Source organism: Vibrio clamense (assembly GCF_050337905.1).
Taxonomy (GTDB): Bacteria; Pseudomonadota; Gammaproteobacteria; order Enterobacterales; family Vibrionaceae; genus Vibrio; species Vibrio cortegadensis.
This window is the reverse complement of the sequence record NZ_JAKJTJ010000019.1, coordinates 288,357-403,699: the sequence shown is the minus strand read 5'-3', so window position 1 is coordinate 403,699 and position 115,343 is coordinate 288,357. Positions and strand designations below refer to the sequence as shown.

115 protein-coding genes, 1 tRNA gene and 1 riboswitch (2 of these 117 cut by a window edge) are annotated in these 115,343 nt (G+C 42.5%); of the genes, 77 read left to right on the top strand and 39 right to left on the bottom strand.

Translation table 11 applies throughout. From position 1 onward, the window contains the following. On the bottom strand, nt 1-478 hold the beginning of the coding sequence (locus tag L4C39_RS04765) for a DUF3360 family protein (RefSeq protein ID WP_113797521.1). It extends 1,061 nt beyond the left edge of the window; 478 of the gene's 1,539 nt are visible here — the first part of the coding sequence; its start codon is at nt 476-478; its stop codon lies beyond the left edge, outside the window. A gap of 454 nt (nt 479-932) precedes the next feature. Between L4C39_RS04765 and L4C39_RS04760 the strand changes: the two genes are divergently transcribed. The 5 genes from L4C39_RS04760 (at nt 933) to L4C39_RS04740 (ending at nt 5,910) form a co-directional block, all read left to right on the top strand. Next, nucleotides 933-2,414, top strand: a complete 1,482-nt coding sequence (locus L4C39_RS04760) for a flagellar sheath protein A (protein ID WP_429744764.1) — start codon at nt 933-935, stop codon at nt 2,412-2,414. A gap of 245 nt (nt 2,415-2,659) precedes the next feature. Further along, nucleotides 2,660-3,430: an ABC transporter ATP-binding protein gene (locus L4C39_RS04755; protein ID WP_113797517.1), complete on the top strand. Its 771-nt coding sequence runs from the start codon at nt 2,660-2,662 to the stop codon at nt 3,428-3,430. Nucleotides 3,431-3,532: 102 nt separating this feature from the next. Further along, the gene (locus L4C39_RS04750) at nt 3,533-4,309 is read left to right on the top strand and encodes an ABC transporter substrate-binding protein (protein ID WP_017051925.1); all 777 of its coding nucleotides are present in this window, start codon (nt 3,533-3,535) and stop codon (nt 4,307-4,309) included. 180 nt (nt 4,310-4,489) lie between these two features. Continuing rightward, nucleotides 4,490-5,230 (top strand): ABC transporter permease, encoded by a 741-nt coding sequence (locus L4C39_RS04745; protein WP_136993735.1) that lies wholly within the window; start codon nt 4,490-4,492, stop codon nt 5,228-5,230. A gap of 2 nt (nt 5,231-5,232) precedes the next feature. Next, nucleotides 5,233-5,910 carry an ABC transporter permease gene (locus L4C39_RS04740; RefSeq protein WP_113797514.1) on the top strand — a complete coding sequence of 226 codons (678 nt, stop codon included), beginning with the start codon at nt 5,233-5,235 and terminating at the stop codon, nt 5,908-5,910. A 103-nt stretch (nt 5,911-6,013) separates the two neighbouring features. On the opposite strand, the gene xthA is transcribed toward L4C39_RS04740, so the two are convergent. The 7 genes from xthA to L4C39_RS04705 all read right to left on the bottom strand — a co-directional run bounded on the left by xthA (nt 6,014) and on the right by L4C39_RS04705 (nt 12,865). Continuing rightward, on the bottom strand, nt 6,014-6,820 hold the full coding sequence (xthA, locus tag L4C39_RS04735) for an exodeoxyribonuclease III (RefSeq protein WP_429744760.1): 807 nt from the start codon (nt 6,818-6,820) through the stop codon (nt 6,014-6,016). A gap of 137 nt (nt 6,821-6,957) precedes the next feature. Continuing rightward, nucleotides 6,958-7,977 carry a phage integrase gene (locus tag L4C39_RS04730; RefSeq protein WP_429744758.1) on the bottom strand — a complete coding sequence of 340 codons (1,020 nt, stop codon included), beginning with the start codon at nt 7,975-7,977 and terminating at the stop codon, nt 6,958-6,960. Nucleotides 7,978-7,983: 6 nt separating this feature from the next. Beyond that, entirely contained in the window at nt 7,984-8,811 is an 828-nt protein-coding gene (locus L4C39_RS04725; protein ID WP_429744756.1) for a hypothetical protein, read from the bottom strand. Continuing rightward, the gene (locus L4C39_RS04720; protein ID WP_429744754.1) at nt 8,808-9,179 is read right to left on the bottom strand and encodes an STAS-like domain-containing protein; all 372 of its coding nucleotides are present in this window, start codon (nt 9,177-9,179) and stop codon (nt 8,808-8,810) included. Before L4C39_RS04720 ends, L4C39_RS04725 begins: the two co-directional genes overlap by 4 nt. A 19-nt stretch (nt 9,180-9,198) precedes the next feature. Further along, nucleotides 9,199-10,395 carry a hypothetical protein gene (locus L4C39_RS04715; protein WP_429744752.1) on the bottom strand — a complete coding sequence of 399 codons (1,197 nt, stop codon included), beginning with the start codon at nt 10,393-10,395 and terminating at the stop codon, nt 9,199-9,201. Nucleotides 10,396-10,459: 64 nt separating this feature from the next. Beyond that, nucleotides 10,460-12,166: an SNIPE associated domain-containing protein gene (locus L4C39_RS04710; protein ID WP_429744750.1), complete on the bottom strand. Its 1,707-nt coding sequence runs from the start codon at nt 12,164-12,166 to the stop codon at nt 10,460-10,462. 33 nt (nt 12,167-12,199) lie between these two features. After that, nucleotides 12,200-12,865, bottom strand: a complete 666-nt coding sequence (locus tag L4C39_RS04705) for a phage repressor protein CI (RefSeq protein WP_429744748.1) — start codon at nt 12,863-12,865, stop codon at nt 12,200-12,202. Nucleotides 12,866-12,964: 99 nt separating this feature from the next. Here L4C39_RS04705 and L4C39_RS04700 point away from each other — a divergent pair, with 99 nt between their 5' ends. The 11 genes from L4C39_RS04700 to L4C39_RS04650 all read left to right on the top strand — a co-directional run bounded on the left by L4C39_RS04700 (nt 12,965) and on the right by L4C39_RS04650 (nt 18,913). After that, nucleotides 12,965-13,240, top strand: a complete 276-nt coding sequence (locus L4C39_RS04700; protein ID WP_429744746.1) for a hypothetical protein — start codon at nt 12,965-12,967, stop codon at nt 13,238-13,240. Nucleotides 13,241-13,350: 110 nt separating this feature from the next. After that, nucleotides 13,351-13,890, top strand: a complete 540-nt coding sequence (locus tag L4C39_RS04695) for a phage regulatory CII family protein (protein WP_429744744.1) — start codon at nt 13,351-13,353, stop codon at nt 13,888-13,890. A gap of 11 nt (nt 13,891-13,901) precedes the next feature. Further along, nucleotides 13,902-14,183 (top strand): hypothetical protein, encoded by a 282-nt coding sequence (locus tag L4C39_RS04690; RefSeq protein ID WP_429744742.1) that lies wholly within the window; start codon nt 13,902-13,904, stop codon nt 14,181-14,183. A gap of 111 nt (nt 14,184-14,294) precedes the next feature. After that, complete coding sequence (locus tag L4C39_RS04685; RefSeq protein WP_429744740.1) at nt 14,295-14,699, top strand: hypothetical protein; 405 nt, start codon at nt 14,295-14,297, stop codon at nt 14,697-14,699. A 2-nt stretch (nt 14,700-14,701) separates the two neighbouring features. Further along, nucleotides 14,702-15,106: a hypothetical protein gene (locus tag L4C39_RS04680; RefSeq protein WP_429744738.1), complete on the top strand. Its 405-nt coding sequence runs from the start codon at nt 14,702-14,704 to the stop codon at nt 15,104-15,106. After that, nucleotides 15,106-15,336 (top strand): hypothetical protein, encoded by a 231-nt coding sequence (locus L4C39_RS04675; protein ID WP_429744736.1) that lies wholly within the window; start codon nt 15,106-15,108, stop codon nt 15,334-15,336. The genes L4C39_RS04680 and L4C39_RS04675 overlap by 1 nt, the downstream gene beginning before the upstream one ends. Further along, on the top strand, nt 15,333-15,518 hold the full coding sequence (locus tag L4C39_RS04670; protein ID WP_429744734.1) for a hypothetical protein: 186 nt from the start codon (nt 15,333-15,335) through the stop codon (nt 15,516-15,518). The genes L4C39_RS04675 and L4C39_RS04670 overlap by 4 nt, the downstream gene beginning before the upstream one ends. Then, a complete protein-coding gene (locus L4C39_RS04665) occupies nt 15,518-18,244 on the top strand; it encodes a replication endonuclease (protein ID WP_429744733.1) in 2,727 nt (908 codons plus the stop codon). The genes L4C39_RS04670 and L4C39_RS04665 overlap by 1 nt, the downstream gene beginning before the upstream one ends. A gap of 5 nt (nt 18,245-18,249) precedes the next feature. After that, the gene (locus L4C39_RS04660; RefSeq protein ID WP_429744731.1) at nt 18,250-18,480 is read left to right on the top strand and encodes a hypothetical protein; all 231 of its coding nucleotides are present in this window, start codon (nt 18,250-18,252) and stop codon (nt 18,478-18,480) included. Beyond that, nucleotides 18,473-18,601, top strand: coding sequence for a hypothetical protein (locus tag L4C39_RS04655; RefSeq protein ID WP_429744729.1), 129 nt, complete (start codon nt 18,473-18,475; stop codon nt 18,599-18,601). Before L4C39_RS04660 ends, L4C39_RS04655 begins: the two co-directional genes overlap by 8 nt. 93 nt (nt 18,602-18,694) lie before the next feature. Continuing rightward, the gene (locus L4C39_RS04650; protein ID WP_429744727.1) at nt 18,695-18,913 is read left to right on the top strand and encodes a hypothetical protein; all 219 of its coding nucleotides are present in this window, start codon (nt 18,695-18,697) and stop codon (nt 18,911-18,913) included. On the opposite strand, the gene L4C39_RS04645 is transcribed toward L4C39_RS04650, so the two are convergent. From L4C39_RS04645 to L4C39_RS04635, 3 genes are all read right to left on the bottom strand, one after another. Next, on the bottom strand, nt 18,908-19,159 hold the full coding sequence (locus tag L4C39_RS04645) for an Ogr/Delta-like zinc finger protein (RefSeq protein ID WP_429744726.1): 252 nt from the start codon (nt 19,157-19,159) through the stop codon (nt 18,908-18,910). The genes L4C39_RS04650 and L4C39_RS04645 overlap by 6 nt on opposite strands. A 536-nt stretch (nt 19,160-19,695) precedes the next feature. After that, the gene (locus tag L4C39_RS04640) at nt 19,696-20,730 is read right to left on the bottom strand and encodes a phage portal protein (RefSeq protein ID WP_429744724.1); all 1,035 of its coding nucleotides are present in this window, start codon (nt 20,728-20,730) and stop codon (nt 19,696-19,698) included. Beyond that, entirely contained in the window at nt 20,731-22,518 is a 1,788-nt protein-coding gene (locus L4C39_RS04635) for a terminase large subunit domain-containing protein (protein ID WP_429744722.1), read from the bottom strand. 175 nt (nt 22,519-22,693) lie between these two features. On the opposite strand from L4C39_RS04635, the gene L4C39_RS04630 reads away from it, so the two are divergent. The 23 genes from L4C39_RS04630 (at nt 22,694) to L4C39_RS04520 (ending at nt 39,513) form a co-directional block, all read left to right on the top strand. Continuing rightward, nucleotides 22,694-23,563, top strand: a complete 870-nt coding sequence (locus L4C39_RS04630; RefSeq protein ID WP_429744720.1) for a GPO family capsid scaffolding protein — start codon at nt 22,694-22,696, stop codon at nt 23,561-23,563. Next, a complete protein-coding gene (locus tag L4C39_RS04625) occupies nt 23,563-24,567 on the top strand; it encodes a phage major capsid protein, P2 family (protein ID WP_429744718.1) in 1,005 nt (334 codons plus the stop codon). The genes L4C39_RS04630 and L4C39_RS04625 overlap by 1 nt, the downstream gene beginning before the upstream one ends. A 9-nt stretch (nt 24,568-24,576) precedes the next feature. Next, nucleotides 24,577-25,305, top strand: coding sequence for a phage terminase small subunit (gene gpM, locus L4C39_RS04620; protein WP_429744716.1), 729 nt, complete (start codon nt 24,577-24,579; stop codon nt 25,303-25,305). Between the two features lie 130 nt (nt 25,306-25,435). Further along, entirely contained in the window at nt 25,436-25,855 is a 420-nt protein-coding gene (locus L4C39_RS04615; RefSeq protein ID WP_429744715.1) for a head completion/stabilization protein, read from the top strand. Next, entirely contained in the window at nt 25,852-26,346 is a 495-nt protein-coding gene (locus L4C39_RS04610) for a phage tail protein (protein ID WP_429744713.1), read from the top strand. Before L4C39_RS04615 ends, L4C39_RS04610 begins: the two co-directional genes overlap by 4 nt. Next, entirely contained in the window at nt 26,330-26,986 is a 657-nt protein-coding gene (locus L4C39_RS04605) for a phage virion morphogenesis protein (protein ID WP_429744711.1), read from the top strand. The genes L4C39_RS04610 and L4C39_RS04605 overlap by 17 nt, the downstream gene beginning before the upstream one ends. 15 nt (nt 26,987-27,001) lie before the next feature. Further along, nucleotides 27,002-28,123 carry a DUF2586 domain-containing protein gene (locus tag L4C39_RS04600; RefSeq protein ID WP_429744709.1) on the top strand — a complete coding sequence of 374 codons (1,122 nt, stop codon included), beginning with the start codon at nt 27,002-27,004 and terminating at the stop codon, nt 28,121-28,123. A 3-nt stretch (nt 28,124-28,126) separates the two neighbouring features. Continuing rightward, nucleotides 28,127-28,582: a phage protein gene (locus L4C39_RS04595; protein ID WP_429744707.1), complete on the top strand. Its 456-nt coding sequence runs from the start codon at nt 28,127-28,129 to the stop codon at nt 28,580-28,582. A gap of 28 nt (nt 28,583-28,610) precedes the next feature. Further along, nucleotides 28,611-28,829 (top strand): TraR/DksA C4-type zinc finger protein, encoded by a 219-nt coding sequence (locus L4C39_RS04590; protein ID WP_429744705.1) that lies wholly within the window; start codon nt 28,611-28,613, stop codon nt 28,827-28,829. Beyond that, on the top strand, nt 28,826-29,335 hold the full coding sequence (locus tag L4C39_RS04585; protein ID WP_429744704.1) for a hypothetical protein: 510 nt from the start codon (nt 28,826-28,828) through the stop codon (nt 29,333-29,335). Before L4C39_RS04590 ends, L4C39_RS04585 begins: the two co-directional genes overlap by 4 nt. Further along, complete coding sequence (locus L4C39_RS04580; protein WP_429744702.1) at nt 29,335-29,565, top strand: hypothetical protein; 231 nt, start codon at nt 29,335-29,337, stop codon at nt 29,563-29,565. Before L4C39_RS04585 ends, L4C39_RS04580 begins: the two co-directional genes overlap by 1 nt. Nucleotides 29,566-29,567: 2 nt before the next feature. Next, nucleotides 29,568-29,807: a hypothetical protein gene (locus L4C39_RS04575; RefSeq protein WP_429744700.1), complete on the top strand. Its 240-nt coding sequence runs from the start codon at nt 29,568-29,570 to the stop codon at nt 29,805-29,807. Further along, the gene (locus L4C39_RS04570) at nt 29,804-30,067 is read left to right on the top strand and encodes a putative phage tail assembly chaperone (protein ID WP_429744698.1); all 264 of its coding nucleotides are present in this window, start codon (nt 29,804-29,806) and stop codon (nt 30,065-30,067) included. The genes L4C39_RS04575 and L4C39_RS04570 overlap by 4 nt, the downstream gene beginning before the upstream one ends. 41 nt (nt 30,068-30,108) lie before the next feature. Next, nucleotides 30,109-30,252: a DUF6890 family protein gene (locus L4C39_RS04565; protein WP_429744696.1), complete on the top strand. Its 144-nt coding sequence runs from the start codon at nt 30,109-30,111 to the stop codon at nt 30,250-30,252. Nucleotides 30,253-30,277: 25 nt separating this feature from the next. Next, the gene (locus L4C39_RS04560; RefSeq protein ID WP_429744694.1) at nt 30,278-32,335 is read left to right on the top strand and encodes a phage tail tape measure protein; all 2,058 of its coding nucleotides are present in this window, start codon (nt 30,278-30,280) and stop codon (nt 32,333-32,335) included. Then, nucleotides 32,335-32,682 carry a DUF2590 family protein gene (locus tag L4C39_RS04555; RefSeq protein ID WP_429744692.1) on the top strand — a complete coding sequence of 116 codons (348 nt, stop codon included), beginning with the start codon at nt 32,335-32,337 and terminating at the stop codon, nt 32,680-32,682. The genes L4C39_RS04560 and L4C39_RS04555 overlap by 1 nt, the downstream gene beginning before the upstream one ends. Continuing rightward, complete coding sequence (locus L4C39_RS04550; protein ID WP_429744690.1) at nt 32,675-33,862, top strand: baseplate J/gp47 family protein; 1,188 nt, start codon at nt 32,675-32,677, stop codon at nt 33,860-33,862. The genes L4C39_RS04555 and L4C39_RS04550 overlap by 8 nt, the downstream gene beginning before the upstream one ends. Beyond that, entirely contained in the window at nt 33,849-34,451 is a 603-nt protein-coding gene (locus L4C39_RS04545; RefSeq protein ID WP_429744689.1) for a phage tail protein, read from the top strand. Before L4C39_RS04550 ends, L4C39_RS04545 begins: the two co-directional genes overlap by 14 nt. A 13-nt stretch (nt 34,452-34,464) precedes the next feature. Next, on the top strand, nt 34,465-37,362 hold the full coding sequence (locus tag L4C39_RS04540; RefSeq protein ID WP_429744687.1) for a phage tail-collar fiber domain-containing protein: 2,898 nt from the start codon (nt 34,465-34,467) through the stop codon (nt 37,360-37,362). A 9-nt stretch (nt 37,363-37,371) separates the two neighbouring features. Continuing rightward, complete coding sequence (locus L4C39_RS04535) at nt 37,372-37,902, top strand: baseplate complex protein (protein ID WP_429744685.1); 531 nt, start codon at nt 37,372-37,374, stop codon at nt 37,900-37,902. Between the two features lie 14 nt (nt 37,903-37,916). Further along, complete coding sequence (locus tag L4C39_RS04530; RefSeq protein ID WP_429744683.1) at nt 37,917-38,606, top strand: hypothetical protein; 690 nt, start codon at nt 37,917-37,919, stop codon at nt 38,604-38,606. Next, nucleotides 38,597-39,316: a hypothetical protein gene (locus tag L4C39_RS04525; RefSeq protein WP_429744681.1), complete on the top strand. Its 720-nt coding sequence runs from the start codon at nt 38,597-38,599 to the stop codon at nt 39,314-39,316. Before L4C39_RS04530 ends, L4C39_RS04525 begins: the two co-directional genes overlap by 10 nt. Continuing rightward, complete coding sequence (locus L4C39_RS04520) at nt 39,316-39,513, top strand: hypothetical protein (protein WP_429744679.1); 198 nt, start codon at nt 39,316-39,318, stop codon at nt 39,511-39,513. Before L4C39_RS04525 ends, L4C39_RS04520 begins: the two co-directional genes overlap by 1 nt. Before the next feature lie 47 nt (nt 39,514-39,560). Here the strand turns inward: L4C39_RS04520 and L4C39_RS04515 are convergent, their stop codons facing one another. Beyond that, nucleotides 39,561-40,724 (bottom strand): hypothetical protein, encoded by a 1,164-nt coding sequence (locus L4C39_RS04515; protein ID WP_429744677.1) that lies wholly within the window; start codon nt 40,722-40,724, stop codon nt 39,561-39,563. 483 nt (nt 40,725-41,207) lie between these two features. Here L4C39_RS04515 and L4C39_RS04510 point away from each other — a divergent pair, with 483 nt between their 5' ends. Beyond that, nucleotides 41,208-43,325 carry a methyl-accepting chemotaxis protein gene (locus tag L4C39_RS04510; RefSeq protein ID WP_429744675.1) on the top strand — a complete coding sequence of 706 codons (2,118 nt, stop codon included), beginning with the start codon at nt 41,208-41,210 and terminating at the stop codon, nt 43,323-43,325. 145 nt (nt 43,326-43,470) lie between these two features. On the opposite strand, the gene L4C39_RS04505 is transcribed toward L4C39_RS04510, so the two are convergent. From L4C39_RS04505 to dinG, 5 genes are all read right to left on the bottom strand, one after another. Continuing rightward, entirely contained in the window at nt 43,471-44,613 is a 1,143-nt protein-coding gene (locus L4C39_RS04505; protein WP_429744673.1) for a ribosomal protein uL16 3-hydroxylase, read from the bottom strand. A gap of 34 nt (nt 44,614-44,647) precedes the next feature. Continuing rightward, nucleotides 44,648-44,803: a pleiotropic regulatory protein RsmS gene (rsmS, locus tag L4C39_RS04500; protein ID WP_017051931.1), complete on the bottom strand. Its 156-nt coding sequence runs from the start codon at nt 44,801-44,803 to the stop codon at nt 44,648-44,650. Between the two features lie 2 nt (nt 44,804-44,805). Continuing rightward, on the bottom strand, nt 44,806-45,354 hold the full coding sequence (locus L4C39_RS04495; RefSeq protein ID WP_017051932.1) for a primosomal replication protein: 549 nt from the start codon (nt 45,352-45,354) through the stop codon (nt 44,806-44,808). After that, the gene (locus L4C39_RS04490) at nt 45,351-46,130 is read right to left on the bottom strand and encodes a sulfite exporter TauE/SafE family protein (protein ID WP_017051933.1); all 780 of its coding nucleotides are present in this window, start codon (nt 46,128-46,130) and stop codon (nt 45,351-45,353) included. The genes L4C39_RS04495 and L4C39_RS04490 overlap by 4 nt, the downstream gene beginning before the upstream one ends. 69 nt (nt 46,131-46,199) lie before the next feature. Beyond that, a complete protein-coding gene (dinG, locus tag L4C39_RS04485; protein ID WP_017051934.1) occupies nt 46,200-48,275 on the bottom strand; it encodes an ATP-dependent DNA helicase DinG in 2,076 nt (691 codons plus the stop codon). Between the two features lie 509 nt (nt 48,276-48,784). On the opposite strand from dinG, the gene L4C39_RS04480 reads away from it, so the two are divergent. Next, nucleotides 48,785-49,735 carry a porin gene (locus L4C39_RS04480; protein ID WP_429744670.1) on the top strand — a complete coding sequence of 317 codons (951 nt, stop codon included), beginning with the start codon at nt 48,785-48,787 and terminating at the stop codon, nt 49,733-49,735. Between the two features lie 66 nt (nt 49,736-49,801). Beyond that, nucleotides 49,802-50,425 (top strand): YccT family protein, encoded by a 624-nt coding sequence (locus L4C39_RS04475; RefSeq protein WP_113797504.1) that lies wholly within the window; start codon nt 49,802-49,804, stop codon nt 50,423-50,425. Nucleotides 50,426-50,490: 65 nt separating this feature from the next. On the opposite strand, the gene L4C39_RS04470 is transcribed toward L4C39_RS04475, so the two are convergent. Further along, nucleotides 50,491-51,183 carry a pseudouridine synthase gene (locus tag L4C39_RS04470; protein ID WP_429744668.1) on the bottom strand — a complete coding sequence of 231 codons (693 nt, stop codon included), beginning with the start codon at nt 51,181-51,183 and terminating at the stop codon, nt 50,491-50,493. A gap of 368 nt (nt 51,184-51,551) precedes the next feature. Here L4C39_RS04470 and L4C39_RS04465 point away from each other — a divergent pair, with 368 nt between their 5' ends. Beyond that, a complete protein-coding gene (locus L4C39_RS04465; RefSeq protein ID WP_429744666.1) occupies nt 51,552-53,777 on the top strand; it encodes an NADP-dependent isocitrate dehydrogenase in 2,226 nt (741 codons plus the stop codon). A 184-nt stretch (nt 53,778-53,961) separates the two neighbouring features. Here L4C39_RS04465 and cspD read toward each other — a convergent pair whose 3' ends face one another. Next, nucleotides 53,962-54,177 carry a cold shock domain-containing protein CspD gene (gene cspD, locus L4C39_RS04460; RefSeq protein ID WP_017051938.1) on the bottom strand — a complete coding sequence of 72 codons (216 nt, stop codon included), beginning with the start codon at nt 54,175-54,177 and terminating at the stop codon, nt 53,962-53,964. A 447-nt stretch (nt 54,178-54,624) separates the two neighbouring features. Between cspD and clpS the strand changes: the two genes are divergently transcribed. Together clpS and clpA are read left to right on the top strand one after the other, a co-directional pair. Continuing rightward, nucleotides 54,625-54,945, top strand: a complete 321-nt coding sequence (clpS, locus tag L4C39_RS04455) for an ATP-dependent Clp protease adapter ClpS (protein WP_113797675.1) — start codon at nt 54,625-54,627, stop codon at nt 54,943-54,945. A gap of 44 nt (nt 54,946-54,989) precedes the next feature. After that, nucleotides 54,990-57,257, top strand: a complete 2,268-nt coding sequence (gene clpA / locus L4C39_RS04450) for an ATP-dependent Clp protease ATP-binding subunit ClpA (protein ID WP_429744663.1) — start codon at nt 54,990-54,992, stop codon at nt 57,255-57,257. Between the two features lie 160 nt (nt 57,258-57,417). Here clpA and infA read toward each other — a convergent pair whose 3' ends face one another. The 3 genes from infA to aat form a co-directional block, all read right to left on the bottom strand. Beyond that, entirely contained in the window at nt 57,418-57,636 is a 219-nt protein-coding gene (infA, locus tag L4C39_RS04445) for a translation initiation factor IF-1 (RefSeq protein WP_001040192.1), read from the bottom strand. Between the two features lie 81 nt (nt 57,637-57,717). Next, nucleotides 57,718-58,416, bottom strand: coding sequence for an arginyltransferase (locus L4C39_RS04440; RefSeq protein WP_017051941.1), 699 nt, complete (start codon nt 58,414-58,416; stop codon nt 57,718-57,720). Next, complete coding sequence (aat, locus tag L4C39_RS04435) at nt 58,416-59,138, bottom strand: leucyl/phenylalanyl-tRNA--protein transferase (RefSeq protein ID WP_429744660.1); 723 nt, start codon at nt 59,136-59,138, stop codon at nt 58,416-58,418. Before aat ends, L4C39_RS04440 begins: the two co-directional genes overlap by 1 nt. A 31-nt stretch (nt 59,139-59,169) precedes the next feature. On the opposite strand from aat, the gene L4C39_RS04430 reads away from it, so the two are divergent. Together L4C39_RS04430 and aroA are read left to right on the top strand one after the other, a co-directional pair. Beyond that, a complete protein-coding gene (locus L4C39_RS04430) occupies nt 59,170-59,625 on the top strand; it encodes an outer membrane lipoprotein (protein ID WP_429744658.1) in 456 nt (151 codons plus the stop codon). Nucleotides 59,626-59,776: 151 nt separating this feature from the next. Then, nucleotides 59,777-61,057, top strand: a complete 1,281-nt coding sequence (aroA, locus tag L4C39_RS04425) for a 3-phosphoshikimate 1-carboxyvinyltransferase (protein WP_429744827.1) — start codon at nt 59,777-59,779, stop codon at nt 61,055-61,057. A gap of 51 nt (nt 61,058-61,108) precedes the next feature. Here the strand turns inward: aroA and L4C39_RS04420 are convergent, their stop codons facing one another. After that, nucleotides 61,109-61,357 (bottom strand): YciN family protein, encoded by a 249-nt coding sequence (locus tag L4C39_RS04420; protein ID WP_017051945.1) that lies wholly within the window; start codon nt 61,355-61,357, stop codon nt 61,109-61,111. A gap of 515 nt (nt 61,358-61,872) precedes the next feature. On the opposite strand from L4C39_RS04420, the gene topA reads away from it, so the two are divergent. From topA to L4C39_RS04400, 4 genes are all read left to right on the top strand, one after another. Beyond that, nucleotides 61,873-64,509, top strand: a complete 2,637-nt coding sequence (gene topA, locus L4C39_RS04415; protein ID WP_429744656.1) for a type I DNA topoisomerase — start codon at nt 61,873-61,875, stop codon at nt 64,507-64,509. Between the two features lie 656 nt (nt 64,510-65,165). After that, on the top strand, nt 65,166-66,395 hold the full coding sequence (glgC, locus tag L4C39_RS04410; protein ID WP_136993746.1) for a glucose-1-phosphate adenylyltransferase: 1,230 nt from the start codon (nt 65,166-65,168) through the stop codon (nt 66,393-66,395). Then, a complete protein-coding gene (glgA, locus tag L4C39_RS04405) occupies nt 66,385-67,842 on the top strand; it encodes a glycogen synthase GlgA (protein ID WP_429744654.1) in 1,458 nt (485 codons plus the stop codon). Before glgC ends, glgA begins: the two co-directional genes overlap by 11 nt. Nucleotides 67,843-68,058: 216 nt before the next feature. Further along, complete coding sequence (locus L4C39_RS04400; protein WP_017051950.1) at nt 68,059-68,859, top strand: alpha/beta fold hydrolase; 801 nt, start codon at nt 68,059-68,061, stop codon at nt 68,857-68,859. A gap of 68 nt (nt 68,860-68,927) precedes the next feature. On the opposite strand, the gene L4C39_RS04395 is transcribed toward L4C39_RS04400, so the two are convergent. The 5 genes from L4C39_RS04395 to torD form a co-directional block, all read right to left on the bottom strand. Further along, nucleotides 68,928-69,245, bottom strand: a complete 318-nt coding sequence (locus tag L4C39_RS04395; RefSeq protein ID WP_429744652.1) for a DUF2007 domain-containing protein — start codon at nt 69,243-69,245, stop codon at nt 68,928-68,930. Then, a complete protein-coding gene (locus L4C39_RS04390; protein WP_017051952.1) occupies nt 69,242-69,931 on the bottom strand; it encodes a TVP38/TMEM64 family protein in 690 nt (229 codons plus the stop codon). Before L4C39_RS04390 ends, L4C39_RS04395 begins: the two co-directional genes overlap by 4 nt. A gap of 169 nt (nt 69,932-70,100) precedes the next feature. Continuing rightward, nucleotides 70,101-70,691, bottom strand: coding sequence for a TfoX/Sxy family DNA transformation protein (locus L4C39_RS04385; protein ID WP_113797484.1), 591 nt, complete (start codon nt 70,689-70,691; stop codon nt 70,101-70,103). A gap of 113 nt (nt 70,692-70,804) precedes the next feature. After that, nucleotides 70,805-70,886, bottom strand: a riboswitch (cyclic di-GMP riboswitch). Nucleotides 70,887-71,042: 156 nt separating this feature from the next. Further along, nucleotides 71,043-72,047 carry an HTH-type transcriptional repressor PurR gene (purR, locus tag L4C39_RS04380; protein WP_017051954.1) on the bottom strand — a complete coding sequence of 335 codons (1,005 nt, stop codon included), beginning with the start codon at nt 72,045-72,047 and terminating at the stop codon, nt 71,043-71,045. Between the two features lie 391 nt (nt 72,048-72,438). After that, on the bottom strand, nt 72,439-73,086 hold the full coding sequence (gene torD, locus L4C39_RS04375; RefSeq protein WP_429744649.1) for a molecular chaperone TorD: 648 nt from the start codon (nt 73,084-73,086) through the stop codon (nt 72,439-72,441). 236 nt (nt 73,087-73,322) lie between these two features. On the opposite strand from torD, the gene torR reads away from it, so the two are divergent. Beyond that, nucleotides 73,323-74,036 (top strand): two-component system response regulator TorR, encoded by a 714-nt coding sequence (gene torR, locus L4C39_RS04370; protein ID WP_017051956.1) that lies wholly within the window; start codon nt 73,323-73,325, stop codon nt 74,034-74,036. A gap of 126 nt (nt 74,037-74,162) precedes the next feature. On the opposite strand, the gene elyC is transcribed toward torR, so the two are convergent. After that, the gene (gene elyC, locus L4C39_RS04365; protein WP_261888346.1) at nt 74,163-75,011 is read right to left on the bottom strand and encodes an envelope biogenesis factor ElyC; all 849 of its coding nucleotides are present in this window, start codon (nt 75,009-75,011) and stop codon (nt 74,163-74,165) included. A 69-nt stretch (nt 75,012-75,080) separates the two neighbouring features. On the opposite strand from elyC, the gene cmoM reads away from it, so the two are divergent. The 4 genes from cmoM to mukB are packed head-to-tail and all read left to right on the top strand — an operon-like array spanning nt 75,081 to nt 82,411. Then, nucleotides 75,081-75,863, top strand: a complete 783-nt coding sequence (gene cmoM, locus L4C39_RS04360) for a tRNA uridine 5-oxyacetic acid(34) methyltransferase CmoM (protein WP_017051958.1) — start codon at nt 75,081-75,083, stop codon at nt 75,861-75,863. A 26-nt stretch (nt 75,864-75,889) separates the two neighbouring features. Then, entirely contained in the window at nt 75,890-77,227 is a 1,338-nt protein-coding gene (gene mukF / locus L4C39_RS04355) for a chromosome partition protein MukF (RefSeq protein WP_429744646.1), read from the top strand. After that, complete coding sequence (gene mukE / locus L4C39_RS04350; protein WP_017051960.1) at nt 77,208-77,939, top strand: chromosome partition protein MukE; 732 nt, start codon at nt 77,208-77,210, stop codon at nt 77,937-77,939. The genes mukF and mukE overlap by 20 nt, the downstream gene beginning before the upstream one ends. Next, nucleotides 77,936-82,411: a chromosome partition protein MukB gene (gene mukB, locus L4C39_RS04345; RefSeq protein WP_429744643.1), complete on the top strand. Its 4,476-nt coding sequence runs from the start codon at nt 77,936-77,938 to the stop codon at nt 82,409-82,411. The genes mukE and mukB overlap by 4 nt, the downstream gene beginning before the upstream one ends. 316 nt (nt 82,412-82,727) lie before the next feature. Here the strand turns inward: mukB and L4C39_RS04340 are convergent, their stop codons facing one another. The 6 genes from L4C39_RS04340 to L4C39_RS04315 all read right to left on the bottom strand — a co-directional run bounded on the left by L4C39_RS04340 (nt 82,728) and on the right by L4C39_RS04315 (nt 89,004). Further along, the gene (locus L4C39_RS04340; protein ID WP_017051962.1) at nt 82,728-83,690 is read right to left on the bottom strand and encodes an alpha-L-glutamate ligase-like protein; all 963 of its coding nucleotides are present in this window, start codon (nt 83,688-83,690) and stop codon (nt 82,728-82,730) included. Nucleotides 83,691-83,693: 3 nt separating this feature from the next. Further along, nucleotides 83,694-85,202, bottom strand: a complete 1,509-nt coding sequence (locus L4C39_RS04335; protein WP_171756569.1) for an inactive transglutaminase family protein — start codon at nt 85,200-85,202, stop codon at nt 83,694-83,696. 9 nt (nt 85,203-85,211) lie between these two features. Next, on the bottom strand, nt 85,212-85,979 hold the full coding sequence (locus L4C39_RS04330; protein ID WP_429744640.1) for a putative ATP-dependent zinc protease: 768 nt from the start codon (nt 85,977-85,979) through the stop codon (nt 85,212-85,214). A 175-nt stretch (nt 85,980-86,154) separates the two neighbouring features. After that, a complete protein-coding gene (gene cmoB / locus L4C39_RS04325; protein WP_429744638.1) occupies nt 86,155-87,126 on the bottom strand; it encodes a tRNA 5-methoxyuridine(34)/uridine 5-oxyacetic acid(34) synthase CmoB in 972 nt (323 codons plus the stop codon). A 91-nt stretch (nt 87,127-87,217) separates the two neighbouring features. After that, complete coding sequence (cmoA, locus tag L4C39_RS04320; RefSeq protein ID WP_017051966.1) at nt 87,218-87,946, bottom strand: carboxy-S-adenosyl-L-methionine synthase CmoA; 729 nt, start codon at nt 87,944-87,946, stop codon at nt 87,218-87,220. 173 nt (nt 87,947-88,119) lie between these two features. Continuing rightward, the gene (locus L4C39_RS04315) at nt 88,120-89,004 is read right to left on the bottom strand and encodes a DUF72 domain-containing protein (RefSeq protein WP_429744636.1); all 885 of its coding nucleotides are present in this window, start codon (nt 89,002-89,004) and stop codon (nt 88,120-88,122) included. A gap of 278 nt (nt 89,005-89,282) precedes the next feature. Here L4C39_RS04315 and aspS point away from each other — a divergent pair, with 278 nt between their 5' ends. The 17 genes from aspS (at nt 89,283) to L4C39_RS04230 (ending at nt 105,231) form a co-directional block, all read left to right on the top strand. Beyond that, nucleotides 89,283-91,064 carry an aspartate--tRNA ligase gene (gene aspS / locus L4C39_RS04310; protein ID WP_429744825.1) on the top strand — a complete coding sequence of 594 codons (1,782 nt, stop codon included), beginning with the start codon at nt 89,283-89,285 and terminating at the stop codon, nt 91,062-91,064. A gap of 134 nt (nt 91,065-91,198) precedes the next feature. Then, nucleotides 91,199-91,720, top strand: coding sequence for a crossover junction endodeoxyribonuclease RuvC (ruvC, locus tag L4C39_RS04305; RefSeq protein WP_017051969.1), 522 nt, complete (start codon nt 91,199-91,201; stop codon nt 91,718-91,720). Between the two features lie 149 nt (nt 91,721-91,869). After that, the gene (ruvA, locus tag L4C39_RS04300; protein WP_429744634.1) at nt 91,870-92,487 is read left to right on the top strand and encodes a Holliday junction branch migration protein RuvA; all 618 of its coding nucleotides are present in this window, start codon (nt 91,870-91,872) and stop codon (nt 92,485-92,487) included. Between the two features lie 63 nt (nt 92,488-92,550). Continuing rightward, entirely contained in the window at nt 92,551-93,555 is a 1,005-nt protein-coding gene (gene ruvB / locus L4C39_RS04295) for a Holliday junction branch migration DNA helicase RuvB (protein ID WP_429744632.1), read from the top strand. A gap of 577 nt (nt 93,556-94,132) precedes the next feature. Beyond that, on the top strand, nt 94,133-95,719 hold the full coding sequence (cydA, locus tag L4C39_RS04290; protein ID WP_017051972.1) for a cytochrome ubiquinol oxidase subunit I: 1,587 nt from the start codon (nt 94,133-94,135) through the stop codon (nt 95,717-95,719). Between the two features lie 16 nt (nt 95,720-95,735). Further along, on the top strand, nt 95,736-96,872 hold the full coding sequence (cydB, locus tag L4C39_RS04285) for a cytochrome d ubiquinol oxidase subunit II (RefSeq protein ID WP_429744630.1): 1,137 nt from the start codon (nt 95,736-95,738) through the stop codon (nt 96,870-96,872). Nucleotides 96,873-96,883: 11 nt separating this feature from the next. Next, the gene (cydX, locus tag L4C39_RS04280; protein ID WP_000270284.1) at nt 96,884-96,991 is read left to right on the top strand and encodes a cytochrome bd-I oxidase subunit CydX; all 108 of its coding nucleotides are present in this window, start codon (nt 96,884-96,886) and stop codon (nt 96,989-96,991) included. Continuing rightward, the gene (gene ybgE / locus L4C39_RS04275) at nt 96,984-97,289 is read left to right on the top strand and encodes a cyd operon protein YbgE (protein ID WP_136993758.1); all 306 of its coding nucleotides are present in this window, start codon (nt 96,984-96,986) and stop codon (nt 97,287-97,289) included. Before cydX ends, ybgE begins: the two co-directional genes overlap by 8 nt. A gap of 178 nt (nt 97,290-97,467) precedes the next feature. Then, nucleotides 97,468-97,878 carry a tol-pal system-associated acyl-CoA thioesterase gene (gene ybgC, locus L4C39_RS04270; protein ID WP_113797461.1) on the top strand — a complete coding sequence of 137 codons (411 nt, stop codon included), beginning with the start codon at nt 97,468-97,470 and terminating at the stop codon, nt 97,876-97,878. Then, nucleotides 97,868-98,551, top strand: coding sequence for a protein TolQ (tolQ, locus tag L4C39_RS04265; RefSeq protein WP_017051976.1), 684 nt, complete (start codon nt 97,868-97,870; stop codon nt 98,549-98,551). The genes ybgC and tolQ overlap by 11 nt, the downstream gene beginning before the upstream one ends. A 3-nt stretch (nt 98,552-98,554) precedes the next feature. Further along, complete coding sequence (locus tag L4C39_RS04260) at nt 98,555-98,998, top strand: ExbD/TolR family protein (RefSeq protein ID WP_429744617.1); 444 nt, start codon at nt 98,555-98,557, stop codon at nt 98,996-98,998. A gap of 14 nt (nt 98,999-99,012) precedes the next feature. Then, nucleotides 99,013-100,110: a cell envelope integrity protein TolA gene (gene tolA, locus L4C39_RS04255; RefSeq protein WP_429744615.1), complete on the top strand. Its 1,098-nt coding sequence runs from the start codon at nt 99,013-99,015 to the stop codon at nt 100,108-100,110. A 12-nt stretch (nt 100,111-100,122) separates the two neighbouring features. Further along, nucleotides 100,123-101,475, top strand: a complete 1,353-nt coding sequence (tolB, locus tag L4C39_RS04250) for a Tol-Pal system beta propeller repeat protein TolB (protein WP_429744613.1) — start codon at nt 100,123-100,125, stop codon at nt 101,473-101,475. A 32-nt stretch (nt 101,476-101,507) separates the two neighbouring features. Then, nucleotides 101,508-102,047, top strand: coding sequence for a peptidoglycan-associated lipoprotein Pal (gene pal / locus L4C39_RS04245; RefSeq protein WP_136993761.1), 540 nt, complete (start codon nt 101,508-101,510; stop codon nt 102,045-102,047). A 15-nt stretch (nt 102,048-102,062) separates the two neighbouring features. Further along, the gene (gene ybgF / locus L4C39_RS04240) at nt 102,063-102,851 is read left to right on the top strand and encodes a tol-pal system protein YbgF (protein WP_371730486.1); all 789 of its coding nucleotides are present in this window, start codon (nt 102,063-102,065) and stop codon (nt 102,849-102,851) included. A gap of 123 nt (nt 102,852-102,974) precedes the next feature. Continuing rightward, nucleotides 102,975-104,036 (top strand): quinolinate synthase NadA, encoded by a 1,062-nt coding sequence (gene nadA, locus L4C39_RS04235; RefSeq protein ID WP_017051982.1) that lies wholly within the window; start codon nt 102,975-102,977, stop codon nt 104,034-104,036. 160 nt (nt 104,037-104,196) lie between these two features. Further along, a complete protein-coding gene (locus tag L4C39_RS04230) occupies nt 104,197-105,231 on the top strand; it encodes a potassium channel family protein (protein WP_429744610.1) in 1,035 nt (344 codons plus the stop codon). Between the two features lie 109 nt (nt 105,232-105,340). Here L4C39_RS04230 and L4C39_RS04225 read toward each other — a convergent pair whose 3' ends face one another. After that, the gene (locus L4C39_RS04225; protein ID WP_017051984.1) at nt 105,341-105,910 is read right to left on the bottom strand and encodes a UPF0149 family protein; all 570 of its coding nucleotides are present in this window, start codon (nt 105,908-105,910) and stop codon (nt 105,341-105,343) included. A 136-nt stretch (nt 105,911-106,046) separates the two neighbouring features. Here L4C39_RS04225 and L4C39_RS04220 point away from each other — a divergent pair, with 136 nt between their 5' ends. From L4C39_RS04220 to L4C39_RS04205, 4 genes are all read left to right on the top strand, one after another. Beyond that, nucleotides 106,047-108,455 (top strand): hybrid sensor histidine kinase/response regulator, encoded by a 2,409-nt coding sequence (locus tag L4C39_RS04220; protein WP_489686397.1) that lies wholly within the window; start codon nt 106,047-106,049, stop codon nt 108,453-108,455. 245 nt (nt 108,456-108,700) lie between these two features. Continuing rightward, on the top strand, nt 108,701-109,150 hold the full coding sequence (locus L4C39_RS04215; RefSeq protein WP_171756559.1) for an L-alanine exporter AlaE: 450 nt from the start codon (nt 108,701-108,703) through the stop codon (nt 109,148-109,150). Nucleotides 109,151-109,297: 147 nt separating this feature from the next. Beyond that, a tRNA-Ser gene (locus tag L4C39_RS04210) sits at nt 109,298-109,385 on the top strand. A 280-nt stretch (nt 109,386-109,665) separates the two neighbouring features. Then, nucleotides 109,666-112,812: a DUF748 domain-containing protein gene (locus tag L4C39_RS04205; protein ID WP_429744608.1), complete on the top strand. Its 3,147-nt coding sequence runs from the start codon at nt 109,666-109,668 to the stop codon at nt 112,810-112,812. Between the two features lie 60 nt (nt 112,813-112,872). Here L4C39_RS04205 and L4C39_RS04200 read toward each other — a convergent pair whose 3' ends face one another. The 3 genes from L4C39_RS04200 to L4C39_RS04190 form a co-directional block, all read right to left on the bottom strand. After that, nucleotides 112,873-113,793 carry a pyridoxal-phosphate dependent enzyme gene (locus L4C39_RS04200; protein WP_429744606.1) on the bottom strand — a complete coding sequence of 307 codons (921 nt, stop codon included), beginning with the start codon at nt 113,791-113,793 and terminating at the stop codon, nt 112,873-112,875. Between the two features lie 122 nt (nt 113,794-113,915). Next, complete coding sequence (locus tag L4C39_RS04195; RefSeq protein ID WP_429744604.1) at nt 113,916-115,211, bottom strand: sensor histidine kinase; 1,296 nt, start codon at nt 115,209-115,211, stop codon at nt 113,916-113,918. After that, a protein-coding gene (locus L4C39_RS04190; protein WP_171756413.1) for a response regulator transcription factor crosses the window boundary here: on the bottom strand, nt 115,204-115,343 show its 3' portion. It continues 541 nt past the right edge of the window; 140 of the gene's 681 nt are visible here — the last part of the coding sequence; its start codon lies off the right edge, out of view; its stop codon occupies nt 115,204-115,206. The genes L4C39_RS04195 and L4C39_RS04190 overlap by 8 nt, the downstream gene beginning before the upstream one ends.

Genomic DNA, 115,343 nt, shown 5'->3' with positions numbered 1-115,343 from the left:
AGACACCCAGAAGGATTGCAAGAGCAAGAGGGTGAGCACCGGCAAGCGCGATTGTGCCGATTAATGGGATCATTGGACCGTGGTTACCCGCAAGGTTTGCTCGAGGGTTAATAAAGCCAGAAGCTAACACACAGAATAGAAGTGCAGGAATAAGCATTTCAACACGTGCCACTTCGATTGCAAACTCTTTACCAAGATTAACGTGGTCCCAAGCCGCAGTTAGGCCATCTGCCCAAGACATCATTACCGCAGAGTACATCGCGATGATACCGATAGTACCAGCAAGAGCAGGAACTAAATCTTCAAGTTCAAAGCGGAAGTCACGACCGGGTAAGTTTAAACCAAAACGACGCGGCTTCATGATTTGAAGTTCGTGGTCAAGATATTCAGAACGGCTTGCAAACTCAGACGCCGGACGGTGTAGCTCTTGATAGCTCTTCTCGTCCACTTCTGAGTGCTCTTTGTTTACGTCTGACATAGATTCCTCATATTTTTAAAAGTTAGTAATTCTATTTTGAATTCTATAAACCCGCGTCCTGCGGTAATTCCTTGTGCTAAGGCATATAATGTAACACGTCTATTATGTGCCTGTGCATAGCCAATGAAAATTTGTAAAGCCTTAAACCGCGCTTTATCTTTGTCGCGAGTCTACCAATCTTACCCTTTTGGGTGATTGATCTTGATCACTTTAAATTATGGATGTGAAAGAAAACAACAAAAAGTATCATCTATGCTTATTGCCGTGGATATTGCGTGTAATTTGATTACATAAAGTGAACAAAGCTAGATGTGCTGTTTGGTCTCACACTTGTGTGATGAACCGTTTACAAGCTCATGTTTTTACCATGCAAAATTGATTTCTGGCGCTAAACTTGCTTAAGATTCAGCAATGACTTTTAAATGGCGATCACTTGCCGCTTCAGGATAATAAAATGAAAAATAACAAAGTATTGCCGTTAGTGGCGTTAATATCTGGCTTATTAGTAGGTTGCGGCGGTGGAGGCGGCGGCGGCGGTGCTCCCGCAGCCCCAACATATACTTGGCAGTTTGTTCATTTATACAGCGATGTAAAATCTTCTATTGGTGCAGGCTGCAGTATTTATTCTGATGATCAAACAACTGCAGGTAACGTGATTGCAGCGAGAATAGCGGATGAAGGCTTTAATGTGTTGTACCACAATGCTGATGGATCTGTGATTACAGAAGAAACAATCACAGATATTCCTGCCACTGGGAAGGTTGTCATTGATAGTGGCCTCATACCGGATAATGGTTATGTTTCCCTTGAAGAAGTTGTAGGAGGGCTGGGCAATCGTAACGATGTGTATATGTTCACCGTCCAGAAAGATCTAATGACGAATTTAGTTCTTAATGTTAGGCAGCAAGCCAACCGCTCAAATAATTGTTATCAAGGTGAACAATTTAATTTAACACTGTCTGATAACGCTGCTGTTGCTGTGGCGCAAAGCAGTGTAGATACCAGCTACTACCAATCAAGCTATGTTAATTCTCTGGTAAGTGGCCGTGAGCTTTCAGCTAATATACCTGTTAAAGCACCTTTAGTTGGAACTAAGAGTGTGCTGGTTACTGCGTTTGACACATTGGCAAGTAACCCTCAAGAGTATGAAGAGTTAAAGCATTTTACTTTCGTTCCTTCTACATCTATTTATGATTCTACTAATCCACCGACAAATCTCCCGTCTGTCTCAATGCAAGATGTGGATGTTGATGGTCTGAATATTATCCCGAACGGTTTCTCAATTGATAACACTAGTAATGTAGAATTAGCATACGGAAATGATGTGTATCAATGGCAGCCTTTGTATAACAATGCCACAACGTTATCGTATTCAAGTAGCAACTTATCAGCGACTAGCTGGGGAGTGAAAGCAAATGGTATATCTACAAATGGATCGTGGAGCGTGAATACATTGAAACCATTCTCCGGGGTAGATTTGAATGTATCAATTCCGTCAGTAAGCGATTTTTCCTCAACTGCAGTAGATACCAGTTGTACAGCAGATTTCTGCGTCAGCTCTGCTGGTTTCACACCTAGTGATTTCGATTTACAAAGAACTCACGTAAGAGGTGTGACAAGTCTAAATTATGACTTTTATCAAACGATTTTTGCACCAGCAAACGCTAATCAAGCTTTGATGAAAAGCTCTGTTGTTACTTTTCAACAAGTTGCTTCTGATAGAATCGAGATTGGTGTAGCTAAGCTTGATTTAGAAAACGCAGACTCAGTTGCATGGTTCATGGAGAAGAGTATGAACTTACAAAGCATTGTTGATATTGACTTAGCTAACTATACGGATGTAAATGGCTCAGTTTCTTTACCTACGCCCGTAAAAAATCGGAATGTCTTAATGTTAAGCTTATCAGTTGTAGCGCTGGAAAATAGCGTCAATTAAATTGTAATGATGTAACATAATTGAAACTAATCAAAGCCCCTTGATAGGGGCTTTTTTACAGCTTCTATTCACCATAAAAAGATGAAAATGCCATTTTGTGCATATTAATTTGGATAAAATGACTAGTTATTTGTTGTTTTATAAGTTAATAATTTGTTGCATGTTTTTTCGTTGAGTGCTAATTTGTATTGCAATTAAAGGTCGGAGTACCTTAGCAGTAATAATAAATTAGGGAGCAACAGCGCATGAATGAAGTACCAGCGCTTGATATAAAAGAACTGCACAAGACATTTGGTCAAAACGAAGTCTTAAAAGGCATCTCATTATCTGCACACAAAGGAGATGTGGTGTCTATCATCGGCTCTTCCGGTTCAGGCAAGAGTACCTTTCTACGCTGCGTCAATTTACTCGAAACCCCAACCGCGGGTGAAATTTGGGTGAATGGTGAACTTATTCAAATGAAAAACAACCGCGCAGGAGAGGCTGTTCCTGCCAATGAGAAGCAGGTTCAACGTATCCGCTCTCGTTTGGCGATGGTATTTCAAGGTTTCAATTTATGGTCTCACATGACGGTATTGGAAAATATCATTGAAGCACCTGTTCATGTCCTCGGCGTTCCAAAAGCTCAAGCATTAGAAAATGCAGAACTTCTGCTGCAAAAAGTAGGGTTATACGAGCGAAAAGATTACTACCCTGGTCACTTATCTGGTGGGCAGCAACAACGAGCAGCAATAGCAAGAGCCTTAGCGGTTGATCCTGAAGTGATGCTATTTGACGAACCAACCTCAGCACTTGACCCTGAATTGGTTGGTGAAGTATTAGGCGTTATGCGTGATTTGGCAGAGGAAGGCCGAACTATGCTAGTGGTGACTCACGAAATGGCTTTTGCCCGCGATGTATCTAATCACGTGATGTTTCTACACCAAGGCTTAGTTGAAGAGCAAGGTAACCCTGCGCAACTCTTTACTAATCCAGAATCTGAACGCTTACAACAGTTTATTTCGTCAATTTACTAACCTTTATTAACGTTCAATAAAGGTTAATTCGTGGCGATGAAAAGTAAAACACAACACAACGAAAGCAACATAAAATAAGTAACAATCCACAGGAGTATGGAAATGAAAAAGTGGTTATTAGTGGCAGCGATTGCTGCAACAGCAGCAACTGGAATGGCACAGGCTAAGGAATGGAAAACAGTACGTTTTGGTATTGAAGGTGCTTATCCTCCATTTAGTTGGACAGAAGCGGACGGCTCGCTTAAAGGCTTTGATGTTGACATGGCAAATGCGCTTTGTACTGAGATGAAAGTGAAATGTAAGATCGTCCCTCAAGATTGGGATGGTATTATTCCGTCACTTCTTGCACGTAAGTACGATGCAATCATTGCGGCAATGTCGATTACTGAAGAGCGTAAGAAAAAAATTGATTTCACAGGCAAGTACGCACTAATCCCAAATAAATTCATCTCGAAAAAAGGTGCAAACTTAGACTTCTCTAAAGAAGGGCTAAAAGGTGTGAAAATTGGTGTTCAACGTGCAACAACTCATGATAAATACCTTACAGATAACTATGGCGATGCCGTTGAGATCGTTCGTTACGGTTCATTTGATGAAGCATATTTAGATCTCGCTAATGGTCGTATTGTGTCAGTACTTGGTGATGCATCAGCGCTAGAAGAAGGCGTATTGAACAAAGCTGGTGGTGAAGCTTATGAGTTTGTAGGTCCATCATTGACAGATCCAAAATGGTTCGGTGAAGGTTTTGGTATCGCTCTACGCAAACAAGATAAAGCACTAACTAAAAAGCTAGATGCGGCTATTTTATCTTTGCGCGACAAAGGTATCTACCAAGATATTGCAGCGAAATACTTCAACTACGACGTATACGGTCAATAATCTTCATGCGAGAGGCTGTTATCTAACATAACAGTCTCTTACCTACCGTTAGACACTTTCATTCCACAAGCGACTTACTCAATTATTACAGGTGAATACCTGTTGTGGTAACAACCATATTAACCTAGCCGTTTGTTGAATGATGGTATTCCTGACTAGCCGTTTTTGCTGGGAATTATTATGCTGGATTTACAAGGATACGAAGCCTCAATATTTAATGGGGCCATACTGACGATACAAGTGGCAATACTGTCACTGATTCTTGCCATGATACTAGGGATGTTAGGTGCACTTGCAAAACTGGCTCCTTATCGCTGGGCTAGAGCTATCGCGACTCTTTATACAACTGTTATTCGCGGGATCCCTGATTTAGTTTTAATGATGCTGATCTTCTTCGGTGGTCAGATCTTATTGAATAACAGTTTATATGCCATCAATGAGTGGCTGAATGAGTGGTTTACTTCAAGTGATCCAAGCCATGAGTGGGTAGATTATCTGCCAGATTATATCGATGTGAGTCCATTCATCGCGGGTGTTTTAACCATTGGCTTTATATTTGGCGCTTACATGGCAGAAACGTTCCGCGGAGCGATAATGGCAGTCGATCACGGCGAAATGGAAGCGGCAAAAGCGTATGGAATGAGCACCGCTTTGGCATTTAGACGTATCTTGCTTCCTCAAATGATCCGTCATGCGTTGCCTGGTTTTGGTAACAACTGGCTAGTTCTACTGAAAACAACGGCGCTGGTATCGATCATTGGCTTAGATGATATGGTTCGAGTTAGTTCATTGGCTGCCGGTTCAACCAAGATGCCATTTACCTTCTACATGTCTGTAGCATTGATCTTCTTATTCTTTACCAGCGTTTCGACAGGCTTGCTTAAAGTGGTCGAACGTAAATTTAGTATTCACGCGAGGTAATTATGGATTTTTCATTAGTGATTGAAAGCTTGCCCATATACCTTGATGGATTATGGACGACCGTTTGGATGGTGCTATGTGCCCTAATCATTGGATTGACGGTTGCGATTCCGCTGGCTGTTGCACGAAATAGTCATAATTATGCGTTCAGTGGACCCGCTTGGACATTTATTTATTTTTTCCGTGGTACGCCATTACTGGTTCAGTTGTATTTGATTTATTACGGAATGGATCAATTCTTTCCTGTAAAAGGGACACTTTGGGAGCATGCTTGGTTCTGTGCATTGATTGCATTTGTACTAAACACTTCCGCATATACAGCAGAAATCATCCGTGGTGCGATTAACGGCTTACCGAAAGGGGAAGTGGAAGCGGCAAAAGCTTATGGCATGAGCACGTGGAAAACTTACCGCAGAATCATATTGCCGAGTGCTCTAAGACGCGCATTGCCAGCATACAGTAATGAGGTGATCTTCATGCTTCATGGTTCAGCTGTAGCGGGTATTGTGACCATCATGGATCTCACTGGCGCAGCACGATTAGTCAACTCACGTTACTACGCACCATTTGAGTCATTTTTAACTGCTGGGCTATTTTATATGTGCTTAACGTTTATCATCATTGCTTGCTTTAAGTTTGCAGAGAAACGCTTCTTAGCTTATATGAGACCGTTAAGCTAGAGTTAAAAACTTGGTTATTCGAACAAACGAAAGAGGGAGGCCAAATTGCCTCCCTCTTTTTTATGGATCGTGTTTTTATTTGTATCGACTTGAGTGGTTTTGACTACTTAAAAGTAGACCAAATTGGTGCATGATCTGATGGCTTTTCAATGCCACGTAATTCATAGTCAATACCGGCATCGGTACATTGGCTTGCTAAACTTGGGGTTGCGAGAACCACATCAATACGTAGGCCACGGTTATCAACGAAACCTTTCGAACGATAGTCAAACCATGAGTACTGATCAGTGACTTCTGGGTGCAGTTTCCGGAACGTATCTTCAAAGCCCCAATCCATCAAGGTTTTCAGCCATTCACGTTCAATCGGCTGAAATGAGCATTTTCCTGTTTTTAGCCAGCGTTTTGCATTAGGAGCGCCAATCCCGATATCGGCATCAATTGGGCTGATGTTAATGTCACCCATAACGATGATTTGCTCATCATTACTGTGGTGATCATTTAAGTAAGACATCAAATCTTTGTAGAACTGTTCTTTATACGGGAACTTTGTCTCGTGGCTAACATTGTCGCCTTGAGGAAAATAACCATTAAGTACCGTTACTTTCTCTCCATTCTCATCTTTAAAAGTGCCGATAATCATTCGTTTTTGATGTTCATCGCTATCGGTTGGGAAACCTTTCTGGATAGACAGCGGCTCTTGCTTACATAGCATTGCGACGCCGTAATGGGCTTTTTGGCCATGAAAGTAAACTTTGTAGCCCATCGCTTCAACATCTTCGATCGGAAATGCTTCATCATGAACTTTAATTTCTTGGAGTCCGATAACATCAGGCTGATGCTTGTCAATGATAGCTTGAAGCTGATGTTGGCGAGCTCTTAGGCCATTGATATTAAAGCTGATWACTTTCATTTTATTTTGTGCTCCTTCGAAACCCTTGCTATTCCTTGTTGCAAAAGGGTTTGTTGATTTGTGTTTTGTCATGCTTAACCGTAGTTAAGCGTGCTTAATTAACTTTGTCGCCATTCTGTCGCCACTTGATCGCCATGTTATAGCTTGTATTGAGTGACCGGATTTAGTGTGATCGCATCACTCAAATGGTTAGGAGAAAAGTGCGAATACACCATAGTTTGCTCTATTTTCTGGTGACCTAAAATATGCTGTAGAACTAAAATATTGCCACCATTCATCATGAAATGCGAAGCAAAAGTATGACGCAAAACATGGGTAGCTTGCCCTTTGGGAAGATCCGGTAATGCAATAGTTAGCCACTTATGCGCGACACCGTAACCCACACTAAATAACCGACCGTTCGTTGGCTTAAACAACTCAGTGTATAACTCTTCAGAGATCGGAATCGTACGGTTCTTTTTCCCCTTAGTCTGCGTAAAAGTGATTTTATGTTTAAAGAGTTGGCTACCTTTTAACTCTATCACTTCATTGATACGCGCACCCGTTGCCAAGCAAGTTTTGAAAATAGTGAGGAGTTCATCTTTTACATGGCTTTTATCTAATGCCGTGAACAAATGCTTGATTTGAGCCTCACACAAAAAGGTCAATTCAGTCTCGGTAGTTTTGACCGACTCGATACCATCTAAAGGGTTGGGTAACTTCCACTCATTCAGTTTGATTAACTTGTTGAAAATGGCTTTGAGACAGGCTAAATCACCATTATTCGAGTTGATAGATAGGTTACCTTCACGGCCTCGACCTTTGTTGGTTCGATTAGAACGGTAGTGAGCAAAGTCACGAGAGGTGAGGTGGGAAGCAATAGGGTCACTTAACTCATTACAGATGTGAATCATTCGATTCTGAGTATGTTCACCAGACTTCAAATTTTGTCCGTGAAGCTTAAACCATAACTCGATGATATCTGAAAGACGGCGGTGATCGGTTTTTTCACCTAGCCACGGTTTATCATCCACTTCTTTCATTAAGTAGAATTCATAACTGTTCGCTTCGCCTTTGGTGGCGAAGCGTTTACGAACGCGCTTACCTCCACGGCCTTGCGGGTAACACTCGCAAAGCCATGGTTTTTTGCTGCCGTCTTTTAGGTTTCTAACTGTCATGTGAAGTTATGTATCAAGACCCGTTACTTCTACTCGTATCTGAGTACATAGTTTAATGATTCTATTACAGCGTTTTGTGTCTTCTAGGCGAGGGTAGGATTCGAAATCTCCTCCTGTAGCACAGTCGAATAAATTCTCTAGTAATGACTTTAAATTAGAGGAAAACTTTGCTTTAGATGGATTAAATCTGCCTAAAAAGAATTTTTTTTCTATTCTACCTTGGGCATCTCTTAATAAGCGGTGATCAGCTTTTATTCGCATCTCTTTGATTTGGAGATCTTGAGAATTGCTAGCGGAGTATGGCTGTATCCAATACTTTGTAGCTGATTCTTCAAACCTATCAAGAACAAATTCGAATTTGGTTATTTCTGTAGATAACCCTTTTTTTAAGGAGACTACCCACCAATAGAGAATGTTAAATGTAAATGCAGCCAAAACTGAAAACAATGCTCCAGCAAATGTCACTCCATAAGAGCCATCTGGAATGGATCCAAGAGTAGTGTTTACTTTTTCTAAAGTAGTGATTAATAACGTGTTATCTAGACTAAGAGTAGGAACGCTGTTTATTGCTACTTCACTGCTAATTGGTTGAGCAATATCAATTACAGGTAGCTTATTTACAGTGACGTCATTAGTTAAAGTTCCACATAAATCATGTATGCTACTTGGTGCATTTTTTAATGTTGCATTGATGCTCTCTAGAGAAGAGATAACATCACTTTGATCAACTTTAATAACAGGAACGCTGTTTATAGCAATGTCATCTGTTATTGGCATACATAAGAGTTGATTCTTTTCAATGCTTAACACTACCGATTGGCTCTGTGCACTCATCGCCTACGCTCAGTTGCGATATACGTTTGCGAGTTATATTCTGCTTCTTTTATGTACTTTCTTGCTCTTTTAGCATAGAACTCATAATCAGGATCTGAATACTCGAAATCAATTTTTTTGAGTAGTTCAGTTGAGGTAATGTATCCATACTTTACCATCCCAGCAAAACCTTCAGTTAAGAACGAAGAACCATACGTATCTACGTCATCATCTAGAATGAACGTAACTTTTTCGTTTGGTTTTAGTCTTTCAATTAGCCCTTTGAGGTGATCCTCTCGAAAAGCTTCGCCACTCCGTTTATTTGTATCAGAGTAGTATCGCCCAGATGGTTCATCTGAAAATTGCGTACCAATATTAAATATACTCATTTTTAACCCAAATTTAATCTTAAAGAGTAACGCGCCAAATTATTAGTGTACCTTGAACAGGGTATTTGGAGCGTGAAGTTGTAGTTTTTTGTTTGTCGTTATCGAGAGTGAAGCTGTATTGTCCTTTACCACTTAAAATCGATAACATTCCACTTTTTCGCTGTTGAATAAATACTAGTAGATCGCCTAAACCTTTACCTCTATCTGGTTCATTTGTTCTTGTTTTGCCATATTCAACAGCAGCTTCTAATAAATTTTCATCTTTTCTTCTATCAACAGCAGGTATCTTGGTGAGTAACCCGAATATGCCATCTTTCCATTTTGAATTATCTAGAGTTTTAGGAATGCTAACTCCTTGATCATAGAAAATGACTTTTAGTTCTCGTGTTGTTTCATTATATGAGCCAGTCATATACCAAGGTTTCTCTTTAGTTCTACGATCCCATCCTTCAGGGTAGGCATGATGTGTTACATTTGTTATTGCTTCATCAAGTCCACTTGCCAAAAAAGTCCATTTATCAATCTGTTTTTCACCAACTAAGTCATGTATTCCACGCTTTAGCTCTTTGATTTTGCCATCATCTCCGCACTTACCTTTGATATATCTTACTAACCGAGTGTCAGAGCAGTTATCTTTACACTTAGGCGGTTTAACAAATTTATTTTCGAATAAGTTAAAAAAACCAAGATCGTGAAGTTGACTATAGATTTCATCATTCCATTGTTTGATTTTTGGGTTCAATTTATTTCGAATTGTATCTTCCCAATTTGACAGTTCAGCAGTAAGTGCTAGAGCTGCTGGAGCTGAAAGCTTTCTTAAGTTGTCAAAGTTTACACTTACTAGGTTGTATGTTTTTTTTGGTAAAGGTTGACCATGATTTTTATGAATATAGCTTACTAAGACACTAATTGCGTTAAGATGCTGTAATGTCTCTTTCTTGTTTTCTTCAAAATCCATAACTTCAGGAAGGTGGATGACAATCCCTTTTTTTCTATTTTTCAATAATTGGTGACGAAGACCTCGTTTGACTTGATCTTGGATATAATCATTTAGAGGTGAGTAATCAATTTTCTTCCGCTTTGGTCTCTGTCTTGGTGCCTTACGTGTTGAATAATGCCTATTTTTTGCTTTAGATGCTGCAAGTCTTTGTTTATAAGTTTCTTTTCGTTGACGTTGAACGTCTCTAAGACGTTGCTTTGTTGTTATTAGTTTCATATTTAATACTTACTACAATTATTAGGTTTATTACACTAGTTCAATATTTCTAGCTTTTGATTCTTTAAGCCACTGCTTCAGCTTGTTGTTCTTTCTCGATAGCTAAACTCTCACGATACTCAGCAGCCTCAGCCTTAAGAGTCCAATGAACTTCATTTAAACCTTGTTGCTCTACTGCCTGTTTTACTTCTGCAACCGTAGTTCTGAAGAACTCTTTGCGTGAGTTGATCTTATTAACCGACTGTAGGTTGAATTTTCTATGCAGTTCTTTTTCTAGGGCTGGCGCGTCATCGCTGTAAATCATTGCGTGGACATCAAACGAGAAAGGAACCGATGCGTCACCAAGCTCTTTTACACGATCCATTGGTTCTAAACGACGAGTCATACCAATTTTAAATACTTCTTCACCAAAGCTACCTACGTTACTGATTACGTAGACGTGGCCACGACGCGTCTGTTGTGCCATTGATAGTGCGCGTTGACCTCTATCTTCAGCTTCTTGCAGTTTGCCTTCTAATTCTGCAAGTTGAGCCTCAAATTCAGCTTTCTGTTCTTCGCTTGCTTGGCCTAATTCTTGGCGAGCCTTTTCTAAAGCTTTTTGAAGTATACGTTCTTCTTTTTCTGCTTCTTTACGCGCTTTTTCCATTTCTCGGATAGCTCGTTCTTCTTCGCGAATTTGGGCTTTGATTTCGGCTTGTTCTTCACGCTCAATTTTCTTTAACTCGAATGCAGCAACAGCCCATTTGAGCTCAGTTAAACGAGCGTCGAGGAATTCTTGGTTGATACGAGCATTTCGAAAAGGAGCTCCGTTGTGGTTAACAAGGGCAAAAGAATCAATTATTTCTTGTTTGATTTTTCCGAAATTATCATGTTTTACTTTTGATAGTGCGCTGTCAACTTTTCCGTTAAAAGCATCAACTGCGAAGTGAATAGCGAATGTTTTTCGGTGAGGTTCTACGTAGTCACATGCGCCAGCGAACCCCTCTTTAACCATTTCTTTTACACGCTTACGTGCTGTTTTTAGCTCTTCACCTGCTTCTTTGTAACTGAATTCTTCTGCAAGGTCGTCGAGAACTGAATGGTTTGGAACAATATAATCGTCTTTATAGCCTTCGATGGTATTTTTCATGGCTTTAATGGCATGTTCGTAAGAGTCGGCTTTCGCTTTTGCCTCGTAAGCATCCCCTGCAATTTTTTTTGCTTGAGTTTCTGCAAAACTAATGACTTTACTTGCTTCTTCACGAGCCTCTGCTTTAATTTTTTCGGCTTTTTCTTTTGAACTTGATAATTTTATGCGAGCTTCTGCTGTAATGTTTTTTGATTCATTTTTTGCTTCTTCAAAAATTTTAGTCCTTTCGTTTTTTGCGTCATTAATGATTCTTTTTCTTTCGTTCTGTGTCATGTATCTATAACTATGTGCTTCAGATTCAATTTTTTTTGCATCTCGCTTTGTGGCTTCCATCTCAGCTTTTGCCTGCTCAAGTTCTTTTTCAACTTCAGTTTTAGATTTCTCAATAGATTCATTTGCAGATCTTAGAAGTTCTTTTGTATGGGCTTCCATGTCAATAATTGGTGAGTAAAGAGCTTTTAGGTCTTCATTCTCGAAACGTTGCCTTTTTGCATCAGCTTCAGCTTGCGCTAGAGCTTCTTCGGTTTGTTCTAGTTTAGAATTAAGTTCTTTTTGTGCTTTCTTGTTTTTACTGCGGAAAATAAAAAGCAGTAAAAGAGGAGCGAAAAATATAGCGAGAGCTATTACTGTGCCTATATCCATTTGTTATTTACCTAGCCAATTTAAGTTTAGTTATTAATCTTTCTTCAACGTTGCAGCAATGTAACCAATCACTTGGATATCTTCGTCGGATACCTCGATAGTGCTGTCATCAAATGCTATCGCCAGTTTTTTACCGGGCAAGCGTTGAATGCGATTGATAGACAAATGCCCATCAATATCTATTAAGTAGTTACCTCTTAATGCATCCATCATGCTTTTATCAAGAAGATAGATAGCGTCATTGGTTTCTACTTCAATTAAGTTTGCTTGCTGTAAGCCCAAGCTATTAATTCTTCTTACTGGATAAGGTATTTCGCCTGTATCTAATAGTTTTCCGCCGCTTAAGCAGAAACTTTTCAGTAGTGTAACGCCATGTTGTGGATTTTGTTCTCGAACGGCTCTCTCTTCCATTGCTACGTGAGAGTTTGCTACTTCAACTTTCCCGTTAGCAATTTTATTAAGCTCTTCGGTTGTTAAAGCTAATTCTTCAATTGGAATACCTTTGTTGAGATGTAGCCTAACCATTACCTCATGAGATGTTCGTTCGTGTTTGGCCCATGTGCTAAATGTCGACTTTGGGATTCCAAGTAAGTCTGCTAACTCTTGGTGTGTACGGCAGTTTAGCTTGTTTTTTAACGCATCGACGAAATCTGAACCTTTCAGGTAGTCGTATGGCTGTATGCTTTTTTTGTCGTCCATATGAGTTCTTTCATGTAAAAGATCGCAAAGAGTCAGTTTTGGTGTCATTAAGGCTTGACCTGTTCTCAAATGGGATCAATAATCCAATTGTTCTCAAACATGAACACGGCAACTAACCAAGCATGTTTGATTCTTAATAAAGTAACTTGTAAGGATATCACTATGTTGTCTTATGCTCTACAGATCCCTGCCCCATATATGCGTATTGAAGAGTATTCCCGCTTTTCTGGCGTTCCTTTATCGACTCTTCGTAAAGACATGGAAAACAACAAGCTAATCATTCGCCCTAAAGAAGCAAAGAATGAAATTCCAATGGTGAACGTGGTTGCTATGGCTGAAATGGCCACCCGTGAAGCATTAGAGTTGTTGAGATAGTCATGCGTATTTCTCCTGTTGTCCCGACTAAGAATTATTGCCCAAGCTGGCTTCATTTGTTCGCTTGGGTCGTCATTCTCGTTCCTCCCTTCCTATAAAGAGTGTCGTATATGAACGGAAAAGTTGCCATGTGCGAATTACGTGAGCCCAAACAGCGAGCTTTTGACGCCGTTTGCCGTGATTTTGTTGAAAACCACAATATTGAAAAACTCGCAGAACGTGTAGGGCTGAAAGGAACGGTATTGCGTAGCAAGTTGAACCCAGAGCAGCAATACAAGTTAACACCTGTTGATATGGCTTTAATCTGCAAGGCAACAGGTGATTACACCATTATGAATACGGTGTTGGGTGATTTGGGCGTGGTAGTGGCAGAAGTACCACTAGAAGAAGGTGCAAAAACTTTAGTCGAGCGCATTTTAGTTAATGGCGCACTTTCAGGTGAGCTTTCTAGCGATGCAATAAAGCACTGTAACGCAGAACGTTTATTTAGAAGCGATAAACGTAAAACCATTGCCAAAGCTCAAGCGGCTTTAGGGAATCTGGTTTTACTTATTAACGATTTAGAAAACCGCACAACTGGTTTAAACCCGTTCTTAAGTATGGGTATAGATTTCATTGCCAACGGTGCGCCCATTCCAGGCTTAAGTTAGAGGAATTACCTATGTCAGTTGCCATTCAAACTTTAGATAACCCATGCCATCAGCCTTGCCCTGATATGCCGTTTCACTCTTTAACCAGAGAGCAAAAAGAGCGTGGTTTAACTTTTTTACAGCGCACTCGCAACGAGCTGCGTGATCGCCAATTAACCTCACTTCGTGAAACCAGAGCCAAATTACAAGCACAAGAGAGAAATAGCGACAGCATCACCGAGCAAATGCGCATATCGAAAGAGATCCGCAAGATTGATTCACAGGCCAATCGCGTGATTGAACGCTGGTCTTAGCCACCCGATTTACTAAGCCAACCTAGCCATTGGGCGTTTTGCCCGTATCCCTCTTAATTTCTTAACCGATTGAGGGAGGGATTTTTTTATCCAAAATTTGAGGATTTGAGTATGAGTAGTCTCGAAATGCACCTTTTAGAGCAGTCTACCGAGCTGATCTTAGAACGCTTTAAATCAAGTAGCACAGAACAGCAACACGAATTGTTATGCCACTTGGATGCAATAGCAAAGAAACAGCAACCACTTGAAACACATCGCCCACAGTCTGAAGTGTTGGCAGATATTAAAGAAGCAATGGGATGTGAACGCGCTCGTTTCTTCTTTGGTCATTCATTCCCTAGCTGGTACCGCAGTGGTCACATCAAGCAAGTATCACAGCTTCATCACTGGGCAAACTTAGACATGAGCAATCGTCGTCTGTTTCTTGAAATGTTGGCACTGCGTGATTTAGGCCATTTTGATGATGAAGAGTTACACCAGTTCGAACAGTACTGCTTATCGGTTGTGGGGGAGTAAACATGAGCATCATCACTGTATTCCGCAAAGACTTAGAGCATGGCCTTCGTGGTGAAGGTTTTACTACTCGCAAAATTGAGCAATTCATTCGTGTATTCAATACGGTCGAATCGAGCCAGGGCGAAATGCTTGAGCTTGATTCCATTAGCGCCATGTTGGTGAACGTAAATGGCACTGAACAAGGTTTATGCCTGGAAGATGTCATCACCGCGTGGTGGGTTTTCTGGGTAGTGGTTTACAGCCAATCTGCTGATGACAAATCAATGGAACTCCAAGCTTTAGGTGCAATCCGCGCACTCTTTTTTGTTTCTGCTTGCACAAAAAGCACTAGCCAAAACGCAACCATGCAAATGTGGTGGCGCGACTATGAACCAGAACATGGCTACCCAACGTTGGAGGCATGCTGATGCTGAATTATGTAGCAGTAACTTTAGGTATTGGTGGTGATGTCGTTCGTGATGCTGAAACCTCTGAAGTGATGAATGTGCAGTTAGGTGAGTGCGACTCACCAGAGAACGCCATTGATTCAGCGTGTGAAATATTCAACTGCAAGCACGTAATGAATGGAGTGATCGTCAAGGGCAACAACACTGGTGGCCACATGATTATGGATACGCAGGAGCTTAGTGAGTTATGAGTGAAGCAATGAAAATCGCCGCTGAAGCACCAGATTACATTGAAATGTTAATTGCAGAGATGCTTGCAGGAGGCCATCCAGATAATGAAGTGCTATTAGGTACGTTACTGACTGGCAATGAAGAACTTCAAGTTCAACTAAAAATTACTCGTAACCCTGCTGATTTTTTGGATGAAGGTTAATGGCATCCAATTACGCCACCAAAAAAGAAAGACGTTCATCTAAGAAGTTACTAACTTCGGGTGAGCGTCTTGTTGCGTGGAACCAAGATATAGATATTCATTCCCTTGAATACAGTGAACTGCAACAAGAGAAAGCACAGGAAACGTACTTAGAGTGGCTAGGGTGTGATCAAGAGTTGCAGCCTGTTGCTAGTGATATGGTGCTATCTAGCAGACGTGTTTTCGATCGCGAACCGGAAAACCTTTCTGTTGTTGAGCGCAAGCTTTATGAAGTAAGTCCTGATGACCACGAGTGGTTGTCTAAGTATTTTTCTGATCTTCCTTCTTACCTTACCAAGTATTTTGCAAATCGTTATGTCTCTCTTTTTAAGAAAGAAGGCCGTGATATAGCAAACACATATATTCGTGAAAAAATGAAACCTGCAACTGTTCGTGTTCGCAGGGTTTTAGTGCATTACAAACATTTACCGACCACTCATAAGGTGGCTTCGCTTAGTGACGATTTTGCTGATGGAGAGCAAAACAACACTGAGCAAAGCAGCTTTAACCAACCAAACGGACAGGCTAGTTTCGATTTTGATGCGATAGAAAAGAGCAGTAAGCCAGCGAAAAGCAAAATTCTGGCAGAGCTAGAAGAGGAAGAACTCCGTGACATGGCTTTTAAACTATCGACGATTCTTACTAAAAAAACTCAGCTGATCGGGATTCAAAAAGGTAAAGAAACAGAGAAAGAAGTTGATGAAGCCTTGCCTGGTATTTATGAAGAAGTTGCGGCTTTCGTTCGTAAGCTTGGTATCACACCCCCTCGTAAATACGAGAAACAAACAGCAGAAAGTGCCATTACCGACATTTCAAGAATGGTCAGTGAGTCTTGGTGGCTTGGTCGTTTAAAGAAAACCCGAAAAATCATGCGTGAACATTTAGCGATTGCGATGGGGCAAGTGTCTTATCGCGCTTCGGCTTATTCATCATGGGATTGCATTCAAGAGCACCAAGCGCAGCAAAAGAAAAACTGGGAATACATTCAAAATACGTTACTCCAAGATGAAGAGGGCGAAGAAGTTGAAATGGAAGACATGGTGCTTAAAAGCATGTCTAACCCTGCAATTCGTCGTCATGAATTAATGGTCCGTTGTCGTGGTTGTGAAGACATCGGTAATGAGCTTGGTCTGCAAGGTTTGTTCTTAACTCTTACCACTCCTTCTACATTTCATAACAGCTATAAGAAAGGCGGCTTTATTCCTCATTGGAACGGTTCAAGCCCTCGTGATGCTCAAACTTACTTAAATAGTGTGTGGAAAAAGATCCGCTCAAAGTTAGGCCGTGATGACATTCGTTGGTTTGGGGTTCGTGTGGCTGAGCCGCATCATGATGGCACACCACATTGGCATTTATTGATTTGGGTGATGCCAGAGCACGTAGAACAGGTACGTGACATTTTCATTAGCTATGCAGTTCAGCAAGATAAAGAAGAGCTTTATCCATTCTTTGACCGCAATGAGAAACGCGCGGAAAAGAAGAAGGCTATTCAAGGTCCATTCAATTATCGACCTCGCTGTGATTTCGGTTATATCGATCCTGAAAAGGGTACCGCTACGGGTTACATCGCTAAATACATTTCTAAAAATATCGACGGTTATGCAATGGGTGACGAAATTTCGAAAGAAACAGGTAAGCCCGTTCAAGCGATGGCGAAAAATGTTAGCGCATGGAAAAGCCGTTGGAGCATTCGTCAATTCCAATTCTTTGGTGGTGCTCCCGTCACGACTTACCGTGAGCTTCGTCGATTAGCCAGTCAGAACAAGAAAGCGTTCATGACCTATGTGTTTGAGCAGCAACGTAGTGACTTAATCACGATTTACTCGATGTCTTATCTTCACTTAGTTGGCCCGTTTAAGCCTGCGAGTGTAATGACCAATGCAGAGTTGGTTGAGGCGATTGCTACCAATTATCAACCACGCATGAAAACGGATGAAACCACTGTAGCGGACACAATGAAAGCTGCTGATAACGGCCATTGGAAAGGTTACATCATGGGGCAAGGTGGCCCATTTGTTAAGCGTGAAGATTTATTAATAACTAACTCTTATGAAGTGCTGCCGTTTGCTTCACCGCATGGGGAAGATGTTCGAAAAATTGAAGGTTTCGTTGCCGCAGGTGAACTGGTTAAAACGCGCCTGAAAACATGGACGATTGTGAGCAAATCAGAAGATAAGAATGCCGATGATGCTGAAGCGGGGGCTCTTGCTTCTGCTCTTGATCTTGCTCTTCCTGACAGCTCTGCTGTCTCTCGGAGTTCTGTCAATAACTGTACGCACCCACAGAAAGTACAGATTAGCGATCAGCTTAAGCGGCTATTAGAACCTTATTCAATTAATGGAGGTTTACCGCCAAATATTGATGAAGATGCACTAACCGCTCTGCTAAAAGGCAGTTCAATTCGTATTGATGATGAAACCAGTATAAGAATCCGCCCTGCGGAGGTAGACGAGTACGGCAAGAAACGCCCAGCGCAGCTAGTAGAGCAGTACGAACCCAAGCCAGATTTAAGTTGGTTGGATGATTTCGAGGCTAAACCGTCCGAGCCTCTAACCGGAGAAGATGAAGATCATGAATATGAGCAGCCAGGTTTATCAGAGTTCAGTACCAGTAGCCGCCAGAACAAGAGCTGGGGTGACTACCTATCGATTATTGATTCAGAAAAATGGCCACTATTTGAGGAATGATAAGAATGACAGATAAAAAACTAACTCTACATTTGAAAGTTGAAATTAATAATGAGTCTGATTGGCTAGGCCTTGAAGATTACAAAAAGTATCACGGTGCAACCAATGATCTTGAAGCTCTTAAATTAATGGCAGAAATGGAAGATACAACGCCACTCAACTTGCTAGTAAATCTATGTGATAACAGCAATCCTTCCGAGTTCATGAGTGTTGAATCAGGTGAACCAAATGAATAAGCAAATTCAACAATACATGATATTCGCCTTTGCGATCGGTTTTGCATTTGAGTTCGGTGGCCAGTGCGCTTGGATGTTTATGGATATGATGAAACTCGCTATTCATTTACCTTTAGGGTGATCTTATTCTCGATATTTAAAAGTAAGAAAAACACCTGTTTACCACTGTTTAAATATACAGTAATATTCTTGTGTCGTTGGTAGGGGTATTTGTATGTCTGATAAAAAAGAACTGTTTCAACAATCACTTGAGGTCATTATTGATGGCATGTCGATGAGTGATGCTCGCGAAGGTAGCGCACAGGTAGGGTGCTACTTAGTGGGGCTGTTAATAGCAGACAATAAAGGTGAATTAGACGTAGATAAAATAAAAGCCATTCAATCGATAATTGGAATGGCCGCAGAAGCAGAAAGTCCAGCTTTTCATTTATAGCATAGATAGCTGCTGTTGGAGCTCTTGCCGCTGTTCTGGCGGTAGGGCTTTGACTAAGCTAAATGCCAATTGAGAAGTTGTTTTAGCTGAAGGGCTAAGGGTGCGACTAAAGCTAAGGTTCATCACAAAGGTGTGGCCACATTCGGGGTCACTACAACTGCAATATAAGTCGCTATAACTCGCTGAAATACGGTTTGATTTCTGTATGCGACTCTTCTCGCCACACTCGGGGCAAATTACTCTCATCTGAACACCATAGACCTATCGACTGACAAGTTAATGGTACTAAATTATGGTGAGGATTTATACAGTGACATTACCTAGGTGTGCTGCTTTCTGTGACTCACGGAAAGCACGCCTACGTGACGGAAAACGCACTCCTCCTCCCCACCTGCGACGTTTTTGATCTCATTTTTTCGCAATTTTATTTCAGCGAAATTAAGCCACCTCATAAAAGCCTCAACATGGCGCAAGCCCTTTAGGAATAACGGGGCTTGCAGAGAATTATCTCCTCTGAAAATGGCTTAAAATAGGGCTAACAAAATTGCGAAGAGTGCAAAAAATTGCAATAAATTGAAATTTTGATGATCACAAAAGATCTCTTTGTTTTTGTAACTTGTTGATTTTATGTGTTGTTTGTATTTTACGTCAGGTTTTTGAATGATCTCTTTCTGTTTTTAATGATCATTTTAGATGTTTGTCAGCCCTTATAGAGTAAGGGCTGACGGGAATTGAAAGGCTAAAACAAAATTGCAAAACGTTTCACTGTGTTTGTGACTGTTTTACGTTGCTTCATTGTCTAAATCGAATTCAAAATGAAGATTCTTTGGCACTTCTGGGTCGTTATTCACCGCATCCATAAACATTTGGCAAGCGGGTATCACTTCGTTTTTGCTGTAGACATAATCAAACTTGATCGGGTCGCCACGAGTACCACCGTTTGGAATGATTGCGGCCAGTTCCACAGGGAACCGATGACCAGTGATCACCTCTTGCGCCGTGACATTCTTAATCTTCTCGTATTCATCTTTGGTGGCGATGTCCCCAACAGGGATAAGTTGAATGCCTTTCTCATTGCCTCCTGGAATATTAATGAACATCGAGCGAAAGTTTCCCACACCACGGCTTGAGGCCATCTTGGTTTTTAAATCATCTTCGTCTTCCTTGCTCAAGTTTGGGTCGGTCGCGTAGAAGATAAAGCCCATATGCAGACCGTTCTTGTAGTAACGGCGGCGGAATGTGGTGGAATCTTGGCTCAATAGCGCAGATTGAACGCACCCTAAATAATCGGGGCCACCATAAACTTGCTGAACTGGGTCATATTGCTTAATGAATATGATGTCTTTTTGTTTGTAAGTACGCTGCTTATTCTCCCGTCCAAGAAAAGCAAAATCGCCATTTTTACGTTTGCGAATGTACATGGTAGGAACGGGCCAAAGCCCAACGACTTTGCCTAAATAATTACGCAGCTTAAGTAGGGCGGTATCACCAAACTCTAAATAATCATGAACGGCAGCTTGCACTTGCTGCTTTTGCATTCCACCTTTCACAAAGCGGCCTGAAATCATATTGCGGCGCGCCATTAAAATGGATCCATGGTAAGCATTGGCTCGGGTCAGTTTATTTAACCCCGTTCTATCGAGTGGCGGCTCCCAGTAATCATCCTGGTCATTGTAGAAAAGTTCGTTGTAATCGTAGTTGGTAAAGTCTCTATCCATCACTTCAGGTGAGCCAAAACTAAACATGATGCTTTCGTCATGGTTTGATTCTTTGGCTAACGTGTCTTGTGTGGGTAGGTCGGTTGTCTGCTCAGTCATTTAAGTTGTCTGCCAAGTTGATTTGCGTTTTTCAGAATGGTCGAGAGGTTCATTGATACAAGCGTGAGAAATCGCCCAAAAGGCATCGGCGTGACCCGTTAACTCGCTGCGCTCTGCTTTGAAAGTCATGTTATTACCGCTGTTAGTTGTGGCGCGTTTAATGGCCATAAACGCCATGGCAATATCTTTGTGCTCCGCATCAAACTGGATGCGGTTAGCTTCAACCACATCAATCATCTTCATCACTAAGCGGTTCTTACTTTCATTGCTGTATTGAATGGCCACGGTTTCTCGTGGGTGCTTCTTCTTGATCAAGTCAAAAACACCGGCACCAATGCCCGTGGTATCGATGCCTAAGTAACTGACGTTGTAACGTTCGAATACTTTTGAGACTTGCTGCGCTTGGTATTGGAAGTTCAAACCACGCCAATAATGCTTTTCAAGAATGCGAAACTTCTCAATAGCAACAATCGGTGGGGCCACTACTACTAAGCAAGCATTGTCACGGGTTCGACTTGGGTCATAACCAAGCCATACCTCACGGCTTGAGAAGGGGTCTTTGTCTCTTGGGTTAAAATCTTGCCATCGACTGATATCCACCATGGCTTTTTCAAGTGCTGAGAATTTGAAGACAGAGGTGGCGCCATCGACAAATACGCACATGAAGAGGTTTTCAAAATCGTCCTTGCTGTATTCATCACGCAGTTCATCAATATCGAAAAGTTCACAACCGCCAGCTGCGGCATCTTCGATGGTAACGACATAGCGCCACTGCTTATCTGGGCAAAGCCTGCCGTTGTCTCGGTATTCATCGAATGATGGAAATTCAATGTTGGCGCGAGTATCACGACCTTTACGCCATTGGTCACCTGTCCAAAAAGTATAAGCCTGATGAGTTTTAGCTGAAGGCGTCGAGAAGTAGGTTTTGCGCCAGTTCTTGTGCGTGGCCATGGCCGAGGCAAGTTTGTTCAACTCATCGAATTTCGGGATCCAGAAATACTCATCCACATAAACATGGCCATGGTAACTCTGCGCGGTTTTCGAATTGGTCGATAGAAAACGCAGCTCAGCACCGTTCGATAAGATGATCGGGTTGCCGGTTAATTCTATCCCTAAAAACTCAGCTGCAATCGCAATAATGTAACTGCGAAAGACTTCGGCTTGAGCACGAGAAGCAGAAAGAAAAATCTGGTTATCGCCAGTTAAAATGGCGTTCTCTAGCGCTTCACCACTGAAGTAGTAAGTCGCCCCAATCTGACGGGATTTGAGAATATTTCGAATACGTTGATGCAAGTTGTCACGCATCGTGAGTTGGTATTCAAAGAGCGAGTCATGCCAGGACTTAAAGTTTTCTTCACTCAGCTCAGAGATATTATTTTTGCCTTTCTTCTTTTTCTTATCGTCTGATGGAGTCGCGCGTGAAGATTTGCCGTTCGATTTTGATTTCGATTTGGAAGAAGAGGGTGGCTGTTGCGTGTTGGAATGCTCAGTGTTTTGCTTTTCTTGAGCGCGGAATTTCTTGAGGTGTACGTGATGCTTGATAAGTCTATCAAGCATATCGAGCTGGCCTTTGGTTGGGCTTTCCAGCTCTAACAAGGTTTCAATTCTACGCGCTATCGACTCATCAATAGTTTGCTCGCGCAGCATGTCACGCCATCCGTATTTGTCAGCCCAGTGATAAAGAATACGGGTGCTGTTCAAACCTAATTCGGAAGCGATTTCTTTGGGTGTCCAAGCCTTTAAATAAAGCGCTCGGGCCGCGTGTCGTGTTTCGGGAGTATATGCCATGAGCCAATCATACGCGCAGGCAACCCCCTAAATTGCATAGCAAAATTCGGATGCGTTCGGATATAGCCTGTATCCGAATTGGTCGGAATTGAAGTGGCTGAAAGCACCGATTCAAAGGCGTATTGTGATTATCACTAAGACGCAAACAGCTAATTAACAGACCTGAGAAAACAAGATGCCCCAACTGCAAACAAACTGGATTCGAATTGCTACCGCTGGTAATGCAATTGATGGCCGGAAAATTGATGAAAGCATCCTGAAAGATATGGCTGACACCTACAATCCTGATGAATATACCGCTCGTATTTGGCCTGATCATCGTCGTTGGTTTGGTGCTTGGGGTGACGTCGTTGCGGTTAAAGCTGAAGAGTGGCAAGGCAAGTTAAGGTTGTTTGCTAAGTTGCGCCCAAATTCACAGTTAATGCAAGCCAATGAAATGGACCAGAAAGCCTTTTGCTCTATTGAACTGGATATTAAGGACTTTGACGGTACAGGTAAATATTACTTAGCAGGTTTGGGAGTGACTGATGAGCCGGGCAGCTTAGGAACTGAAAAACTGAAATTCAACAAAAGTTCAAAAACCTCTTTTTATGCAGAGCCAGAACCATTCCAAATTGAAGAAGTGGCTGATGTAGAAGAGGGGAAAGAACCGAGTCGTTTTCGCAAGTTAATGAGCTATTTCAAAACTGGTTCAATCGACGAATCTCAACAAGAGGAACAAAACGTGGAAAAAGAGCAATTTGATCAGCTAATGGCTGGTATCAAAGGCGTTTCCGACAAACAAGAAAAGCTGGAAACTCGCTTTTCTACGTTTGAGCAAAATCAAAATAAGCCTGAAGAGAATGAAGTTAATGAACCGGACGGTGATGAAGGATCAGCCATTGAAGGTAACAGCGAAAACTTTTCAAAGCTGATAACTGCGGTTCAGGGCATTGCTACTAAACAAGATGAGTTAGCAACCAAGTTCAATAAGCTAGAGCAAGAAATACCAGGCCAAAAGCCAGGTGAAGAAGGTAATGGCTCTCAAACTGTGGAGGCCATTTAATGTCCTTAACCAAATTAGCTGAAGAGTACCTAGAACATTACAGCGAAGCCGTGGCGAAATCGGCAGGTGTGAGTGATTCTTCTAAGAAGTTTTCTATTCAGCCTCCAATGGAAACCAAACTGCGTCAAGCGATCATGCTTGGAGTCGGTTTTCTATCACTGATTACGGTATCGCCTGTCGAGCAAATCAAAGGCCAAGTGGTCGATGTGGGCACCGGTTCTTTGTTAACAGGCCGTGTTAAAGGTGGTCGTTTCCGTGGCCAAGTTGGTCTTGATGGCAATACCTATGAACTGGTGAAAACCGATTCAGGCGCGGCTATTCCTTGGGAACTGATCGTCCAATGGGCTAATGCGGGTGATAAAGGTCAGTTCATTAAGTTAATGAACAACGCCATTACGCAAAACTTTGGTTTGGACATGCTGAAGATTGGGTTTAACGGCACAAGCATTGCCGAAACCACCGACCCTGAAAATAACCCGTTAGGGCAGGATGTGAATAAAGGCTGGCTGACGATTGCCAAAGAGAAAGCGGCTGCGCAAGTCTTACCTTCTGCGAAACTTGATCCAACAGGCGCGGCGGAAGATTCCTATAAGAATCTTGATTCGTTAGCGAACGACTTAATCAATAACGTGATCCATGAGGCGCACCAAGAAGACCCTGATTTGGTGGTGATCGTGGGCCGCAACCTAGTGGCGGCTGAGCAACATCGCTTACTTGAATCAGCGAATACGCCAACCGAGCACAAAGCGGCTCAGTCTCTTGCGAAAACCATTGCAGGTAAAAAAGCGTATACCGCGCCGTACTTCCCTGCTGATGGTTTATGGGTGACCAGCTTGAAGAACTTACAAATTCTTCAACAAAAAGGAACTCAACACCGTAAGTCTCGTGATGAAGAAGACCGTTCTCAACATGAAACTACATGGTGGCGTTTTGAGGGTTATGCGATTGGTAATCTTGACAAGTTCGCGGCTATTGAAGCTGTGGCCATTGTTGACCCTGCTTAGGAGTAGCGCATGGCAAGTCCATTAGCGAGAGCGCGACAACGGTTGGTATCAGAAAGCAATAAGCCATCGAGTAATGTCGTCGCCAAACCCAACAGTCTTCACCTCTTATTAGCTGAGCTGGAAACTGACTTGAAGGTGCTAAAGAGTTTCAACCGCTTAGATGAAAAGGTCAGCCATAAACGTGAAGTGCTGGTACCGAAATACCGTGAAGCGATTGAAGAGTACTTAGCGGGTGACGAGCAATTCGATAATCCGTTATTTGCTCAAATGGTGATTTGGCTTTTTGATATTGATGATCTTGAAACGGCTATTGAGTGGTGTGATATCGCTATCGAACGCGGGTTTGATACGCCAGAGCGATTCAAGCGTGACTTTGCCACGTTCTGCGCCGATGAAGTACTGAAATGGTCTGAGCGAATGGCGTCATATGGCCATGCTATTGAGCCGTACTTTAATCATGTGTTTACCAATTTAATACCCAGTGCTGATGGTGAAAAACCTAAGTGGACCATCACTGAAAAACTCAGCGCCAAGTGGTTCAAGTTCGCAGGGCTTTACCTTCTTCGTAATGAAAAAGGGGAGGTGCATGCAGGCTCAGTCGCTGACAGCGAACGACTGGAGAAAGCCAAAGCCTATTTGCTTAAAGCTCAAGATGAGCACCCACCGATTGGCGTTAAAACGATGATCGACAAAATCGACCAACGGCTGAGAGCGCTAGAAAGCGGCGACAATCTCTAAGTAGATAAACGACTCCTATGCCACCGCGCCTCGACTGACGAGGAAGAACAAGTGATTTATCACCCTGTTTATTCCGTCGACTCAGTGGCTAGAGGCGCATTCATTCTGTGATGTCTTGAAAAGGTGAATCATGAGTTTTGGCGGAAAAGTCGATAAAACGAGTAACATCGAGCTCCCTGGCGAAGGGTGGCCGAATTTATCAACCGATGAATTTCGCCAGTTACGACGAATTCCACATACGTTCGATAATTCTTCTATAGCGGCAGCGATCACGATTGCTGCGTTCAATGTTCAAGGACAACTTGAAAGTCTGCAGATTAATGAGGTTTCACCTTCGCTCAATATTGCCAAATCAACGTTGTATAAACGCGCAGTTTATGGCCGAGCACATGCGGAGCTGTTGCCTGAATTTGCGACGCAAGATAGGCGAAAAGAAGGGGAGAGTGTGGCTACCGATGATCCACAGCAGAGTGCACGGTTCATGGCTCAAAGTAATCGTGATGTTCGAGCGCTATTGGGGTGCAGTGGTAATGGCGTTGATTTTATATGAACGAAACCGTTTACAACAAAACCAAGCTTGAGCACTTAACGGATTACATCGTTAGTCACCTCAATAGCAATGTATTGGATAACAAAATTGATGCTTGGCAAGAGAACGGCTCAATTGTGCCAAGTGGTGAAGACCGTGGAAACGATGGTTATATCGCTTGTTATTGGAAATACAACGCGGTGATCTCGGTTGAGGAATTTCCTCACCAGTTATTAGACCCACGCTGTTTACTGGCTCTGATTGCCTGTTGGTTAAGTGACCATGAAGAAGAACGCAACGAGCAAGAACTCGAAGACCCAACGCTTTCGGTCGATGTGATCAGCAGTTCATTAGCTGATGTAAGCATAGAGCTTGAGCTGATGGAACCCATTGAACTCGTACCAGACCCAGAAGCGGGAATGATTACTTGGCGTGGCATCAAATACCGAGTCCAAGCCGTAGAGATTTACACCGCAGAAGAAGCGGAGTTGGTGAATGAAACCGACGATTAATGTCAATAAGAGGGATGCGCTCAACATGCAAGAAAAGCTTGCCATGTTAGCACTTCCGCCTAAAAAGCGAATTTGGATACTGAAAACCCTAGGTCGTTGGGAAAAAGCCAATACTCGCAAACGAATTCAGCAACAGAAGGACGTTCGAGGCCAAGCATTAGCACCCAAAAAAGGGAAGAAGCGCGGCAAAGTGATGCGCCGTATGGCGAAAGGGTTAACCCCTTATGTAAGAAACGCCAACATGCTCGACCTAACTTGGAGCAATAAGCTCACCGCAAGAATTGCCGCTAGGCATCACCTTGGTCAAAAGCAAAAAATGACCAAGCGCCAAATGCAAAAACGGTGGGGAACACCAAACTATTCCGCGCCTTGTTCAAAAGGACAAGCGCGAAAGCTAAGGGAACTCGGTTACACGGTAGCGAGAAAAAGTGGCAAAGGGCGGAAGAAACCAAGCCTGCGCTTATTGATGGATACCGTTACCCATGGTCAAGCAGGGCAAATTATTCGAGAGCTGAGTAATCAGCCCAATGCATCCGCTTGGGACATCCCATTAGCTCAGCGCCAAATACTAGGCAGTAAAGAACGCGAAGTCACCCGCCAACTCATAAAGATTTTTGAGCAGGCCAAGAAGCGAACATAAACGAGGAAATAACCAATGGCAACCGGAAAGGTAGAGGTAAACAACCTCAATTTAGGGCAAGGCGGGATCCCAGAAATTGAACGCCACCTGATCTACATCGGGCGCACCGATAAAGCCGAACTGCAAGGCAAGGTCACACGTGTAAACAACATGACCAACCTTGATGAAGTGGTGGCCGATGATGTGTTAGGCGCAAACGTCAAAGCCGCGCAGCTCAATGGCAAACAAAACTGGACGGGTGCCATCTTCGGTTTAGCGGATGGTAAAACTTGGCAAGAAGCCGTAGACATTGCCAACCGTACCGACTCGTTTGAAGGTATTTGTATTGTTGATGTTGTGGCCGACAAAGCCGAGTTCACAACGATGCAAGATAAAGCAACAGAGCTTACGAGCAAACTTGGTCGTTGGGTGTTCTTCCTTGCTGCTTGTCCTGGCATTGATGCAGATAACCAAACTTGGTCGGACTATGAAACGGCCATGCTAGCCCTAGTCAAAGATGTTGCCGCAAACATGGTGACACCAGTGCCACAGCTGAACGGCAATAACGTCGGTGTACTTGGTGGTCGCTTATGTGATCGCGCTGTGACGGTAGCTGATAGCCCAATGCGAGTGGCAACGGGTAGCTTATTAGGTCTTGGTGACATGCCAGTGGATAGCGCAGGCAAGCCATTGGAAATGAGCACCATTTCTGCTTTAGCAAGTGCTCGTTATTCACTTCCGCAATGGTATGCGGATATGGAAGGTATTTACTGGACAGATGGCACCACGCTTGAAGCCAAAGGTGGCGATTTTCAATACCTTGAATATGTTCGTCCCACTCACAAGCTTAACCGCCGCGTTCGTATTAAAGCGATTCGTCGTATTGCAGACCGAATTTTAAACTCGACACCGCCAAGCATTGAACTCAACCGTACTTATTTCAGCAAAGACATGCGTGATATGTCGAAAACCACTGAAATTGGCGGTATCCCGTTCCCTGGTGAAATCATGCCACCACGTGATGAAGATGTATCGATTCAGTGGATGAGCAAGACCAAAGTAAACATTGGCTTAATGGTTCGCCCTCATAACTGCCCGAAACACATTGTTGTCAACATCGGGCTTGATCTCTCTAACCCTGCAGATGCGGAGGCGTAACCAATGAGTATGCGTATTTCTGGCAAGAACATGCACTTTTCAATGGGTGACTACAAGCTAAAAGCGCAAAAGGTCAGCCTGTCTATTACGGATAATTCCGCCGTCAATAAAACCTCTGGTGTGCCAGATGGTTATGTCGATGGCGATGTAGAAGCAAGTGGTGAAATGGAACTCACTACGCAGCAATTCAACCAGTTGAGCAAGGCAGCAAAACAAGCCGGTTCTTGGCGCGGTATGCCAGATTTTGACGCGCTGTTCTACGGCAAGATTGATAAAGATGAACTGAAAATTGAAGCCTTCGGTTGTCGTATCAAAATCTCTGATCTTCTTGATGCTGATTCTACTGGTGGCAGTGCATTGGTTCACAAACTGCCGTTCGAAGTGACAAGCCCAGACTTTGTGAACATCAACGGCGTTCCATACCTTCGCCCAGATGAAACTGAAGACTTGGTTCAGTAGCTTTTTGCTCAATGGATAAGGGGGCTTAATGTCTGATGTTATCGACCATGCCAGTGGCCTTGAAACCCAATTCACAGAAGTGGCGCTTGCCAACCAACTGGCAAGGGCTAAGCAAAATGAACAACGGGAAAGCGCACAAGAATGCGGTGAGTGTGGCGAGCCAATACCCGAAGAACGCCGCGAAAAAGTATCAGGGTGTCAATACTGCACCCAATGCCAAAGCGACTTGGAGAAAATGACGCGATGAAACTAGGAGAGCTCTTTGTAGAGCATGTAATTAAGCCTGTTCTTGACCATTTAGATATGGTGACAGGTGGACACGGCAAGATGAACACGCAAGCGGCTATCAATCTGATTTTGATGATTGTGGCTCATGAGTCTGGAAAGTTGACCTATTCAAAACAGGTTCGCGGCCCTGCGCTTGGGTTTACTCAAATGGAACCTGCCACATTCCAATGGTTGATTGAGTGGTTAGGTAAAACGCGGCCCCATCTGTTGGATGCTTTATCGATGTTTGCACCCATTAGCGCAGAGCCCATTGGTCAAAATGATGCTGATTATATGGTGATTTCGCCCCAGTTCGCGGTGGCTACGGCTCGGTTGAACTTGATTCGATTCCCAGAAGCACTGCCAGAAGCCGACGATCTTGAAGGGTTAGCGCGGTACGCCAAGAAGTATTGGAACACTCACGCAGGTAAAGCCACAGCAGCGGATTACCTAAACGCATACAAATCCATGGTTGGAGATAAGTAATGAGCTTTTTAACTGGAATTATTGGCAAAACCTTACTTGAAGTATTGAAAGGTCTGTTCTTTCAAATTGGCTGGAAAATCATTCTTGAACGCTTTGCAACTCGCGCAGTGGTATGGGGGCTTGAAAAACTTCGTGACCTAAGCACCAACGACGTTGTGCAAGCAACCGTTGATGATGTTATTGCATCACTTCAAGGCAAGCGATTGAAGGAAATCCCACAGAAGGAATAGCTATGGATCCAAGTTGGCTAAACGCTTTAGTGGCACTGGCAACATTTCTTAGCTTGATAGTCAGCGCCCTTATTGGCTACTTATTCAAATTGTCCAAAGAGCTTTCGGACTACAAAACTCATGTGGCGGAGTATTACGCCACTAAAGATGAAGTTAAAGACCTAGCTGAGCGTGTAGAGCGCCAGATTGAAACGGGCTTTAGCAGAATGATTGAAATGCTAAAACAGAGAGAAGCAGCATGACAAAAGCCATTGTTTTAACCGTTGGAACAACTGATCTTGAGTTTAACCCAACGCCAGCCGAGTACGACGAAGCGCAAAACACCATCTTACAAGGTGATGCAAGTAGCGCCGCTCATAACTTCTTAATGAGTTGTGTGAACGAAAAGTCAAAAGACGCATTGCGTGAAATCACTAACGATAACGCAGGTGCAGCTACGCAGATTTATGGCGCCGTTCTTAAAGAGTACGCACCTAAGCTTTCTATCTCGGTAAAAAAATAGATGCGCTTGTCGCGGCAGTGGATAGCAGCGACAGGCAAAAGATGTATGCGTGGCGGCGAAAGTGGCTACCCAATGAACCGGATACTGATCAAAACTTTGCTTATGCGATTTGGTTAGAGAAAAACCATTGGGAAAACATGCAAGCCGTTACTGCTAGCGGTGTAGCCAAAGGCTTTGGCTGTTAATCACTAAGCAAATAGAGAATTGTTGATGTTACCAGACGCACTCAAATTTCAAGTTGGACTGATTGACCAGATTTCAAAACCTCTGGGCAATATTCAACGACAAATGACCGATGTCACCAACACTTATCGCCAAGGTACACAAACCATGGTAACAGGTGCGGCAGGCATGGTGGGTGCAGGTTTTGCTCTGCAACAAGCCTTGATGCCAGCCATTGAAATGGACAGAGCATTAGGCGAAGTGAAATCACTGGGTGTCGCAGATGAACAGCTGCAACAGCTAAGTGATACCGCACTTGAATTTGCAGTGGATTACGGGAAGTCAGCCTCAGATTTTGTGGCGGCTTCTTATGATATCCAATCTGCTATTTCTGGTTTAGGGGGCAATGAGCTTTCTGAGTTTACCCGCGCTTCGGGTGTGCTTGCCGCCGCAACTAAAGCGGATACATCAACTATTACCAATTACGTGGGCACCATGTACGGTATTTTCCAAAATTCAGCTAACCAAATGGGTAAGGCGGATTGGGTGAACCAGCTTGGTGGCCAAACGGCAAAAGCTGTGCAAATGTTTAAGACCACAGGCGATGGTATGTCTTCGGCATTCACTTCTGTGGGTGCAGCGGCTACTTCTGTTGGTGTGGGCATGACGGAGCAAATGGCAATTCTTGGTACTTTGCAATCCACCATGAGTGGCAGTGAAGCGGGTACCAAATATCGCGCGTTCTTAGCGGGTACCGCCAAGGCACAAAAAGCGTTGAATATGCAGTTTACTGATGCCCAAGGTCAAATGCTGCCAATGGTCGATATCTTGAACCAAATTAAAGGTCGTTACGGTGAAACCATATCCGTGGCGGAAGCGGCAGAGCTGAGCAAGGCGTTTGGTACACAAGAAGCCACCGCAATGATCCAGTTGTTGATGCAAAACACGGATGGGCTTGCCAGTTCAATTAATGAATTAGGAAAAGTGAAAGGGCTTGATGTTGCCGAGCAAATGGCCGGAGCAATGACCGACCAATGGGAAAGGATGGAACAAGGCGTATTTGCCATAAGCGCAGCGTTTGGTGCGATTCTCTTGCCTGGGCTTTTGCCTGTGGTGGGCTCGATGGCAGATGGTGCAATGGCGATTGTTCAATGGACTCAGCTTTTCCCAAACCTCACCAAATACATTGGTTTTGCTGCCGTCGCCATTTTAGGCGCCGTTGCAGCAGGCGGTGCTTTTACTCTCATGATGGGTATAAGCAAACAAGTCATGGCGACCTATATGCTTATGATGAATGGGATCACGTTAGCGAAAAAAGCCTATTCAGTTGTAACTCAGTTCGCTCGTGCGCAGCTTCTGGCACTCAATATCATGATGAATATCTATGGTGTTAAAACTAAGTTAGTGGCTGCAGGTCAGTGGTTGCTCAATGGTGCGATGAGTGCATCTGCCGCTATCTATGGTACCGCCACAACCGCGCTTACTTGGTTGGGTCGGGCATTCATGACAGGAACAATGGGGGCCTTGAAATTTACAGCCGCACTTCTGACTAACCCTATTTTCCTGATTGCAGCGGGTGTTACTGCTGCAGTCGTCGCCGTCGGTGCCTTGATTTACTACTGGGATGATCTGAAAGCTTCGTTTGGTGACACAACGTGGTTCCAAGTATTAGAAGGCGCAATCACATTAATCACCATGCCATTTAGAGCCATGTTTGAGTTCATCAAAGCAGGTTGGCAATGGGTGATGAGTGGCTTTACCGACACCAGTGGCTTTGCCTTCATTGGGCAAATGGCTGATTCCATGCGCAACATCTTTGGCAGCGTGTTCAGTTGGTTCACCGATAAGTTAGCGGGTATTTGGGAAACCATGAAAGGGCTAGTCGATTGGCTACCAGGTTTCGGCAGTGATGATGAAACCGCACCAGTGAGTTCTAAGGCAGTGAAAAGTGCGACACCTTACGCACAAGTTCAGCCAGGTGGCGCGGCCAAGAACATTGCCAGCTATCAAACCAGTTCAACCAATTACGGTGGCGTGGCGATTTACCCAACCTACATGAGCAGTCCACAGGACATGGCGAGTGAATTAGAAATGGCGGCAGGCTAATGGCGAATTACCTCTATCAAGACATCCTAATTGAAAACGGTGACGTGGTGCTCGATGCAGGCCGTAACCCTGTATTGATTCAAGACCGAGCGGTGATCGCCCAAGACATTAAACACGCCATCATTGAAAGCAATTTAGCGGTTGATCTCATCGCAGAGCGCAGCCCATCAAAAAAAGCGGATATTCGTACCAAGTTGGAATTGTTGGTTGAAGAAGATGTTCGTCTAGTACCAGGCTCAGTGAGATTAGAAGAACCAACAGAAGGCACTATTTACGTGCTCGCCACGACTGCAGATTTTGGCGATTTAGCGAAGGGTGATGTAACCGTGGAGATAACCAATGTCTGATATTCCGAAGCCAGATTACGCCGATCTGGTAAAGCAATCCGGTATTCCTACCGATGAAGCCAGTTGGAAAAAAGTGCTGAAAGAGGAGATGGAAAAGGAAGGCTGCATTATCTCTAACGATTCTCTTTTCTCCCCGTTCTGGCGCTTGATTGAATCGGCAGTGGTGAAAGTGACCTTGTGGCTCATCATAACGTTATTGGTGGGCTACGTTCTTCCAAATATGTTTGTAGCAACCGCCGTTGACCAATGGTTAGACCTATTGGCTTGGCAATGCAAGCTTACCCGTAAAGAAGCCACCAAAGCCAAAGGGCTGATCGCTTTTCAACGTGCAGCAGTAAAAGGACCAGCGTTAGTTATACCAAAAGATACATGGATTCAGACCGAAGCCATTAACGGCAATATTTACCGAGTTCGTGCGCTTGCTGATACCACGTTGCCAGAAAACGAAACCATGATCATGGTTGATGTTGAGGCAGAACACGAAGGTGCAGCCTATAACCTTGGCGAAGGTTACTACCATATTTTGCCAACAGCGATTCCAGGTATTGCAGCCGCAACGAACCCAGCCGAGTGGCTAACCGCTGCAGGTGCCGACAAAGAAAGTAACGATGAACTTCGTTTACGTATCCGCAACCAATGGAGCGCGGTGGCGAAATGGCACATTGATGCGGCTTACCGTTCATTGCTGACCAGTCGCGCAGGCATTAACGACGATAACGTGTATTTCGAGCATAACGCTCCACGTGGGCCAGGTACTGCGAACGCTTACATTCTGCTTGATACGGGTGAACCATCACCGGAAATGTTGACTGATTTAAACACCTACATTCGTAATCAAGGGCAACACGGCCATGGTGATGATCTGCAGGTGATGGCAATGCCAGAAACACAGAGCAATATTGTTTGCCATGTTTGGCCGCAACGCTCACTGACAATGGGTGAGCGAACAGATCTTAAAGCATCTGTTGGGAAGTTTATTGGCGCGGCATTCCGTGAGAATACCGATTATTCGCCAACAGTTACTAATCCAGTGTTGCGCTTTAGTTTCTCCAAATTAGGCCAAGAGCTACACGGGCAGTTTGCACAGATTGAATCACTCGAATTCGATAACGCCGACATCATTAACAACCTAACGGTGCCACGCATTCAGGCGTTGGAGGTATCCATTGAAAATACCTGAGATAAACCTTCGTTACTGGATGGGTAGAGGCGAACTCGCCAAGTTCGCCCGAGCCATGCGCAATTATTGGGAACATGTAAAAGCCGCATTCGAAATGCCGTTGCAACAACATGACCCACTGACCGCCCCAATAGCTTTGGTCAATATTCTGGCTTGGCAGCGTGGAGTCGAAAAGCTCGGTCAAGAGCCTGAAGAACTGTTTCGAATCCGTGTGGCTCATGCTTATGGGTTTTCTCGTGATGCGGGTTCGGTGTCCGGATGGGAAGAGATGTTTGAAAAGCTCGGCTATCCGCACATTGCCCAAGATGAAAGGCTAGTGAATGTCGACTGGGATGTGGTCAGCCTAAAGATTCGAGACGGTGACTTAACCAAAGTGCCGAAACTATTAGACACGGTGGTTCGCCAATACGGGCGTACTTGTCGCCGTTATCAATACACCAGTTATGTCGAAATGCCGTTGGCTGCGCGAAGTAAGAACATTGAGGCGCAATATTCAACAGCACACGTTAAGACCCGAATAAACGTTGGCATGTTACCGAACATGTTCAATGTCGATTGTGAATATTACCAAGCCACTGCGAAAGGCTAAGGAATTAGAAGAAATGGCAAACGTAACAGATAAGTCTATTTTAACCGCCGCAGGTAAGGCGCTATTGGCACAGCTTAACGCAGAAGAAAAGCCGCTTGTGATCGACAAGATGATTTTCGCCAACGTACCGAACCGACCAGAATACCCACAGCCTGATGATGTGGTGCCAAGCAATAGTGTCGTCCATGAAGCAGCAGTAGAACAGCGCGGTCGCCTTTCTGTTGACTCAGTGATCTACAGTACAACACTCACAAGCCAAGAAGGGCCGTTCGAATTCAACTGGACAGGCGCTTATTGCTCTGAATATGGTGTTTTGGTAACTATCGATCACCATGCACTAACACCTAAGACGGTAGACGAACCAGGTGTTTCAGGTAATACGTTGGTGCGTTCTGTCGTACTTGAGTACAAAGACATTGCTGAAATTACCAACATCACGGTGGATGCTTCAACGTGGCAGTACAACGCAACACCACGCATGAAGAAAATGGACGATGATGTGGCACAGTCCATCATCGACCAGAACGGCAAAGATTGGTTTATCGAAGGCGGTTTCTTGGTAACGCCTCAAGCGAGTGCATTCAACATCAAAGCGGGTGCCGGTTATGTGTCGGGCAACCGTGTCGCCCTTGAATTTGATCGCAATGTTCAGGTACCTAACAAGCCATCGTTTATCTACGTAGACTCGCACCGCGAAGGAACGCCAACAGGTGAGCAAGTCACTCTGTTTGATTTTGTGGTTACAGCCGAAGAAAAAGACGATTACACCGATGCAAATGACGTGAAGCACTTTGTTTGTAAGATTGCCCAGGTGTTGGTAGATGGCTCGGTGAGTGATTTGAGGCCTGAGAGCATAGATAAGCAATGGTCAAATGATTCGTTTGTTATGGCGAAAGTTGCTACTGCTGATGATATTTTGTCTATGGCTGCTAGTCCTCAACAAATACTGACAAAACGCAGATCAAGCAAGTTCAATTTTGCTGCCTCTGAAACAGGTTCAGCAAAATATGTTTTATCCGGCAAAGGCGTGCCAGGTTCAACAGATGGTGGTTCATATTTTGTTAATGCGAAGGGTGACAAGTACCAACTGGATTATGGTAAGACATTAAAAGCGTCATACTTTGATTTAGACTCTGATGTTTCAGCTAATAATACTGAATTGGCGGTAGCATTTTTTAAGGCATGTCAACATGGTGACACGCTAGACTTTTGTGATAATGAGTATCGTATCTATGAAGACGTACAAGGAATAGAAAGTCTTTCAGATGGTGGTGCCGCATTTGCTGTTCCAATATCGAAAATCCCTACCTTATATCAGAAAGTCTTTGTGAAAATAAAAAATGGCGGGCTTTATTCTGCTAATCAGTCGGTGGCAGATAAAAAAATGCGTTACCCGTCTACTGCTTATTTTAAGCAATGTGTAGACCTTGTATTTGATAACGCAATATTTGAATCGAAAGGTGAATCATGGGGTGATTCAGATGCATCGGGTTCACTAGGACATGATGCAAGAATGGATTTTTGTGCTGCCAATGGTGGTCACGCTTTATTTTTTGCACGTTGTTCAGGTGTCAAAGGAAACTTCATAACTCGTTTTTGTGGTTCTGTTGGCCCAGCATATTTTGCTAGTTGTGAAAAAACCAAGCTCAATGGTGCATTTTCAAATGCAGCCTCGTTAGGTTATGCACCATTTTGCTTTGATTCATGGTGTGGTAATTCTAATGTTACAGGCTTTGAAATGCATGACCACGAACTGATAAGTTGTGGATCAAATAAAGAGACGTGCCGCCGCCGAGAAGACGGAATTGTTGTCGGCTCTGCTGTATATGCTGGTAAGGGTGCCATCGTTGCAGAAGACCCTGATGTTTATGTTATTGACCGTGATGGTCGCTGGTTCGACCAATATCCGAACGGCTCAAGCAAAGATATTGGAGCTGTATACAATGCGACCTCTGCGAAAATTGACGGGTATAATCCAATATTCGATGAAGTGGCGTTTCTTGGGAGGGTTGGAAACAGTTCAGGACACCCAGGCATCCTGAATGTTTATAACCCGCAAGGTAAAGCCAGAATGTCAGTAATTGTTTGTGGCAACACTTCATTTTCATCTGTTCATGCGAATGTTAAAGGTGGCGATGTAGAAATCACCCGCCAGAATTTATGGCCAGATGATGAAAATACGCCAAAAGAGCTGACTGTTTCATCAATCGTTGCTAATAGGAAAGTAACCAGTTACGCATATGTCCATATAGAGTCTCATGTCCACGGTGATATTGACTTTGCTTTTATCAATACAAGAGCGTGTTACGGTTCTATTACCTTTGGGCCTGGTATATACGATGTGAAAGCATTATGTGATTCAGTTGGTTGGGGTGGAGGATCAATTGGTTCGCGATTGGGTGTTATGACGGTTGGTAATCCTGAATTCCGTTCTAATAGAGAATCATTAGATAGTTTTATTAAGTACAAAAACAAAGATACTCAAAACGTTTATACATATACAAACATTGATTTGAGCGGTGCAATTGTAGATTGCCCTGGGATTGCAGCGTTTGATGAACTGACTATTTATAATTCATCGACTCTGAAAGAAAAAGTTATATTCCCTAGGTTATTGAATGGCTACTATGCACAAACAGTGCATCGGCCATTAGAACAAGTGGAGGTTATTGTAAATAGCATCATTGGTCTGTCTGGAGATAATACAGTTTTAGAATTAGCCATGGTGCCAAATAGAAAGCCTAGGGAAAAACATCAAATAGTTCTGTCTAATGGTGAAATGAAGCCATGCACAGGAATTAATCCTGGTTCAGCACCAGATGCTGGCATTCTTTTATGTGAAGCCCTCTATCCTGGTGATATTAGGAATAAAGTTTCTATCGGAGAAAGACTCACATTATTATCAGCTTAGAGTGTGTATATGCTAACCCTAAACGGCACCCAACTCCCATTAAAGAACCTACGCGTCAGTGTTCGTCAACAACTAGCCGGACAGGATATGTCCGGCCAGACCTCGGCTACCGACCAAGCGGAAACAGGTAGCAAAGGTAAAATTCTGACCGTGAAAGGCGTGATCCCATTTACCAAAAAACAGCTACTAACCAACTTATTCAGTATGGCGGAAGCACAAGAAAACGATGCCCGTCAAATTTACCGTATCAGTAATAAAACGGCAGAAGCTTTGAAAATTCGCCAGGTGAAATTTCAAGGTACCGTTCGTGCTGATGAGCAAGATTCTCACAGGCAATGGAGCGTTTCATTTGAACTTATCGAGCATCTTTCGGTACCAGAACGAGTGGAACAACGCCAAGCGGACAAACCCGCCGCACAGCAAAAAGTGCAAGGTGTGAATACCCCTGTTGAAGCCGGACAAAGTGACGATGTGCCGCCAGGTACCGAAGTGGAGTTAACAGGCTTTCAGAAAGTACTCAACGAAACTAAAAAGCTCTGACCTAATGGTGATTTATGAGTGCAAACAATCGATTCATTAGCCGCGTTTACCTTGGTAAAGATAAAGCCAAGATGAAAAGCCATAGAGTCGTCTTTGATAAAAATACGCCAGGTCGCTGCGAGCTGACGGTTGAAGGCAATCCAGAGCCCAATACCATCATCGCCGTAGACTTAGGCTGGGGCGATGATATTACTAGAGTCTTTCTGGGTTACATCGAACGGGTACAACCTGCGGAAAAAGGTTGGTCTGCCGTCTTTTGCCGTGAGCTATCAGCAATACTTTACAAGCCACTGAACATCATCATGCGACACCCAACACTCATGCAGCTACTAAGCGAAGTCACCAATAAAACGGGGCTTCAATTTGTGGTACCAGAAAAGGCTTACAGCAAAACCGCCATCCCTTGTTTCTACAGTGATGGCAACGGCTATCGAGTCATAGACGAATTAGCCCAAGCGTTCAGCATTGACGACTTGTTCTGGCAGCAACAAGGCAACGGTCAAATATATGTGGGCAGTTGGCAAGATTCCCATTGGGCTGATAAGCCTATCACGATACCTAACGAACTCATGACCAACCACACGGCAAACAAATCAGTAAAGATACCGGCTATTCCAAGGCTCAAGCCAGGTGTTGTCGTGAATGGCCTTCGATTAGTCGGTGTAGAGTTCGAAGGAACGGAGGCAAAGCTAACATGGATGTGAATACTATTAAGCGCATTATCTTCCGGTTGTTTCCTGAGTTCACAGGCCAGTGGCATTTGCCAAGGTGGGGAAAGGTGGTCGCCTTGCCAGAACTCCCAGAAGAAGGGGATTTGTCTGATCGCTTTTATCCTCACTACTCGGTAGATGTTCAGCTACTCGATGAAAAGGGCATGGAATACGAAGATAAGCCACCATTGCAAGCGGTACCACTTCCGGTTCCTGGTATTGGTGATCATGCTGGTCGTTTAGAGCCACCTGCAATTGGTAGTGTTGTTGAATTAGGATTCATGTTTGGCCAACCAGACAAACCGTTCATCCGTTGCGTTCTTCCGCTTGGGTTCAAGTTACCAGGTATCAAAGAGGGTGAAAGCCGATACCAACAGCGTAAAGGTGTTTACCAACTAGTCGACCAAGAAGGTAACTTTGAAAGAAAAACAGACCAAGCCGACAAGCTTGAATGTCTAACTCAACAAATCAAAGTACTAGAACATCGTTTAACTGAAATTGGTGTCGACGATAGGCTGACAGTTTTAGGCAATCAGATCACTAAGGTAGAGAAAGATATTGAAGCGAACGCCAAGAACATGCGTTACACCGCAGACCTTATCACCATGAACGGCGGCAAAGGGGTAGTGCAGGGCGACTGTATTTGCGCGTTCACTGGCAAACCACACAGTGATTTATCATCAACCGTTAAGGCAGGCAAGTAATGGCATTAGGTAAAACATCACTCAAGACAAAAATAGAAACAGAGCTGCAAGCCCAAGGGATTGTGATCACAGGTGAACATGCCCAAGCGAGTAAGTTTGCGATTGCGATAGCCAATGCGGTAGTCGATGAGATAACAGAAAATGCACAGGTTGCTGTGACTGGTGGTAGCTCGGCTGGTAGTTATAAGGTTAGTTAAAATGTCCTTATCTAATTTTGAGGACATTTTCTTTGGGAGTTAAGCCTTTATTTTTGAGCTTGTATCTCATTCACTATGATTGGCAAACATTGTGAAATCTTCATAATTAGACGATGAACTTTCAATTTAAGTGGGTCTTCCCATTTATCATTGTTTGCTTTCTCTACTTGAATTAACCAATCTACGGCATGTGTTAGTAAATCATACTGTTTTTGGAGATCTTGTAGCAGTGCTTCAAATTCACTCACGCCAGATTCAAATAAAAGATGTAACTTATAATAAATCATTTGATTAATGCTTCGATTATTTAAGGGACCGATTGATTCTTGGTGGGCTACATCCATAAATTGAGCTAATAGCGTGATAGTATTGAAACGATCCCCATTTAGATTAAGGCCTTGATTATGCATTGGATCTCTAGAATAGCTTTCATTTGATATTAGAGCATGGATTACCCGAATCGGTTGGGGGTGAGGTTTCCATTTAGTAGGTTCTGGGGCATGGTTACCAGTAAATCTGAAGCATTGAGCTGTGGAGTCATAAATAAATTGCAGTAGTAAGTCGATTTCAAAAATATTCCATCTTAATTTTTGATGACCAGGAAGGGTGTTATGGTCGTCTCCAAGGGCGTTGTTGTCTACAACTTGAATGTGAAGATGATTTTTAATTGAGTGAACGAACTGAGAGTTCTTAAGGCAAAAATCAGCTTTTTGCTCATTACTACTATATTCGTCATATGTTTTACATATACTAGATAAAAGCTTATGTTTCTCACCGTCTGTTGATTCAAATAAAGCTTTAGCACTAAAAGTAAAAAAATTGTTATTTGGGAATAGCTCTTGATAGAGAGTTTCTTTATGTTTGAAAATGAATTTGTTGCTGTGGCTTGTTTCTAGTTGAGTTAATAATGAAAAAAAGGCATTTTTGTGCTCTAAATACATTTGCATATTCTGCATTTCAAGATGGTCACTGTGCTGCTTTAATAAAAACAGGAATGTTTTTCGAGTAAAGTTAGCGGCAAAAATTGCCCCTCCTGCTGCGATGATACCACCTGTACTACCAACCCACATAGCCCAATTCCCAAAGGCTGTTCCGTTAGTTTTAATATCTGAAATAATAAAAAAACCAGATAGGATACAGCCAAATAGGATGGCACCGATGATAGAGCAGACCCACACTGCACTAAGAATGATTTTGGACTTGTTTTTCATTTGCATTCACCAATTAAAACGACGTACGAATTATACATGATGTGCGTTGTAAAGAATCGTCTTGGCACCAGATACACTTATGCATTTGAATAGCATCGCCACTTTGTCGCCATTATGGTTGAAATTTGTTGTAAGTTATTGTTTTTAATAAGGTTATATTTTAAAGGATATTAAAGCTGATAACTTTCATTGGGTATCCTTTAAATGAGATGGATTATCTTTCAAGAATGTTACCACTATCATAATAGAGAACAAGTAAAATAGGGAATAAGTAAAATAGAGAGTAAGCGCCAAGTCGATCTGAATGCTTGGTGAAATGCGCTATGACAGAATGTCACAAAGAGGTGTAAAAATCTTATGACAACACATTGTTAACATTTACTCTAACTTTCGATTGATATCTAAGGTAATTATGGTGTAATTGATAACTAAGCTATTCACATGGTAGTGAAAAAGTTTTTGGCTTAAATATAAGGAAGTATCATGCGAACCCTATCTGTTCAGTGGAAGATAACTTTATTAGCAGGATGCTGCTTGTTGGTTACTTCTCTATCCCTTATCGGCTTTTCGGTCTATAACGCTGTCAACAATCAGAAAATCATTAAATCTCAAAGTTCAGAGTCTGTAATCAATAAATCTCAGCAACTTCTGGAGAACCGTGCTCAATTAAATGCGACAGAAGTACAGGCCTATTTAGTTGAAGCGGTGCATCGTGCTGAAATGCTCGCGTCTACTGCCTTGTTTCTAAAGCGTAATGCAGAAGATAACTTTACAGCGAGTGAGGAGCTTCGAACGGCACTCGACGAGATGGTTCGTCAATCGGTCTCGGAGTTTGACGCCATTCAGGGAGCTTATTTGGTCTTTAACCCCGACTCATTAGATGGTGAGGACTCTAACTACACCGATGCTGATTACGTTGGATCAAATGATATTGGCCGCTTTGCTCCATATTGGATCGTTTCAGAAAATGGGGAGAATATTTTAGCTAATGTCCTTAGTGAACAGACATTAAAAGAGCCAAGCAATAGTGAACGCTTTTTTTGCCCGATAGCAAGTGGTGAAACGTGCGTAACCACGCCACGGTTTGTTAAGAAAGATAACGGCCAATTTCTGACATCTTCTATTTCTGTTCCGATTAAAGTTGATGGTGAATCGATAGGTTTTATGGGGATTGATTTAAAACTCGATGGCCTTGCCAATGTTGCAACCGCTTCAGATTCAAGCCTATTTAATGGAAGCGGGAAAGTCTCAATTATTAGCCTTGATGGAAGTGTCATCGCTTCAGATGATCGAACGATAAGTGTTGGATCTCTTTTTGAAAATGAAAACCTATCACGTGATGACGTAACCGATCTCCTGTTTAGTGAGGAAGTGCAAACGAAATGGAGCACTTCAGGTGAGCAACTGATCGTCTTCTCCCCAGTTAAAGTTGCCAACCAAACGTGGGGTGTGGTTTTTGAAATGCCACGGGATAGCGTATTAGCCGATGCGGATCTGCTTGACCAAGTGATCACAGAACAAGTGGAACAAGGTGTAAAAACGGAATTGTTTGCTGGCGCTCTTTTTGTGATTTTTGGATTGGTGGTGATTGCGCTGGCGTCGTTAAGCATTGTTAAGCCAATTAGGCTGATGGTGGCGAGGTTGCAAGATATCGCGTCGGGAGAAGGGGATCTGACTCAGAGGATCCCTGTATCAACAAAGGATGAAATAGGGCAATTAGCCGAAGGTTTCAATCTATTTTTAGATAAGCTTCAGAATACGATAAAGCAAGTGGTGCAGACAACCAGCCAAATTGTGGGTACGACCGATCAGGCGAAACTGGCCGCGACAGAAACTCGCGGAAGCAGTGACGCTCAATTTAGAGAGGTTGATCTTGTTGCAACTGCATCTGAAGAGATGACGCAAACCGCAAGTTTAGTGGTTCAAAATGCAGAAACAGCCGTGAAAGCCGCGCATCTGGCCAATGAGTCTGCAAGTAAAGGGCAGCAAGTGATCGAACTCTCCTCTTCTGAGATGGTTAAGTTGGTTGATCGAATGACAAGCGCTGTGCCTGTGGTAGAAGAGCTGGCTAAAAATAATAGTAACATTACAGAAATTCTCGCTGTGATCGAGGGAATATCAGAGCAGACTAACTTGCTTGCGCTTAATGCCGCTATTGAAGCCGCTAGAGCAGGTGAACAGGGAAGAGGCTTTGCTGTAGTTGCAGACGAAGTGCGTAATCTGGCGAGTAGAACACAAGCATCGGTAGGCGAAATTCGTGGTGTGATTCAAAAAGTCCAGCAGGGAACTGAAGATGTGGTTGAAGCGATTCAAGAAGGTAACGACTTAGCGAATGGTACTGCGCTTCATGTACAAGAAGCAGTGGCTGAGTTAAGTGCTATATTTGAATCTATCGCAGCAATTAGTGATATGAATAGCCAAATAGTTCGAGCAGCAGAAGAGCAGCAGTCTGTGTCTGGCGAAGTTAACCAAAATGTGTCTAATATTCGTGATTTAAGTGCGAGAATTTTAGAGCAAGCGGAAGCCTCGGAAAGAGTGGCAAATCAAATCAGTGACTTTTCTTCAACCCAGCAAACGCTGGTGGACCAGTTTAAAGTGTGAGCTTATTTTGATCCTTAAGAGCAATGATTGAACAAAAGGAGCTGAATTCAGCTCCTTTTTTAATGGTTTAAATATTGAGTATTCTCGTTAATACCAACGCGAGAATTACCTATAGCTGGCTAAGGTTACTCATAACTGCTGAGAATTACTCTTCGATGAACCAGTAACCTTTATTGATCAGTTCACAGATGAGCGCCACGTTCGCAGAGCTGATTTCTTGGCCGAGATTCTCTATTGCTAACCAATCTTGATCGCAAAGCAGCGTTATGAGCGCTCTATCTTGCTCGGCAACTTTGATCACTTCGCCATTGATGTAAGCAATACCGCTGTCTTGCTCATGATATAACGCGCGTAAGCCTGCTACTCGGTTAATGACACCACCATTCATGATGTGCAGTTGTACTTCTTCTGCTGTCCATAATTGCTCTGGAGCGACAATATCAAGTTGATGGCGAGATTGGCTTAACATACAGCCCATAAAATCTTGAATGATCTCTGGGTTTTGCAAGCTAGAGTTCAACATAGTCGTTAAATGCTGTAAATCAGACGTTTGGATCTTTCCGTTTCCATCTTGCGTCGTCAGAGCGGGGTTATGCATATGCACATCGCCTATATCATGTGCTAATACGTAATCGGCAAAATTACTGATCAGCTCTTGTTCCTTTGGTGAACGGAAGCCGACAGAGTAGCTCATTGATGGCTCTAGTGCATAACCATCATGTGGGAAGCCTGGTGGAATATAGAGAATGTCGCCAGGTTCTAGAATATCATCAATAATGGGCTCAAAGCCTTCAATTTGTCTCAGTGCAACGTGGCGGCTGGTCTCTTTGTATTGACCTTCGTCAAGTGCTCCAACACGCCAGTGACGCTTACCGCTCCCCTGAATGATGAATACATCATATTGGTCGATATGTGGGCCGACACCGCCATCTTTTACCGAGTAGCTGATCATTAAATCATCGAACAACCAATTAGGCATGCCTAGGAAAGGTTCGACTAACTGAGCCGCGCCAGAGTGCCAATGATTGGCTGCTTGTATAATGAAAGACCAATTGGTTTCGCCTAACGATTCGAATTTATCAGCGGAAAACGGGCCATGCTCGGCTACCCACTGGTCGTTTAAGTTGGAAACAAAGCGTGAATCAACGTCCTCTTCCATGGCTAACCCTGCAATCTCGTCGGGGCTAATTGGGTCTTCAAAGTTTTTGAATCCCCCCTTGATGATGATTGGTTTTTTCTGCCAATATTCGGCAAGAAACTCATCGAGAGACACAGTCAGTTGGTACATTTTACAGCCTTGATTTAATGATATAGGGGGAGGGTTAAGCTTTCTTTAATTTGGCTTCACAGTCAGATTTGACAATTTTAAGCGCTTCAATAGCAACCTGAGGGTCGATGTCATTCTGTTCGAGTAAACAGATGAGGTCGACGGCCAATTTAACTTCTTCAGGTGCTTGTTCAAGTGTTTGTTGAGTCATAATTATTGATTCTTTTCACGAAACGTAATTTGTTTTTCAATTTTTAACATTGCTTCTTCACAGCGCTTTAAACGTTGCTCAGTCGCCAATAAGGTTTTTTGGGTTTGCTGTTGATAAAAAGAGGGGGCATTTTTCAATTCTTGCTCTTTTTCTATCACCATTTCTTTGAGGCGGCGAGTCCACTCTTGATGTTGTGCCAGCTCTTGATACAGCTCATTAATGGGCTTTCGATAATAGCTGCTGTGTTTGATCTCGCCTTTCCGAATTTTTTGAGTGGAAAGCTCACGCTGAATCGCGCCAATTTGAGCTAATAATAGCTCGGTAAGATATTCTGCGCGTGCTGGTGTTAATCGGTTGTGTTTTTTCTCTCTAACGATGCTCTCATAAGTACTTTTTGCTTCTTGTACACAGGGTACGATCAAGCGAGCTTTGCCATGAAATAGATGCTCATCAAATAGAGGGAGATGATGCTCGCCTCTGCGACGATCAAGCTGCGCAGCCTGTTTAGATAAATCATCAAGAATAGTGGCTAATTGAGAGAAATTGTTCATAGATTCACGAACCACGCATTGTAAGCCAGCTTAACCGCTAATACGCTCACGACTGTGATGAACACAGGACGAATGAATTTAGCGCCGAATCGAATGGCAGAGTGAGCCCCCACGAATGCTCCGGCCATCAGACAAACACCCATGGTTAAGCCAAGTACCCAATCGATATGTCCAAGTATAGCGAAAGTGACCAGAGAGGTAATATTGCTGGTAAAGTTCATCGCTTTTGCAAGACCAGAAGCCAGCAAAATATTCAGTTTGTATAGCGCCATTGAACTCACCGTCCAAAAAGCACCTGTACCAGGCCCAGCGACTCCATCATAAAACCCTAGTGTTAAGCCTTGAAATACCTGTTTCTTTTTTAGTTTAGGGCATGGTGTCGGAGTGACATTCTGGCTGGCAGTCGGTGTTTTTTGGAAAATAGTATAAATAGCCGTAGCTAAAATAATCAGTGGCAGCACTTTCTCCAACCATTCTGTGCTGATCGCATCAACGACTAACGTACCAATAATGGCTCCAATAAGAGTTGAGATGAACGCATTCCGCCAGCATTCTGGTTTAAATAGTCGTTTTTTGTAATACGTTACCGCAGCCGTAAAAGAAGCAAACGTTGCGGCTAATTTATTTGTGCCTAATACAATATGAGGTGGTAAGCCAATGGATAGCAAAGCCGGAACGGTTAACATCCCGCCGCCACCAGCAACCGCATCGATAAATCCCGCAACGAAAGCCACAAGTGCTAAAACAACCAACATCGTCGGTTCAACAAATTCCATATAATTCCTAATGAGGCACTTTAATACTCACTAAACCTAATGGCTCATGTGCGTATATTGCTTGCCGTTCTAATATTTAATCGTTCTTTTAAAAGGTGGAAGCGAATCCAAAAGTGATTTGCCGTAGCGTTTGGTCACGATACGACGATCAAGGATGACGACTTTACCAGAATCTCTCTCTTTACGCAGCAAACGTCCTACAGATTGGATGAGCTTTTTACTCGCCTCAGGAACGGTAATTTGCATGAATGGGTTACCACCTCGGGACTGAATATATTCAGAATGAGCTTGCTCAACAGGTGATGTTGGTACACCAAATGGTATTTTAGTGATGATTAAGTTCTCAAGTAAATCTCCCGGCAGGTCTAATCCTTCAGAAAAGCTACCAGTGCCAAACAGAATGCTTGTTTTCTGACATTGAACGAGTGTTTTATGTTTTTTTAGAATTTCTCCGCGTGAGCTATCACCTTGAATTTGCAGTGCCCAACCTCTTTTAACGAAATCTGTGGATAGAGCTTCGGCTACTTGATTCATCTGCCAGTAGGACGAAAACAAAATTAAGTTCGCTTTTTTATCTTCAATCAAATCAGGCAAAATTTCGATTAAGTGATCGGTAAACTGAGGCGCTTGAGGTTCATATTTGACCGCTGGCACAATGAGTTCCGCCTGGTTTTCATAATCAAAAGGCGAAGCTAATGCGAGGAACTGTGTTCCATTCTCTGCTTTTTCGCTTATCCCGGCTTGATGGCAGAAAAAGGTAAAAGAGTTGAGTGCTCTCATGGTCGCAGAGACTAAAACGGCACCAATACAACGACTCCAAATCTGTTGGTCGAGTTGCCAGCCGACTTCTAAAGGGGAAACATTGACGATAAAGTCGCCCTCTCTATCGGGGCTAAGTTCTAACCAGCGGGCGAGAGGAGCTCCTTTCTCTCGTTTTGGTTCAGCCATCAGGTTCCACACTTGAGCTAAGTTTTCCATTCTTTGAACGTAGAAACCTAATTCAGCAAGAGCAGGTTCCGCAAGGCGAGAGGATATTTCACCATCTTTAACGCGCTCTGCTATAAGATCGGCAATCTTAGCAACCGCTACGCTTCCCTTCTTGCTGATCGTTTTTAGCTCTTTAGATTGATTTTCTAACCATTCAGGCAGTTCACCATGTTCAAATCGGTAGCGCTTATCTTCAAAATGCGATGCATCAAATTGCTGGCATAGTTGACTCAAGCTTGGAACCAGTTGCTGTACTGAGTCTTGCAGTTCATTTCTAAAGCGGCTGACTCGTTTCTCTTCTGCAAGAGCAGAGAACTTAGAGATAGATTGATTTAACTTCTCTAGCCAGCTTGCAGCACCTTTAAGGCTAGTGGCAGCGGATGAGTGGTCTCGTGCAACATGTGGAAGGTGATGAGCCTCATCGAAAATATAAATGGTATCTTCAGGTTCTGGGAGTATGACACCGCCACCTAAATCTGCATCAGCCATAACCAGACTGTGATTAGCGATGATGACGTCAGCTTTATCTAACTCAGAACGTGCTTTTTGAAAAGGACAGTCACGGTGTGAAGGCATGCTGTTATTGCAACTGTGCTTATCACTAACAATAAGTTGCCAGATGTCGTCTTTGAAAGATTTAGGCCATGAGTCTCGATCCCCATCCCATTTCCCTTGAGTCAGGCTTTTATGCATGGTTTGTAAAAGTTCGATATCTTTTTTTTGTGGTTTAGTCTCAAACATCGCCACCTGACCTTCATCTGCCCCACAAGCGGCAGCAAGCTTCTCTGCACAGCAGTAGCGTTGACGACCTTTCGCCAATATAAAAGAGAACTCGCGATCGGTGATCCTTCTATATAGAGGTAGGTCTTTATTCACGAGCTGTTCTTGCAGTGCAACCGTCGCTGTTGATATCACTATTTTCCGGTTATTGACTACGGCAACAGGAATGGCCGCCATTAGATAGGCGAGCGATTTACCAATACCAGTCCCTGCTTCGGCAACAATAAGACGGTTTTTTTTATGGTATTGGCCACAAAGCGTTTTGGTTATTTCCGCAACGAGATAATTTTGAGCGCGGCGAGGGACAAAGTTTTCCAGTTGAAATTGGAGGTTTTGATAACTCTTGCGAATGGATTGTTGGATTTTACTAGTAGACATATTGTGACCTGCTTAACGGGAAATGGATGGTAGCACATCTTGCTAAGCTTTTCTTTTTTACCAAAATGGTCTGCTTTTTAGGCAAAGATGGATCTTGTTCACAAAAAAAAACTGAACCTTTAGGAAACTAACATTAATTCATATGGTGAAATATATAAAACCTTAAATTGGTGTTTTTTGTAGTTTGATGTTCTGTTTGGTTGTGTTTTTTAGTTGATTTGTGGTCTTTAATTTCAAATTGTTGTTATTTTATTTATTTTGATTTTTTATGTTTTTGGTGGGATATTAGTCGAAAATGTGAATATAAAATCATAAGATGTTGATTTGTAAGGACTTGTTTGAGGTGTTAATGTTTTTTTATGTTATTTGACACGCAGAATAATCTTTTGCAATCTAGACCTCGAAATTTAGAGGTGCTGATAAGTTTTCAACATAGAAAACGTCAGGGCTATCAAACTAAGGGAACCGGGCAAGGATTTCCCAAATTATAGAAAAGGCAGTGGATTATTATGAAAAAGACTCTATTAGCATTAGCTGTAGTAGCAGCGGCTGGTTCAGTAAACGCGGCAGAAATTTACAACAAAGATGGCGTAGCTGTTTCTGTTGGTGGTGCTGCTGAAGTACAATACTTCAAAGGTTTTGAAAAAGACTCTGATGCAACTATCCGTCTAGACGATGGTGAGCTAAACTTCGGCACAACTGTAGCGATTAACGATGAGCTTAATGCTGTTGGTTACTTTGATTTCGAATTTGAAAACAAAGGTGATTCAGGTAAAGGTTCTACAACTGAGAATGCTGAGCTTTACGCTGGTATCGAAACTAACGGCCTTAAAGCTACTGTTGGTCGTCAATACACAATCGGTGATGAAGCTGGTATCGGTGAAGATTACGAACTAGGTACAGAGTCTATCGGTCTTGGTGACGCTCACGGTTCTGAAGTTATGAAACTATGGTACACAGGCGATAAATTCTGGGTTGCATTTGCTCATGACCTAGATAACGGCAAAGCTGGTGATAAAACTATTACAGATTTCGGTGCATCTTTTACTCCTGTTGATGCTCTAGAACTACGTGCTTTCTACTACACTGAAGAAGCTTACGGTGCAGCTAACACTATCGTTGCTAAAGAAATCAGCTCTTACAACCTTGAAGCTATCTACAGCTTCAGTGACTTCACTATCGCAGGTTCTTTTGGTTCTGTTGAAGACGACAAAATTGCTAACAGCGATGTTGATGTAATCTCACTGGCTGGTACATACACTATGGGCAAAAATACATTTGCTCTAGGTTACAACCAAGCAAGTGCAGATGCAGCAGATGTGAATAATGTATATGCAAACATTACTCACAAGCTTCACAGCAATGTTAAAGCATACGCTGAAGTAGGTTATGCAGATAGCGATGATAGCTCTGTAGACTACGACTTCGCATATGTAGCTGGTCTAGAAGTTAAATTCTAATTGACCTTTAAAATGTAAAAGCAGGCCACCATAATATGGTGGCCTTTTTTATTTGAGAGATTTTTTATGAAAATAATGTTCACTGTAATCGCTGCATTGATCTCGTTCTCTGTTAGCGCTGCTAATTTATCAATTCCGTATAATCTTAAATTACATGCTGTGGATAATGCAGAGCCCGTTGATGATGAAGTTGTGCCACTCGGTGTAGGAAAGCATCAACTGGTTGTCAGTTTTGCGGAAATATTAAAAGATGGCTCTAAAACAAGATTTTACTCATCGGATCCATTTGTAATTGAATTCAATATAGCTACTGACGATGAACATGAATTGAAAATTCCGCCAGTAAGACGTTATCGTGATGCTAAGAAAGTCTTTTCACAAAATAGCCCTAATTTTTCTATCATAGTAAATAATGATAAATTAGCACTAGAAGCTGAAAAATTTGTGCCGGACAGTGGTTTCATGCCATATGGCGATATGATTGAACAAGTTCAGAAATATAACCGAGAAAGAGGCAACCTATACATTGCTGGAAATTTAACTAGTGTAGAAGCTGAAAGTGTTGTCGCACTAAGTGATGGTAATGTTGTTGAAACAACAGATACAGTAATACAGTTGCAAATTTGGTATACGAGAGCATCTAAAAGTGAACGTAAAGAATTTCGTAAATGGATGATCGATCAAGAATAAAATGAATTCGTTCAAGCCCATCAAATCTTAAATGGGCTTGAACAACCCGTTGGTATCGTTAAATCTTACAGCTCTTTCCATTCCCCTGGTTTCAAATCACCCACATTCATATCACCCATCGAATAGCGTATTAAACGCAACGTTGGGAACCCGATATTAGCCGTCATGCGACGCACCTGTCGGTTTCGGCCTTCAATGATAGTAATAGCTAGCCAAGTAGTTGGTATTGAAGCTCTAAAGCGCACTGGCGGTGTTCTGTCCCACACTGAAGGCTCTTGCATCACTTCAACTTGAGCTGGCAGTGTCATACCATCTTTTAGCTCTACACCTCTTCTCAATTTTTCTAAATCTTCCTCAAGCGGCGCACCTTCAACCTGAACCCAATAGGTTTTTGGCGATTTAGAGGATGGCTGAGTGAGTTGCGCTTGATAAATACCGTCGTTGGTCAATACCAGTAAACCTTCGCTGTCACGATCCAATCGACCAGCAGCATAGACATCTTTAACGGGGATGAAATCCGCAAGTGTCTTGCGTCCATCACCATCAGTAAACTGACTTAAGGCATCAAATGGCTTATTAAATAAGATGACTTTTCTATCTTCAATTGCGATTCTAGGTTTCTTGTCTGCTCTATGAGATTTTGATGGTCGCTTTTTGAATGGCTTAGATGTCGCGCCATTTACTGCTTTATGTTTGAAATGAGAAGGTTTATCTGAAGTGCGATTATTATTATTTGCGCTTCTAGAACGAGAAGACATGTTAAGTACCTTGCAAAAATGTAAATGGACTGTATTCAAAAGTTTTCCCGAGAAGGGATTTGAGATATCATTTGCGCGCCTAAATGACACAACAACGAACAAGATAATAGACTATTCGTCATGTTTTGTTTAATTATAAGTGGTATACCAATCTACATATACGTTTATTGACTTGAATATCGAGTTATTAAGACTGGTACTGCCAATGCACTCACGGATTTGAACAAGCATTGCTCAGGCGGAGAATGCTTCGTTTAAAAAATATAAAGAGTGCAATTATGCGAGTAGGTTAGTGTTTCGCTAGCTTAGGAGCGCAATTCACATTGCTCTAATGTTACTAGAGCTTGTTAGAACTATAGGGAAATTTCATGCCTACAGAAAAACCAACCATTATCTATACCATCACAGATGAAGCACCGGCTTTGGCGACGTACTCTTTACTGCCAATCATTCAATCTTTTACGGCTTCATCAGGAATCAATGTAGATACCCGCGATATTTCATTGGCTGGGCGTATTATTGCTAACTTCCCAGAGCATTTAAAAGAAGACCAACGTATCTCTGATGCCCTTGCTGAGTTAGGTGAATTAGCGAAAACGCCAGAAGCGAATATCATTAAGCTTCCCAACGTATCCGCATCGGTACCACAGTTAAAAGCGGCGATTGCTGAACTTCAAGCGAAAGGTTACGCACTACCTAACTACCCTGAAGAGCCAAATACATACGATGAAAAGGCGATTCAAGCGACTTACGACAAAATTAAAGGCAGCGCAGTAAACCCAGTATTACGTGAAGGTAACTCGGATCGCCGAGCGCCACTTTCTGTTAAGAATTACGCGAAGAAAAACCCTCATTCAATGGGCGCGTGGTCTGCTGATTCTAAATCCCATGTTGCAAGCATGGATGATAAAGATTTCTTTGGTAGTGAAAAGTCAGTCACTGTCTCTGGTGAAACACAAGCTCGCATTGAATTTGTAGCCCAAGATGGCACGACTAAAGTACTGAAAGATGCACTAGCACTTCAAGATAAAGAGATTATTGATGCGTCGGTTTTGAATCAATCAGCTCTCGTTTCATTCTTTGAAAAAGAGATTGAAGACGCGAAAAAACAAGATGTTTTACTTTCTCTACACATGAAAGCAACCATGATGAAAGTGTCTGACCCGGTCATTTTTGGTCATGCTGTTAAAGTGTACTACAAGGATGTGTTTGCTAAGTATGGCGAGCTATTCGAAGAGTTAGGCGTCGATGTTAATAATGGCTTAGGGGACGTTTACGCAAAAATCGCGTCATTACCACAAGCTCAAAAAGAAGAGATTGAAGCGGCAATTCTCGCGGTTTACGAGACTCAACCTGCACTGGCAATGGTTGACTCAGACCGAGGCATCACAAACTTGCACGTACCAAGCGATATCATCGTTGATGCTTCAATGCCTGCAATGCTTCGCTCTTCTGGTCAAATGTGGGGCCCAGACGGCAAACAAAAAGATACTAAAGCACTGATCCCAGATCGCTGCTATGCCGGTGTTTACCAATCGGTTATCGATTTCTGTAAAGAGAATGGGGCATTTGATCCAACAACAATGGGTAGTGTTCCAAATGTTGGCTTGATGGCTCAAAAAGCGGAAGAGTATGGCTCGCATGATAAAACATTCATCTTAGATGCTGCTGGTACCGTTCACGTTGTTGATGCTGAAGGTTCTGTTTTGATCGAACAAATCGTCGAACAGGGTGATATCTTCCGTATGTGCCAAGTGAAAGATGCGCCAATTCAAGATTGGGTGAAACTTGCGGTTACTCGTGCCAAAGCATCGAATGTGCCTGCGATTTTCTGGTTAGATTCACAACGCGCACACGATGCTGAGTTGATTAAGAAAGTTGAAACTTATCTAGCTGATTACGATTTGTCAGGCTTAGAGATTAAAATTCTATCTCCTGTAGAAGCAACAGAGTATTCGCTGGTTAGAATCCTAGAGGGTTTAGATACGATCTCTGTTACAGGTAACGTATTACGTGACTACCTAACGGATCTTTTCCCAATTTTGGAACTGGGTACTTCTGCGAAGATGTTATCCATTGTTCCATTAATGAACGGCGGCGGCCTGTTTGAAACAGGGGCGGGTGGTTCTGCGCCTAAGCATGTCCAGCAAGTTGAAAAAGAGAACCACCTACGTTGGGATTCGTTAGGTGAGTTCTTAGCACTAGCGGCTTCTCTGGAGCATTTAAGTGTTGTTTCGGGTAATGCCAAAGCTCAGGTTCTAGCGGATGCTTTAGATAAAGCGACAGGTGACTTTTTAGATAATAATAAATCACCATCTCGTAAAGTGGGTGAGCTTGATAACCGTGGTAGCCACTATTATCTTGCGACATACTGGGCTCAAGCACTAGCAGATCAGAGTGTCGACGCTGATCTTGCTGCTGAGTTTGCGCCTATTGCTAAGCAGTTAGCAGACAACGAGAGTGCGATTGTGGCTGAATTGAATGATGCGCAAGGTGTTGTCGGTGACCTTGGTGGTTACTACTTCATTGATGATGCGAAAACATCAGCGTTAATGCGCCCAAGCTCGACGCTGAATAGCATTATTGAAGACTAGCGCTATTGAAGAAAAGCGCCATTGACAGACTTGAGCTATTGAAGAAAAGCGCTATTGAACGTTAATCGTTGCTAATGAGTTGTCCAGTAAAAAACCCGCTAATGAATAGCGGGTTTTTTTATGTAACCATTTAGCTGTCGAGTAAGCATTGTTGAGATGGGTTGCTTACATTACGTATTTTTGGCTATTTTGTTGCTTCAATGGGCATGACGGAGCTGGCGTGTGAGCCTTTTGGCCCTTTTTCAACTTCGTACGCGACTTGTTGCCCGGCCTTTAAAGTGCGGTAACCATCCATTTGAATAGTGGAGTAATGTGCGAAAATATCCCCTTCTTCATCCTCCGGACTAATAAAACCAAACCCTTTAGCGTTGTTAAACCATTTTACTGTACCTGTAGCCATGCTATACGTCCTTAATGCATTTTATTACTGATATTGTTGTGGTGTAGATGAGTGTTTCTTTTCCCTAACACTCAATGAATTACCAACTGGTAAAAAATTGACCACTACGCACCAATGTAGCCAATGATTTCATCTAGTCAATAGTTCGATAGTATAAATAACAACATATTGGTAATTAAATCACCTTGCAATTAACTTGGCTGTAACTTTTTTGCAAACTGATATACTGTTAAGGCGAGATGGAAAATTTTTACTTGCTGTCTTTTTAATCAACAAGATACCGAATTAGTAGCAATCGCAATCTTTTATTTGCAGCGTTACCAATGGTGCATTAGTCTTTAGATGTGAAATGTTTTTTATAAGGATGTTTTGCAGTGTGCAAGTTCAAAGATTTATACGTCATTTTGTGAAATGATAAGTTTAGAAGTCCTACAAACATTGATGGCCATGAGTAAAAATTTTGAATGGGTAACTCCAGACTCAAACCTACTGGAGAAAGAGCGGACACAGATAAAACCGCCGGCAATGTATAACGTTATATTAAACAACGATGATTACACCCCGATGGATTTTGTCATCGAGATCCTAGAACGTTTTTTTTCATTGGATATTGATAAAGCAACACAAGTTATGCTTAAGGTTCATTATGATGGAAAAGCAGTTTGCGGTACATTCAGTGCTGAGATTGCTGAAACAAAAGTAGCCCAAGTAACGATGTACTCAAAAGAAAATGAGCATCCGCTACTATGTACAATGGAGCAAGCGTAGTCGGCTTGCTTGAGCAACCAAAGTTGTTCCTATAGGAGGTACATATGCTGAATAAAGAATTAGAGTCGAGTCTCAACGGTGCATTTGCTCGCGCGCGCGACAAACGGCACGAATTTATGACTGTTGAACACCTCCTACTTGCGTTATTAGAAAATGATGCAGCTAAGGATGCGTTGCTTGCCTGCCAAGCAGAATTAGACGCCCTTCGTCAAGAGCTCGATATTTTTATCGATCAAACCACCCCGCTTATCCCAGAAAATGACGAATCGCGAGAAACGCAGCCAACACTTAGCTTTCAGCGAGTGCTGCAGCGTGCTGTTTTCCATGTTCAATCGTCTGGTCGCAGTGAAGTCACAGGGGCAAATGTACTCGTTGCCATTTTTAGTGAACAAGAGTCCCATGCCGCATACCTGCTTAAAAAGAATGATATTAGCCGTTTAGATATTGTGAATTTCATCTCTCATGGTATTAGCAAAGCCGCGGATTCCCATGAAGACTCTTCTTCTGAGTCATTTGGAAGTGAGGGGGCTGAAGAGGCGAATTCGGATGAACGCTTAGAAAGTTTCGCGACCAATCTCAATGAAGTGGCGAAAAAAGGCCAAATAGACCCGCTTATCGGACGTGATAAAGAGTTAGAAAGAACCATTCAAGTATTGTGTCGTCGCCGTAAAAATAACCCTCTATTAGTCGGCGAAGCTGGTGTCGGCAAAACGGCTATCGCAGAAGGTTTAGCGTGGCGCATTGTTGAAGGGCAAGTTCCTGAAGTCATTCAAGACAGCATTATCTACTCGTTAGATATTGGCTCACTTTTGGCAGGCACTAAATACCGTGGTGACTTTGAAAAACGCTTTAAAGGTATTTTGAAGCAGCTAGAAAAAGAAGATGATGCGATCTTATTCATTGATGAAATCCACACAATCATTGGTGCAGGTGCCGCGTCGGGTGGGCAAGTGGATGCCGCAAACTTGATCAAACCGCTATTGAGTAGTGGTAAGTTACGCTGTATTGGTTCAACTACCTACCAGGAGTACAGCACTGTTTTTGAAAAAGAACGCGCACTTTCACGTCGTTTCCAAAAGATTGATGTGGTTGAACCTTCGATCGATGACACGACTAAAATTCTTATCGGGTTGAAGCCTAAATATGAAGCGCACCACGATGTTCGTTATACCAATAAGGCATTGCGAGCAGCGGTAGAACTTTCTGCCAAATACATTAATGAACGTCATCTGCCAGATAAAGCGATTGATGTGATCGATGAAGCAGGGGCTCGTAGTCGCTTGGCTCCCGTTAGCCGTCGTAAGAAAACCGTAAGCGTTGCCGATATCGAGTCGATGGTAGCAAAAATGGCTCGTATCCCCGAAAAATCGGTCTCTTCTTCTGATAAAGATATTTTGCAGAAGCTCGATGACAAAATGAAAATGCTGGTGTTTGGACAAGATCCTGCGATCGACGTTCTTAGCGAGGCGATTAAATTGACTCGTGCTGGCTTAGGCGCTGATAACAAACCTGTCGGTTCATTCCTGTTTGCTGGCCCTACAGGGGTGGGTAAAACGGAAGTGACAGTGCAATTATCTAAATTGATGGGTATTGAGCTGTTGCGATTTGATATGTCTGAGTACGGTGAACGCCATTCAGTCAGTCGTTTGATTGGTGCACCTCCTGGTTATGTTGGGTATGACCAAGGCGGGCTATTAACGGACGCGGTGATTAAGCATCCACATGCTGTCGTCTTGCTTGATGAGATTGAAAAAGCGCACCCAGATATCTTTAATTTGCTTCTACAAGTGATGGATAACGGTACATTAACGGATAACAATGGCCGAAAAGCGGATTTCCGAAACGTGATATTGGTGATGACAACCAATGCTGGTGTGGCAGAAACTGAGAAAAAATCAATGGGGCTTATTCAGCAAGATCATAGCCCTGATGCGATGGCCGAAATCAAGAAAGTATTTACGCCAGAGTTCCGTAACCGTTTAGATAACATCATTTGGTTCAATAGTCTTGATGAGAGTGTGATCCATCAAGTGGTGGATAAATTCATCGTTGAACTTCAAGTACAGTTAGATGCGCGTGGCGTGTCGCTTGAAGTTTCAGAGGATGCTCGCCACTGGTTAGCTCATAAAGGCTATGACAAAACGATGGGGGCAAGACCAATGGGGCGTGTGATTCAAGAGCGTCTGAAAAAGCCTCTTGCTAATGAGTTGCTGTTTGGGTCATTAGTTAATGGCGGTACGGTGAAGGTGACACTTGAAGATGAAGAGCTTAAGTTCAAGTACATTGGAACAAAAGAGAAAGCGATTCATTGATGAAGGTGACGTTTAGCGGCTTAAAAATTAAAGACTAACGCTGAACGTTTATAGTATAAAAATAAAATACCCACTAGACATAGTGGGTATTTTTTTAATCGTAAAACATAAAAAACAGAGCAATTAGGCTCTGTTTTTTATTGCAGTCGTAAATTAGATATTAACGAGCGCGGAAGACGATGCGGCCTTTGGATAGGTCGTATGGAGTCATCTCTACAGTTACTTTGTCACCAGTAAGAATACGGATGTAGTTCTTACGCATTTTACCTGAGATATGAGCTGTAACTACGTGACCATTTTCTAGTTCAACACGAAACATTGTGTTTGGTAGAGTATCAAGTACAGTGCCTTGCATCTCAATTACGTCTTCTTTAGCCATTTAATCCTCTTTAGAAACTTGGCATCCTTTAGCGGCTAAGTGTCGCCACTAAAATCTAGATATGTAAACTTGTCGCGTATTCTACCCTTGCCATCGCTGATTTACTAGCCTTTGATGAGGTTGAAAGCGTACTTTATAGTTCATCGCTGAACAATCGTCGATTTGGTAACCTAAATATAGCCATTGTTTGTTAAGTTTTTGGCAATATTGAATTTGGTATAGCACTGCTAACGTCCCAATGGAAAGATCGACATCAGGATCGAAAAAGGTGTAGAAAGCACTGGCGCAATTATTTAAGTCATCAGTGACCGCAATCGCTACCAGCGTTTCTTGATCGTAGATGTGTAAAAATCGACAATTTAGCCACTTCGCTTGTGAAAACTGGAAAAACTCTTTCTGCTTTGGTGGGTACATAGTGCCATGCTTGTGGCGAGCATTAATGTAACGGCTATAAAGTTCAAACCACTGCTCATCCATGCCGCTTTTGAGCTCCCATCGAAGGTGGTTCGCTTTGTTTAACACTCTTTTCTGACTTTTCGATGGTTTGAAATTAGGAATGTCGACACGTAAAGCTGTGCAGGCTTGGCACTTGTCGCAATGAGGCCTGTATATCGTATCGCCACTGCGACGAAAGCCATTCGCAAGTAAAATTTCATAGCTTGCCGCGGTTTGCATTTCATTATCAAGTGCAACCGCTACGCGTTCTTGTCTATCGGCCAAATAGCTACACGGGTGATTATCGGTCAATCCAATTTTTATTTGTTGCAAATCTGAACTCATTATTCATTTCCCTCAATAGGCCAAGTTAACCACTGAGTTTTAAAGCAATTCATTGAAACGGGCTTGTCTCTATAGGATAGCAGTCTCTGTAAGAAATCGTCTCGTTCAATCTCAACTGCGCCTAGAGAAGCTAAGTGAGGGTTCATGACCTGACAGTCGATTAATTGGCCGGAGTACGTTGAAAAATGGTCACAAAAATACCACAGAGCGATTTTAGAGGCGTTAGGCTCAATACTGAACATGGACTCGCCACAGAATATTTTCCCTCTCAATATCCCATATAATCCGCCGATGAGCTCATCACCCTGCCATACTTCGACCGAGTGACAATGCCCTTGCTCTGCTAAAGTTATATAGGCAGCTCTCATCTCTTCGTTTAGCCATGTCTCTTCTGCAGGTCGCAGCTGGGCACACAACTGAATCACTTGAGAGGTTGCTCGGTTGATGCTGATGCTATAGCGATGTTTTTTTTGAAACTTTTTTACACTTTTCGATGGTTTGAAGGTCTTAGGGTTAAAGACGGCTCGCGGTGAGGGGCTCCACCAAAGAATAGGTTCTCCGGGACCATACCAAGGAAAGATACCGTTACTATAAGCAGTTAGAATGCGTTGTGGATGTAAATCACCTCCGAATGCGAGCAAGCCGTTAGGTTCTTCTAGGGCTTCGTACGGGGAAGGAAACTGATTATTGTCGCTTTCTAACTCAGTGAGATATAGGGTCATAAATACTTAATGTGAAAGATGGAGAAATAAAATGAAACGTTGGCTATTAATCTTACTTGTTTTACCCATGTTCGCCAATGCAGGATACCAACGAAATCAAGCACGTCCAGTAAACTCTGTCGTGTATGGAAAAGTTGATTCCGTTCGATATATCACTGAACAGCAGATTGTACAGTCGCAGGCTAACGGATGGGAGACATTGTTAGGCGGTGTCGTTGGTGGGCTGATTGGCAACCAGTTCGGTGGCGGATCAGGAAAAGAGGTCGCGACAGCGGTTGGGGCAATAGCTGGGGCTGGTGTCGCACGAAATCGAGCAACTAGCCAATATAAAATTGAATATAAGCTGGTGGAGATTTTAATTAAGACTGATTCTGGAAAGCTTGTCGATGTGATCCAAGATGTTGATAGCACTATGCTGCTCAATCGTGGTGATTCTGTTCGTATTCTCTATTTTGATGATGGGGTGCGTGTTGATGTGGTTTACTGATGCTGTCATTGAATGACTAAATATCCTTTAATTTGAATTAGATTAGCTCTGGAGTTCAGGATTAATTTTAGATAGTCTGATTAGACGAACAATTTTACATAGTTGGTTGCTGAATATGACAGCGAGTACAACTCAAGGACAGATTATCTCAATGGAAAGCCTAACGTTACAACCCATACAAAAAGTGAATGGTGAAGTGAATTTACCAGGCTCGAAAAGTGTTTCGAATCGAGCTCTGCTATTGGCCGCTCTCGCGACAGGAACAACACGTTTAACGAACTTGCTCGATAGCGATGATATTAGACATATGCTTAATGCTCTTACATTGCTGGGTGTGAAGTATCAATTATCGAATGATAAGACCGTATGTGAAGTTGAAGGGTTAGGGAAAGCGTTTGATAGCTCTCAATCGGTAGAGCTATTTTTAGGCAATGCAGGTACCGCGATGCGACCTCTTGCGGCAGCGCTTTGTCTTGGCGGTGGTGAGTACGTACTTACTGGTGAACCAAGGATGAAAGAGCGCCCAATTGGCCATCTAGTGAATGCTTTGCGTGAAGCCGGAGCTCAGATTGAATATTTAGAGAATGAAAATTACCCACCGTTGAAGATTACAGCGCAAGGACTCAAGTCGGGCACTGTTTCTATTGATGGATCTATTTCAAGCCAGTTTTTAACCGCTTTTCTAATGTCAGCGCCTCTAGCTGATGGAGAAGTGCGGATTAAGATTATTGGCGATTTAGTATCCAAACCGTATATCGATATCACTCTTCATATCATGGCGCAATTTGGTGTTAAGGTGGAAAATCTTAACTACCAAGAATTTGTGATTCCAGCGGGTCAATCTTATCATTCTCCAGGTGATTTTTTAGTTGAAGGTGATGCTTCTTCTGCCTCATATTTTCTTGCGGCAGCCGCGATTAAAGGTGGTGAAATAAAAGTCACAGGCATTGGAAAAAATAGCATTCAAGGTGATATTCAATTTGCGGATGCGCTTGAAAAAATGGGCGCGGAAATTGAGTGGGGCGACGATTATGTTATTGCTCGTCGCGGTGAACTGAAAGGCGTAGATCTTGACTACAATCATATTCCAGATGCGGCGATGACCATTGCAACAACTGCGCTATTTGCTAAGGGCACTACAGCCATTAGAAATGTCTATAATTGGCGAGTAAAAGAGACAGATCGTCTATCGGCAATGGCGACAGAATTACGCAAAGTAGGTGCAGAGGTAGAAGAGGGCGAGGATTACATCATTGTTAAGCCATGCTCGGAAATTCAACATGCTGCAATTGATACCTACGACGATCATCGTATGGCAATGTGTTTCTCTCTCGTTGCGTTGAGCAATACCCCGGTGACGATTAATGATCCGAAATGTACGTCAAAAACGTTTCCAGATTACTTCGAACAGCTGCAACGTTTGAGTCAATAAGTGTTCAACTAGGCCCTTGAGGTTAAGGGCCTTAATTCGCAATATGTTGATTTATTTTTCTAAAGTGAACTCTTTAGATAAGTTTATGGCAAGGTATTTAAACATATTAAAAACGGCAGTTGTGTTCTGGGTTGGAAGCCCATTGTCATCTAAAAAATATTCACCTTTAAATACTAAAACTTCTTCTTTTTCTTCTACTGAATCAGCTCGCATTCCTTCGATGTAATCATCGTGTTCTTGAATGATTTGATTGGCAATGAGTAGAAGGTCAAATGAAGAAATAGATTTTTTAGTGGTCATGATTTTTGTCCAATTAAATAGCCAGTACCGAGTAAACAGAGAGTTGTTGAGAAACGAACGCCTGTACTTACAGGGCAAATTGAATCGACAGTGTATGTACCTTGTGGTGAATTTCAATAGTTTTGCTAACTTAACTGATGCCGACAACAAAAAGATCGTGGTTATTCTGTGATTTATGGCAAAAAACGCTTAAGTCCGTTAGGTATTAGCAATATCACATGTTTACTATATGCCGCGTTTGCTTGGGGTCATTGATTTAAAGGATAATAGTTATTGTTCATCTTTTAGTGTAAATGAATTAGTAAGTGTCATAGTCGATGATTTGTCGAGCAATCAGAGTCAAATTTAAAAAAACAGGTTGATCTTCTTGTAATCTCGCTCAATAGTAAAAAAAGAAGCAATAATTTCGAACATCATGCGAAATCGCGAAAGATGCTAATTAAGATGCAATAGTTGTTATCTGATTCAGCTCTCTTTTTCCAATCGCGTCGTGATTAAGGACGTTAGAGTCAATTATGGGTAAATCGCTCGTTATAGTGGAATCGCCAGCCAAGGCAAAAACCATTAATAAATATCTTGGTAAAGATTTCATCGTGAAGTCTAGTGTGGGTCACGTACGTGATCTTCCTACTGCCGGTCAAAGTACGGGTAAAAAAGCCGCTGCTATTTCTACCAAAGGAATGAGCGTCGAAGAAAAAGCTCGTATCAAGAAAGAGAAAGATCGCAAAGCACTTATCAAGAAAATGGGTATTAACCCTTATCAAGATTGGGAAGCCAATTATCAAATTTTGCCGGGCAAAGAAAAGGTCGTGGCGGAATTACAGAAACTAGCAGAAGACGCTGATTTCGTCTATCTCGCAACCGATTTGGACCGCGAAGGAGAAGCTATCGCATGGCACCTTCGTGAGATCATCGGCGGCGATGAAGAGCGATACAAACGCGTTGTGTTTAACGAAATTACCAAAAACGCAATCCAACAGGCATTTGAAACGCCTGGTGAACTCAATATGGATGGCGTTAATGCTCAACAAGCGCGTCGTTTTATGGACCGCGTTGTTGGTTTCATGGTTTCACCGCTGTTATGGAAAAAAGTGGCGCGTGGTTTGTCTGCGGGCCGTGTTCAGTCTGTGGCAGTTAAACTTCTGGTGGAGCGTGAACGTGAAATCAATGCGTTTATTCCAGAAGAGTTTTGGGATATCCACGCAGATACGCACACTAAGGATTCTACTGATTTCCGCTTGATGGTCGCTCAAAAAGCAGGTGTTGCATTTAAACCTGTCAATGAAGCTGAAGCGAATAGTGCGTTGTCTGTGCTGCAAAAATCGCAGTATGAAGTGTGCAAACGTGAAGACCGTCCAACAAAGAGTAAACCTTCAGCTCCTTATATTACATCGACGCTGCAACAAGCGGCGAGTACACGCTTAGGCTATGGCGTGAAGAAGACGATGATGTTAGCTCAACGCTTGTATGAAGCGGGTTACATTACCTATATGCGTACTGACTCAACGAACTTGAGTTCAGAGGCTGTAGAAGCGGCTCGTGAATTCATCGGCAGTGAGTATGGACTTAATTACCTTCCTGAGAAGCCCTTAGTTTATGGCAGCAAAGAAGGGGCTCAAGAGGCGCATGAAGCGATTCGACCTTCAAGTGTTGAAGTGAAAACAGATGACCTAAACGGTGTTGATGCTGATGCACATAAACTATATTCACTGATTTGGAATCAATTCGTTGCGTGTCAGATGACACCAGCGCAATACGATTCAACAACCGTGAGTGTGAAAGCCGACGAGTACACATTAAAAGCGAAAGGCCGTATTCTAAAATTTGATGGTTGGACACGTGTTCAGCGTCCAATGGGTAAAAATGAAGATACGATCCTTCCTGCGGTTCAAATTGGCGATAAGCTGAGTCTTGTTAAACTGGATCCTAAACAGCACTTTACTAAGCCACCAGCTCGATTTACTGAAGCTGCATTAGTTAAAGAGCTCGAAAAACGAGGTATTGGCCGTCCATCTACTTACGCTTCTATTATCTCGACGATTCAAGATCGTGGGTACGTAAAAGTTGAACAGCGCCGTTTCTATGCTGAAAAAATGGGTGAAATTGTTACAGATCGATTAGACGGCAGTTTCAATGACCTGATGAACTATGATTTTACCGCGCGCATGGAACAGAAATTGGACCAAGTCGCTGAAGGTGAAACGAGCTGGAAAGGTGTGCTAGATAACTTCTTTACTGATTTTACCGGTGATTTAGAAACCGCTGATCTCGATGAAGATGCTGGTGGTATGAAGCCTAACCACATTGTAGAGACCGATATTAAGTGTCCTACATGTGAACGTCCGATGGGTATTCGCACCGCTTCTACTGGTGTGTTCCTTGGCTGTTCTGGCTATGCACTGCCACCGAAAGAGCGCTGCAAAACGACCATTAACTTAGGCGATGAAGATGGCGTAGTAAACGTGCTGGAAGAAGACGTTGAAACCGCGGCATTGCGTGCTAAAAAACGTTGTCCAATTTGTGAAACGGCAATGGACGCGTACTTAATTGATGAAACGCGAAAAATGCATGTTTGTGGTAATAACCCGAACTGTGAAGGCTACATTGTTGAGCATGGCGAATTCAAAGTGAAAGGCTATGACGGACCGCTTGTTGAATGTGACAAGTGTGGTTCTGATATGGTTCTTAAAAATGGTCGTTTCGGCAAATATATGGATTGTACGAGTGAAGAGTGTAAAAACACGCGTAAAATCTTGAAAAATGGTGAAGTCGCGCCACCGAAAGAAGATCCAGTTCATTTACCTGAACTTCCTTGCAGCAATTCGGATGCTTACTTTGTATTACGCGATGGTGCTTCAGGTCTGTTTATGGCTGCGAGTAATTTTCCTAAATCGCGTGAAACAAGAGCACCTTTAGTCGAAGAGCTGGTTCGCTTTAAAGATCGAATTTCACCAAAATTCCAATACTTGGCGTCTGCTCCTGTTGCTGATCCAGATGGATTACCAACGGTGGTCCGTTTTAGTCGTAAATCGAAAGAGAACTACGTTCGTTCGGAAATTGATGGAAAGCCATCAGGATGGACAGCACTTTATATCGATGGAAAATGGGAAATTACGGATAAACGTAAGAAGCCCAAAAAAGAGACTAAATAAATTTAAAAGCAGCTTTCGAGCTGCTTTTTTTATACAAGTAATAAATCAATCCGATATCTATATTTGTCAAATTTGTTAATAAATCAACACTGACCCTTTTCTCTCTTTGATATTTGAATTCGTTTTATTGATTCATTTAATTGGTGTGGTGTTTTGTAAATATAAGCAAAATCGCCGAAATAATATCCAGCCATGAAATAATAAAATATGCCGAAGTCAATAAAATAGGCAGTTTGAGCTCAGGGGCTAACTATGCAATTCATTCGTGAAGTGATTGTAAATTCATATAACTGTCACCTGAGATTATTATACTGCTCAAGGTGAACAAATTGCGTGTGTGGTTTATGTTGATTGCATGTTGATTTATTGTTTGGTCTTGGCGGTGTAATGTGACAGAACCTACGACTTGCGCACACAAAATGTATAGTGTCGAAGAATAGGATTTTTTAAATTGGTATTCTCTTCTAAAAAAGATAAGTTATAAGAAACAAAGTGCAATAAATATAGCACTCAACCTGCGCGAGGCTTAATAAATAAGTACACCATACTGGGATCTTAATTGGTGTATTGATGCGCATAAAGTATACAGAATCGATGTTTGCTTCCCCCGAAGTATTTCTTCACAAGTAAATATCGAGCATTCTTATAAGCTATATATGGAGAATAAAATGGCTGGTGTATTGGGTATGATTCTTGCTGGCGGTGAAGGTTCTCGTTTAAGGCCTTTAACCGAATCTCGTAGTAAGCCTGCAGTTCCGTTCGGTGGAAGTTATCGCTTAATAGATTTCGCATTGAACAATTTTGTTAATGCAGATCTGATGAAAATTTACGTGTTAACTCAATTTAAATCTCAATCGTTATTTCACCACATGAAAAAGGGCTGGAATATTAGTGGGATCACGGATCGATTTATAGATCCAATTCCTGCTCAAATGAGAACAGGTAAGCGTTGGTATGAAGGCACAGCAGATGCTATCTACCAAAATTTACGTTTTATGGAATTAGAAGAACCAGATCATGTTTGTATTTTTGGTTCTGATCATATTTATAAAATGGATATTAAGCAGATGCTTGATTTCCACCAGAAGAAAGAAGCGTCTCTAACGGTTTCAGCTCTTCGCATGCCTGTTGCCGAAGCAAGTGAATTTGGTGTTATTGAAGTGGATGAAGAGGGCCGCATGATAGGTTTCGAAGAGAAGCCAAGCAACCCTAAATCGATTCCGGGTGACCCTGAATTCGCACTTGTATCAATGGGTAACTATGTATTTGAAGCTCAGAATCTGTTTGCTGAATTGAACGCCGATGCTGAGAAAGAAGATTCTAGCCATGATTTTGGCAAAGACATTATTCCTAATATGTACCCACGTGGTGATGTATTTGTTTATGACTTTAGTACGAATAAGATCACTGGCGAAAAAGAGGAAGTGTATTGGCGCGATGTAGGTACGATTGATGCGTACTGGCAGGCTCATATGGATCTTCTTGCTGAAGATGCTCCTTTCTCACTTTATAACCGCAAGTGGCCCCTACATACTTACTACCCACCACTACCGCCAGCAACTTTCACTGATTCAGTGAATGGTCGAGTACAGATTATTGATAGTTTGGTATGTAACGGTAGTTTTGTTCGTGGTTCGCGTATTGAGAAATCAGTACTTGGATTTAGAAGTAATATCGCTTCGACGTGTGACATTAGCGAAAGTATTCTACTAGGTGATGTGAAGATCGGTGAAGGGTGTGTATTACGTCGAGTTATTGTCGATAAAGATGTCGATATTGCACCTGACACACAGATTGGCGTAAACCTCCAAGAAGATAAAAAGCATTATCATGTATCGGATGAAGGCATTGTTGTTATCCCTAAAGGAGCGCGCATTGGCTACTAAAACTCTTTCTATTCTGTTTGTTGCATCAGAGGTCGAAGGGTTAATTAAAAGCGGTGGCTTGGCAGATGTTGCCAAGGCACTGCCTTTAGCGTTAAAAAACCTAGAGCAAGATGTACGAATCACACTTCCAGCGTACAGAAAAATTCCAGGTGTTACAGAAGCAAAAGTTCTATTAGATACACAACTTGAGCATTGGCCTCATACGCCATATATGGTGCGAGAGTTAACGTTAGAAGGTACGTCGGTGTACGCCATTGACTGTCAACAGTTTTTTGACCGTGCTGAAATGTACGCAGAAAATAACCAAGCGTATGCTGACAATGGTGAACGTTTTGCTTTCTTTAGTGCTGCTTGTCTCGATATGCTGCCGAAGTTATCGTTTCAACCAAATATCGTTCATGCTAATGATTGGCATACTGGGTTTGTCCCATACTTTTTGAAACACCGTTATGCGAAAGAGGAATTTTACGCTCAAATGAAGAGTGTCATTTCGGTGCATAACGCGGTATTCAAAGGTGTGTTCAGTTACGATGAGCTGCAAAGTAGCGTACACGAATTTCATGCTCGGTATGCCCCAGATGCTGCCGTAAGTGAAACTCATATCACCATGCTTAAAGCCGGTGTCCTGAATGCAGATAAGATCAATGCAGTAAGCCCTAGCTACGCGAAAGAGTTACTCACTGAGTTAGGTAGCCACGGTATGGCTGCTGAATTTCAGCAGCGTAGTGATGATCTGTATGGGATACTAAATGGTTGTGACTACGGGGCATGGAACCCGGAAAAGGACACTTTAATCCCAAAACAGTATAAAGCCTCTCATCAGAGTATGGTGCGCGGCAAGAAAGTGTGTAAGCAACAACTCCAATCTGAAGTGGGGTTACCAGAGAAATCGGTCGCAGTTTACGGCATGGTTTGCCGGTTAACTCATCAGAAAGGCGTGCACTACTTATTACCAATTCTGTCTGAATTTTTGAAAAATGATCTACAGGTTGTGGTGGTTGGAACAGGGGATCCTGTCCTAGCAGAACAACTGAAAGAGATCATGTCACTGCATTCCGATAAGTTTGCTTTTGTAGAAGCGTACGACAACACATTGGCTCATTTAGTTGAGGCGGGCTCTGACTTCTTCTTAATGCCATCTGAATTTGAGCCTTGTGGCCTCAATCAGATATACAGTATGGCTTATGGAACGCTGCCGATTGTTCGTTCAGTTGGTGGGTTGAAAGATAGCGTTGTTGACTATGATAGCTCTCCGTTTGACGCAACAGGATTTAGTTTCAGTGAGCCAAGCTCGAATGCATTGCTGTTTGTGATGCTACGATCTCTGCTGGTTTATACACAACAGCCTGCGGAAATTAAACGTGTTCAGTTACAAGCCATGGAACAAGAGTTCTCTTGGAGTGAAGCGGCGAAAACCTATCTCGCTATGTATCGAGACGCTCTATAAATAAAGGTGAAGGCGTGATGGCGTCTTCACTTTATTTCTATAATGTGGTGTTTATCGATAGTAATATCATTAAATTAGCTTATCAGACCGCTAATCTCACACTTTTTTACCCTAATAGCTAATATCTGACATTAGCTAAACTCCAATCCGCTTGATCTGTGTTAATCTTCCATTCCACTTTTAAATCCCATTGATATATAGCGAACCTCCTAATTTATGACTGAGTCTCTTTTATTCCATAAAACTTATACTCATCCCACAAGTGAAGAATGGGTGGTGTTTGTGCATGGTGCGGGCGGAAGTTCATCCATTTGGTTTAAACAAATCAAAGCGTATAAAGCTCATTTTAATCTTTTACTGATTGATTTGAGAGGACACGGAAAATCGAATCAACTTCTGAAAGAGCTGATCAGTAATCGGTATACTTTTAAAACGGTGACTATGGACATCCTTAGAGTATTAGATCACCTTAAGATCCGTTCAGCACATTTTGTTGGCATGTCGCTAGGGACGATTATTGTTCGAAATATCGCGGAACTTGCTACCCATCGTGTTCGTTCTATGGTGTTGGGTGGTGCCGTTACTCGTCTTAATACTCGATCGCAAGTACTGGTGAAGCTTGGTAACATGAGCAAGCACATTATCCCTTACATGTGGTTGTATAGCCTTTTCGCTTACATTGTTATGCCGCAGCGAAATCAGAAAGAGTCGCGCAACCTCTTTATCCGAGAAGCTAAGAAATTATGCCAGAAAGAATTTAAACGCTGGTTTATGTTGACCTCTGAAGTTAACCCTTTGATGCGCTATTTTAAAGACAGTGAATTACCCATTCCTACACTTTATTTAATGGGTGAGAAAGACTACATGTTTATCCAACCGGTAAAAGAGATGATTGCAGTGCATGAGTCGAGCGAGTTGTGTGAGATTCCCGATTGTGGGCATGTATGTAATGTCGAGCGACCTGAGGAGTTTAATAAGCACTCTATAGAGTTTATTCAAAAACAAATTAACGAGTAGATTATCGGGGAAGAGTACTACTCGTTAACGGTGCGAGTTATATTTATAGAGCTATCATTGCTTAGTAGTTAAATATCGCGGCTATGACTACAACTCCAGCAAACTCCAAATTGCGGTTCATTCTCATTATTACAGTGCTGACAGTGCCATGAATGTTGTTGGTGACTACTGCATTGTTGCTGGTAGTCATCAATAATGGCTTTCGCTTTTAGTGCTTGTTCAGGGTTGTGTAACCAAATATAAGCATCTGTATCATTATTTAGTGGTAACTCGCCACGAAGACCAAACAACCCCTCACCTCGAACTTCACAGTCGATGCGTTCGCTCTTCAACCATTCACACACGATATGCGCTTCAGTTGGTGTGCTCGCAATAAATGCTTTCATGATTCATTCTCTGCATGAGTTGTCGGTTTAAATTTTGCCATTAACCATTTTGCGATAATAGGAAATAGACCGAGTAGTGCAAATGACGCCAATACGGAGGGTGAAACAATGCCAGAAAGCGAGTCTATTTCTGCAAGCTGTGTGCCTGCATTTAGGTAGACCATGGTACCAGCGAGCATACCTAACTGACTAGTTAGGTAGAATTTTAAGGTGGTGATTGGAGTTAGGCCCATCAATAGATTAATTAAGAAAAATGGGAAAACAGGGATCAAGCGTAATGAGAAGAGATAAAACGCCCCATCTTTTTCAACACCATTATTAATCGCCTCTAGTTTGTCTCCAAACTTACTTTGCACCCAATCTCTTAATAGGAAGCGACTGCTCAAAAACGCTAACGTTGCTCCAATTGTGCTAGCAAAAGAGACCAAGAACAGGCTAAACCAGAATCCAAAAAGAGCAGCGCCTAAAAGTGTGACGACAGCGGCTCCCGGAATTGAAAACGCGGTGATCAATACGTAAGCAAGGAAGTAAATCAGGCCAGCAACGACGAAGTTGTTTTGGATATATTCGTTGAGTACGGCTTGTTGGGCTTTTGCGTTTTCAAGGGTTAGGTATTGACCAAAGTTAACGCCTAAAAAAAGAACAACAGCGACTAAAAGGATACCAATGATTAGTTTTTTACTCATGGAAGAAGCTCCTTGCAAACGTTTATGGGAACAAGTTTATGGAAACAATATGACAAATGTTTTATCGACTTACAAAGATAAGACAGGGAAGCGAGGAGAAATATTTCATATAAATCAAAGAATATAAAAAAACCGCAGCAGAAACGCGGCGGTTTTTTTGATGTGTCGACTAGTTTAGGTCGCTGATTAACTCATTTCGCCTTTCTTGCGGAACGACTGACCAATGAGTGCCATTTATTGCGCCCTCAAGAGCCCATAACAGCTCAACGCTGACAGATGATGAGTGAGTTTGTCTAATTGCTTGGAAAGCGGTTAGAGAGCCTTTGCGGTGCAATTCTTCAACTGTTGCGATACCCGCTTTTTTAAGCATGCGCTCAGTAGCAAGTCTGAGATTAGGTAAATCTTTTAATCGATTTGGCTTAGCCGATGATTGCTGGCTTTTTTCTTGCTGTGCGAATTCTAATGAAGCAACTGCAGTTTTTAAGATTTGCTCAGGTGTATCCCAGCAATTTTCAGGCAAAGCAAAATACTTAGTAACAACAGGGAAACCACGTTTTTTGTAAATGTATGGCTGATAACCTTGTTCTTGGAATTGCTTGGTTGAATCTTTATCAGCACGAATATGTAGTTGATCATTAACTACTAGTGCAAACATTGTGTCATTGGCAAAAATGCCAAATCCACCAAACATTGAGCGGGACTTGATAGCGCCAAGTTGCTCAAATAACTTCATAGAGTCTTTTAATACTGGTTTATCCATGCTGTATAGTCTCGGTGTAAAGGATTACGCCACCAAATTTCAGGTCCGAGATAATAGCTAAGTGGTGCAAATGTACTGTCAACGAAACGTTAAACTTTGTTTGCATACTTGCCATCGGTAACCCCGCTACCTACCAAATGGTTTAGGCCGGAGGCTTTGCGTCCTATTTTTTCAAATAGTTTGCCCTGTGCGTGACACTCATAGCATATAGGAAAATATTGAATAGGTATCACATTTTAGGTTTTAAAATGAGATGTTGGTTCAATAATTCATGGGCTTGATGTGGGTTGAGTTGCATTTTAGGTGTTGTGAATGCGCACTGATTAATACGCATTCATTTGAGTATTTTAGTTAAGTAAGTTTTTTTACCGTATCTCGAACTACGATTTCAGGGTGCATTTCAAAGATGCGTTTATCGTGCTCTTTGTCTTTGATTCGTTCCAATAAAATCTCAAATGCAGTTTTACCAACACGTCTTTTTGGTTGGTGGACTGTAGTTAGTGGTGGAGAGAAATATTCTGCTAATTCAATGTTGTCGTAACCAATAACAGAGATGTCGTCAGGGATTCTAATCCCTTTCTGCTGCAAGCGGCTCATCAACCCTAAAGCCATTGTGTCATTGAAACAGAAGACAGCCGTTGGGCGATTTTCCATATTCACAATTTTATCAGCAGCAAGTACTGCAGTATCACATTCAAAATTGCCTTCGATGATCCAATCTTCATTCACATCAATATCGGCACCCTTGAGAGCTCGTCGATAGCCTAAAATTCGCTCTTTACATGCAACCTTATCGAAATGACCACTTAAGCATGCAATATCGGTATGACCGTTATCAAGCAAGTACTTAGTCGCAAGGTAAGCGCCTTCCTCAGAATTATCGATGATCTTATCGGCTTGCGAACTTTCAGGGCCCCAGTCCATGATCACTTTAGGGATATCAGAGTGACGATCTAACATCTCTTTTAGCTCTTCAGTTAAATCTGAACACATGACTAACATGCCATCAACACGCTTTTCGGCAAGCATGCGGATATAATCACGCTGCTTTTCGTAAATTCCACCAGTATTACAAAGAATCAGCGTGTAGCCCTGTCGATAACAGTAACTCTCAACGCCATCAATTACTTCTGAAAAGAATAAATTGGTAGATTGAGTCACGAGCATACCAATGGTGCGTGTGGTATTACATTTTAAACTTCTCGCAACGGCACTTGGAGCATAGTTTAATTCGTCTACCGCTTTCATTACCTTTTCTTGAGTCGTTTCAGCAACAAATCGAGTTTTGTTGATGACGTGAGAAACGGTAGTTGTGGATACGCCTGCTAAGCGTGCGACATCTTTTATTGTAGCCATGGTGTTATCCTGTCGAGGTGCTACTTAATACAGTGGTTAACTCATATAATAGTCAACCAAGTAGCGTAAATACTATCTCTTAATAGCAATTGCCGATTCACGTTACTTCACATCGTGAATCATCGAGAGATAGCAAGGTATTAAGAAACACAAAAACCGCCTTATATCAGCGGTTTGCATTTGTAATCATATTTTATCGTTTGCGGTCACAATTTTAGACCGCAAACGCTTCACTGGCAATGGATATTGGACCAGTTTAGTGGGTGTTGTCACATTTAATTATAAGAGGGTTAATACAAAACTACCAAGTGAAGTGAACCTAGTCTCACTTGATAGTTTAAAATGTGATAAATAACCACGAATTACCGATGGGAATTATAAATTTGAGAGGTTATTCGCCTGTTAGGTATTGGCAATCTAATTGGCAGAAGGCGACTAATACTTGAGCTACGCTTGCATAAAAACCAAACTCATCATATTGATCGCATTTCGCACTAAACTGTGGGATCCAAGAAAGGATATGAGTTTGAATGAAAGATTCTTGCTCAATTAATGCATCATTAAGGTGTTTCTCTTGCTCAAGCTCATTTGAACGAATAATTAAATTACCTAAAAAGTCGAGTTCAATGGCAATGTGGTCTGCTGGTTCATTCAATGATTCACTCACTGCAATGCCGTGCTTTGACATTAATGCTGCCATCTCTTGAGCCGGAACATCATTCAATAAACCTTGCTTTCCAATGTACATAGAAGCGTATGGAAGAGCGGCGTTCTTATCTGATTTTAAAAATAGATCACAATAGTCAGCGGAAAGCTCTAATTGAGCGTCTTCACGGTTTTGTAAGCGATTAAGGGCGTCAACTAACTTGTCTATTGAAGGTTTAAGTGTTTCGTTTTCACCTAATCCAGTCAGAAAAGTGCGAATCTCTTGAGAGTGATAGCTGTCTAACTCTTGTTGAGTTAACTCTTTTGCGAAAAGGCTAGATAGCCACCAGTAAATCTCTGCACGCTTTTCATTGAATGCTTTTGTTTCGATCATCGTTATTGCTCCGAGTATTATTCTCACTATAGTCTAACCAATAAAAATGAATAACAGTAACTACATTAAATAAGAAAAGTGACTAAATATGACTAAATATTAACGCGTGAGCTATGCTTGTCTTGAATCAAGAAAAAATGATCTTTCCTGATTTTAAACCATCTATTGCTAGAAATATTACTATTTATGAATAGAATAGTAAGCATAGACGAAATAACTAAAAGAAAAGGGTGTAGATGAGCTATCACGTATTGGTCGTTGAAGACGATGTAGTAACCCGTAGTAAACTTGTTGGTTACTTCCAGAATGAAGGGTATGCCGTAAGCGAAGCAGAAAATGGCGCTCAAATGAGAGAAGTACTACAGAGCAATCTTGTAGATTTGATTATGTTAGATATCAATCTACCTGGAGAAGATGGCTTAATGCTAACTCGTGAATTACGCAGCCAATCGGATATAGGCATTATTTTAGTTACTGGACGCACGGATAGCATCGATAAAATTGTAGGCCTTGAAATGGGGGCTGATGATTACGTGACTAAACCCTTTGAACTTAGAGAGCTTTTGGTTCGAGTTAAAAATTTATTATGGCGAATTTCGGCAGCGCGTAACGCATCTAGCGTGGCGGTGGCTGAGTGCGAAAATGAAAACTTAGTTCGTTTTGGTGAATGGACGTTTGACATACAACGTCGCGCATTAAGCAAAAATGGCGAGCCTGTAAAACTGACGAAAGCAGAATACGAACTGTTAGTTGCGCTGTCCTCATACCCTAACCAAGTATTGAGCCGTGAGCGTATCCTGAATATGATCAGCCACCGCGTTGATGCTCCAAACGATCGAACTATTGATGTTCTTATTCGTCGTATGCGCGCCAAAATGGAATTTGACCCAAAGAACCCACAAATTTTTGTAACAGTTCACGGTGAAGGTTATATGTTCGCTGGGGACTGATATTACTTACTGTGACAGATTGATATAAAAGAGCCGAAGGTATTCCCTTCGGCTTTTTTGTTAAGATCTATTTTGGAATGGGACGCTGGTATACCGCTTTGAAGGTTGATGTAAGATTTATCGTCTCTAGAGTGATTGAACGGGTTTCGGTTCCATCTCTTTATAGTCACCGTCGATCAAATCTCGAGCTTTTTGCCAAAGTTGTCCCATCGTTTCATGCCAATAGCGCTCTGTTTGTTCCAAGTATTTGGCTTTAGGGGCGTATTTTTCCCAAGGTTGGTTAATGTTGTCATAAGCAAGGTAATTAGTTGGTGCTGGAAAAGGGGTGATACCTGCTTGATTAAATTCATACAAGGCACGCTTCATATGGCTTGCAGACGTCACTAAAACCATTTTCTTCACCCGAACAAAAGCCGCCGCTTGTCTTGCTTCTTCCCACGTATCTTTTGCTGTTTCTAACAGAATGATATCGGGTTTAGCGACACCTAATGCCAGCGCGACTTTTGCCATCATCCGGGCATTACTAAATTCAGACCCACCGGCATAACCAGAAAGAATCAATTTCGAGCCAGGGTATAGGCGCATAATTCGAATGCCTTCATTAAGACGCATTAACGCGGTGCGGCTTAATTCTGATGTCGGAGGTATGTCGCTATCCACGACATGGCCACTCCCTAGTACCATGACATAATCAATGGACTCATCAACAGGAAGAAACCCGCTGAATTCTCTCTCCATAGGCATTAATAGACGTGTAGAAACTGGTTGGAAGGATATAAGGAAAATACCACATAGCGAAAATAGGATAATCAGAGATCCTGTCTTCCTACGGGCGGTAAACATAATTAACAATAACCCCAAAAAACCTAGGATTAGCATTGCCGGTAGCGGCATTAACAACGATGAAACTACTTTTTTCAGTTCAAACATACATAAATAGCCCGAAAAAACATCACTTGATAATAAAAAAGGCATAAGCTTCTTTATTCCTGCATTCCATGTGACAGAATAGCAGCACGATTTACTATGATAACCTAACCTGCCGTGACTGAAGATCGCAATTTCGACGATATTGCCCACAAATTTGCAAAAAACATTTATGGTTCTGACAAAGGCGATATTCGTCAGAGCATTTTGTGGGAAGACTTAGAGCTCGCATTATCAACCTTTGATGAGCAACAGAGACCACTTAGCATTCTTGATGCTGGTGGCGGTCTTGCTCAAATGTCGCAAAAGATTGCTGAACTCGGACATCAAGTCACATTATGTGATCTATCTTCTGAAATGCTGCAACTTGCTAAGGTTGATATTGCAAAAAACGGTTTGCTTGAGCAGTATCGGCTGATTCATTCTCCGATACAGGCAATCGGCAGTCATCTTGATGACAAAGTCGATGTTGCTATGTTCCATGCTGTAATGGAGTGGTTGGCCGATCCGAAAACAGCGTTAGATATCGTTCTCGATCAGGTTAAGCCTGGTGGAGTGGCCTCTATCATGTTTTATAATCACCACGGTCTGGTTTTTAAGAATGTGATTTGTGGCAATATCCCTCACGTGCTTGACGGTATGCCACATAGGAAAAGATTTAAATTACAGCCACAAAAAGGGTTAAAGCCAGAAGAGGTGTATCAATGGATAGAAGATGCTGGCTTTGATATTTGTGGTAAGTCAGGTATTCGCTCATTTAGTGACTATATCGGAAATATGGAATATATGGGCGATTACCAATTTGAAGATGTGTTAGCACTAGAAAAACAGTTGTGCAGACAAGAGCCATACCTTTCATTAGGCCGTTACATTCATGTGTGGGCTAGAAAAAATGTATGAGCTAGCAAGCAAAAACAGGACTAACAATGAGTGAGATGACTCAAACTGCAGAAGATCAATCAATTGATGAATTGGTTGGCTGGGTAAAGCAGCATGACTTCTCATTGAATCTTTCCCCTGAGCGATTGGCATTTCTGATTGCTATCGCGGTACTAAGTAATGAAAGATTTGATGAAGAGTTAGGTGAGGGTGAATTGCACGATGCATTTACCATCGTCACTCGAATGTTTGAAGAAACAGGTGATGCATCCGCTTTTCGCGCAAACAATGCAATCAATGAAATGGTTAAACAGAAATTAATTAGCCGTTTCACAAGTGAAATAAATGATGGTGCGAGTATTTATCGTTTATCGCCACTTGCTATCGGGATTTCTGATTATTACCTACGTCATCGTCAGTTTTCAAAGCTAAAACTATCGATTCAGCTGTCAATGGTAGCAGGGGAGATGGCAAGAGCGATTGAAGCGGCACAAAAAGGTGGTACTCCGGGTCATTGGAAAAAAAATGTTTATGGGGTCTTGAAGTATTCTGTTGGTGAAATTTTTGATCAAATAGATTTAAATCAACGAGTGATGGATGAGCAGCAACAGTCGGTCAAACAAAAGATTGCCGATTTGTTGAATAACGATTGGCGAGAAGCGATCAATAACTGTGAATCATTACTGTCCGAGACATCCGATACGTTAAAAGAGCTGCAAGACACTTTGCAAGCCGCTGGTGATGAACTACAGACTCAAATTTTAGACATTCAAGAAATCGTTTATGGCGATGATGAATTAGAGTTTGTCGGCGAGATTTTGTTTGGCTTACAGATGAAGCTAGACAGAATAACCAGTTGGGGACAGCAAGCTATCGATCTCTGGATTGGCTACGACAGGCATGTCCATAAATTTATCCGTACCGCTATCGATATGGATAAAAACCGCGCGTTTAGTCAGCGTTTACGTCAATCTGTTACAGATTACTTTGATGCCCCTTGGTTTCTTACACATGCGGATGCGGAGCGTTTAAGCGATCTTCGAGATGAAGCGCTGGTCTTGCGTGACGATGAAGTGATGGGACAAGTGCCACTTGAAGTGGAATACGAAGAATTTAAACAAGTAAATGATGAACTCTCTGAGCGAATTGGTTCAATGTTGCAAATTCATAAGCAGCAAGGGTCACCAATTGATTTGGGAATTGTACTACGCGATTACCTGACTGCTCATCCAAGAACTCATCATTTCGATTTAGCTCGAATTGTGGTCGACCAAGCCGTTCGCTTGGGTTATTCCGAATCTGATTATCAGGCAATTCAACCTGATTGGCAGGCGATCAACGATTTTGGCGCAAAGGTACAAGCAAATGTCATCAACAAATACTGACGATTACATGCCAGAAAATCTGGTTAAAGCCATCTCCAATCCACTATTTCCGGCTTTAGATAGCGTATTACGCTCAGGTCGACATATCTCTAGTGAAGATCTCGATAATCACGCGCTATTGTGTGATTTTGAGATGGAATTGGCGCACTTCTATCAGCGTTACAACACGGAATTAGTGAAAGCACCTGAAGGCTTTTTCTATTTACGTCCTCGCTCTACCTCTCTTATCGGTCGTAGTGTACTTTCAGAGCTCGACATGCTGGTGGGGAAAGTACTTTGTTTCTTATACCTCAGCCCAGAACGTTTAGCGCATGAAGGGATCTTCACTAACCAAGAGTTATACGAAGAGCTCCTCTCTCTGGCTGATGAAAAAAAATTAATGAAGCTGGCAACAAACCGCGCTTCTGGCTCTGATTTAGACAAAGAAAAGCTGTTCGATAAAGTTCGTACGTCGCTACGCCGTTTACGTCGAATCGGCATGATCATCGCGATAGGTGAGACGGGTAAATTCCGTATTAGTGAAGCCGTATTCCGCTTCGGCGCCGATGTGCGTATTGGTGATGATGTTCGAGAAGCTCAATTGCGTCTGATCCGAGATGGCGAAGCGGTTGTTCATACTCAAGAGCCTAGCCAAGGCAGCCTGTTGAATATTGAAGAGAACAGCGAACAAGATAATGAACAAGAGCAAATAGAATTAGAGGGTGAAGCATGATTGAAAGAGGCAAGTATCAATCGCTGACCATGATCAACTGGAACGGTTTCTTTGCTCGTACTTTTGATATTGATGGATTGGTAACCACGCTTTCAGGTGGTAATGGTGCAGGTAAATCGACGACTATGGCGGCGTTCATCACAGCATTAATTCCAGACCAAAGCTTACTGCACTTCCGAAATACAACTGAAGCGGGTAGCTCGCAGTCATCTCGTGATAAAGGCTTGTACGGAAAATTACAACCAGGTGCATGTTATGCCGCGCTTGATGTGGTGAACTCCCGTAATCAACGCCTATTGTTTGCAGTAAAACTTCAGCAAGTAGCTGGACGCGATAAAAAAGTTGATATCAAACCATTCATGATCCAAGGCTTACCAAGCCATGTGAAACCTACGGATGTACTGATTGAAAGCGTATCAGACAACCATGCACGAGTGTGTCAGCTGAATGACGTAAAAGCTGCCGTTACTCAACATGAAGGTGCACACTTTAAAGCATTTTCGTCGGTGGTCGAGTATCACTCGCAAATGTTTGAATTCGGTGTTGTACCTAAGAAATTGCGAAATAGTGGTGATCGTTCGAAATTTTACCGCCTGATCGAAGCCTCGCTTTATGGTGGTATTTCGAGTGCGATTACTCGTTCCTTACGTGATTACCTTCTGCCGCAAAACGGTGGTGTGAAAAAAGCGTTCCAAGATATGGAATCGGCGCTGCGTGAAAACCGCATGACGCTTGAAGCGATTAAAACTACTCAAACAGATCGTGATCTATTCAAACACTTAATCACTGAGTCTACAAACTATGTGGCTGCGGATTACATGCGTCATGCAAATGACCGCCGCAATAAGCTTGATAAAACGATGACTTTGCGTGGTGAGCTATTTGGTTCACGTACGACTCTGGTTGAACAGAATCAACTACTGACGAGAATTCAAGAAGAGCTAGAGATCTTAGTTGATCAAGAGTCTGCTCTTGAACAAGATCACCAAGCCGCTTCTGATCATCTGCAATTGGTTCAAAACGCACTTCGCCAACAAGAAAAAATTGCTCGTTACCAAGATGATTTGGAAGAGCTAAGTGAGCGTCTTGAAGAGCAGGTGATGGTGGTGGAAGAGGCGCAAGAGCGTGTTCTAACGGCTGAAGAGCAATCGACGATTTCTGAAGAAGAAGTGGATAGCCTGAAAAGTCAGTTAGCAGACTACCAACAAGCATTAGATGTTCAACAAACCCGCGCGTTGCAATACCAGCAAGCGGTACAAGCACTGAATAAAGCGCAGCAACTGTTAAGTGATGACTCTATTACCGCAGAAAGTGCGCAAGCATTGCTTGCGGAATGTAAGACGAAAGAAGCGGCGAATACCACGGCTTTGCTCGCGTTAAAACATAAACTGGATATGTCATCGGCTGCGGCTCAACAGTTCGAACAAGCATTTAGTTTAGTGAAACAGATTGTTGGTAACATTGAGCGTTGCGATGCTTCTACTCAAGCTAAAGAGACTATTTCAAAAGGTCGTGATGCAAACCATATTGTTCAAAACGAACAACAGTGGCGTGCTCAACATCGTGATTTAGAGCGCAGCATTAGCCAACAGCGTCAAGCTCAACAGCTCGTCAGTGATTACCAAAAGCAACATAATGTGGTGTTATCTGACGAATTGGCATTAGAAGAAGAACGCGAACGTCATATCGCACAAGTTGAGTCTTTAGAGTTTTCTCATGAAGAGTTGAGAGATGCACGCAATGAGCAGCGTCGCGTAGAGCAAGATCAGCAAGCTGAAATTAAAAAGCTAGAGGCAATTGCGCCTTCATGGATCGCGGCTAATGATGTGCTGGAATCTTTGAAAGAGCAAAGCGGAGCGGATTTATACGACAGCCAAGCGGTTATGTCGCAAATGCAACTCGTGCTGGAAGATGAAAAAGCGCAATCGCTAGCGAAAGATAAACTCGCTGAGCGCAGAAATCAGCTTGAGCAAGAGATCGAACGTCTTGCGTCTCCAGGTGGTTCAAATGATCCTCGCTTAAAAGGGTTAGCTGACACATTAGGTGGTGTGCTTCTTTCTGAAATTTACGATGACATTACCATTGGTGACGCTCCATATTTCAGTGCGATGTATGGCCCTGCTCGTCACGCTATTGTGGTGTCAGACCTTGACGGCATCAAAGAGAAATTGGTTGAGCTAGACGATTGCCCTGAAGATTTATACATTCTTGAAGGTGACGTTGATGCGTTTGACGACAGCTCATTCAATGCTGATGAATTAGAGGGTGCTGTTTGCGTTCAACTTAATGATCGACAAATGCGCTACTCTCGTTTGCCAGAGATCCCACTGTTTGGTCGTGCCGCTCGTGAACAGCGTTTAGAGCTATTACGTGAACAGCGTGAAGAAGTGGTTGAGCAACATGCGAAAGCGGCATTTGATTCACAAAAACTTCAGCGTCTATATCAAGCGTTCAATGGTTTTGTCGCGCAACATATTCAAATTGCATTTGAAGCCGATCCTGAGCAAGCATTACAAGTTTTACGTGATAAGCGTAATCAAGTGATGAGAGTGCTTGCTGAACTGGATGCAAAAGAGCAGCAACAACGTAGTCAATTGACGTTAAGTAAAGCAGCAATTAAATCGCTAGATAAGTTGGCTCCTACGATCCGCTTTGTTGAAGATGATTCATTAGTTGAGCGTTTTGAAGAGATTGAAATCAAACTTAACCAATTAAGTGAAGCCAAAGCATTCATCGCGAACCACGGAAAATCCATTGCGCAGCTAGAGACGATCGCTAATGCACTAGAGGCGGATCCTGAGCAGTTTGATGCGCTTGAAGCTGATTACGCTCAAGCAGATAAAGAGCTACAGCAGCTAAAAACTCAAATGTTTGCGTTGGCCGATCTTGTTGAACGTCGACACTACTTCAGCTATGCCGATTCGGTTGACTTGCTCAATAAGAGCAGTGAATTGAGTGAGCAGTTAAAAGCGAAGTTAGTGGAAGCAGAGCGCGCGAGGATCCGTGGACGTGAGGCTCTGAAACAAGCTCAAGAGCAGATGAACCAATACAATCAGGTTCTTGCATCGTTGAAGAGTTCGCATCAAGCTAAACTTGAAACCGTTCAAGAGTTTAAACAAGAGCTTCAAGAGTTTGGCGTTAATGCTGACGAAGGTGCAGAAGAGCGAGCTCAGCGTCGTCGTGATGAGCTACATGAACGTTTGCATACGTCTCGTAGTCGTAAGAGCGAATACGAACGTACCATTACGTCAACTGAACTGGAAATGAAAGGCTTAGCAAAACGCCTGAAGAAGGTTCAGAAAGAGTACATCGAGTTGCGAACGTTTGTTGTCGCGGCAAAAGCGGGTTGGTGCTCAGTGCTACGTCTTGCTCGTGAAAATGATGTCGAGCGTCGTTTACATCGTCGTGAGTTAGCTTACTTGTCTGCGGGCGAACTTCGTTCAATGTCCGATAAATCATTAGGTGCTTTACGTTTAGCCGTTGCCGATAGTGACGATCTTCGTGATGCGCTGCGTTTGTCTGAAGATAATTCGAAGCCGGAACGTAAAGTGCTATTTTACATTGCCGTCTATCAGCATCTTCGTGAACGTATTCGTCAAGATATTATCCGCACCGACGACCCAGTAGAAGCCATTGAAGAGATGGAAGTTGAACTAGGGCGTCTAACGGAAGAGCTGACTCAACGTGAAAACCGCCTTGCTATTAGCTCTGAGTCGGTTGCGAGTATCATTCAGAAAACGATTCAACGTGAGCAGAACCGAATTCGTATGCTGAACCAAGGTTTGTCTAACATCTACTTCGGTCAAGTGAAGGGTGTTCGATTAAACGTTAAGATCCGTGAAAGTCATGAAGTTCTACTTTCTGGGTTAGCGTCTCAGCAAGATCAACACAAAGATCTATTTGAGAGCTCGCGCTTTACCTTCTCGGAAGCGATGGCGAAACTGTTCCAGCGTGTGAACCCGCACATTGATATGGGGCAGCGTTCACCGCAGATCCTTGGTGAAGAGTTGCTTGATTATCGTAACTACCTTGAGTTAAGTGTTGAAGTTAACCGTGGTTCTGATGGCTGGTTACAAGCTGAATCTGGCGCGTTATCGACTGGTGAGGCTATTGGTACTGGTCAATCAATTCTGTTGATGGTTGTGCAGAGCTGGGAAGAAGAGTCACGCCGCTTACGTAGTAAAGATATTGTTCCTTGTCGTCTATTGTTCTTGGATGAAGCAGCACGTCTTGATAGTAAGTCAATTAATACACTGTTTGAACTGTGTGATCGTTTGGATATGCAGTTATTGATTGCAGCACCAGAGAATATCAGCCCAGAGCAGGGCACAACGTACAAGTTGGTTCGTAAGGTATTCAAAGATCATGAGCATGTACATGTTGTAGGGTTACGAGGCTTTGCAAGCTTAGAAAAAGAGGCTTCAAGCGGAGATGTTCAAGATGAATTACCGGAATTAGTCGGCGAAATCTAATTTATCTTGAAAAGAACCTAGTTCTCTATAAACCGCTCTAAAACATAGCCCTTACGTTAGCGTGGGGGCTTTTTTATTGATGTTTGCTAATTTGTATAAACTAGATCTGAAAGTAGAGTAGGATCAAAAAAGCTCAGCATAGGATTGCTGAGCTTTTTAGCTTTTTGTCGACTATTAACTGTTTGTTGAATATTAGCTATTTGTCGAGTTTTAGCTAGTCACTGAGTATTAATTATGTCGCTGAGTTTCACTATTTGGCGATAACCAACACTGTTCATAAAAAATAGGCAAGCACGGTAGGAGACTCATTTCTTTATTAAATCCCAGTACCGAATTGCTTAGCAGCATAGGCGACACGCTCTGCTGGCTTAGGGTATTCAGCGGGTGTTCCTAAATTTTCAATGTGGTGCAGTCTTGGTAGTAGGCCAGATCCATTAGCAATTTGGATAGCTAACCCCGGACGGGCATTTAGCTCCAATACCATCGGCCCCTCTTCTTGGTCTAGAACCATGTCAGTGCCCATATAACCAAGCCCTGTCATCTCCCAAGCACTGGATGCCAGAGTGAGGAGTTTTTCCCAATGAGGCACAACCAGTTCGCTTAAGCGTTTACCTGTGTCAGGGTGTAACTCGATGGGTTGGTCGAACTGCACTGCACGTACCGCTTTACCTGTTGCGATATCAAGCCCGACACCAACTGCGCCTTGGTGTAGATTTGCCTTTCCATCAGAAGCCGATGTTGATAAACGCATCATTGCCATCACAGGATAACCTTTAAAGACAATAATCCGTACATCCGGCACTCCCTCATAGCTGAAGCCATCAAAGCAACTATCAAACTTGATCAGGTTCTCCACTACCGCCACATCGTTCTTTCCTCCAAGAGAAAAAAGACCTGCAAGAGCGTTACTGATATGGCGTTCAACATCTTCTTTATTGATGGTCGCGCCAGAAGGCTTCGTGTAAACCCCATCTTTGTGAGAAGTGATCACTAGGATACCTTTACCACCACTGCCTTGTGCGGGTTTGATAACAAATCCGGGCCAATCTAGAACCATTTTATGGATCTTTTTGACTTCAGCTTGATGGCCAATCACACCAATCAGTTTTGGAACTGTTGCACCTGCTTGTTCCGCAATGATTTTCGTTTTTAGCTTGTCATCAACCAATGGGTATTTTGAACGATCATTATAGCGACCAATATAACTATGGTTGCGTTTGTTCATTCCCATTATGCCTTTATCTTTGAGCTTAAAGGGTGAGGTGAATTGTTCCCACATAACTTAGTCCTCCGCTAAAGGTTTAAAGCGACGAAGTTCGGTTAATCGGTAGCCGGTGTAGTTACCCAGTAATAGGATCACTGCAAGGATAACCAATTGAAGCCCAATAAAGTTAAACGTTAAGTGCTGGATAAATCCGTTGGTCATGCCTAAGTAAACTAATACTGCGGTGAAAAGCGAGCCGCCACCTTGAAGCATTACCTCTTTAGCGCCTTCCTCTTCCCAAAGGATAGACATACGTTCGATTGTCCAAGAGAGGATGATCATCGGGAAGAAGGTAATGGAGAGTCCTTCTGTCAGACCAATCTTGAAAGCAACCACGGTGAACACCGAGATGATCAAGATAACCGTAATGATGACGGCGGATATTCGAGCTACGAGTAATAAATTCAGCTTGGATAAATAACTTCGAATGATCAACCCTGTTCCCACAATCAACAAGAAGCCGACAATGCCAGTGACTAATTGAGTTTGAACAAAGGCAACCGCGATAAGCACAGGCATGAAGGTACCTGATGTTTTCAGCCCAATGATTACACGTAAGAACACTACAATTAGCGCACCGATTGGAATCAGCATGATGGTTTTAAACATCGCTTGCTCTTCAAGGGGTAGGCTATGAATGGAGAAGTTGAGCAGTTGGTCGGCTACGACTTTGTTTTCTGTTGCCTGCGAAGATGAAACCTCTTGTGCGATCATTGAGAAATGCACGCTGCTGCTGCTTCCTCCAATCACGTCGAGTAGAGAGACATTCGACTCATCCCAGATAAGCAGATTCGCTTGATTCGTTTCAATCCCGCTTTCTGGCGAAAAAAGTACCCAATCTTTTCCGTTCCAAACTTGCACCATACGTTGAATATTTTGGCGACGACGACCATCTTCAAGTTCGATAACACCTACTGATTTATTGTCTACACCGGCGTAAGACAGCAGCTTAGTTGCTGCTTTTACTTTGTCCATTGTGTTTAGAATCAATGCTGCATTTTGACTATCGGGATCATTAAGGATTTTTATCAGTTCACGAGCAAAAGTGACATTATCTGCCGAGCGTTGTGTAGCTCGTTCAATCACTGCAATGGCTGCTGCCTCTTCCGGCCCGTTAAAGGTTGGTTTGACAAGGCTTCCCTCTTGTGGAGGAATAACGTCAACTTGAGCTTGGTCATCAACTAAAAATTCGGTTTTGTAATAGATGGTTTGAGCATCTTTAGCTTGTCGAATTGACCACTCAGCCCTACGTCCTGTATCAGTATTCAAATAAGAGACACCGTAACCTGGCGATGAAGCTGATTCGCTGATTAGCGTAAAACCTGATTGAGTGTGCGGTGCCGCAAGTGATACTTTGGCGGCTTTGCCCTCGGCTGTAAACTCGATTCTGGCTTCTATATTCCAAACTTGGCTGGTTTCACCCGGAGTCCACGGCACGCCATAAGTCTGATGACGGAACATACTCAGTGCAACCCCGCCAATAATTAAGAGCGCAATTGAGATATAGAAAGGAATTCTTGACGTCATAAAGTGTTCCTATTTTTCAGTCTTATTATCTGTATGAAGATATTTTTTGCTGACATCCACTAACGCGATATCTTTTATAAACTCTCTTCCAAGTAATACAGGATTGCTCATTTGAGAGCGATCTGCCAATGTAAATTGCGCTTTTTCATGGATTTTTCCGACTTTCACCCATAATTCAATAGCGGCACGTCGTTCTGTTTCGTTGGTAGTGGATTGACGAATTTTTACGTAGCGAATAATAGGCGCTTCAATCCAGTGTTTATCTGCTTGTTTATCTGTTTGTTTTGCTGATGTTTCTGAACCGTCTGTAAGATGGAATTTCACCCATTTTTTGCCGTTGCGTTCAAATTCTTGAATATCAATGGCATTAAGCGAAGAGGTCGCGGCTCCAGTATCAATACGAGCATCAAATGATTGCTTCATTGACTCGATGGTAACTTTTTCTATTGCACCTAAAATGATGCTGCTTTGATGAGTGGTATTGCTTGTCTGTTCGACTGGGCTTTCTGTCGCAGGTTCATCGACGGAATTGGTGATGGGAGTCGCTTGTATTGCAACATCAAGCTTATCATTCAATTGTTGGACATCAGTCTCAAGGCTTTCAATATAGTCAGCTTGGTTGCTTATCTGCAATTCAAGATTGGTCAACTTGTTGGAAAGATTCGTCTCTGATTGTTGGATCGTATTCACCAGTATTTGATGATTTTTATCTGCACTGGTGAGAGAGCAACCAGAAAGTAAACTGACGATGACGATAGGAGCATATCGCTTAAACATGTACGACCTTAATATTGAACTTTAAGTTATTGTTATCGTAAGTTTAACCTATCCGCAAGAATGCGTGAAGCTTCCTTATGTTAATGTGAAGTCATGCTCGGCTTATTGAGTAAAAACAGTGTCAAAAATGGTCTTTTTTAACACTGTTTTTGATTTTGGATACTTTGGCGTGTGACTATGGTTTCTTGGCAACCAAAATAGCACGTCTTGGTGCGGGGTGGCCTTCGACCGTTTTAGTCGAGTCATTCGGGTCAAGATAATCAGGAAGTGAGTTGTGTGTCATCCATGTTGTTGAGCGCTGCTCGCCCACTGTCGTAACATTCTCATCGACGATTTTCACATCAACAAATCCGGTTTGTTCCAACCACACTTTGAGTGCTTTAGCTGAAGGGAAAAAGTACACATTGCGCATTTGTGCGTAGCGGTCTACTGGTACTAAAACCGCATTCTCATCGCCAGCAATAACCAAGGTTTCAAGCACAAGTTCACCACCCGAAACAAGCTGATCTCTCAGTTGAATCAAGTGATCTAACGGTGAACGGCGGTGGTAAAGTACGCCCATACTAAAGACAGTATCGAAAGCTTCTAATTTTGGTAACTGTTCGATACCTAAAGGCAGAAGGTGAGCGCGTTGATCGTCGCCCATCAATTTACGAATCGCTTCAAACTGGATCAAGAATAGATGTGAAGGATCAACACCCACACATAGGCGAGCTTGTTCACCGAGCATGCGCCACATATGGTAACCGTTACCACAGCCGACATCTAAAATAGAGCGATCTTTCAACGGTGAGATATGAGGTAATACTCGATCCCATTTCCAATCTGAGCGCCACTCTGTATCGATGTGAATGTCGTGAGCGGTATAAGGACCTTTACGCCAAGGGTGAAATGTTTTCAGCAAGCTTTCTAGTTTTTTACGTTCACCATCCGCAATCGGTTGTGCATTCGAAATGGTGACAGACTCTTTTAGCTCAATCGTATCAGGTTTATCTGATGGTATTTTGTTCAGCGCTTTAACCCAACGCTCAAAATCTCCATGATCTGCATTACCCCAATCTGTTAACTGTTGAGGTAAAACATTTAGCCAAGGTTGAAGGCGAGTATCTTGTGCTATCAGTTGATAGAAATTAGCAAAATTGAACATGAGTTATCTTAATCGTTATATAAATGAGAGAGGCACTCTGTATAAAGTGCCGCTAAATAGTGAAGCCCACAGCTAGAGCGTGGTTAAAGTGCTATTTGATGGCAAACATAGAGCCGAAATTGAAACATTGAAACCAAACTTCGTAGCTTGAAAATCCAATGTCTTTAAAGCGATCTTTATGAATTTGGATAGAATCTGGTCGCATCACATTCTCAATGGCGCTACGTTTTTGACTTACTTCAAGTTCGCTATAGCCATTGGCACGTTTAAAATCATGGTGCAAATCAATTAATAGTTCATTTGAGGTTTCGTTCTCGAATACGTATTTTTCGGAGACGATGAGTATTCCGCCTGGGCGTAACCCTGCGTAAATCTTTTTAAGCAGCGCAGAGCGATCTTCAGGAGAGAGAAACTGTAGCGTGAAATTAAGCACGACAACGGAAGCATCTTCGATTTCAATTTCACGTATATCCGCTTCCAAAACCGTGACAGGGGTATCCGAGCGGTAAGCGTTAACATGTAATTTGCAGCGCTCAACCATTGCTGATGAATTATCAATGGCTAGAATTTGGCACCCTTCCTGCTGAATATGGCGACGCATAGAGAGTGTCGCTGCACCGAGAGAACAACCTAGATCGTAAACCTTTGAATGAGGCTTAGCGAAACGTTCCGCAAGCATGCCAATAGCAGAGATAATATTGCTGTAGCCGGGAACCGATCGTTGGATCATATCTGGGAAAACTTCAGCTACTCTTTCATCAAAAGTAAAATCGCCAATCTTATCGATAGGAGCTGAAAAGATAGTGTCTTTAGTGTTCATGCTCATTTCTCAATGCAAGAGTTGGTGTGTGGAATACATGCGCCAACGTTACAAATTAGTATTGCGAATACAGTCAATATTCAGAGTCGGCGAATATTGACTGTAAAAAGGGGGCGTATTTTATGAAAAATTGCTCACTTTGTCATTAATAATGAGGAAGTAGATTTACACACTCAAAACATATCGATTTGTGGGCTGTTCACGCTATTCGGAAAAGTGGGGAGGGACGGCAGGGTATGCTGTTGTTGAAGGGTTATGTCCTGCTGTAACAGACCATAAAGTTTGAGCGCTAATTCAGGTGCTTCAACGTTATCTGGTGTATGAACCATTAAATAGGGTTGCTTTCCTTGTTGGATCCAAGTGGAGAGCTTCGTAAGCCAAGGTTGGAAAAAAGCCACATTAGCTTCAATATCTGGGTGTCCAATGAAGCGGATCATGGGATTGGTACTTGTTGCAATGGCATGGGCGGGGACTTTTGGCTTATTTCTGTGTGCTTCTCTTACCGCTTCAGTTGTTGGTGGAGCTGAAAATACAGGACGACTGTCCATAATGATCCGGTTGATGTTGTTTTCAACTAACCACTGGTTAAACCGTTTTTCGTCATCGTTCTTATTGAAGAAGCCCAAATGGCGGACCTCAATACCTAATTTCATTTCTGGCGGAAAGCCTTGGCAGAACTTCTGTAAAATAGGTAGATCCGCAGGAGAGAAGGCCGCAGGCAGTTGGATGGTCCATTGACCAATTTTAGACCAGAGCGGCTGCATCACAATTAAGAAATCTTTCAAGCTTTGCTGGCTATGACGCAGCATCTGCTGGTGGGTGATCTCTTTTGGAAGCTTAAATGTGAAGCGAAATTCATCAGGTGTACTGGCTTGCCAGTTTTGAATTGTCGCCATTGACGGGGTCGCATAAAAAGTGGTGTTACCCTCGACGGTATGAAAGACCTGAGAATATTTTGCGAGCCTTTCTGCTGGCTTAGTGCCATTTCCATAGAAGCTTGCTTGCCACTGAGAGTGCGACCACATGGTTAATCCAAGTCGAATGGGTAATTGAGTCATCATCTCTCTGTGAAGTAAGTGGCCGATATTGAACTGTACGAAACTTTTGATCGTTTGGAAACGGTAACGATATAATCCGATAAATAGTTAGACTTTTGATGTTTATTTAGCCGCTTGTTGGGGTGAAATGCATCAAAGCATGATAAAACACAACAAATTGTATTCTGGAAGGTCGATTTTAAGTGATTTTCAGCGTATAAATGACACTTTGCTCTGTCGGAAGTCCATTTTCTGGCAGCCTAGAATTAGACATTATTAAAGAGATTGGGAAATTCATTATGCGTACCCATTACTGTGGTGACCTGAACAAGTCCCTTGCAGGACAAACTGTAGAACTTTGCGGCTGGGTTAACCGTCGCCGTGATTTAGGCGGTCTTATCTTCATTGATATGCGAGATCGTGAAGGTGTCGTTCAGGTAGTTATTGACCCAGATATGAAAGATGTATTTGAGGTAGCTAGCCAACTGCGTAATGAGTTCTGTATCAAATTTACAGGTGAAGTTCGTGTTCGCCCTGATAGCCAAGTCAATAAAGATATGGCAACAGGTGAAGTGGAATTATTAGCAAGCGGTCTTGAAATCATCAACCGTTCAGAAGCGCTTCCACTAGACTTCAACCAAACGAACTCAGAAGAGCAGCGTCTTAAGTACCGTTACATCGATTTGCGTCGCCCAGAGATGAGCGATCGCATTAAACTACGTGCTCGTGCTTCTAGCTTTGTGCGCCGTTTCTTAGATGAGAACCTATTCTTAGATATTGAAACGCCAGTACTTACTAAAGCAACACCAGAAGGTGCTCGTGACTACCTAGTCCCTAGCCGCGTTCATAAAGGTAGCTTTTACGCGCTTCCACAATCTCCACAGTTGTTCAAACAACTGCTGATGATGTCTGGATTTGACCGTTACTACCAAATCGTAAAATGTTTCCGTGATGAAGATTTACGTGCTGATCGTCAGCCTGAATTTACTCAAATCGATATCGAAACATCATTCATGTCTTCTCAAGAAGTTCGTGATGTAACAGAGCGTCTTGTACACGACATGTGGAAAGAGCTTTTAGGTGTCGAGCTAGGTCAATTCCCGGTGATGCCATTCTCTGAAGCGATTCGTCGTTTTGGTTCTGATAAGCCTGATCTACGTAACCCACTAGAACTTGTTGACGTTGCCGATCTTGTAAAAGATGTGGAGTTCCAAGTATTTGCTGGCCCTGCGAATGATGAAAAAGGTCGTGTTGCGGTAATTCGTGTTCCTGGCGGTGCTAAACTGTCTCGTAAGCAAATTGACGAGTACGGTAAATTTGTCGGTATCTACGGCGCGAAAGGCTTAGCATGGATGAAAGTCAACGATCGTGCAGCAGGCTTTGAAGGTGTTCAATCTCCAGTCGCTAAGTTCCTAAGCGAAGATATCGTGAATGGTATCCTTGAACGTACAGAAGCGGAAACAGGCGATATCATCCTATTTGGTGCAGATAAAGCGGGTATCGTTGCAGAAGCAATGGGCGCTTTACGTATCAAACTTGGTGACGATCTTGAGCTGACAGATAAGAAAGCGTGGGCACCACTTTGGGTTATCGATTTCCCAATGTTTGAAGAAGATGGTGAAGGTAACTTGCATGCAATGCACCACCCATTCACATCTCCTCTAGGTATGACAGCGGAAGAGCTTCAAGCTAACCCGGCTGCTGCGAATTCTGATGCTTACGATATGGTTATCAATGGCTACGAAGTTGGTGGTGGTTCTGTTCGTATTCACAACTCAGACATGCAAACAGCAGTATTTAATATCTTAGGTATTGAAGCGAAAGAGCAACAAGAGAAATTCGGTTTCTTACTTGAAGCTCTAAAATACGGTACGCCACCACATGCTGGTCTTGCTTTTGGTCTTGACCGCCTTGCAATGCTACTTTGTGGTACAGAGAACATCCGTGACGTTATCGCATTCCCTAAAACAACAGCGGCTGCTTGTCTGTTGACGGACGCGCCTAGTCTTGCAAACCCTGCATCACTAGAAGAGCTAGCGATTGCCGTTAATTTAGCGAAAAAAGAGAAAGACGCCGAGTAATCAATCTCGAGTGGACTCTGGTTCGTTAAGTTTTAACAATGAATGCCCGTTTTATTACGGGCATTTTTATATTTATACCAAACTGAATTGAGCAAAATGCGACCGCTTTATTTAGCTTGGAATGGTAAGGATTTATGTCAATCATTTTAGGAATCGATCCGGGTTCTCGCATTACAGGTTACGGGGTGATCAAACAAAATGGTCGCCACCTACACTATTTAGGTAGTGGTTGTATCCGTATGTCTGAAAAAGAGCTTCCAGGGCGACTCAAGCAAATATACGCCGGAGTGACGGAGATAATCACTCAATTTCAACCGGATGTATTTGCCATTGAACAAGTCTTTATGTCGAAGAATGCCGATTCAGCTCTCAAGCTAGGTCAAGCCCGTGGTAGTGCGATTGTTGCCGCAGTGAATGCCGATTTACCGGTTTATGAATATGCTGCGAGATTAATTAAGCAAGCGGTTACCGGTTCTGGTGGGGCAGATAAAGCGCAAGTTCAGCATATGGTCATGACGATGTTAAAACTCCCCGCGAAACCTCAAGCGGATGCTGCTGATGGGTTAGGTGTGGCAATTTGTCATGCGAATACCAATAAAACATTGATTGCATTAGCTGGGAAAGCGACAGGAGCAAAAAGAGGGCGTTATAGATAGTGATTTTTATTGTGACGATCTTTTAATCAATATAATCATTTAACGACTATTTAGCTCAAATTCCTACAGTGAACAACAATAAAGAACTGGATATGTATCCAGTTCTTTTATATTCTTATTTGCGTATTTTATCCTTAAGAGAATGAATTGTGATTGGACGTCTTCGTGGAACCCTCATTGAAAAGCAGCCTCCTGAACTATTGATTGAAGTCAGCGGAATTGGTTATGAAGTTCAAATGCCAATGAGCTGTTTTTATGAATTACCAAATATAGGTGATGAGGCCATTATTTATACCCACTTTGTGGTTCGTGAAGATGCACAGTTACTTTATGGATTTAACACCGTTAAAGAGCGCGCTTTGTTCCGAGAAGTTATAAAAGCGAATGGTGTTGGACCAAAATTAGGCTTGGGTATCTTGTCGGGTATGACCGCGAGCCAATTTGTCTCAAGTGTTGAACGAGAAGACATTTCTACATTAGTGAAATTACCGGGTGTAGGTAAGAAAACCGCTGAACGTTTAGTGGTGGAAATGAAGGATCGTCTAAAGGGGTGGGGAGAAGGTGATTTGTTCACTCCTGCAACAGATGCGGCACCAAGTGATAATGGTACGATTACGAACCCTAACAGTGCCAAAGATGAAGCAGTAAGTGCGTTGCTTGCTTTGGGTTACAAGCCTGTTCAAGCATCTAAGATAGTTTCACAAGTAGCGAAATCTGACATGAGCAGCGAAGCTTTGATTAGAGAAGCGCTAAGAGCAATGGTGTAAAGTGAGAGCCACCGCTTTCGAATTTAACTATTTAAACAAATCACTATAAAAGTAGAGTAATTGATGATTGAAGCTGATCGTTTAATCGCCCCTGATAATCCAGTCTTTAAAGATGAAGATGTTATTGACCGTGCGATACGTCCGAAGAAACTGGCTGACTACCGAGGTCAGGATCATGTCCGCGATCAGATGGAAATTTTCATTAAAGCCGCACAAATGCGTGAAGAGCCTCTTGACCATCTGTTGATCTTTGGGCCTCCAGGGCTTGGTAAAACTACGCTTGCTAATATTGTCGCGAATGAGATGGAAGTGAATATTCGCACCACTTCTGGACCTGTTTTGGAAAAAGCAGGGGATCTGGCTGCTTTGTTGACCAACCTAGAAGAGAATGACGTCTTATTTATTGATGAAATTCACCGTCTGAGCCCTATTGTTGAAGAGATCCTCTACCCTGCAATGGAAGATTACCAGCTCGACATCATGATTGGTGAAGGCCCAGCAGCACGCTCCATTAAAATCGATCTGCCACCCTTTACTCTGATAGGGGCAACCACGAGAGCGGGGTCATTAACGTCACCGCTGAGAGACCGATTTGGTATTGTTCAACGTCTTGAGTATTACAATGTCAAAGATCTACAACATATTGTGCAGCGCAGTGCGGATTGTTTAGGCTTGTCGATGGATTCAGAGGGCGCACTCGAAGTAGCTCGTCGTGCCCGAGGTACGCCACGTATTGCCAACCGATTGTTACGTCGGGTTCGTGATTATGCTGAAGTAAAAGGCAATGGACACATTTGTTCAGATATAGCGGATAAAGCGCTCGACATGCTTGATGTCGATAATCAAGGTTTCGATTACATGGACAGAAAATTGTTGCTGGCCATCATGGAAAAATTTTCAGGCGGCCCGGTAGGGTTAGATAATTTAGCCGCAGCAATAGGTGAAGAGAAAGATACGATTGAAGATGTGCTAGAGCCTTATTTGATTCAGCAAGGCTATCTTCAACGAACACCTCGCGGTCGAATTGCGACTGATAGAGCGTATTTACACTTTGGGATCGATAAATAGTAAAACAACTAAGATGGTTAGACCTTTAGTCTAGAGCAATCACAAGTAAACCATCATAGCAGTACCGCTAGAAGAGCCGACTTTAAGAATAAGTCGGCTTTTTTGATATTTGTAGAACTGAAACCACCCATCGCATAATGCAATCTATGATTCCATTTTTGGTAAGTTGATTAATGCTTAGTATCGAAAGAGCGGAATATGTGGATTTTGTGTGTTTTTATTTGGGTGTTCTGTTAATAAAACAATCACTATTCATGACTTTTATCACGGACTGTAACCTTAGAGGTTAATGTTCGGTTGATCTAAATCAAGTTGGGCAAAAAGCAATCAAATTGCTTGGTGTTTAATTGACTTAAATCAAAGCAAGAATTGGTTATAAACCTTTTGAAACAATCTGATTTTAGCAGTAATATTAGCTCTAGCTATATTAGCTATCGCTTAACAAATAACTAACCATTGGAGTACATTTTCGCAACAATAATTTCTTTATTAATAACAGTTTGTGGGGTGGTTTAACATTTCACGCTGATGTTGCAGAATGTCTAACGTGTCACTCAGCCGACACAAAGGAGTTACCATGATTGACGTTGTTGATCTCTCGCGATTGCAGTTTGCATTCACGGCGATGTATCACTTCTTATTCGTTCCATTGACTTTAGGTATGGCATTTTTGCTTGCCATCATGGAGTCTCTATATGTAATGACCGATAAGCAAATCTATAAGGACATGACAAAGTTCTGGGGTAAGCTATTCGGGATTAACTTTGCACTTGGTGTGGCAACAGGCCTTACCATGGAATTCCAGTTCGGAACCAACTGGTCTTACTATTCTCATTACGTAGGTGATATTTTTGGTGCTCCTCTTGCCATTGAAGCCTTAGTTGCCTTTTTCCTTGAATCTACTTTTGTGGGTCTCTTCTTCTTCGGTTGGGATAGGTTATCTAAACGACAGCACTTGGCCGTAACTTGGTTGGTTGCGTTAGGTTCGAACTTCTCTGCACTATGGATCTTGATTGCGAACGGCTGGATGCAAAACCCTGTCGGCGCAGAATTTAATTTCGAAACCATGCGTATGGAAATGGTCAGCTTTGCTGAAGTCGTTTTCAACCCTGTAGCGCAAGTTAAATTTGTTCATACTGTTGCCTCTGGTTATACCGCAGGTTCAATGTTCGTACTTGGTATCAGCTCTTACTACCTATTAAAAGGCAGAGATGTTGCCTTTGCTCGCCGCTCATTCGCGATTGCCGCCTCTTTCGGTATGGCCGCTATTTTATCGGTAATGGTTCTAGGCGATGAGTCTGGTTATGAACTAGGTGAAGTGCAGAAAGTGAAGCTTGCGGCGATTGAAGCCGAGTGGCATACCGAAGAAGCACCAGCAGCATTTACTGTGTTTGGTTTACCTAACCAAGAAGAGATGCATACTGATTTCGCCATTAAGATCCCTTACGTAATGGGTATTATTGCAACTCGCTCTTTTGATACTCAAGTGACAGGCTTACGTGATTTACGTGAAGAGCACGTAGAGCGTATCCGCACAGGTATGTATGCTTACGAATTGCTTGAAAAGCTGCGTGCTGGTGACAAGACAGATGCTAACAAAGCGGCATTTGACGAAGTTAAGAATGATCTTGGCTACGGACTTCTACTTAAACGCTATACCGACAATGTTGTCGATGCGACTGAAGACCAGATTCAAGCTGCTGCGGACGATTCAATTCCGACGGTTTGGCCTCTATTCTTCTCATTCCGAATCATGGTTGCATGTGGCGTTGCGATGCTTCTGATTTTTGGCTTTGCGTTTATTCAAACCTGCCGCCAAAAAATTGGTCAGAAGAAGTGGTTATTAAAAGCGGCATTGTACGGCATGCCACTACCTTGGATTGCAATCGAAGCCGGTTGGTTTGTTGCTGAATTCGGTCGTCAACCATGGGCTGTTGGTGAAATCTTACCTGTGAATGTGGCGGTTTCTGCTCTGACAATGGGTCAGCTATGGTCATCACTGTTTGCCATTCTAGCGCTTTATACGGTGTTCCTAATTGCAGAAGTTTTCCTTATGGTGAAATTTGCACGTAAAGGACCAAGTAGTCTAAAAACAGGTCGTTATCACTTTGAACAAGACGAAAACTCTGTTGAAGACAAAGTTAGTCGCCAAGTAGAAGTATAAGTGAGGAAGCACAATTATGTTTGATTACGAAATCTTACGACTTATTTGGTGGATACTAATTGGTGTATTACTGGTTGGTTTCGCCGTAACGGATGGCTTTGACTTAGGTGTGGGTGCCTTGGTTACAGTAATCGGTAAAAACGATACAGAGCGTCGAGTGATGATTAATACTATCGCTCCACACTGGGATGGTAACCAAGTTTGGTTAATTACTGCTGGTGGTGCTTTATTTGCAGCTTGGCCATTAGTGTACGCAACATCATTCTCTGGCTTCTACTTTGCAATGATTGTCGCGTTAGCCGCTCTATGGCTACGTCCACTTGGTTTGGATTACCGCTCTAAAATTGAAGATCCTAGATGGCGTAAAGCTTGGGATGGTGCAATTTGTGCGAGTGGCGTGATCCCACCAGTTATCTTTGGTGTCGCTTTTGGTAACTTGTTGCAAGGCGTGCCTTTCCAACTGAGTGACTTCATGATGCCAACTTACCATGGTTCATTCTTTGGTTTATTGAATCCATTTGCTTTACTTTGCGGTGTTGTTAGCTTGTCTATGTTCTTGCTGCAAGGCGCGACATGGTTACAGATGAAAACCGTTGATGAAGTACATACGCGTTCACGTACTATTGCTCAGGTAATGGGTCTTGTGATTGCAGTTGCATTTGTAGCAGCAGGTTTTTGGATTCAAAGCATTGATGGTTATGTGATTGTTAGTGCGCTAGATCATGCCGCTCCGTCTAACCCAATCAACAAAGAAGTGGTTAGAGAAGCGGGCGCTTGGATGGCGAACTTTGAAAAATACCCATTAATGTGGATTGCACCAGCGCTTGGCGTAGTCATGCCGTTAATTGCAGTCATCGCGTCTCGCTTTGAGAAAGGTGCCATAGCCTTTATCGCATCAAGCTTAACGAATGCTGGCGTTGTATTTACGGCTGGTTTAGCAATGTTCCCATTTGTTATGCCATCAAGCCTAGTTCCTAGCCACAGCTTAACGATGTGGGATGCGACTTCAAGTGAACTGACATTAAACCTGATGACAGGTGTTGCGTTCGTGATGGTGCCAATCATTTTGGCATACACAACTTGGACTTATTACAAAATGTTTGGTCGTCTTGATAAGAAATTTATCGAAGACAACAGTACATCGGCTTATTAAGGAGCATTACTATGTGGTATTTCGCATGGATCCTAGGTGTGTTACTGGCATGTGCCTTTGGGATCATCAATGCTCTTTGGTTAGAGCACTCAGAAATGATGGATAAAGACAGTGAGTAATCTCACAGAGCAAGTGACCCGCTTACATGCGCCCATGAATAAAACTGTGCTAAGAGCATTAGCATTGATTTTGGGCTTCATGCATGTAGGTTTGGTTATGTGGGATCCTGATACATACGGGCAAAGCATTGGTGGCTTTAACGCAATCATCAGTCCGTTACTCATTTGGGCAATATGCTCAAGTATGATTTTTGGGATTGGTTTTAAACCCAGAGCTTGGTATTGGCAGCTATTGTTTAGCCCTTACTTCTCTCTATCCATATTGCTCTATTTAACAGTAATTCGTTTGGCATCGTGATATTACATGCTGGAACAATGAGTTGAATGTTTTTTATTCGAATAGAGGCTATCTTAATCAGATGGCCTCTATTTTTTTATACTCAATTCAAAAAAAGCTGTGACTTTTATACTAATCAGTAATTGATGGGTTATAGTATTTGCTTACTTAAGCTAACGATGGTTTTAATTTAATCAATATGGCAGAAACATTTAACTGGCCAGTGACGATTTACTATGAAGACACCGATGCTGGTGGTGTGGTTTATCATTCAAACTATCTGAAATTCTTTGAACGCGCACGAACTGAGATGCTGCGAGCAAAAGGAATTAGTCAGCAAGTATTATTGGAACAAAACATCGGCTTTGTAGTCCGACATATCGATATAGATTTCTTACAAGGAGCCAAGTTAGATGACAAGCTTACTGTTGTCTCTTATCTAACTGAAATGAAACGAGCTTCATTGATCTTCTGTCAAGAGATCGTCAATCCTGATGGCGACATATTGTGTAAAGCCATAGTTAAGGTAGCATGTATCGATAATATGAAAATGAAACCCAAGGCGATGCCTAAATCAATTATTTTGGAGTTTACCGACAGTGAATGCTGATATTTCTATTCTCGATCTCTTTTTGCAAGCTAGCATCCTAGTTAAGATCGTAATGTTAATTTTAATGGGAATGTCTGTCGCTTCCTGGGCGATGATCATTAAACGTAGCAAAGTACTTGCTGCTGCCGCGAAAAATACCGAAACCTTTGAAGATAAATTTTGGTCGGGTGCGGACTTATCCCAGCTATATCAAGACGTAAAAAAGCGTAAGGATGATATTACGGGGACGGAAGAGATTTTTTATTCAGGTTTTACCGAGTTTGCTCGGTTACGTAAGAGTAATGCAGCCTCTCCTGACTTTATTATGGAAGGGACAGGCCGAGCCATGCGCGTCTCTGTTGCACGTGAAGTCGATGAACTTGAAACTAATTTACCTTTTCTTGCTACGGTAGGTTCGATTAGTCCTTACATTGGTCTATTTGGAACCGTTTGGGGGATCATGCATGCCTTTATCGCCCTTGGTGAAGTTAAACAGGCAACTCTAGCGATGGTTGCTCCGGGTATTGCAGAAGCTCTAGTTGCAACCGCAATGGGCTTATTTGCCGCTATCCCTGCGGTAATGGCTTACAACCGCTTAAGTAACAAAGTCAGCAAGTTAGAACATAACTATGCGACATTCTCTGAAGAGTTTCATAGCATTCTTCACCGTCAAGCAATGGCGGGAAGGGAGTAATCGATGGCAGGTTATCAACGCAAAAAGCGTAAAATGACTGCTGAGATTAATGTTGTTCCTTATATTGATGTCATGTTAGTCCTGCTCATCATCTTTATGGTGACATCCCCTTTTGTTACACAAGGGGTTGATGTAGAGCTACCAACTGCCTCAAGTGCAAAATCAGCACCTGAGTTATTAGGTGATAAAGCGTCAAGTTTCATTATTGTCGAAATAGACAAAGAGGGTAATTTGGGCTTAAGCGTTAATAATGAAGATGTGCAGCGAGGCTTGTCATTAACGGACGTTATTGTACGAGTGAAAGCTGAATTGTCGATAAACCCAGATTCACCGGTTGCTGTTGGTGGGGACGCCGCGACGCCATACTCTGACATTGTATTAGTCCTTGATGAATTAAGCCAAGCGGGTGTACCTAAAGTTGGATTATTAACGGGCATTGAGGGATAAATTTCCGTATTAGCATGAAAGAAAACAATAAAAAAAATAACAGTCGAGGTAGCTACGGCGGACCAGTTGCCATTTCTTTAGGCTTACATGCCATATTGGTTGTGGGTCTGCTGTGGGGAACAGATTTTACCATGTCGAAACCTGAAGTTTCAGGACAGATGGTTCAGGCTGTGGTTATCGATCCGCAACTCGTGCGTAAGCAAGCTCGTGAAATTAGAAAGCAACGCGAAAGTGCGGCTAACAAAGAACAAGATAGACTTGAAAAATTAAGACGCGAAAGCGAACGCCTAGAGAAAAATCGAAAAGCAGAAGAAGAGTCGATACGTAAACTCAAAGAACAACAAGCTCGTGAAGCTAAAGCGACACGCGCAGCGGAGAAAAAACGCAAAGCGCAAGAAGAGCGTGTTAAGAAAGAGCAGCAAAAGGCAAAAAAAGCGGAAGAAGCTCGTAAGCTGAAAGAGATAGAACTCAAGAAAGCAGAGCAAACACGCGTAGCGAAACAAGCCGCGATTGCACAGGCTGAGAAAGAACGAGTAGCAAAAGAGGCCGCCATTGCCAGAGCGGAAAAACAACGTATAGAGAAAGAGAAAGCCGCAGAAGCTGCGAAAGAAAAAGCGCGACGAGCAAAAGAAGCAGCAAAAAAAGCGGAAGCGGATCGTATTGCAAAAGAGAAAGCGGCAAAGAAAGCAGCAGACTTGGCTAAGAAAGAGCAAGCTCGATTAAAGCAGTTGGAAAAAGAACGCAAGCAGCAAGAAGAGGCGATGAACAATATCTTTTCTGGCCTTGAAGATGAAGCGTCACAAAATAATTCTGCAAAGCAGCAGTTCATCACTTCAGAATCGGACCGTTACGGTGCTATTTATACTCAGCTGATCCAACAAAATTTGTTACTAGAAGACAGCTTTAAAGGAAAGTCTTGTAAGGTAAAATTAAGATTAATTCCAACAGGTGCTGATGCTATGTTGAGTAATTTGTCGATTATTGGTGGTGATACTAGGTTATGCGCAGCAACTAAAAGAGCCGTAGCTCAAGTTCGTTCTTTTCCATTGCCAAAAGATTTGAGTGTAGTGGAAAAGCTTAAAAATATTAATTTAACCGTAGTACCAGAGTAAAAGGAATAACTTGTGTTTAAACGACTGATCATTGGGTGCCTGTTGGTTATTTCGAGTAGTGTTCAACTTGCGAATGCCGCTCTAGAATTGGTGATTACGGACGGAATAAATTCTGCGCGACCAATTGCGATCGTTCCTTTTAAATGGGACGGTACGAAACCATTACCACACGATGTGTCTGCCATTGTGGCTTCAGATTTACAACGTAGTGGTAAATTTAGTCCGATAAAAATCAGCAAAATGCCTCAAACTCCCTACAACGAGGCTGAAGTCGATTTTGATGCTTGGACGAGTTTAGGCGTTGATTCACTGCTTACCGGTTCTGTTACTCAAAATGCAGAGGGCAAATTTGTCATCAATTACCAATTAGTTGATGTGGTTCGTGGGCAGTTAACTCAAGGACAAAGCAAAGCTCTGAGTAATGATGGACAGCTTGTATTGTCAAAAGACCATGTCCTATTTAGCAAAAGAGCGGTTATTGATGGCAAGAGAATGCGTGAATATGCTCACCGTATTTCTGATTTAGTTTATGAAGAGTTGACTGGGGAAAGAGGCGCATTTCTAACTCGTATATCTTACGTCGTCGTGAATGATAAAGATAAATACCCCTACCAATTACGCGTAGCCGATTACGATGGTTACGATGAAAAACTTGTGTTGCGTTCTAAGCAACCGTTAATGTCTCCCGCTTGGTCTCCTGATGGTCGACAGCTTGCGTATGTGAGTTTTCAAAATGGACAAGCTGAAGTTTTCATCATGGACATTTATACCGGAAAGACGGAAAAAGTAACGTCATACCCTCGACACAATGGTGCGCCAAAATTTTCACCTGATGGCAAGACATTGGCTATTGTCTTATCTAAAACGGGCAGCTTGCAAGTTTATACATTGGATTTAGCAACACGTAAATTGACTCAAATAACGAGCGGTAGATCAAATAATACAGAACCGTTTTGGCATCCTGATGGAAAATCCTTAGTTTTCACATCGGATCGGGGTGGTAAACCTCAGATTTATAGAGTAAATTTGGCAAATGGTTCGACTAACCGTTTGACTTGGCAAGGTAGCCAGAATTTAGGCGGCCAAATAACGCCAGATGGACGATTCCTCATTATGGTGAATCGCAGTAATTCTGGTTTCAATTTGGCAAAACAAGATTTGGAGACTGGTGCCGTTCAAGTGTTAACCAAAACACTCTTGGATGAATCACCAAGTATTGCCCCAAATGGCGGAATGGTCATTTATAGCTCCATTTATAACAAGACCAATGTATTATCCATGGTTTCTATAGATGGTCGATTCAAAGCTAGATTACCGGCAACAAATGGACGTGTAAGAGCGCCCTCATGGTCCCCGTTTTTGTAGCGACTCAGTTTGATAAAGTAAGGAAATAAAAAATGCAACTAAACAAAGTTCTTAAAGGGTTACTTATTGCTCTTCCTGTATTAGCAGTAACAGCATGTAGCTCAAGCGATGATGCAACTTCAACATCTGGCACTGAGACTAACCAATCTACAGCGGGTTCTTCAAATGGTGTGGATACAACAGTTGTTTCTCCAATCGGTGAGAACGCAGCACTTTCTGAGCAAGAGCTAAAAGAGCAAGCTCTTCGTGAAACTCAAACTATCTACTTCGCATTTGATAACTCAACAATTGCTGGTGATTACGAAGACATGTTAGCTGCTCATGCCGCTTACTTAAGCAAAAACGCATCACTACAAGTGACTATTGAAGGTCATGCTGATGAGCGTGGTACTCCTGAGTACAACATCGCACTTGGTGAACGCCGTGCCGCAGCTGTTGGTAAATACCTTCAAGCTCTAGGTGTTCAAGCTGACCAAATTAGTATTGTAAGCTACGGTGAAGAGAAGCCACTTCTTCTTGGCCAGTCTGCTGACGTATACGCTAAGAACCGCCGCGCAGTTCTAGTATACTAATCGAGGAATTGCCTCATGTTCAGTAACACTAAGCGTGCTGTTACGCTTACGTTACTGGCAAGTGCAGCGAACTTTGCGTTCGCTGCACCAGCTCCAGTATCTGACCTAAACAGTACCTCTTCGAATTCTGCTACGTCTTCTAGTATTTCTGCGTCAAATTCATCTGAAACTGATATCCAACGTTTGGAACGCTTGCTGAAAAATCGCAATCGCGTTCAACTGCAAATGCAACAACAAATGGATGGAATGTTACTTGAGATCAGTGAATTAAGAGGCGAACTAGAACGAAACAGCTACGATATGAAACAGATGTTAGAACGCCAGCGCGAACTATTCATTGAGTTAGATCGTATCCGTAGTGAAGTGAAAAATAGCTCTGTCCAAGCACCGAAAGTGGATGCTCAAGACAGCGCCGTAACAGGTGGAACTTTCAGCTCTGATGTTGATGAGCAAACCGCTTACCAGAATGCGGTTGACTTGATCCTAAAGCAACGAGACTACACCGGTGCAATTACTGCATTTAAGCAGTTCCAAGTCGATTTCCCTGACTCTGCCTTTGCTTCTAATGCACATTATTGGCTAGGCCAATTGTACTTTGCGAAGAAGCAAGATAAAGACGCAGTGAAAAGTTTTGCAGCCGTGGTTTCTTACAAAGAGTCAAGTAAGCGAGCGGATGCATTAGTTAAGTTGGGAGATATTTCAGCGAGAAATAATAACTCCGACCAAGCGAAAAAGTACTATCAGCAAGTCATTAGTGAATATCCTGGAAGTGCTTCAGCTAAAGTGGCTGCTACGCATTTATAGGTTTGCTACCCATATACAAAACAAGGTTGCTGAGGCAGCCTTTTTTGTTTTTGAATCCTTTTTGATTCAAAACCTAGTCAAGGTTATACTATTTGGATTATTGGAAGTTGCTAGAGCAAAACAATGAGCCACATACTGGACACCATCGACACTGTATACCCTTTCCCTCCGAAACCGATGCCGCTTACTCTTGAAGAGAAGCAGTTGCATATTTCGAGAATTAAAACGCTTCTCAAAGAAAAAGACGCGGTTTTAATTGCCCACTATTATACCGATCCTGAAATTCAGGCACTAGCGGAAGAAACTGGCGGTTTTGTCGGTGATTCTCTTGAAATGGCCAAGTTCGGCAATCGTCATTCGGCAAGTACATTGATCATTGCTGGTGTTCGTTTTATGGGTGAGTCTGCAAAAATATTGACCCCAGAAAAACGAATCCTCATGCCAACCTTAGAAGCAGAATGCTCACTAGATTTAGGTTGCCCAGCAGACAAGTTTACAGAATTCTGTGACGCTCACCCCGATCATATCGTTGTTGTCTATGCGAATACTTCTGCTGCTGTGAAAGCGAGAGCGGACTGGGTAGTTACATCAAGCATCGCATTAGAAATTGTTGAGCATTTAGACGCGGAAGATAAACCAATTATTTGGGGGCCTGATCGTCACTTAGGCTCTTACATCGCGAATCAAACCGGCGCCGACATGCTGTTATGGCAAGGTGAGTGTGTGGTTCACGACGAGTTTTCTGCTAAAGCATTGAAGGATATGAAAGCGGTCTACCCTGAAGCTGCCATTCTTGTTCACCCTGAATCTCCAGCTAGCGTGGTTGAGCTTGCAGATGCTGTGGGTTCTACAAGCCAACTGATAAAGGCGGCGAAAGAGCTTCCTCAACAAAAAATGATCGTGGCGACGGATAAAGGTATCTTTTTCAAGATGCAGCAACTTGTGCCAGAGAAAGAGCTAATTGAAGCGCCAACTGCAGGTGCAGGTGCAACATGTCGTAGCTGTGCTCATTGTCCGTGGATGGCAATGAATGGATTGAAAGCGATTGAGCAGGCACTGACAGAAGGCGGTGAGCAGCATGAGATCTTCGTAAGTGAAGAACTTAGAGTGAAATCGTTGATTCCATTAAATCGTATGCTGGATTTTGCAGAACAGCTTAATTTAAAAGTGAAGGGCAACGCATAGCGCGGACGCTTTTTATACTATATTTATATAAAGCCAGCTTTAATGCTGGCTTTTTTGTGGGCGAGAAAACGTGATATTGAAAATCCTATATAACGTTGATTAATCAAAAATTTTAACGCATGATGAATGTTAACAAGTGTATTAATAAGGTAGGCAGTAGATGATGATTTGGTTGCAGTTCAAACGTTGGGCTCATGCTAACCTGTTTGAACTCAATGGACGAAACTTGTTGATTGCCTTTGCCGTTTATCTAGGCGTGAGCTGGTGTTTGTTAAGAGTGACAGGAGAAAGCGCATTAACCGCTTCTTTTACTGACTTCATTTATTATTTAGCTGTGACGGCTTCAACGGTTGGCTATGGGGATATGTCACCGCAAACCAATGCTGGAAAGTGGGCTGTGATGCTGTTTGTTATTCCAGGTGGCTTAACATTATTTGCGGCATTACTTGGGCAATTTGCTAGCGTTGGTATTGAGTATTGGCGCGCTGGTCTATTAGGGAAAAGAAAAATGAATGTTGAAAACCATATTTTATTGCTGGGCTGGAATGGGCAGCGAACCATTCACTTAATAAGAATGCTTCAACATGAAGAGACAGGACGCAGACCCATCGTACTATGCAGTCGCTCAGATATCGAAAATCCGTTACCAGGTGAGATTGGGTTTGTAAAAGTAACGAGCTACACAGATAGCCAAGAGATGGAGAATGCGCAGATAGCAGAAGCAAGCTGTATCTTAATTGACAACCCCGAAGATGATATTACGCTTTCAGCTGCACTGTACTGCTCAAACATCAACCCTACCGCGCATTTACTTGTCTACTTCAAAGACGAAGCATTAAGCCGCTTATTGCACCAACATTGTCCTAATTCGGAATGTATTCCTGCGATCGACACTGAAATGTTAGCAAAAGCGGCCGTTGATCCGGGTTCAAGTGCACTGCATCAAGAGTTATTAAGTTCAACAAGAGGAATGACACAGTACTCAACTATCTTTCCTATGGACAAAGATGAAACACTGATTGAGCCTATTTTTCATATGTTCAAATCCGAGCATCAGGCAACACTGATTGCAATAGATGCAGGCGAGGGGATTGAACTTAACCCTGAGTTAAAAACGGTAGTTAAACCTGGGACGAAGATTTTTTATATTGCTGATGAAAGGCTTGAGCACTTTGATTGGAATAAGCTCAATTAGATATAAATGAAAGCTTCTGTCGATGAATAATAAACAAAGGCCAATGAATACTGGCCTTTGTTTATTCTAATAACGGTATGTTTACTTTAATGAGATCGTTTTATCGAGCTTATTGATTCTCAGCTAATGCAACGCCTTTTTGGGTTAGACCGCATAGCATAATTGGCATCGCATTAAATATCTCTTCAAACTGCTCAAGTCCTTCAATGCCTTGTTCTTTTAAGGCCGTGATTGATGTCTCTGGATCGTAAAGCATACTTAAAGAGAGCAGCACGCCACCGAGTAAGGCGTTATCTTCGCTCTCTTCTGGCATTAATGTCTCCCAGTCATCACGACTAAGTTGCCAGCCTTGAAGAACGCCTTCACAAAAATCTCGTGTGGCTTCATTCACAATCTCTTCTTCATCCAGCTGGCAAATGGTAGGCCAAACCCATTCACCTTCAAGAAGTGCAGGGCGGAAGCTATTCCACAGTTCAATGACTCTTTCAACGTAAGCTTCTAGCTGCTCACCATCAGAAAAAGGAGCGGTTTCTTCCCCCCCCCATAGAAACGAAAGCCATTCGTGCGGTGTTAAGACGTTCGGAGCGGCTGCCATTGCCGTCACGAATCCATATGTTTTCGCTTCATTAATTAATTTATCTTCGAGTTCTGGTAAAGACAGAATTTCTTGTAATGTCAAAATAGAATACCGTATCAGTTAAGAGGGTGTAGAATGAAGTGGCTATCTTACCAAGCAATAGCAAAGGGAAAAAGACTTGATGTGCTGAGTTAATCACTATAAATTTTAATGAATAATTGAAAAGTATCGAAGAAATATGGATATACGTTCGTCACTTAAGAAAAAAAGCATCATAGCACTGGGTCTTTACCTTTGCTTTTTCATTGCAATTATTGGCAGCGTAACCTACTGGGTGGTAGAGCCGCCAGTAAGGGATAAACTTGTCCGCAATTTAGACTTGCGCTCAGAATTACTTTCCGCACAAATCAATGAACCACTCAATAGCTCTTTAGGGGTTCTATTCTCAATAGTCGGCATTGTGCAAACTGATCAAACCCAAGAAAAGCTCGACGAGGTTTTTCGGTCCATCTTTTTATTAAGCGATAACATTGTAGTGAGTGGTGGCATTTGGCCGCAGCCTTACAGCATTGATCGCAACACCCCTTATTCAAGCTTGTTTTACAACAGAAACAATACTGGTGAGATCGATCAGATAGTCTCTTGGAATAACCCAGAAGCGGCAGGTTATCATAAGGAGTCATGGTACACCGAAGTGGCTGGACGACCAGAAAAAACTATCTCGTGGTCTGATGTATATATCGATCCCTATACACACATACAAATGATCACCGCGTCTACGCCTTACTACTTAAACGGGCAATTTGCAGGCGTCGCAACCGTTGATTTGTCTTTGGCTGGTTTGATTGATTTTGTTAAAAAGCATGCTGAACAGTACGATCTTGGCGTGGTGTTGCGTGATAATTATGGAAAAGTATTAACCGAACACAATTTTCAGGTTGTCGATAATATATACATCAGTCGCTATACATTCGGTGCTTTTGATTGGCAAATTGAAGTGGTTAACTCTAAACGATTAGTGTCCGATGAAGTATTCGAGCAAGTGATGAATATCGAATTAGGTATAGTGCCATTACTGCTTATTTGTGTCATGGCTGGCTATTATCTTCTTAATCGGTATTTAATTAATCCAATAACCGTCATCGCCAGAAAAGTGGACGAATCGAAGCAGGGTGGGATCATTGAAATTGCTTACTCGAGCAGGGATGAAATACGGCACTTGGTTGACGCTTTTAATGAGAAAACGGTTTATTTAGAAGAAGAGAAAATCAAAGCGCAAGCATCGACTGAAGCAAAATCCCTGTTTTTGGCAACCTTATCTCATGAAATCCGTACGCCAATGAATGGGGTGCTAGGAACGGCTCAAATTCTACTTAAAACTGAGCTTACAGAGGCTCAAGAAAAATATTTAAGAACTCTTTATGACTCTGGCGAACACATGATGACGCTACTCAATGAGATTTTAGATTTTTCTAAAATTGAACAAGGTCATCTTGAACTAGATCGAAGCGGATTCCCAATCGACTCAATTGTCGGCAGCATTAATAGTGTCTATCACACATTATGCACTGAAAAAGAGCTTCAATTTAAAGTGTACTCTGAGATTCCTGCTGGACGTTGGTATTACTCGGATAAAGCGCGCTTACGGCAAATATTATTTAATCTTCTTAATAACGCGGTGAAGTTTACGTCTCGTGGTTTTGTTGAGGTGTATTTAAAAGAGTACGAAGAAGATGGAAGCGAGTTTTTATCTATAAGAGTTAAAGATACAGGGATCGGAATCTCGAAAGAGGCGCAGAAACGAATCTTTAATCCATTCGAACAAGCTGAATCCAGTACAACACGTCGTTTTGGCGGAACAGGGCTTGGCCTTACGATTGTTAAACGGATCGCGGAGCTTATGGGCGGAGGAGTATCGGTTGTTAGTGAGGAAGAAATAGGTACTAGCTTTGAAGTAAAAGTGAAGATTGCCGCATGTAAACCAGGCTCAAAACAATCCCTGTTACAACAGAAGTTAGATTACTCAGGATTGCGGGTATTGATTGTTGAAGATAATCGGACTAATACCATCATTATTGAAACCTTCATGAAGAATAAAGGCTTTGAATGTGTATGTGTTGGAAATGGAGAAGAAGCTCTTCAAATCGTTGCGGAGCAGAAGTTTGATTTAATTTTGATGGATAATCACATGCCTGTGATGGACGGTGTTGAGTCGATCTCTGGTATTCGATCACTTAGCCCCCCTATAAGCACGGTTCTGATCTTTGGATGTACAGCTGACGTATTTCGTGAAACTCGTGAGAGGATGCTAGGGGTTGGCGCTGATTATATTATTGCAAAACCGATAGATGAACGTGAACTGGATGACGCGTTGTATCGTTACGCCAGAAAACTATATCAGTACCAAACTGAGTCAACAGCCGTAAAAAATGTAGAAGAACTTCTTGTTCAGTTCTTTATTGAGCTTGAAAATTTGCATATTTCTCAAGCAAGCGCGACATTGGATCAGCTTAAACATTTATGCTCAAGGCCACTATCTCCCGATCTTGCCATTTTGCTTCAAAACATAGAGTCATCATTGCAACTTAATGCCGTACCGAAGCAAAGTGATCTCGACCAGTTAACCTTACTTCTTATAAATAACTAAAATGTAATTTACTTACTGATAATACTCGCTATTTGACTAGTTATTGAGCAGTTGTACAAAAAGCAGTGTTATAAGCTGCTTTTTTTATCTTAATTAGTTATTAATTTACCCTCTCGTTCTTACTTTGATGTTTATCACTGCAAAATATGTGTTTTAATAGCGCAAATAACTGGCTGGTAATTTAAAGCTGGTTTTATATTGCGGTTTAATTGTGATTTGGTAGTGATAAGTGTTGGGGTGTGGTAATGAAGGCTAATGGAGCATTCTGTTTTCGTAATGCGGCAGCAGATACGTTTGCAATGGTTGTATTTTGTTTTATTTCGGGAATGATTGTCGAAGTGTTCATCTCAGGAATGAGCTTTGAACAATCTTTGGCATCTCGTGTTCTATCTATTCCCGTAAATATCGCGATTGCTTGGCCTTATGGAGTATTTCGAGATTGGTTCATACGCAGTGGTTATAAAGTATCAACATCAAAACTAATGAAGAATGTTTCTGATCTATTAGCATATGTCCTTTTCCAGTCACCAGTATATGCAGGCATTCTGCTTGCAGTTGGGGCATCGACCGATCAAATTATTACAGCAGTTTCAAGTAATGCCGTCATCTCTTGTGGTATGGGGGTGCTATATGGCTACTTTTTAGATATGTGCCGTAAGTGGTTTAAAGTTCCTGGCTATTACCAAACGGCTTAACTTGCTTACTTTGGTTTTATTTTGATCTAATTAGCTACTTAATGAACAAACAAACGTGTAATCTGACTTTTTTCGCCAATTTCACTTGACCGAAATGAGTTAAATCATTAAATTAGCGCCTCGTTGACCAAGCAGTTAACGAAATACGGTGAGTTGTCCGAGTGGCTGAAGGAGCACGCCTGGAAAGTGTGTGTACGGCAACGTACCGAGAGTTCGAATCTCTCACTCACCGCCACATTCTTGAAGAAAGACGTCTTAGGGCGTCTTTTTTTATGCCGGTAAGGAAATGCAAACCTGTCTCCAGTAACACCTCTTATACTCATCCGCTTGGTATTATCATAGCGAGCTGCTGATAGCATGCTGTGTGAGATCTGATGAAAGCATACCTAAGTCAGAGTATTAGGCTTAAATACTGGCTGAGCAAACTGATATCAGATATTGTTACTACTGATTGGCAAGAGTCTATCTTCATAAAAATAAACAAGAATCTGGATACCAGGGCAAGGAATCACGGTATGAAAAGTGTCTTTAGTGCGGCTATTAAACGTTTTAAGTTGGCTCACCGTTCAATTCGAATCGGTACTTATATTGTGGCGGCCTATGCTTCTTATGCATTGTTAATAGGTTTAGCTTTACCTGCTGCCATAGAGTCCCAATTACCAAAACAGCTTCACCAATTCATCGGGCGTGATGTTAGCGTTCAAGACATTAAAGTGAATCCTTTTCTACTGAGGATTGAAGTTAATGACTTCATGATCGCAGAGAGTGATGGAATCAATCGCTTTGTTCATTTTAAGCAGTTAAAAACACAGTTTAATTTTTGGCAAAGTATTATCACTTTAACACCGACATTAGAGTATTTTTCTCTAATAGAGCCTCAAGTTCAACTGACGAGATTAAGCCAAGATAGCGCGTCGACAAGGTTTAATTTTACAGACATTATTGAGCATATTGCGGCTTTACCTCAAAAGTCCTCCTCCGAAATCCAGCAGGAAGAATCAAATCAGACTGTTGAAAAAGTGTTTCCCTTTAAAGCGCTGACAATCAATTTATCGAATGCTGCCATCGACATTCACGATAGACAAACAGGCGTAACGCTTGGCTATCAGGACATTAACTTTGAGTTAAACGAACTTGATACTCAGGCCCAAGTCTTTGATGCTTCGCAGAAGAGTGCAGCTGCAACGCCTCTATCGACAAACCAATTTGTTCTAGAACTGTCTGGAAGCGATAAGAGTCGTATTGAATTTAACGGGCAGTTTCAACTTCAGCCGCTACTCGCAAAAGGCGACATCGGGGTATCTGCGATCCAGTTACCACCCTTATGGCCGCTAAGTGAAAATATCATCAGCGCTGATTTGAGTCGTGGTGCCATTAACTTCAACTCACATTTCTCTGTGAGTGAATTGCAAGAACAAATCAATATTCAGCTTAATCAAGGGCGATTTTCTATCGATGATTTAGCGTTTGAGTATGATGGTAAGCCCAAAGTGAAATTGGATGAACTGGCACTTGATGGTATTAAAATAAGTACTGCCGATAAACAGGTAGATCTTCAAGAATTATCGGTTACAGGTTTATGGGGGGATGCAGCATTAAATAGTAAGGGGGTAGACTTACCTCGTTATTTCACTCCAACTAACCGAGAGCAAAAACAGGTAGATGTCATCACTTCGGAGCCCTCAGAAAGTGATACTTCTCAAGATGCGGCATGGCGAGTAAATCTGGAAAAATTTGCACTTATACAAGCAGATTTGAACCTCGAAGATCGTTTTGTGAGTGACAATATGCACTGGCGAATCTTCCCATTAGATTTTGAAACGGGTGCGCTGAACAGTGATTTAACTGATCCTATTCACTATAAACTTGATTTAGCAATAGGCTCAGAGTTTAACAAAGCGCCGACTCAGGCTCGTGGCCAGTATAGTGTGGAAGGCACAGCAGACTTAATGAATGAAGAGTTTGTGGCGAAAATGAAACTTGTATCGCTGGATCTGACACAGTTTCAACGCTACATCGCTCCGCATCTCAACCTTATTGTGGATAACGGTACGCTCAGTACACAAGGCTCCTTGAGTGCCAACAGTAAAGGAAAAGCTATTTTTCAAGGGCAAAGCTCAATAGATAACTTAGTCATAAAAGATGTGCTTGAAAAAGAACCTCTGCTTAAGTGGGAGAGTATGTCGCTGGAAGCGTTACATTTTGACCAGCAGAAAAAACGGTTGAAAATCGATACTATTTTATTCAACAAACCGTATGCTAAAGTTCTTGTAACGAAAGATCGATTGACTAATATTGGTCAAATAACGAAAAAACAAGAGAGCGTAGAAGCAGAAAGTAAGAAAACAGAAGCTCAAAAAACAGAAGGAAAAAAAGCGTCCTCAGTAACGTCCTCTCAATCGGTTGAACCACAGGTTGTAGCCTCTACTTCTAAGGAAAAACAAGGTAGTGATAAAAATACCTTGTCGCTTGATATTGATAAAATTGCGTTTATAAATGGCTCTGCCTTTTTTGCTGATTACTCATTGGTTCCGAACTTCGCTTCAGGAATTGAAATGCTAGAAGGCAGTATTCAGCATATTTCATCCAATCCTCAAACTCGTGCGAAAGTGGATATCAAAGGCAAAATTGATAAATACGCACCGGTCACCATCCTTGGAGAAGTAAACCCTCTAGCACAGCCTCCTTATCTAGATTTGGATTTCAAATTAGAGAGTGCTGAATTGACATCGGTAAGTCCATATTCTGGGCTTTATGCGGGGTATTACATTGATAAAGGTCAGTTATCTATAGATATCAATTACCGTCTAGAAAACAATATCTTGGAAGGCGAAAATAACGTTGTTGTGGATCAATTGACGCTAGGTAAACGTAGTGAATCTGATCTTGCGACGAGTCTACCTGTCACGCTTGCGATTGGGTTGTTGAAAGATACGGATGGCGTTATTGATCTTGGTTTTGGAGTCTCTGGTGATGTCAATAGCCCTGACTTTAGCTTCGGCGGTGCAATTTTAACCGTCTTGGAAAACCTGATCACGAAAGCGGTTACCGCTCCATTTTCATTATTAGCGGATATGGTTGGCAGTGATGAAGAGCTCGATTATGTCGAATTTGAACCGGGGACTTCAGAGCTGAATGAGGCTGGTGAACAGAAAATTGTTTTACTCGCAAAAGCACTCAATGCAAGGCCGAATCTAAACCTTAGCGTTGAAGGCTCCGTCTCTATTAAAGACGATTCGGCTAAAATAGCAGAAGACGAGTTACAGCAGAAACTATTAAAGAAAAGTGGTCTTGCTAGGCTTCCTGAAGATTTAAGTGCGAGCCGTATTCCAGAGACTGGGCCGCTGAAAGAAGCACTAGAAGTGTTAGCCGTTGAAGAGTTAAAAATAGATCTTGCTCAAGAGCGTCTAACTTTACAGGAAAAAGTCGCAGAGCCAGAACAAATATCTAAAGCGCTTTCCATTAGTTTATACAACCAACTGCTTTCGGCACAAGACGTCTCGTACCAAGAGTTAGGTGAATTGGCTCAGGAGCGAGCGAAAGCAATCAAAACGTCGCTATTGGTTAATAAAGTGCAAGCAAACCGCGTATTCATCATGGATAGCAAAACAAAACTTAAAACTGAAGAGCATAAAGCGCTGCTCACGATTGACTCAAACTAATTAGGGTCAACATTAATAGAATGCTCCTTATCCAAATAGGGAGCATTAAAGTGAGCATGGTTACTTGTCAATAGAGCTTGCGAGTTGTGGATACTTTCTTTGATAGCGCGGCAACATCGTTTCATTACCGAGTAGCCCACCTTGATGAATATACAGTAGGGTTTTCTCTGGGTTTTCTGCGCTCCATCGGTCTAAGCATTGCCACATGAGAGGGTCATAAAGCAGGTCGAATTCAATGTCGGTTTGTTGCTCTAAATTTAGCCACGTTTGGTAATCTTGTTGATAGAGCTTGCCAAAGTGGTGCTTTTTATCCAGAGACAAAATTTCTGGGTGATCGCTTTCACCTAATTCATCAAATTGGCTTGTCAGATAATCATTCCCACCCACACAGGCACAGGTAATCACAGGAATGTTATGTGTTTTTAAATGCTTATGAAGATAGAGTGCCGTCGTCCCCGTCCCTGAAGGTAGGGCAACCACGAAATTATGATTCGGTTCAAATCGAACCCAACTCAGTATCTCTCTTGCGAGTTGCTTCACGCCATATTCGGCGAGAGGAGATCGGCCACCTTCTTCAACATACAAACATTCTTCGGCTGGCTGTCGAATCTCTTCAATATAAGATTTTGGATGCAGTTCTGGTGCAACTTCGGAAAGATCAATAATATTAGCGCCAAGTTCAAGCGCTCCACGATAATTACCTCTTGGATATGCTTTAACCGATGCCGGAATATGATCAACATAAAACTCGAAAGACCAACCCTTTATTCGAGCCAATGCAGCTAATGAATAGAATGAATTGGCCTGCGCAGATCCATAAGATATCAGAGTGGTGACTTTAGGGTAGTCACTCTCTAGTATGTTCATAAATTTACGAGCTTTATTACCTGAAAAGTGGGAATGGAGTTGGTCATCACGCTTAAGAAAGAAAGTGCTTTTCTGAAATTGATGTTGGGTTATAGGGCTATTGTCTAATTTCATACAACAAAATGTTTAACTAAGTTGGGCACAGTATCTAGTAGTATGGTTAAAGAGTAAACCAACAATAATTATAGAATACAATTTACCGCTATCCGCTAATGTAGATAAGCGGATAGCGATAATCAGTTATGAGTCGCTAGGGGGATTGATTTTTGAAGTGATGGAAACGTAACGACAGCTTCGCAGCCTCCGCACTTATGGTTGCTTAGTGAGAAAGACCAGCCATATCGTGAACATAAATCATCAACAATGAGCAAGCCTAAGCCATGGCCATCTGCGGAAGGCTTCTCAGTTAGCCCTTCACCTTGATCTTTAATGTTTAGATATTCTGACGTCATCCTTACTTCAACAACGCCTTGGTTCGTTGCAGCAATGGCATTTCGTACTAAATTGCCAATGATCATGTTCATGACCGCTGTAGTCGCTTGAATTTGAGGTGAGGATTCAATGGTGCATTCCACATTTATTTGCTTTAAAACGGCCTGTTCCGAATTTTGGTCAAGAATCGATTTGAGTTCAGATTCACTAAATTCTCGCATTGGCTCTGAATCATGGTCACGTTCATAACGCACTAGACCGAGTAAGGCGTCGACCATGGTTGACATCTGATACGCCGCATCATCGATTCTTTTGATCTGTCTTGTCTGAAATTCATTATTATCACCACGGCTCAATAGTTTATTTGAGCCTCTAACGACAGTCAGTGGTGTTCTGAGTTCATGGCTCGCGTAGCGTGCAAATGCCTGCTCCCGCTTCAAAAGAGAGTTGATTTCATGCCGATAATGGTTCATCTGATCGGCTAACAATTTAAACTCAACAGCAGCGCCATTATTGATTGAAAATGCTTGATCCACTTTGCCTTTATTGGTTTCTAGTTGTTTGGATAATGAATTAATTGGCTCGATCAGACGTTGCGAAAGTCGGTATAGTAGTGCGCCGAATAGTAACATCAAGGTTGTGACAAGCCCCATGACAACAGAGACAGAAAAAATAATTTCATCTAGTTGAAGTTCAACTTTGTCGATTTCACTTAATAGAATTATTGGAAACTGAGTGCCATTTTTTGAAAACTCACCTACATAGACCATTCTTGAATGTGGATCGTCACCCACTTCGCCTAGAAAAAAAGTCTTATCTTGAAAGAAAGGTAAGTACTCCTTCGGAATGAGATCCCAGTCATTATAGGCATCTGTTAATATATCAATGGTGATGACCCCATCTTCACCAGCTTGATAACGAGAAATAGCTTCGTTACGATCAAGTATGATCCGTCGCTCGCCAACTCTATCTTCTGACCAATGTATTGCGCTGTAAAAAATGGTGTAACTCACTCCTCCGACAACGGTCGATAGCAGTGCGAAAAATAGAGCTAACCTGCCCGTTAAACTTTTTGTGCTGGAGCGAAAGGTATTAATCACTGGCTACCTCCAAACGAAACCCTACTTTTGGCACTGTAATTAACATTGGGGAAGAAAAAGGCTTATCAAGCTGATTTCTTAATTGATAGATATGACTTCTCAGAACGTCATTGTTGGGTTCGTTTTCTTGCC

Coding starts and splice junctions, on each gene's coding strand:
- L4C39_RS04520 (WP_429744679.1), top strand. CDS start 39,316: ATGGCATTAGGTAAAACATCACTCAAGACAAAAATAGAAACAGAGCTG.
- L4C39_RS04540 (WP_429744687.1), top strand. CDS start 34,465: ATGGCAAACGTAACAGATAAGTCTATTTTAACCGCCGCAGGTAAGGCG.
- L4C39_RS04605 (WP_429744711.1), top strand. CDS start 26,330: ATGAAACCGACGATTAATGTCAATAAGAGGGATGCGCTCAACATGCAA.
- L4C39_RS04465 (WP_429744666.1), top strand. CDS start 51,552: ATGCCTACAGAAAAACCAACCATTATCTATACCATCACAGATGAAGCA.
- L4C39_RS04430 (WP_429744658.1), top strand. CDS start 59,170: ATGAAACGTTGGCTATTAATCTTACTTGTTTTACCCATGTTCGCCAAT.
- L4C39_RS04710 (WP_429744750.1), bottom strand. CDS start 12,166: ATGGATATAGGCACAGTAATAGCTCTCGCTATATTTTTCGCTCCTCTT.
- topA (WP_429744656.1), top strand. CDS start 61,873: ATGGGTAAATCGCTCGTTATAGTGGAATCGCCAGCCAAGGCAAAAACC.
- L4C39_RS04630 (WP_429744720.1), top strand. CDS start 22,694: ATGCCCCAACTGCAAACAAACTGGATTCGAATTGCTACCGCTGGTAAT.
- L4C39_RS04390 (WP_017051952.1), bottom strand. CDS start 69,931: ATGAGTAAAAAACTAATCATTGGTATCCTTTTAGTCGCTGTTGTTCTT.
- L4C39_RS04670 (WP_429744734.1), top strand. CDS start 15,333: ATGAGTGAAGCAATGAAAATCGCCGCTGAAGCACCAGATTACATTGAA.
- L4C39_RS04740 (WP_113797514.1), top strand. CDS start 5,233: ATGGATTTTTCATTAGTGATTGAAAGCTTGCCCATATACCTTGATGGA.
- L4C39_RS04730 (WP_429744758.1), bottom strand. CDS start 7,977: ATGACAGTTAGAAACCTAAAAGACGGCAGCAAAAAACCATGGCTTTGC.
- L4C39_RS04695 (WP_429744744.1), top strand. CDS start 13,351: ATGAACGGAAAAGTTGCCATGTGCGAATTACGTGAGCCCAAACAGCGA.
- rsmS (WP_017051931.1), bottom strand. CDS start 44,803: ATGACTCAACAAACACTTGAACAAGCACCTGAAGAAGTTAAATTGGCC.
- ybgC (WP_113797461.1), top strand. CDS start 97,468: ATGGCAGAAACATTTAACTGGCCAGTGACGATTTACTATGAAGACACC.
- L4C39_RS04440 (WP_017051941.1), bottom strand. CDS start 58,416: ATGAGTTCAGATTTGCAACAAATAAAAATTGGATTGACCGATAATCAC.
- L4C39_RS04420 (WP_017051945.1), bottom strand. CDS start 61,357: ATGACCACTAAAAAATCTATTTCTTCATTTGACCTTCTACTCATTGCC.
- mukF (WP_429744646.1), top strand. CDS start 75,890: ATGAGTGAGATGACTCAAACTGCAGAAGATCAATCAATTGATGAATTG.
- L4C39_RS04680 (WP_429744738.1), top strand. CDS start 14,702: ATGAGCATCATCACTGTATTCCGCAAAGACTTAGAGCATGGCCTTCGT.
- L4C39_RS04705 (WP_429744748.1), bottom strand. CDS start 12,865: ATGGACGACAAAAAAAGCATACAGCCATACGACTACCTGAAAGGTTCA.
- cspD (WP_017051938.1), bottom strand. CDS start 54,177: ATGGCTACAGGTACAGTAAAATGGTTTAACAACGCTAAAGGGTTTGGT.
- L4C39_RS04205 (WP_429744608.1), top strand. CDS start 109,666: ATGAAAAGTGTCTTTAGTGCGGCTATTAAACGTTTTAAGTTGGCTCAC.
- L4C39_RS04600 (WP_429744709.1), top strand. CDS start 27,002: ATGGCAACCGGAAAGGTAGAGGTAAACAACCTCAATTTAGGGCAAGGC.
- L4C39_RS04580 (WP_429744702.1), top strand. CDS start 29,335: ATGAGCTTTTTAACTGGAATTATTGGCAAAACCTTACTTGAAGTATTG.
- L4C39_RS04560 (WP_429744694.1), top strand. CDS start 30,278: ATGTTACCAGACGCACTCAAATTTCAAGTTGGACTGATTGACCAGATT.
- L4C39_RS04685 (WP_429744740.1), top strand. CDS start 14,295: ATGAGTAGTCTCGAAATGCACCTTTTAGAGCAGTCTACCGAGCTGATC.
- L4C39_RS04720 (WP_429744754.1), bottom strand. CDS start 9,179: ATGAGTATATTTAATATTGGTACGCAATTTTCAGATGAACCATCTGGG.
- L4C39_RS04660 (WP_429744731.1), top strand. CDS start 18,250: ATGACAGATAAAAAACTAACTCTACATTTGAAAGTTGAAATTAATAAT.
- L4C39_RS04515 (WP_429744677.1), bottom strand. CDS start 40,724: ATGAAAAACAAGTCCAAAATCATTCTTAGTGCAGTGTGGGTCTGCTCT.
- L4C39_RS04510 (WP_429744675.1), top strand. CDS start 41,208: ATGCGAACCCTATCTGTTCAGTGGAAGATAACTTTATTAGCAGGATGC.
- L4C39_RS04315 (WP_429744636.1), bottom strand. CDS start 89,004: ATGACTCAATTACCCATTCGACTTGGATTAACCATGTGGTCGCACTCT.
- aroA (WP_429744827.1), top strand. CDS start 59,777: ATGGAAAGCCTAACGTTACAACCCATACAAAAAGTGAATGGTGAAGTG.
- mukB (WP_429744643.1), top strand. CDS start 77,936: ATGATTGAAAGAGGCAAGTATCAATCGCTGACCATGATCAACTGGAAC.
- torD (WP_429744649.1), bottom strand. CDS start 73,086: ATGATCGAAACAAAAGCATTCAATGAAAAGCGTGCAGAGATTTACTGG.
- L4C39_RS04635 (WP_429744722.1), bottom strand. CDS start 22,518: ATGGCATATACTCCCGAAACACGACACGCGGCCCGAGCGCTTTATTTA.
- L4C39_RS04665 (WP_429744733.1), top strand. CDS start 15,518: ATGGCATCCAATTACGCCACCAAAAAAGAAAGACGTTCATCTAAGAAG.
- clpS (WP_113797675.1), top strand. CDS start 54,625: ATGAGTAAAAATTTTGAATGGGTAACTCCAGACTCAAACCTACTGGAG.
- L4C39_RS04610 (WP_429744713.1), top strand. CDS start 25,852: ATGAACGAAACCGTTTACAACAAAACCAAGCTTGAGCACTTAACGGAT.
- L4C39_RS04395 (WP_429744652.1), bottom strand. CDS start 69,245: ATGAAAGCATTTATTGCGAGCACACCAACTGAAGCGCATATCGTGTGT.
- L4C39_RS04535 (WP_429744685.1), top strand. CDS start 37,372: ATGCTAACCCTAAACGGCACCCAACTCCCATTAAAGAACCTACGCGTC.
- L4C39_RS04400 (WP_017051950.1), top strand. CDS start 68,059: ATGACTGAGTCTCTTTTATTCCATAAAACTTATACTCATCCCACAAGT.
- L4C39_RS04335 (WP_171756569.1), bottom strand. CDS start 85,202: ATGACGTCAAGAATTCCTTTCTATATCTCAATTGCGCTCTTAATTATT.
- L4C39_RS04480 (WP_429744670.1), top strand. CDS start 48,785: ATGAAAAAGACTCTATTAGCATTAGCTGTAGTAGCAGCGGCTGGTTCA.
- L4C39_RS04645 (WP_429744726.1), bottom strand. CDS start 19,159: ATGAGAGTAATTTGCCCCGAGTGTGGCGAGAAGAGTCGCATACAGAAA.
- cmoA (WP_017051966.1), bottom strand. CDS start 87,946: ATGAACACTAAAGACACTATCTTTTCAGCTCCTATCGATAAGATTGGC.
- purR (WP_017051954.1), bottom strand. CDS start 72,047: ATGGCTACAATAAAAGATGTCGCACGCTTAGCAGGCGTATCCACAACT.
- L4C39_RS04220 (WP_489686397.1), top strand. CDS start 106,047: ATGGATATACGTTCGTCACTTAAGAAAAAAAGCATCATAGCACTGGGT.
- clpA (WP_429744663.1), top strand. CDS start 54,990: ATGCTGAATAAAGAATTAGAGTCGAGTCTCAACGGTGCATTTGCTCGC.
- infA (WP_001040192.1), bottom strand. CDS start 57,636: ATGGCTAAAGAAGACGTAATTGAGATGCAAGGCACTGTACTTGATACT.
- aat (WP_429744660.1), bottom strand. CDS start 59,138: ATGACCCTATATCTCACTGAGTTAGAAAGCGACAATAATCAGTTTCCT.
- L4C39_RS04260 (WP_429744617.1), top strand. CDS start 98,555: ATGGCAGGTTATCAACGCAAAAAGCGTAAAATGACTGCTGAGATTAAT.
- L4C39_RS04230 (WP_429744610.1), top strand. CDS start 104,197: ATGATGATTTGGTTGCAGTTCAAACGTTGGGCTCATGCTAACCTGTTT.
- cydA (WP_017051972.1), top strand. CDS start 94,133: ATGATTGACGTTGTTGATCTCTCGCGATTGCAGTTTGCATTCACGGCG.
- pal (WP_136993761.1), top strand. CDS start 101,508: ATGCAACTAAACAAAGTTCTTAAAGGGTTACTTATTGCTCTTCCTGTA.
- cydB (WP_429744630.1), top strand. CDS start 95,736: ATGTTTGATTACGAAATCTTACGACTTATTTGGTGGATACTAATTGGT.
- L4C39_RS04755 (WP_113797517.1), top strand. CDS start 2,660: ATGAATGAAGTACCAGCGCTTGATATAAAAGAACTGCACAAGACATTT.
- aspS (WP_429744825.1), top strand. CDS start 89,283: ATGCGTACCCATTACTGTGGTGACCTGAACAAGTCCCTTGCAGGACAA.
- L4C39_RS04640 (WP_429744724.1), bottom strand. CDS start 20,730: ATGACTGAGCAGACAACCGACCTACCCACACAAGACACGTTAGCCAAA.
- L4C39_RS04470 (WP_429744668.1), bottom strand. CDS start 51,183: ATGTCTTCTCGTTCTAGAAGCGCAAATAATAATAATCGCACTTCAGAT.
- L4C39_RS04525 (WP_429744681.1), top strand. CDS start 38,597: ATGGATGTGAATACTATTAAGCGCATTATCTTCCGGTTGTTTCCTGAG.
- ybgF (WP_371730486.1), top strand. CDS start 102,063: ATGTTCAGTAACACTAAGCGTGCTGTTACGCTTACGTTACTGGCAAGT.
- ruvC (WP_017051969.1), top strand. CDS start 91,199: ATGTCAATCATTTTAGGAATCGATCCGGGTTCTCGCATTACAGGTTAC.
- mukE (WP_017051960.1), top strand. CDS start 77,208: ATGTCATCAACAAATACTGACGATTACATGCCAGAAAATCTGGTTAAA.
- L4C39_RS04215 (WP_171756559.1), top strand. CDS start 108,701: ATGAAGGCTAATGGAGCATTCTGTTTTCGTAATGCGGCAGCAGATACG.
- L4C39_RS04690 (WP_429744742.1), top strand. CDS start 13,902: ATGTCAGTTGCCATTCAAACTTTAGATAACCCATGCCATCAGCCTTGC.
- L4C39_RS04745 (WP_136993735.1), top strand. CDS start 4,490: ATGCTGGATTTACAAGGATACGAAGCCTCAATATTTAATGGGGCCATA.
- L4C39_RS04615 (WP_429744715.1), top strand. CDS start 25,436: ATGAGTTTTGGCGGAAAAGTCGATAAAACGAGTAACATCGAGCTCCCT.
- L4C39_RS04550 (WP_429744690.1), top strand. CDS start 32,675: ATGTCTGATATTCCGAAGCCAGATTACGCCGATCTGGTAAAGCAATCC.
- L4C39_RS04200 (WP_429744606.1), bottom strand. CDS start 113,793: ATGAAATTAGACAATAGCCCTATAACCCAACATCAATTTCAGAAAAGC.
- gpM (WP_429744716.1), top strand. CDS start 24,577: ATGGCAAGTCCATTAGCGAGAGCGCGACAACGGTTGGTATCAGAAAGC.
- tolA (WP_429744615.1), top strand. CDS start 99,013: ATGAAAGAAAACAATAAAAAAAATAACAGTCGAGGTAGCTACGGCGGA.
- L4C39_RS04505 (WP_429744673.1), bottom strand. CDS start 44,613: ATGTACCAACTGACTGTGTCTCTCGATGAGTTTCTTGCCGAATATTGG.
- L4C39_RS04495 (WP_017051932.1), bottom strand. CDS start 45,354: ATGAACAATTTCTCTCAATTAGCCACTATTCTTGATGATTTATCTAAA.
- L4C39_RS04475 (WP_113797504.1), top strand. CDS start 49,802: ATGAAAATAATGTTCACTGTAATCGCTGCATTGATCTCGTTCTCTGTT.
- L4C39_RS04565 (WP_429744696.1), top strand. CDS start 30,109: ATGTATGCGTGGCGGCGAAAGTGGCTACCCAATGAACCGGATACTGAT.
- nadA (WP_017051982.1), top strand. CDS start 102,975: ATGAGCCACATACTGGACACCATCGACACTGTATACCCTTTCCCTCCG.
- L4C39_RS04585 (WP_429744704.1), top strand. CDS start 28,826: ATGAAACTAGGAGAGCTCTTTGTAGAGCATGTAATTAAGCCTGTTCTT.
- L4C39_RS04750 (WP_017051925.1), top strand. CDS start 3,533: ATGAAAAAGTGGTTATTAGTGGCAGCGATTGCTGCAACAGCAGCAACT.
- L4C39_RS04570 (WP_429744698.1), top strand. CDS start 29,804: ATGACAAAAGCCATTGTTTTAACCGTTGGAACAACTGATCTTGAGTTT.
- L4C39_RS04725 (WP_429744756.1), bottom strand. CDS start 8,811: ATGAGTGCACAGAGCCAATCGGTAGTGTTAAGCATTGAAAAGAATCAA.
- ruvB (WP_429744632.1), top strand. CDS start 92,551: ATGATTGAAGCTGATCGTTTAATCGCCCCTGATAATCCAGTCTTTAAA.
- L4C39_RS04655 (WP_429744729.1), top strand. CDS start 18,473: ATGAATAAGCAAATTCAACAATACATGATATTCGCCTTTGCGATCGGT.
- cydX (WP_000270284.1), top strand. CDS start 96,884: ATGTGGTATTTCGCATGGATCCTAGGTGTGTTACTGGCATGTGCCTTT.
- L4C39_RS04595 (WP_429744707.1), top strand. CDS start 28,127: ATGAGTATGCGTATTTCTGGCAAGAACATGCACTTTTCAATGGGTGAC.
- L4C39_RS04330 (WP_429744640.1), bottom strand. CDS start 85,979: ATGTTTAAGCGATATGCTCCTATCGTCATCGTCAGTTTACTTTCTGGT.
- L4C39_RS04385 (WP_113797484.1), bottom strand. CDS start 70,691: ATGGATAAACCAGTATTAAAAGACTCTATGAAGTTATTTGAGCAACTT.
- L4C39_RS04555 (WP_429744692.1), top strand. CDS start 32,335: ATGGCGAATTACCTCTATCAAGACATCCTAATTGAAAACGGTGACGTG.
- cmoB (WP_429744638.1), bottom strand. CDS start 87,126: ATGTTCAATTTTGCTAATTTCTATCAACTGATAGCACAAGATACTCGC.
- glgC (WP_136993746.1), top strand. CDS start 65,166: ATGGAGAATAAAATGGCTGGTGTATTGGGTATGATTCTTGCTGGCGGT.
- elyC (WP_261888346.1), bottom strand. CDS start 75,011: ATGCCTTTTTTATTATCAAGTGATGTTTTTTCGGGCTATTTATGTATG.
- L4C39_RS04650 (WP_429744727.1), top strand. CDS start 18,695: ATGTCTGATAAAAAAGAACTGTTTCAACAATCACTTGAGGTCATTATT.
- L4C39_RS04625 (WP_429744718.1), top strand. CDS start 23,563: ATGTCCTTAACCAAATTAGCTGAAGAGTACCTAGAACATTACAGCGAA.
- L4C39_RS04590 (WP_429744705.1), top strand. CDS start 28,611: ATGTCTGATGTTATCGACCATGCCAGTGGCCTTGAAACCCAATTCACA.
- L4C39_RS04760 (WP_429744764.1), top strand. CDS start 933: ATGAAAAATAACAAAGTATTGCCGTTAGTGGCGTTAATATCTGGCTTA.
- L4C39_RS04700 (WP_429744746.1), top strand. CDS start 12,965: ATGAACACGGCAACTAACCAAGCATGTTTGATTCTTAATAAAGTAACT.
- L4C39_RS04575 (WP_429744700.1), top strand. CDS start 29,568: ATGGATCCAAGTTGGCTAAACGCTTTAGTGGCACTGGCAACATTTCTT.
- L4C39_RS04530 (WP_429744683.1), top strand. CDS start 37,917: ATGAGTGCAAACAATCGATTCATTAGCCGCGTTTACCTTGGTAAAGAT.
- L4C39_RS04340 (WP_017051962.1), bottom strand. CDS start 83,690: ATGTGGGAACAATTCACCTCACCCTTTAAGCTCAAAGATAAAGGCATA.
- dinG (WP_017051934.1), bottom strand. CDS start 48,275: ATGTCTACTAGTAAAATCCAACAATCCATTCGCAAGAGTTATCAAAAC.
- L4C39_RS04715 (WP_429744752.1), bottom strand. CDS start 10,395: ATGAAACTAATAACAACAAAGCAACGTCTTAGAGACGTTCAACGTCAA.
- L4C39_RS04675 (WP_429744736.1), top strand. CDS start 15,106: ATGCTGAATTATGTAGCAGTAACTTTAGGTATTGGTGGTGATGTCGTT.
- L4C39_RS04490 (WP_017051933.1), bottom strand. CDS start 46,130: ATGGAATTTGTTGAACCGACGATGTTGGTTGTTTTAGCACTTGTGGCT.
- torR (WP_017051956.1), top strand. CDS start 73,323: ATGAGCTATCACGTATTGGTCGTTGAAGACGATGTAGTAACCCGTAGT.